109 protein-coding genes and 2 tRNA genes (2 of these 111 running past the window's edge) are annotated in these 114160 nt (G+C 70.1%); 65 read left to right on the top strand and 46 right to left on the bottom strand.

The window, feature by feature from the left end:
• Positions 1 to 508, top strand: partial view of an RNA 2',3'-cyclic phosphodiesterase gene (gene thpR / locus F0U44_RS05550; protein ID WP_149727197.1) — the 3' portion only. Its footprint begins 71 nt before the window's first position; the window shows 508 of its 579 coding nt (coding positions 72–579); its start codon lies off the left edge, out of view; the stop codon is at positions 506 to 508.
• Positions 509 to 512: 4 nt separating this feature from the next.
• Positions 513 to 1118 (top strand): trimeric intracellular cation channel family protein, encoded by a 606-nt coding sequence (locus F0U44_RS05545; RefSeq protein ID WP_149727196.1) that lies wholly within the window; start codon positions 513 to 515, stop codon positions 1116 to 1118.
• A 97-nt stretch (positions 1119 to 1215) separates the two neighbouring features.
• Here F0U44_RS05545 and pntB read toward each other — a convergent pair whose 3' ends face one another.
• From pntB to upp, 3 genes are all read right to left on the bottom strand, one after another.
• Complete coding sequence (gene pntB, locus F0U44_RS05540; protein ID WP_149727195.1) at positions 1216 to 2643, bottom strand: Re/Si-specific NAD(P)(+) transhydrogenase subunit beta; 1428 nt, start codon at positions 2641 to 2643, stop codon at positions 1216 to 1218.
• A gap of 5 nt (positions 2644 to 2648) precedes the next feature.
• A complete protein-coding gene (locus F0U44_RS05535) occupies positions 2649 to 4181 on the bottom strand; it encodes a Re/Si-specific NAD(P)(+) transhydrogenase subunit alpha (protein ID WP_149727194.1) in 1533 nt (510 codons plus the stop codon).
• A 180-nt stretch (positions 4182 to 4361) separates the two neighbouring features.
• Positions 4362 to 5003, bottom strand: a complete 642-nt coding sequence (gene upp / locus F0U44_RS05530; protein ID WP_149727193.1) for a uracil phosphoribosyltransferase — start codon at positions 5001 to 5003, stop codon at positions 4362 to 4364.
• Between the two features lie 66 nt (positions 5004 to 5069).
• Between upp and F0U44_RS05525 the strand changes: the two genes are divergently transcribed.
• Both F0U44_RS05525 and F0U44_RS05520 read left to right on the top strand, forming a co-directional pair.
• Positions 5070 to 5552, top strand: a complete 483-nt coding sequence (locus F0U44_RS05525; protein ID WP_149727192.1) for a tRNA adenosine deaminase-associated protein — start codon at positions 5070 to 5072, stop codon at positions 5550 to 5552.
• Between the two features lie 26 nt (positions 5553 to 5578).
• Positions 5579 to 6010: a nucleoside deaminase gene (locus F0U44_RS05520; protein ID WP_149727566.1), complete on the top strand. Its 432-nt coding sequence runs from the start codon at positions 5579 to 5581 to the stop codon at positions 6008 to 6010.
• Here F0U44_RS05520 and F0U44_RS05515 read toward each other — a convergent pair.
• The 3 genes from F0U44_RS05515 to F0U44_RS05505 all read right to left on the bottom strand — a co-directional run bounded on the left by F0U44_RS05515 (position 5969) and on the right by F0U44_RS05505 (position 9213).
• Positions 5969 to 6370, bottom strand: a complete 402-nt coding sequence (locus F0U44_RS05515; RefSeq protein WP_149727191.1) for a DUF779 domain-containing protein — start codon at positions 6368 to 6370, stop codon at positions 5969 to 5971. The genes F0U44_RS05520 and F0U44_RS05515 overlap by 42 nt on opposite strands.
• A gap of 4 nt (positions 6371 to 6374) precedes the next feature.
• The gene (exaC, locus tag F0U44_RS05510; RefSeq protein WP_149727190.1) at positions 6375 to 7898 is read right to left on the bottom strand and encodes an acetaldehyde dehydrogenase ExaC; all 1524 of its coding nucleotides are present in this window, start codon (positions 7896 to 7898) and stop codon (positions 6375 to 6377) included.
• A gap of 73 nt (positions 7899 to 7971) precedes the next feature.
• Entirely contained in the window at positions 7972 to 9213 is a 1242-nt protein-coding gene (locus F0U44_RS05505; protein ID WP_497707136.1) for a GAF domain-containing protein, read from the bottom strand.
• 94 nt (positions 9214 to 9307) lie between these two features.
• Between F0U44_RS05505 and F0U44_RS05500 the strand changes: the two genes are divergently transcribed.
• Positions 9308 to 9397: transfer RNA gene (locus F0U44_RS05500), tRNA-Ser, on the top strand.
• Between the two features lie 81 nt (positions 9398 to 9478).
• Here F0U44_RS05500 and F0U44_RS05495 read toward each other — a convergent pair.
• Positions 9479 to 10096, bottom strand: a complete 618-nt coding sequence (locus tag F0U44_RS05495; RefSeq protein ID WP_149727188.1) for a hypothetical protein — start codon at positions 10094 to 10096, stop codon at positions 9479 to 9481.
• A gap of 170 nt (positions 10097 to 10266) precedes the next feature.
• On the opposite strand from F0U44_RS05495, the gene F0U44_RS05490 reads away from it, so the two are divergent.
• The 3 genes from F0U44_RS05490 to F0U44_RS22925 all read left to right on the top strand — a co-directional run bounded on the left by F0U44_RS05490 (position 10267) and on the right by F0U44_RS22925 (position 15077).
• Entirely contained in the window at positions 10267 to 12942 is a 2676-nt protein-coding gene (locus F0U44_RS05490) for an ATP-binding protein (RefSeq protein ID WP_149727187.1), read from the top strand.
• Between the two features lie 75 nt (positions 12943 to 13017).
• Positions 13018 to 13206 (top strand): hypothetical protein, encoded by a 189-nt coding sequence (locus F0U44_RS05485; RefSeq protein WP_149727186.1) that lies wholly within the window; start codon positions 13018 to 13020, stop codon positions 13204 to 13206.
• Positions 13203 to 15077 (top strand): hypothetical protein, encoded by a 1875-nt coding sequence (locus F0U44_RS22925; RefSeq protein WP_188113334.1) that lies wholly within the window; start codon positions 13203 to 13205, stop codon positions 15075 to 15077. Before F0U44_RS05485 ends, F0U44_RS22925 begins: the two co-directional genes overlap by 4 nt.
• 52 nt (positions 15078 to 15129) lie before the next feature.
• Here F0U44_RS22925 and F0U44_RS05475 read toward each other — a convergent pair whose 3' ends face one another.
• From F0U44_RS05475 to F0U44_RS05465, 3 genes are read right to left on the bottom strand one after another with little or no spacing between them, the layout of a single operon-like run.
• The gene (locus F0U44_RS05475; protein WP_149727185.1) at positions 15130 to 15816 is read right to left on the bottom strand and encodes an acetoacetate decarboxylase family protein; all 687 of its coding nucleotides are present in this window, start codon (positions 15814 to 15816) and stop codon (positions 15130 to 15132) included.
• A 42-nt stretch (positions 15817 to 15858) separates the two neighbouring features.
• Positions 15859 to 16680, bottom strand: coding sequence for an SDR family oxidoreductase (locus F0U44_RS05470; protein ID WP_149727184.1), 822 nt, complete (start codon positions 16678 to 16680; stop codon positions 15859 to 15861).
• Positions 16680 to 18209 carry an aldehyde dehydrogenase family protein gene (locus tag F0U44_RS05465; protein ID WP_149727183.1) on the bottom strand — a complete coding sequence of 510 codons (1530 nt, stop codon included), beginning with the start codon at positions 18207 to 18209 and terminating at the stop codon, positions 16680 to 16682. The genes F0U44_RS05470 and F0U44_RS05465 overlap by 1 nt, the downstream gene beginning before the upstream one ends.
• Before the next feature lie 125 nt (positions 18210 to 18334).
• Between F0U44_RS05465 and F0U44_RS05460 the strand changes: the two genes are divergently transcribed.
• The 8 genes from F0U44_RS05460 to F0U44_RS05425 all read left to right on the top strand — a co-directional run bounded on the left by F0U44_RS05460 (position 18335) and on the right by F0U44_RS05425 (position 27015).
• Positions 18335 to 19594: a PucR family transcriptional regulator gene (locus tag F0U44_RS05460; RefSeq protein ID WP_149727182.1), complete on the top strand. Its 1260-nt coding sequence runs from the start codon at positions 18335 to 18337 to the stop codon at positions 19592 to 19594.
• A gap of 46 nt (positions 19595 to 19640) precedes the next feature.
• Positions 19641 to 20318 (top strand): Ig-like domain-containing protein, encoded by a 678-nt coding sequence (locus F0U44_RS05455; protein WP_149727181.1) that lies wholly within the window; start codon positions 19641 to 19643, stop codon positions 20316 to 20318.
• A gap of 1 nt (position 20319) precedes the next feature.
• Positions 20320 to 21231: a sulfotransferase domain-containing protein gene (locus F0U44_RS05450; protein WP_149727180.1), complete on the top strand. Its 912-nt coding sequence runs from the start codon at positions 20320 to 20322 to the stop codon at positions 21229 to 21231.
• A 122-nt stretch (positions 21232 to 21353) separates the two neighbouring features.
• The gene (locus F0U44_RS05445) at positions 21354 to 22169 is read left to right on the top strand and encodes an alpha/beta fold hydrolase (RefSeq protein WP_149727179.1); all 816 of its coding nucleotides are present in this window, start codon (positions 21354 to 21356) and stop codon (positions 22167 to 22169) included.
• Between the two features lie 13 nt (positions 22170 to 22182).
• The gene (locus F0U44_RS05440) at positions 22183 to 23697 is read left to right on the top strand and encodes a flavin-containing monooxygenase (protein WP_149727178.1); all 1515 of its coding nucleotides are present in this window, start codon (positions 22183 to 22185) and stop codon (positions 23695 to 23697) included.
• A gap of 11 nt (positions 23698 to 23708) precedes the next feature.
• The gene (locus F0U44_RS05435; RefSeq protein ID WP_149727177.1) at positions 23709 to 24704 is read left to right on the top strand and encodes an AurF N-oxygenase family protein; all 996 of its coding nucleotides are present in this window, start codon (positions 23709 to 23711) and stop codon (positions 24702 to 24704) included.
• On the top strand, positions 24705 to 26369 hold the full coding sequence (locus F0U44_RS05430; protein WP_149727176.1) for an FAD-dependent oxidoreductase: 1665 nt from the start codon (positions 24705 to 24707) through the stop codon (positions 26367 to 26369).
• A complete protein-coding gene (locus F0U44_RS05425) occupies positions 26308 to 27015 on the top strand; it encodes a TetR/AcrR family transcriptional regulator (protein WP_149727175.1) in 708 nt (235 codons plus the stop codon). Before F0U44_RS05430 ends, F0U44_RS05425 begins: the two co-directional genes overlap by 62 nt.
• Here F0U44_RS05425 and F0U44_RS05420 read toward each other — a convergent pair.
• Positions 27012 to 27368 (bottom strand): hypothetical protein, encoded by a 357-nt coding sequence (locus F0U44_RS05420; protein WP_149727174.1) that lies wholly within the window; start codon positions 27366 to 27368, stop codon positions 27012 to 27014. The genes F0U44_RS05425 and F0U44_RS05420 overlap by 4 nt on opposite strands.
• A gap of 182 nt (positions 27369 to 27550) precedes the next feature.
• Here F0U44_RS05420 and F0U44_RS05415 point away from each other — a divergent pair, with 182 nt between their 5' ends.
• The 3 genes from F0U44_RS05415 to F0U44_RS05405 all read left to right on the top strand — a co-directional run bounded on the left by F0U44_RS05415 (position 27551) and on the right by F0U44_RS05405 (position 30976).
• Positions 27551 to 28423: an AAA family ATPase gene (locus tag F0U44_RS05415; protein WP_188113333.1), complete on the top strand. Its 873-nt coding sequence runs from the start codon at positions 27551 to 27553 to the stop codon at positions 28421 to 28423.
• Positions 28420 to 29880, top strand: coding sequence for a VWA domain-containing protein (locus tag F0U44_RS05410; RefSeq protein ID WP_149727172.1), 1461 nt, complete (start codon positions 28420 to 28422; stop codon positions 29878 to 29880). Before F0U44_RS05415 ends, F0U44_RS05410 begins: the two co-directional genes overlap by 4 nt.
• A 148-nt stretch (positions 29881 to 30028) precedes the next feature.
• Positions 30029 to 30976: a helix-turn-helix domain-containing protein gene (locus tag F0U44_RS05405; RefSeq protein ID WP_149727171.1), complete on the top strand. Its 948-nt coding sequence runs from the start codon at positions 30029 to 30031 to the stop codon at positions 30974 to 30976.
• Here F0U44_RS05405 and F0U44_RS05400 read toward each other — a convergent pair.
• On the bottom strand, positions 30973 to 32145 hold the full coding sequence (locus F0U44_RS05400) for a pyridoxal phosphate-dependent aminotransferase (protein WP_246160312.1): 1173 nt from the start codon (positions 32143 to 32145) through the stop codon (positions 30973 to 30975). The genes F0U44_RS05405 and F0U44_RS05400 overlap by 4 nt on opposite strands.
• A 12-nt stretch (positions 32146 to 32157) precedes the next feature.
• Positions 32158 to 33645 carry an FAD-binding protein gene (locus F0U44_RS05395; protein WP_149727170.1) on the bottom strand — a complete coding sequence of 496 codons (1488 nt, stop codon included), beginning with the start codon at positions 33643 to 33645 and terminating at the stop codon, positions 32158 to 32160.
• Between the two features lie 111 nt (positions 33646 to 33756).
• Here F0U44_RS05395 and F0U44_RS05390 point away from each other — a divergent pair, with 111 nt between their 5' ends.
• Positions 33757 to 35274, top strand: coding sequence for a potassium/proton antiporter (locus F0U44_RS05390; RefSeq protein WP_149727169.1), 1518 nt, complete (start codon positions 33757 to 33759; stop codon positions 35272 to 35274).
• Positions 35275 to 35283: 9 nt separating this feature from the next.
• Here the strand turns inward: F0U44_RS05390 and F0U44_RS05385 are convergent, their stop codons facing one another.
• The 3 genes from F0U44_RS05385 to F0U44_RS05375 are packed head-to-tail and all read right to left on the bottom strand — an operon-like array spanning position 35284 to position 36331.
• Positions 35284 to 35802 carry a LytR C-terminal domain-containing protein gene (locus F0U44_RS05385; protein WP_149727168.1) on the bottom strand — a complete coding sequence of 173 codons (519 nt, stop codon included), beginning with the start codon at positions 35800 to 35802 and terminating at the stop codon, positions 35284 to 35286.
• Between the two features lie 4 nt (positions 35803 to 35806).
• Entirely contained in the window at positions 35807 to 36103 is a 297-nt protein-coding gene (locus tag F0U44_RS05380) for a type II toxin-antitoxin system VapB family antitoxin (protein WP_149727167.1), read from the bottom strand.
• 48 nt (positions 36104 to 36151) lie between these two features.
• The gene (locus F0U44_RS05375) at positions 36152 to 36331 is read right to left on the bottom strand and encodes a hypothetical protein (RefSeq protein WP_149727166.1); all 180 of its coding nucleotides are present in this window, start codon (positions 36329 to 36331) and stop codon (positions 36152 to 36154) included.
• Positions 36332 to 36495: 164 nt separating this feature from the next.
• Between F0U44_RS05375 and F0U44_RS05370 the strand changes: the two genes are divergently transcribed.
• The 5 genes from F0U44_RS05370 to F0U44_RS05350 are packed head-to-tail and all read left to right on the top strand — an operon-like array spanning position 36496 to position 42212.
• A complete protein-coding gene (locus F0U44_RS05370; RefSeq protein WP_149727165.1) occupies positions 36496 to 37314 on the top strand; it encodes an alpha/beta fold hydrolase in 819 nt (272 codons plus the stop codon).
• Entirely contained in the window at positions 37311 to 38123 is an 813-nt protein-coding gene (locus F0U44_RS05365; protein WP_149727164.1) for a lysophospholipid acyltransferase family protein, read from the top strand. The genes F0U44_RS05370 and F0U44_RS05365 overlap by 4 nt, the downstream gene beginning before the upstream one ends.
• Positions 38120 to 39766, top strand: a complete 1647-nt coding sequence (locus F0U44_RS05360; protein WP_149727163.1) for an AMP-binding protein — start codon at positions 38120 to 38122, stop codon at positions 39764 to 39766. The genes F0U44_RS05365 and F0U44_RS05360 overlap by 4 nt, the downstream gene beginning before the upstream one ends.
• On the top strand, positions 39766 to 41235 hold the full coding sequence (locus tag F0U44_RS05355) for a wax ester/triacylglycerol synthase family O-acyltransferase (RefSeq protein ID WP_149727162.1): 1470 nt from the start codon (positions 39766 to 39768) through the stop codon (positions 41233 to 41235). The genes F0U44_RS05360 and F0U44_RS05355 overlap by 1 nt, the downstream gene beginning before the upstream one ends.
• Entirely contained in the window at positions 41232 to 42212 is a 981-nt protein-coding gene (locus tag F0U44_RS05350; protein WP_149727161.1) for an alpha/beta fold hydrolase, read from the top strand. The genes F0U44_RS05355 and F0U44_RS05350 overlap by 4 nt, the downstream gene beginning before the upstream one ends.
• A gap of 9 nt (positions 42213 to 42221) precedes the next feature.
• Here F0U44_RS05350 and F0U44_RS05345 read toward each other — a convergent pair whose 3' ends face one another.
• Positions 42222 to 43424 (bottom strand): flavin monoamine oxidase family protein, encoded by a 1203-nt coding sequence (locus F0U44_RS05345; protein WP_188113332.1) that lies wholly within the window; start codon positions 43422 to 43424, stop codon positions 42222 to 42224.
• A 40-nt stretch (positions 43425 to 43464) separates the two neighbouring features.
• Between F0U44_RS05345 and F0U44_RS05340 the strand changes: the two genes are divergently transcribed.
• Positions 43465 to 43809: a YrdB family protein gene (locus F0U44_RS05340; RefSeq protein WP_149727159.1), complete on the top strand. Its 345-nt coding sequence runs from the start codon at positions 43465 to 43467 to the stop codon at positions 43807 to 43809.
• Between the two features lie 26 nt (positions 43810 to 43835).
• Here the strand turns inward: F0U44_RS05340 and F0U44_RS05335 are convergent, their stop codons facing one another.
• The 5 genes from F0U44_RS05335 to F0U44_RS05315 all read right to left on the bottom strand — a co-directional run bounded on the left by F0U44_RS05335 (position 43836) and on the right by F0U44_RS05315 (position 49450).
• The gene (locus tag F0U44_RS05335; protein WP_149727158.1) at positions 43836 to 44444 is read right to left on the bottom strand and encodes a hypothetical protein; all 609 of its coding nucleotides are present in this window, start codon (positions 44442 to 44444) and stop codon (positions 43836 to 43838) included.
• Positions 44445 to 44552: 108 nt separating this feature from the next.
• Positions 44553 to 47705, bottom strand: coding sequence for a fused isobutyryl-CoA mutase/GTPase IcmF (icmF, locus tag F0U44_RS05330; protein ID WP_149727564.1), 3153 nt, complete (start codon positions 47703 to 47705; stop codon positions 44553 to 44555).
• A gap of 128 nt (positions 47706 to 47833) precedes the next feature.
• Positions 47834 to 48352: a low molecular weight protein-tyrosine-phosphatase gene (locus tag F0U44_RS05325; RefSeq protein ID WP_246160311.1), complete on the bottom strand. Its 519-nt coding sequence runs from the start codon at positions 48350 to 48352 to the stop codon at positions 47834 to 47836.
• Positions 48349 to 48747, bottom strand: a complete 399-nt coding sequence (locus F0U44_RS05320) for a phage holin family protein (RefSeq protein WP_149727157.1) — start codon at positions 48745 to 48747, stop codon at positions 48349 to 48351. The genes F0U44_RS05325 and F0U44_RS05320 overlap by 4 nt, the downstream gene beginning before the upstream one ends.
• A 19-nt stretch (positions 48748 to 48766) precedes the next feature.
• On the bottom strand, positions 48767 to 49450 hold the full coding sequence (locus F0U44_RS05315; protein ID WP_149727156.1) for a GntR family transcriptional regulator: 684 nt from the start codon (positions 49448 to 49450) through the stop codon (positions 48767 to 48769).
• Positions 49451 to 49518: 68 nt separating this feature from the next.
• Here F0U44_RS05315 and F0U44_RS05310 point away from each other — a divergent pair, with 68 nt between their 5' ends.
• The 11 genes from F0U44_RS05310 to F0U44_RS05260 all read left to right on the top strand — a co-directional run bounded on the left by F0U44_RS05310 (position 49519) and on the right by F0U44_RS05260 (position 60519).
• Positions 49519 to 50457: a dimethylarginine dimethylaminohydrolase family protein gene (locus tag F0U44_RS05310; protein ID WP_149727155.1), complete on the top strand. Its 939-nt coding sequence runs from the start codon at positions 49519 to 49521 to the stop codon at positions 50455 to 50457.
• A gap of 9 nt (positions 50458 to 50466) precedes the next feature.
• Positions 50467 to 51537 (top strand): histidinol-phosphate transaminase, encoded by a 1071-nt coding sequence (gene hisC / locus F0U44_RS05305; protein ID WP_149727154.1) that lies wholly within the window; start codon positions 50467 to 50469, stop codon positions 51535 to 51537.
• Positions 51538 to 51614: 77 nt separating this feature from the next.
• Entirely contained in the window at positions 51615 to 52619 is a 1005-nt protein-coding gene (locus F0U44_RS05300; RefSeq protein ID WP_188113331.1) for a DUF2510 domain-containing protein, read from the top strand.
• Between the two features lie 20 nt (positions 52620 to 52639).
• Positions 52640 to 52963 (top strand): hypothetical protein, encoded by a 324-nt coding sequence (locus tag F0U44_RS05295; protein ID WP_149727152.1) that lies wholly within the window; start codon positions 52640 to 52642, stop codon positions 52961 to 52963.
• Between the two features lie 87 nt (positions 52964 to 53050).
• Positions 53051 to 53932: a DUF2510 domain-containing protein gene (locus F0U44_RS05290; RefSeq protein ID WP_149727151.1), complete on the top strand. Its 882-nt coding sequence runs from the start codon at positions 53051 to 53053 to the stop codon at positions 53930 to 53932.
• 37 nt (positions 53933 to 53969) lie between these two features.
• On the top strand, positions 53970 to 54851 hold the full coding sequence (locus F0U44_RS05285; protein ID WP_149727150.1) for a hypothetical protein: 882 nt from the start codon (positions 53970 to 53972) through the stop codon (positions 54849 to 54851).
• Positions 54852 to 54909: 58 nt separating this feature from the next.
• A complete protein-coding gene (locus F0U44_RS05280) occupies positions 54910 to 55722 on the top strand; it encodes a hypothetical protein (RefSeq protein WP_149727149.1) in 813 nt (270 codons plus the stop codon).
• A 76-nt stretch (positions 55723 to 55798) separates the two neighbouring features.
• A complete protein-coding gene (locus F0U44_RS05275) occupies positions 55799 to 56725 on the top strand; it encodes a cation diffusion facilitator family transporter (RefSeq protein ID WP_149727148.1) in 927 nt (308 codons plus the stop codon).
• A 193-nt stretch (positions 56726 to 56918) separates the two neighbouring features.
• Positions 56919 to 58079: a pyruvate dehydrogenase (acetyl-transferring) E1 component subunit alpha gene (gene pdhA, locus F0U44_RS05270; protein WP_149727147.1), complete on the top strand. Its 1161-nt coding sequence runs from the start codon at positions 56919 to 56921 to the stop codon at positions 58077 to 58079.
• Positions 58079 to 59056, top strand: coding sequence for an alpha-ketoacid dehydrogenase subunit beta (locus F0U44_RS05265; protein ID WP_149727146.1), 978 nt, complete (start codon positions 58079 to 58081; stop codon positions 59054 to 59056). Before pdhA ends, F0U44_RS05265 begins: the two co-directional genes overlap by 1 nt.
• Before the next feature lie 2 nt (positions 59057 to 59058).
• The gene (locus F0U44_RS05260) at positions 59059 to 60519 is read left to right on the top strand and encodes a dihydrolipoamide acetyltransferase family protein (RefSeq protein ID WP_223163577.1); all 1461 of its coding nucleotides are present in this window, start codon (positions 59059 to 59061) and stop codon (positions 60517 to 60519) included.
• Between the two features lie 116 nt (positions 60520 to 60635).
• On the opposite strand, the gene F0U44_RS05255 is transcribed toward F0U44_RS05260, so the two are convergent.
• Positions 60636 to 62171, bottom strand: coding sequence for a hypothetical protein (locus F0U44_RS05255; RefSeq protein ID WP_149727144.1), 1536 nt, complete (start codon positions 62169 to 62171; stop codon positions 60636 to 60638).
• 25 nt (positions 62172 to 62196) lie between these two features.
• Positions 62197 to 63684: a M1 family metallopeptidase gene (locus tag F0U44_RS05250; RefSeq protein ID WP_188113330.1), complete on the bottom strand. Its 1488-nt coding sequence runs from the start codon at positions 63682 to 63684 to the stop codon at positions 62197 to 62199.
• Positions 63685 to 63837: 153 nt separating this feature from the next.
• Between F0U44_RS05250 and F0U44_RS05245 the strand changes: the two genes are divergently transcribed.
• The 6 genes from F0U44_RS05245 to F0U44_RS05220 all read left to right on the top strand — a co-directional run bounded on the left by F0U44_RS05245 (position 63838) and on the right by F0U44_RS05220 (position 75030).
• The gene (locus F0U44_RS05245; RefSeq protein ID WP_149727142.1) at positions 63838 to 65124 is read left to right on the top strand and encodes a choice-of-anchor P family protein; all 1287 of its coding nucleotides are present in this window, start codon (positions 63838 to 63840) and stop codon (positions 65122 to 65124) included.
• 188 nt (positions 65125 to 65312) lie between these two features.
• Positions 65313 to 67877 carry a hypothetical protein gene (locus tag F0U44_RS05240; protein WP_149727141.1) on the top strand — a complete coding sequence of 855 codons (2565 nt, stop codon included), beginning with the start codon at positions 65313 to 65315 and terminating at the stop codon, positions 67875 to 67877.
• Positions 67878 to 67919: 42 nt separating this feature from the next.
• A complete protein-coding gene (locus tag F0U44_RS05235) occupies positions 67920 to 68588 on the top strand; it encodes a calcium-binding protein (RefSeq protein WP_149727140.1) in 669 nt (222 codons plus the stop codon).
• A gap of 95 nt (positions 68589 to 68683) precedes the next feature.
• On the top strand, positions 68684 to 71110 hold the full coding sequence (locus F0U44_RS05230) for a calcium-binding protein (RefSeq protein WP_149727139.1): 2427 nt from the start codon (positions 68684 to 68686) through the stop codon (positions 71108 to 71110).
• Between the two features lie 68 nt (positions 71111 to 71178).
• Positions 71179 to 71829, top strand: coding sequence for a calcium-binding protein (locus F0U44_RS05225; protein WP_149727138.1), 651 nt, complete (start codon positions 71179 to 71181; stop codon positions 71827 to 71829).
• 159 nt (positions 71830 to 71988) lie between these two features.
• The gene (locus tag F0U44_RS05220) at positions 71989 to 75030 is read left to right on the top strand and encodes a (Fe-S)-binding protein (protein ID WP_149727137.1); all 3042 of its coding nucleotides are present in this window, start codon (positions 71989 to 71991) and stop codon (positions 75028 to 75030) included.
• 34 nt (positions 75031 to 75064) lie between these two features.
• Here F0U44_RS05220 and F0U44_RS05215 read toward each other — a convergent pair whose 3' ends face one another.
• Complete coding sequence (locus tag F0U44_RS05215; protein ID WP_149727136.1) at positions 75065 to 75328, bottom strand: type IV toxin-antitoxin system AbiEi family antitoxin domain-containing protein; 264 nt, start codon at positions 75326 to 75328, stop codon at positions 75065 to 75067.
• 43 nt (positions 75329 to 75371) lie between these two features.
• On the opposite strand from F0U44_RS05215, the gene F0U44_RS05210 reads away from it, so the two are divergent.
• The 3 genes from F0U44_RS05210 (at position 75372) to F0U44_RS05200 (ending at position 78988) form a co-directional block, all read left to right on the top strand.
• Positions 75372 to 76988, top strand: a complete 1617-nt coding sequence (locus F0U44_RS05210) for an AMP-binding protein (protein WP_149727135.1) — start codon at positions 75372 to 75374, stop codon at positions 76986 to 76988.
• Between the two features lie 66 nt (positions 76989 to 77054).
• Entirely contained in the window at positions 77055 to 78716 is a 1662-nt protein-coding gene (locus F0U44_RS05205; protein WP_149727134.1) for a DUF885 domain-containing protein, read from the top strand.
• Positions 78717 to 78760: 44 nt separating this feature from the next.
• Complete coding sequence (locus F0U44_RS05200) at positions 78761 to 78988, top strand: hypothetical protein (protein WP_149727133.1); 228 nt, start codon at positions 78761 to 78763, stop codon at positions 78986 to 78988.
• 4 nt (positions 78989 to 78992) lie between these two features.
• Here F0U44_RS05200 and F0U44_RS05195 read toward each other — a convergent pair whose 3' ends face one another.
• Entirely contained in the window at positions 78993 to 79793 is an 801-nt protein-coding gene (locus tag F0U44_RS05195) for a maleylpyruvate isomerase N-terminal domain-containing protein (protein ID WP_149727132.1), read from the bottom strand.
• A 59-nt stretch (positions 79794 to 79852) separates the two neighbouring features.
• Here F0U44_RS05195 and F0U44_RS05190 point away from each other — a divergent pair, with 59 nt between their 5' ends.
• The 6 genes from F0U44_RS05190 to F0U44_RS23705 all read left to right on the top strand — a co-directional run bounded on the left by F0U44_RS05190 (position 79853) and on the right by F0U44_RS23705 (position 84057).
• Entirely contained in the window at positions 79853 to 80572 is a 720-nt protein-coding gene (locus tag F0U44_RS05190) for a PadR family transcriptional regulator (RefSeq protein ID WP_149727131.1), read from the top strand.
• A gap of 39 nt (positions 80573 to 80611) precedes the next feature.
• The gene (locus tag F0U44_RS05185; RefSeq protein ID WP_149727130.1) at positions 80612 to 81082 is read left to right on the top strand and encodes a SigE family RNA polymerase sigma factor; all 471 of its coding nucleotides are present in this window, start codon (positions 80612 to 80614) and stop codon (positions 81080 to 81082) included.
• Positions 81072 to 82367, top strand: a complete 1296-nt coding sequence (locus F0U44_RS05180) for a PASTA domain-containing protein (RefSeq protein ID WP_149727129.1) — start codon at positions 81072 to 81074, stop codon at positions 82365 to 82367. Before F0U44_RS05185 ends, F0U44_RS05180 begins: the two co-directional genes overlap by 11 nt.
• 67 nt (positions 82368 to 82434) lie before the next feature.
• Entirely contained in the window at positions 82435 to 82968 is a 534-nt protein-coding gene (locus F0U44_RS05175) for a pilus assembly protein HicB (protein ID WP_149727128.1), read from the top strand.
• 33 nt (positions 82969 to 83001) lie between these two features.
• On the top strand, positions 83002 to 83820 hold the full coding sequence (locus tag F0U44_RS05170) for a DUF4097 family beta strand repeat-containing protein (protein WP_149727127.1): 819 nt from the start codon (positions 83002 to 83004) through the stop codon (positions 83818 to 83820).
• Between the two features lie 102 nt (positions 83821 to 83922).
• Positions 83923 to 84057, top strand: a complete 135-nt coding sequence (locus tag F0U44_RS23705) for a hypothetical protein (RefSeq protein WP_281292620.1) — start codon at positions 83923 to 83925, stop codon at positions 84055 to 84057.
• A 63-nt stretch (positions 84058 to 84120) separates the two neighbouring features.
• Here F0U44_RS23705 and F0U44_RS05165 read toward each other — a convergent pair whose 3' ends face one another.
• Entirely contained in the window at positions 84121 to 84960 is an 840-nt protein-coding gene (locus F0U44_RS05165; protein ID WP_149727126.1) for an SGNH/GDSL hydrolase family protein, read from the bottom strand.
• Between the two features lie 117 nt (positions 84961 to 85077).
• Here F0U44_RS05165 and F0U44_RS05160 point away from each other — a divergent pair, with 117 nt between their 5' ends.
• Positions 85078 to 86268 (top strand): RsbRD N-terminal domain-containing protein, encoded by a 1191-nt coding sequence (locus tag F0U44_RS05160; protein ID WP_149727124.1) that lies wholly within the window; start codon positions 85078 to 85080, stop codon positions 86266 to 86268.
• Positions 86269 to 86327: 59 nt separating this feature from the next.
• A complete protein-coding gene (locus F0U44_RS05155; RefSeq protein ID WP_149727123.1) occupies positions 86328 to 88208 on the top strand; it encodes a CocE/NonD family hydrolase in 1881 nt (626 codons plus the stop codon).
• Here F0U44_RS05155 and F0U44_RS05150 read toward each other — a convergent pair.
• From F0U44_RS05150 to F0U44_RS05120, 7 genes are all read right to left on the bottom strand, one after another.
• On the bottom strand, positions 88205 to 89176 hold the full coding sequence (locus tag F0U44_RS05150; protein ID WP_246160310.1) for a siderophore-interacting protein: 972 nt from the start codon (positions 89174 to 89176) through the stop codon (positions 88205 to 88207). The genes F0U44_RS05155 and F0U44_RS05150 overlap by 4 nt on opposite strands.
• Positions 89173 to 90033, bottom strand: coding sequence for an ABC transporter ATP-binding protein (locus tag F0U44_RS05145; protein WP_149727122.1), 861 nt, complete (start codon positions 90031 to 90033; stop codon positions 89173 to 89175). Before F0U44_RS05145 ends, F0U44_RS05150 begins: the two co-directional genes overlap by 4 nt.
• Complete coding sequence (locus tag F0U44_RS05140; protein ID WP_246160309.1) at positions 90030 to 91076, bottom strand: FecCD family ABC transporter permease; 1047 nt, start codon at positions 91074 to 91076, stop codon at positions 90030 to 90032. Before F0U44_RS05140 ends, F0U44_RS05145 begins: the two co-directional genes overlap by 4 nt.
• A complete protein-coding gene (locus F0U44_RS05135) occupies positions 91073 to 92110 on the bottom strand; it encodes a FecCD family ABC transporter permease (protein WP_246160307.1) in 1038 nt (345 codons plus the stop codon). The genes F0U44_RS05140 and F0U44_RS05135 overlap by 4 nt, the downstream gene beginning before the upstream one ends.
• Positions 92097 to 93152 (bottom strand): ABC transporter substrate-binding protein, encoded by a 1056-nt coding sequence (locus F0U44_RS05130; RefSeq protein WP_149727121.1) that lies wholly within the window; start codon positions 93150 to 93152, stop codon positions 92097 to 92099. The genes F0U44_RS05135 and F0U44_RS05130 overlap by 14 nt, the downstream gene beginning before the upstream one ends.
• 98 nt (positions 93153 to 93250) lie before the next feature.
• Positions 93251 to 93826 (bottom strand): dCTP deaminase, encoded by a 576-nt coding sequence (gene dcd / locus F0U44_RS05125; protein WP_149727120.1) that lies wholly within the window; start codon positions 93824 to 93826, stop codon positions 93251 to 93253.
• Positions 93827 to 93852: 26 nt separating this feature from the next.
• Positions 93853 to 94257, bottom strand: a complete 405-nt coding sequence (locus F0U44_RS05120) for a hypothetical protein (RefSeq protein WP_188113374.1) — start codon at positions 94255 to 94257, stop codon at positions 93853 to 93855.
• Between the two features lie 25 nt (positions 94258 to 94282).
• On the opposite strand from F0U44_RS05120, the gene F0U44_RS05115 reads away from it, so the two are divergent.
• The 3 genes from F0U44_RS05115 (at position 94283) to F0U44_RS05105 (ending at position 96657) form a co-directional block, all read left to right on the top strand.
• Positions 94283 to 95044 (top strand): SGNH/GDSL hydrolase family protein, encoded by a 762-nt coding sequence (locus F0U44_RS05115; protein WP_223163576.1) that lies wholly within the window; start codon positions 94283 to 94285, stop codon positions 95042 to 95044.
• A gap of 5 nt (positions 95045 to 95049) precedes the next feature.
• The gene (locus tag F0U44_RS05110; RefSeq protein WP_149727117.1) at positions 95050 to 96543 is read left to right on the top strand and encodes a hypothetical protein; all 1494 of its coding nucleotides are present in this window, start codon (positions 95050 to 95052) and stop codon (positions 96541 to 96543) included.
• 38 nt (positions 96544 to 96581) lie between these two features.
• Positions 96582 to 96657: transfer RNA gene (locus tag F0U44_RS05105), tRNA-Gly, on the top strand.
• Between the two features lie 111 nt (positions 96658 to 96768).
• Here the strand turns inward: F0U44_RS05105 and F0U44_RS05100 are convergent.
• Entirely contained in the window at positions 96769 to 97689 is a 921-nt protein-coding gene (locus F0U44_RS05100; protein ID WP_149727116.1) for a methylenetetrahydrofolate reductase, read from the bottom strand.
• 55 nt (positions 97690 to 97744) lie between these two features.
• On the opposite strand from F0U44_RS05100, the gene F0U44_RS05095 reads away from it, so the two are divergent.
• A complete protein-coding gene (locus tag F0U44_RS05095; protein WP_149727115.1) occupies positions 97745 to 98377 on the top strand; it encodes a DUF2461 domain-containing protein in 633 nt (210 codons plus the stop codon).
• Here F0U44_RS05095 and F0U44_RS05090 read toward each other — a convergent pair.
• From F0U44_RS05090 to F0U44_RS05055, 8 genes are all read right to left on the bottom strand, one after another.
• On the bottom strand, positions 98370 to 99356 hold the full coding sequence (locus F0U44_RS05090; RefSeq protein ID WP_149727114.1) for an alpha/beta fold hydrolase: 987 nt from the start codon (positions 99354 to 99356) through the stop codon (positions 98370 to 98372). The two genes, F0U44_RS05095 and F0U44_RS05090, sit on opposite strands and share 8 nt — an antisense overlap.
• Entirely contained in the window at positions 99353 to 100195 is an 843-nt protein-coding gene (locus tag F0U44_RS05085; RefSeq protein ID WP_149727113.1) for an SDR family NAD(P)-dependent oxidoreductase, read from the bottom strand. Before F0U44_RS05085 ends, F0U44_RS05090 begins: the two co-directional genes overlap by 4 nt.
• Positions 100196 to 100212: 17 nt before the next feature.
• Positions 100213 to 101052 (bottom strand): SDR family NAD(P)-dependent oxidoreductase, encoded by an 840-nt coding sequence (locus F0U44_RS05080; protein WP_149727112.1) that lies wholly within the window; start codon positions 101050 to 101052, stop codon positions 100213 to 100215.
• Positions 101053 to 101087: 35 nt separating this feature from the next.
• Positions 101088 to 102548, bottom strand: coding sequence for a flavin-containing monooxygenase (locus F0U44_RS05075; protein ID WP_149727111.1), 1461 nt, complete (start codon positions 102546 to 102548; stop codon positions 101088 to 101090).
• Between the two features lie 131 nt (positions 102549 to 102679).
• Positions 102680 to 103309 (bottom strand): TetR/AcrR family transcriptional regulator, encoded by a 630-nt coding sequence (locus F0U44_RS05070; RefSeq protein WP_149727110.1) that lies wholly within the window; start codon positions 103307 to 103309, stop codon positions 102680 to 102682.
• A gap of 106 nt (positions 103310 to 103415) precedes the next feature.
• Positions 103416 to 104126 (bottom strand): hypothetical protein, encoded by a 711-nt coding sequence (locus F0U44_RS05065; RefSeq protein ID WP_149727109.1) that lies wholly within the window; start codon positions 104124 to 104126, stop codon positions 103416 to 103418.
• Positions 104123 to 104722 (bottom strand): RNA polymerase sigma factor, encoded by a 600-nt coding sequence (locus tag F0U44_RS05060; protein ID WP_223163575.1) that lies wholly within the window; start codon positions 104720 to 104722, stop codon positions 104123 to 104125. Before F0U44_RS05060 ends, F0U44_RS05065 begins: the two co-directional genes overlap by 4 nt.
• 52 nt (positions 104723 to 104774) lie before the next feature.
• Positions 104775 to 105227: a nuclear transport factor 2 family protein gene (locus tag F0U44_RS05055; protein ID WP_149727108.1), complete on the bottom strand. Its 453-nt coding sequence runs from the start codon at positions 105225 to 105227 to the stop codon at positions 104775 to 104777.
• Between the two features lie 118 nt (positions 105228 to 105345).
• Here F0U44_RS05055 and F0U44_RS05050 point away from each other — a divergent pair, with 118 nt between their 5' ends.
• Entirely contained in the window at positions 105346 to 106026 is a 681-nt protein-coding gene (locus tag F0U44_RS05050) for a hypothetical protein (protein WP_149727107.1), read from the top strand.
• 6 nt (positions 106027 to 106032) lie between these two features.
• Here the strand turns inward: F0U44_RS05050 and F0U44_RS05045 are convergent, their stop codons facing one another.
• Complete coding sequence (locus F0U44_RS05045; protein WP_149727106.1) at positions 106033 to 106491, bottom strand: RrF2 family transcriptional regulator; 459 nt, start codon at positions 106489 to 106491, stop codon at positions 106033 to 106035.
• A 154-nt stretch (positions 106492 to 106645) separates the two neighbouring features.
• Here F0U44_RS05045 and F0U44_RS05040 point away from each other — a divergent pair, with 154 nt between their 5' ends.
• The 6 genes from F0U44_RS05040 (at position 106646) to F0U44_RS05015 (ending at position 112812) form a co-directional block, all read left to right on the top strand.
• The gene (locus F0U44_RS05040) at positions 106646 to 108517 is read left to right on the top strand and encodes an acyl-CoA dehydrogenase (RefSeq protein ID WP_149727105.1); all 1872 of its coding nucleotides are present in this window, start codon (positions 106646 to 106648) and stop codon (positions 108515 to 108517) included.
• Positions 108518 to 108615: 98 nt separating this feature from the next.
• Positions 108616 to 109218, top strand: coding sequence for a LysE/ArgO family amino acid transporter (locus F0U44_RS05035; RefSeq protein ID WP_149727104.1), 603 nt, complete (start codon positions 108616 to 108618; stop codon positions 109216 to 109218).
• A 15-nt stretch (positions 109219 to 109233) separates the two neighbouring features.
• Complete coding sequence (locus tag F0U44_RS05030) at positions 109234 to 110280, top strand: family 43 glycosylhydrolase (RefSeq protein ID WP_149727103.1); 1047 nt, start codon at positions 109234 to 109236, stop codon at positions 110278 to 110280.
• A 105-nt stretch (positions 110281 to 110385) separates the two neighbouring features.
• Entirely contained in the window at positions 110386 to 111033 is a 648-nt protein-coding gene (locus tag F0U44_RS05025) for a hypothetical protein (protein ID WP_149727102.1), read from the top strand.
• Positions 111034 to 111055: 22 nt separating this feature from the next.
• A complete protein-coding gene (locus tag F0U44_RS05020; RefSeq protein ID WP_149727101.1) occupies positions 111056 to 111871 on the top strand; it encodes a maleylpyruvate isomerase family mycothiol-dependent enzyme in 816 nt (271 codons plus the stop codon).
• Positions 111868 to 112812, top strand: a complete 945-nt coding sequence (locus tag F0U44_RS05015) for an oxidoreductase (RefSeq protein WP_149727100.1) — start codon at positions 111868 to 111870, stop codon at positions 112810 to 112812. Before F0U44_RS05020 ends, F0U44_RS05015 begins: the two co-directional genes overlap by 4 nt.
• Positions 112813 to 112818: 6 nt before the next feature.
• Here the strand turns inward: F0U44_RS05015 and F0U44_RS05010 are convergent, their stop codons facing one another.
• Both F0U44_RS05010 and F0U44_RS05005 read right to left on the bottom strand, forming a co-directional pair.
• A complete protein-coding gene (locus F0U44_RS05010; RefSeq protein WP_149727099.1) occupies positions 112819 to 113394 on the bottom strand; it encodes an AMIN-like domain-containing (lipo)protein in 576 nt (191 codons plus the stop codon).
• Positions 113395 to 113518: 124 nt separating this feature from the next.
• On the bottom strand, positions 113519 to 114160 hold the 3' portion of the coding sequence (locus F0U44_RS05005) for a crotonase/enoyl-CoA hydratase family protein (RefSeq protein WP_149727098.1). It continues 153 nt past the right edge of the window; only the last 642 of its 795 coding nucleotides appear in the window; the start codon falls outside the window, past its right edge — the gene reads right to left on this strand; its stop codon occupies positions 113519 to 113521.

The raw sequence follows: 114160 nt of genomic DNA, 5'->3' as shown, positions 1-114160 counted from the left end.
GCCGCGCCGGGCATCGGCCGCTGACTTCCGGTGGACCCGCGCCGACCAGTTCCACATCACCCTCGCCTTCATGGCCGACGTGGCCGACCACCTCGTCGACGACTATGCGGACCGGCTGGCCGACGGCCTCGCCCGCACCCCGATCCCCGTGGTCCGGCTCGGTGGCGCGGTGGCCTTCCCCGACGCGGCCCACACCCGCGCCTTGGCGGTCGGTGTCCTCCCGGAGACCGAGGGGGCTGACGTCGTACTCGAGCGGATGGCGGGGCGGGCGCGCAACGCTGCCGTGTCCGTCGGCACCGAGGTGGACGGTCAGCGCTTCCGGCCGCACCTGACGATCGCGCGGTTGCGTCGTCCTGACGACACATCCAGCTGGGTGCGGCTCCTGGAGACCTACACCGGTCCCGACTGGCCGGTGCTCGAGGCGGCGGTTATCGCCTCGCACCTCGGGGAAGGTCCGGGCAACCGGCCCCGCTACGAGACGATCGCCGAGGTCCCCCTGGGACAATGACGCCGTGCTGCTCCTGATCCTCGACCTGCTCGGCATCGGCGTCTTCGCGGTGTCGGGTGCGCTCGTCGCGGTCCGGCAGCGGCTCGACATCATCGGGGTGCTCGTCCTGGCGACCGTCACCGGCCTGGGCGGCGGCTGGATCCGGGACGTGCTCATCGACGAGACACCGCCCGCCTCCCTGGAGGACTGGCGCTACCTGCTGGTGCCGGTGGTGGGAGGCCTGCTGACCTTCTGGTTCCACCCCGCGCTCTACCGGATGGACCGGCTGATCAACATCTTCGACGCGTTCGGGCTCGGCCTGTTCGCGGTCGCGGGCGCTCTCAAGGCCGCCGAGCACGGGCTCGGACCGGTGCCGGCCGCCCTGCTCGGCATGGTCACCTGCATCGGCGGTGGCCTCATCCGCGACGTACTCGCTGGTCGGGTGCCGGTCGTCTTGGTGAGCGGTGAGCTCTATGCGATCCCCGCGGTCGTCGGCTCGGCCGTCGCCGCGATCGGCTTCGAGCTCGATGCCCCGACGGCGTTCGTCGCGATCCCTGCCGCTGCCCTCACCACGGGCTGGCGCCTCCTCGCGATTCGCCACGGCTGGACTGCGCCGACCCCCAAAACCTAGGTTTCGAGGCTCGCTTCGCTCGCACCTCAACCAGCGGAGGCCGGTGGTTGAGGTGCGAGGAGCGCTAGCGACGAGCCTCGAAACCCGCGAGCTCAGCTCACGCAGGCAGGTGGTGGATGATCTCGTCCACCTTGTCCTTGGCGTCCCCGAAGAGCATCTGCGAGTTCTCGCGGAAGAACAGCGGGTTCTGGACGCCGGCGTAGCCGGTGGCCATCGACCGCTTGAAGACGATCACGTCGCGGGCGTTCCACACCTCGATGACCGGCATGCCGGCGATCGGGCTGGTCGGGTCCTCGGCCGCGGCCGGGTTGACCGTGTCGTTGGCGCCGATGACGAGGACGACGTCGACGTCGGGGAGGTCGTCGTTGATCTCGTCCATCTCGAGCACGATGTCGTAGGGCACCTTGGCCTCGGCCAGCAGCACGTTCATGTGACCGGGCAGGCGACCCGCGACCGGGTGGATCGCGAAACGTACGTCGATGCCCTTGGCGCGCAGCTTGGAGGTGAGCTCGGCGACGGGGTACTGCGCCTGCGCGACCGCCATGCCGTAGCCGGGCGTGATGACCACCGACGAGGCGTTGATGAGCAGGTCGGCAGCGGCCTCGGCCTGGATCTCGCGGTGCTCGCCGTAGTCCTTGTCGTCACCGGCCGGAGCCTCGATGCCGAAACCGCCGGCGATGACGGAGATGAAGGACCGGTTCATGGCCTGGCACATGATGTAGCTCAGGTAGGCACCGGAGGAGCCGACGAGCGCACCGGTGACGATGAGCAGGTCGTTGCCGAGCAGGAAGCCCGACGCGGCCGCGGCCCAGCCGGAGTAGCTGTTGAGCATCGACACGACGACGGGCATGTCGCCGCCACCGATCGAGGCGACCAGGTGCCAGCCGAGCGCCAGCGCCAGCACGGTGAGCGCGACGAGGAGGATGTCGGCGGTGCTGCTGTCGGCGGAGTCGGTGCCGACGTAGAGCGCGGTCAGGATCGCGAAGACCACGAGCGAGCCGACGTTGATGAAGTTCTTGCCGGGCAGCATGAGCGGCGCCGAGCTGATCTTCGCCGACAGCTTCAGGTTGGCGACGATCGAGCCGGTGAAGGTGACCGCACCGATGAAGATGCCGATGGAGACCTCGGCCTCGTGGATGTTCCGGAGGCTGGCGAGCGTGTCGTGCGGCCCCTCGACGTGGCCGTTGATGCCGATCAGCACCGCGGCCAGACCGACGAACGAGTGCAGGGCCGCGATGAGCTCGGGCATGCCGGTCATCTCGACGATGCGCGCGCGCCACAGGCCGATCGCCGCGCCGATCGCGATGGCGGCGAGGGTCAGGGCGATGACCAGGCCCTGGTTGTCGAGGGCGTCACTGCCGTCGATGACGGCTGCGACCGTGGCGACGAGGGCCACGCCCATGCCGACCATGCCGTAGGTCAGGCCGCTCCGCGACGACTCGTGCCGCGAGAGCCCGGCCAGGGACAGGATGAAGAGCAGGGCAGCGACGATGTAGGCCGCGCCGGTGATCGAGACGATGTCCATTGCGGTCAGGCTCCCTTGCTGAACATCGCGAGCATGCGACGGGTGACGGCGAAGCCACCGAAGATGTTGATGGATGCGAGCAGGATCGCGGCCGCGGCGAGTCCGACGACCAGTCCGTCGTCGGTGGGCACCTGCACGAGGGCTCCGACGACGACGACACCGGAGATCGCGTTGGTGACCGACATCAGCGGCGTGTGCAGCGCGTGGGCGACCTTCCCGATCACGTAGTAGCCGATCACGATCGAGAGCATCAGCACCGTGAAGTGGCGGCGGAGGTCGTCGGTCGGGGCGAGGGCGTTGACCAGCCAGAAGGCGCCGATGGCCGCGAGTACGACGAACATCTTGCCGCGCGCGGTGAGCTGCGGCTTCTCCTCCTTCACGACCGGTGCAGCCTCGACGGTCTTCGGCGTGGCCGAGACGGTCACGGCCGGCGGCGGCCACATGACCGAGCCGTCCTGAACGACCGTGACGCCCCGCTGGACGACGTCGTCCATGTCGAGGGTGAGCTGGCCGTCCTTCTCGGGGGTGACCAGCTTGAAGAGGTTGACGATGTTGGTGCCGTAGAGCTGCGACGTCTGCGCGGCCAGGCGGCCGGCGAGGTCGGTGTAGCCCAAGATGGTCACGCCGTTGTCGGTGACGACCCGCTGGTCGGCCTGGGTGCCCGCGACGTTGCCGCCGTTGGCGGCGGCCATGTCGACCACGACGCTGCCGGGCTTCATCTGCGCGACGGTGTCCTCGTGGACCAGGCGCGGCGCGGGGCGTCCGGGGATCAGCGCGGTCGTGATGACGATGTCGGCGTTGCGCGCCTCCTCGTCGTACATCGCTGCGGTCGCCTGCTCCTGCTCGGCCGTCATCTCCTTGGCGTAGCCGTCGGTGGAGACCTCGGACTCGAAGTCGACCTCGACGAACGTGCCACCGAGCGACTCGACCTGCTCGGCCACCTCGGGCCGCACGTCGAAGGCACGGACGACCGCGCCCATCGCCGCCGCGGCACCGATCGCGGCCAGGCCGGCCACACCGCCACCGATGACGAAGACCCGGGCCGGCGGCATCTTGCCGGCGGCGGTCACCTGGCCGGTGAACATCCGGCCGAACTCGTGGGCGGCCTCGACGACGGCGCGGTAGCCGGCGACGTTGGCCATCGAGGACAGCACGTCCATCGACTGGGCGCGGGAGATCCGCGGCACGGCGTCCATCGCCAGCGCGGTCACCCCCTGCGCGGAGAGCTGCTCGACGAGCTCGGGGCTCCGAGCGGGGGCCATCATCGAGATGATCGTGGCGCCCTGGTTGAGGCGAGCGATCTCGTCGGCGGTCGGTGCGTTGACCTTGACGACGACGTCAGCACCCCACACCTCGCCCGTGGTGCCGACGCGGACGCCGGCCTCGGCGAACGCCTCGTCGGCCTGGTCGGCAAGAGCGCCCGCGCCCGACTCGACCACGACGTCGTAGCCGAGGGCCTGGAGCTGCCCTGCTGTCTTCGCGGTCGCGGCGACGAGCGTCTCGCCTGCCTTCGACTCGCGGGGGATTCCGATGAGCATCACTATCTCGTTTCCGACTGGGGTCCGGGGATCCAGCGCACGTCAACCTACACACGCCGTTACGGCGGAATGCACAATGTCCGCTCACTGTGCGTCGGTGAGAAGTGTGACGGAGAGACAACCCGCTTGGGCTGTGATGAAGGCCTCAGGCCGGAGGGCCTTTTCGGGCCCTGGGACGGGTCAGCCGACGACCCCGTAGAGGCGGTCGCCCGCGTCGCCGAGGCCCGGGACGATGTAGCCCTTGTCGTTGAGCTTCTCGTCCATCGCGGCGACGACGACGGTGACCGGCACTTCGAGACCCGCCAGGCCTGCCTCCAGGTTGGCGCAGCCTTCGGGGGCCGCGAGCAGGCAGACGGCCGTGATGTCGTCGGCGCCCCGCGCGGTGAGGAACCGGATCGCCGCCGCGAGGGTGCCGCCGGTCGCGAGCATCGGGTCGAGCACGTAGCACTGGCGTCCGCTGAGGTCCTCGGGCAGCCGCTCGGCGTAGGTCGCGGCCTCGAGGGTCTCCTCGTTGCGCACCATGCCGAGGAAGCCGACCTCGGCGGTCGGCAGCAGCCGCATCATCCCGTCGAGCATGCCGAGCCCGGCGCGCAGGATCGGTACGACGAGCGGTCGCGGCGTCGCGAGCTTCACGCCGGTCGTGGGCGCCACCGGGGTAACGATGTCGGAGGGCTCGACGCGGACGTCGCGCGTGGCCTCGTAGGCCAGCAGCGTGACCAGCTCGTCGGTGAGGTTGCGGAACGTCGGGGAGTCCGTGGTCTCGTCGCGGAGCACGGTCAGCTTGTGGGCCACCAGCGGGTGGTCGACGACGAGAGTTCGCATGAGTCGCACTCTAAGGCCGGTCCCTCACCCCTGGCCTGTTTCGGGTCTTGGTGTCACTCTGGTGCGGTGACCGCAGCCGACGCCGTCGACTTCGCCCTGGCCGCCTACCGAGAGGAAGGCGTCTGGCAGGTCGCCGAGCTGACCCACGACCACGTCGACGACGTGGAGACGCTCGCGTCCGCCCTTCGCCGGTTCCCCGGGGACCACGGTGCTGTCGGGCTGGTCGCGATCGACGAGGATTTCTTCGTGGTGGTGCGCGTCGCCGGCCAGCACACGCGGGTCCTGCTGTCCGACGTCACGGCGGCTGCCGAGTGGGAGCTCGCTGCATCGGCGGTCGAGTTCCTCCAGCTGCCGATGCCCGAGGACGAGGACGACCCGGAGGCCGCTGGCGACCTCGACCTGCTCGGCGACCTCGGCCTGCACGCCATGGACCTCGCCGCGCTCCTCGACGACGACGACCTCTATCCCGACGAGATGCTGTCCGACGTGGCGCGTCGTCTCGGGTTCGGCGAGCTCTTCGACGACGCCGTGGGATTCACCTCGGCGTGAGCGCTTCGGTGACCTGGCGCGAGCCGATGCTCGCGGCCCTCGCTGCTGCACGCGGTGCGTTGGCGACGGGCGACGTACCGATCGGCGCTGTTGTCGTCGACGCGTCCGGCCGGGTGCTGAGCACGGGGCGCAACGTCCGCGAGGCCGACGCCGACCCGACCGGCCATGCCGAGGTCGTGGCCGTGCGAGCAGCCGCTCGTGATCGCGGCGAGTGGCGACTCGACGGCTGCACCCTCGTCGTCACCCTCGAACCCTGCACGATGTGCGCGGGCGCTGCCGTGCTCGCGCGCGTCGACCGGATCGTCTTCGGTGCCTGGGATCCCAAGGCGGGTGCGGTCGGGTCGCTCTGGGACGTCGTCCGCGACCGCCGCCTCAACCACCGCCCCGAGGTGGTGGCCGGGGTCCTCGAGGACGAGTCAGCCGAGCTGCTCGAGAGCTTCTTCGCCCAGCGCCGCTGACTCCTCGTCCGTGAAGAGGCGAGAGCGGATCAGGAACCGGACGCCGTACGGCGCCTCGAGGCTGAAGCCCGCCCCGCGACCCTCGACGACGTCGATCGTCAGGTGCGTGTGGGACCAGTACGCGAACTGCGCGTGTGACATCCACACCGCGACCGGCCGGTCGAGCCCGACCTCGAGGTCACCCAGGTGGACGTCCGCCTCCCCCAGCAGGAAGTCGCCGTCGGGGTAACACATCGGGGCCGAGCCGTCGCAGCAGCCGCCGGACTGGTGGAACATCACGGGGCCGTTGGCCTCGACGAGGCGGCGGATCAGCTCCGCCGCCTCGTCGGTGACCGCGACCCGAGCAGGGGTGTCGGACATCGGCTCAGAAAAATCCGAGTGCGTTGTCGTCGTAGGAGACGAGGAGGTTCTTCGTCTGCTGGTAGTGGTCGAGCATCATCTTGTGGGTCTCGCGGCCGATGCCGGACTGCTTGTAGCCGCCGAAGGCCGCGTGCGCGGGGTAGGCGTGGTAGCAGTTGGTCCACACCCGACCGGCCTGGATCTCCTTGCCGGCCCGGAAGGCCTGCGAGCCGTCGCGCGACCAGACGCCGGCGCCGAGGCCGTAGAGGGTGTCGTTGGCGATCTTGAGCGCGTCGGCCTCGTCGTCGAAGCCGGTCAGCGACACCACGGGACCGAAGATCTCCTCCTGGAAGATCCGCATCGAGTTGTCGCCCTCGAAGACGGTCGGGGCGACGTAGTAGCCCTCGGCAAGGTCACCCTCGAGGACGGTGCGCTCGCCGCCGATGAGGACCTTCGCGCCCTCCTCCTTGCCGATCTCGATGTAACTGAGGATCTTCTGCAGCTGGTCGTTGGACGCCTGCGCGCCGATCATCGTGGTGTCGTCGAGCGGGTTGCCCTGCTTGATCTTCTCGACGCGCAGGACCGCGTCGTGGACGAAGTCGGAGTAGATCGACCGCTGCACGAGGGCGCGCGAGGGGCAGGTGCAGACCTCGCCCTGGTTGAGGGCGAACATCGCGAAGCCCTCGAGTGCCTTGTCGTAGAAGGCGTCGCGCTGGTTGGCGACCGACTCGAAGAAGATGTTGGGGCTCTTGCCGCCGAGCTCGAGGGTGACCGGGATGATGTTCTGGCTGGCGTACTGCATGATCAGCCGGCCCGTCGTGGTCTCGCCGGTGAAGGCGACCTTGGCGACGCGGCTGCTCGAGGCCAGCGGCTTGCCGGCCTCGACACCGAAGCCGTTGACGATGTTGAGCACGCCGGCCGGCAGCAGGTCGCCGACCAGCTCCATCAGCTTGAGGATCGACCACGGCGTCTGCTCCGCAGGCTTCAGTACGACGGCGTTGCCCGCCGCGAGTGCGGGCGCGAGCTTCCACACGGCCATGAGGATGGGGAAGTTCCAGGGGATGATCTGGCCGACGACGCCCAGCGGCTCGTGGAAGTGGTAGGCCATCGTCTTCTCGTCGATCTCGCCGATCGAGCCCTCCTGCGCCCGGAGCGCACCCGCGAAGTAGCGGAAATGGTCGACGGCGAGCGGCAGGTCGGCGGCGAGCGTCTCGCGCACCGGCTTGCCGTTCTCCCACGTCTCGGCGACGGCGAGCGCCGTGAGGTTCTGCTCCATCCGGTCGGCGATCTGGAGCAGGATGTTGGACCGCTCGGTGGTCGACGTGCGGGCCCAGCCGGGGGCGGCGGCGTGGGCGGCGTCGAGCGCGGCCTCGATGTCCTCGGCGGTGCCGCGGGCGATCTCGGTGAAGGGCTTGCCGTTGACGGGCGAGATGTTCTCGAACCACTGACCCTTGATCGGGTCGACCCACTGGCCGCCGATGAAGTGGCCGTAGCGGGCCTCGACGGAGACGAGCGAGTCCGGCTGTCCGGGTGCTGCATAGATGGTCATGAGGTGCTCCCTGAGGTGGCGGGTGTGACGGTGGTCACGACGCTAAGGAGCACCACGTTGCGTCGAGGTTGCGTCAGCCGAGCTCTTTGTCGAGACGGGCGATCTGGCCATCGACCAGCGCCCGGATGGGCGAGGCGACCGCGACGATCTGCTGCTGGGCGACCCACATCTCGTAGTCGTCGCGTCCCCAGCTCGACCGGGTCCACGCCGACATCAGGTCGGGCGCGCCGGAGCGGAGGAGGGCGTGGCGCAGCGACGACTCGAGCTCGTCGCGCAGTCGCACGATGCCGGGTGCCGTCGAACGCGGCAGCACCGGGCCGTCGTACCCGCGCATCGCGGAGCGGAGGTCGCCCGCCGCCAGCTGCGCGCCGACGGCCAGCCAGTCGCCGGTGATGGGCGCGGTGAGGCGGTAGGGGCGCGACGCGAGGAGGTCGTCGCCGAGCAGGCCACGCAACCGGTTGAGCTCGGCGCGCAGGGTGGAGGACCCGCCGTCCTCCTCGTAGAGCAGGACGGCGAGCTCGTCGCCGCTGAGGCCGGTCGGTGAGGCCGCGAGCAGCGCGACGATCTCGCTGTGCCGGCGCGACAGTCGGAACTGTCCCAGCCGGTCGCGTCCATCGGCCACCGTGGCGAGTGCCTCGTTGCGGCCGAGCAGCTCCAGCACGACCTGCAGGCCGGACGTCTGCGGTGCCGCGGGCGGTCGCGGCAGGTGCCGCGCGAGCTCCGCCTCGGCCAGCCGAGCCGCCGCGCGGACCATCGCCATCGTCTGCGGTACGACGACCTCGTCGCCGCCGGTCACGTCGAGGACGCCGAGGAGCTGGCTGGTGCCGGGGTCGTGGATCGGCGTCGCCGCACAACTCCACGGACGTACGACGGACCGGAAGTGCTCCTCCCGGGTGATCGTCGCCTCGCGGCCGGTCGCGAGCACGATGCCCGGCGCGTTGGTCCCGGCCAGGCGCTCGTCCCAATTGCTGCCCTCGACGAACCCGATGCGCTCGGCCTGGCGCAGCGTCTCGGAGGAGCCGCAGACCCAAAGCAGGTTGCCCTCGGCGTCGGCGAGCGCCATGACCGCGCCGCACGCCTTGACCTCGCGCCCGAGCACGTCGTCGAGGAGGGGGAAGACCCGCGCCAGCGGGTGCGCCTCCCGCTGGCCACGCAGCTCTGCGGTGTCGAGCGCGATCGGCGCGTCCGGCTGCCCGACGTCGACGCCCGCGGCGGCCGAACGCTCCCAGGAGGCGACGACGTCAGCCCGCATCGGGGCCAGCGCCGGGTCGTCGGTCATGGTTCCAGTAGACATCGGCGTCCCACCTGCTCGCACTACTTCGTGTGACGACGGTCGCTCCTGCAACGTTGCATCCACGTTGCATCGCTCGATTTCAACCGCGCGGATGCCCTCTAGTAATCTCTCCCGCGGTGGCGTGTCCGAGCGGCCGAAGGTGCATCACTCGAAATGATGTGTGGGGTCAAACCCACCGTGGGTTCAAATCCCACCGCCACCGCCACAGAAGCCCCGCCCGAGTCACTCGGGCGGGGCTTCTTGCTTCAGCTGTGGTGGCTGAGATCCGTGGTGGATCAGTGGTGGATCAGTCGAGGACCGACGGCACCGGCAGCGGCGCCTTGGGTCGGCGCGGCTGGGGGAGCGAGCCGCGGATCTCGCGCCAGCGGCGTGCCTGCTCCTCCGGGACGGCCCACCAGTCCTGGGCATCGCGCTCGAGTGCCAACCCGTCGATGACGACCATCGGGGCGCCGGGCACGTCGGGGAAGTGCGTCTCGAGGAACCGACCCATCGCGGTGCGGACCTCGAGCCACTCCTCGGGCCGCACGCCGGTCAGCGGTGCGACGCGGTCGTCGGGGAAGAAGCGACCGGGCTGGGCGGCGCAGGCGTCGAACGCCATCCGCCAGCGGTGGGCGGCCAGCACGGGAGAGGTCGCGAGGCGGAGCAGGTCGGCCTCCGACCAGGTGTGGAACCGCGCGAGTGCGTCGACCTCGGCCTGCTCGGTCGGGGTGAGCTCGACGACCGGTTCAGCGACGACGGGGGCCGCGTAGGTCGGCGCGGGCGCGGCGGCCGACGAGGTCGGCAGGTCGGTCGAGACGACCGAGCCGAGAGCGCGATCGGGCCGGCCGATCTCACGCTGGGCGACGAGGGCTGCGAGCTCGGGGTAGTCCTCGCGGCGTACGAGCAGGGGGATCCAATCGCCCATAGGGAGTCTCCGGGGGTGTGGGGGGCACCATCGGCAGGGAGCGGCCGGTAGTGATCGAGGGAGAATCTATCGCCTGGTGGGGGGATTCGTTTCCATATCGTGGGTAGGCGGCGACAGCCCGCGCGCTCACTTCGACACCGCACGTAGCTGCGATCCGACATCATGTCCCCGTGCCGGCGGACCTCCTCTTCGAACGAGAGCTCGCGCTGGAGCAGTTGCGGCAGGTCGTCGGCGCTGCCCGATCGGGTGCCGGCGCCGCTGCACTGGTCACCGGCGTGCCGGGGATCGGGAAGACGAGGCTGCTCGCGTCGCTCGTCACCGAGGCCGCTGCGGCCGGCGTCGAGTGCGTGACGGCGGTCGGCCATGCCCTCGAGAGCGGCTACGGCTTCGGTGTCGTCCGCCAGCTGTTCGCGCAGCTGCCCGACCATGTGGTCGACCTCGACGGAGTGCCGGTCGCTGCGCCGGCGGGGCCGGATTCCGATGCGTTGTTCCCGACGCTCCAGGCACTGGTCGACGCGATGACGCGGTCGGCGAAACAACGCCCCCTCGTCGTGGTGGTCGACGACGCCCAGTGGGTCGACGAGCCTTCGTTGCGGTTCCTGCACTTCCTGAGCCGCCGGCTGCGCCAGAGCGGCGTCGGGCTCGTCGTCGCCGCTCGCACCGGCGAGCTCGCGCCGTCCGCTGTGTTCGCCGAGCTGACGGCGGCGCTGGCGGAGCAGGAGGTCGCGCTTCCCCCGCTGACCCACGACGGTGTCGCTGCGGTGCTCCGTGCCCGTTTGGGCGACGTCGCCGACGAGTTCGTCGATGCCTGCGAGAAGTGGACGTCGGGCAACCCCTTCTACCTGGCCGAGCTGATGGCGGCGATGACGGCGGAGGGCATGGTGCCGACGGTCGACGGTGCCGCTGCGCTCAGCTCGCTGGCGCCGGGGACCATCGGCCGTCTGGTGCTCGTGCGGATCGCCCGTGCGGGCGATGCGGCCGTGTCGTTGGTGCAGGCCGTCGCGGTCCTCGGCGACGCGCCCTCGCTGGTCGCTGCGGCGCGCCTCGCCAGCCTCGAGGTGGCGAGCGCGGGCGCGGCGGCGGCCGCACTGATGGGGCTCGACGTGCTCGATGCCGATCTGCGGTTCGCGCACCCCGTCGTGCGGGAGGCCGTCTACGACGACATCGCCGCGCCCCTGCGCGCGGCCCGCCACCTCGAGGCCGCCCAGGTGCTGCGCCAGCTGGGTGCGTCGATCGACGCGGTGGCGGCGCAGCTGCTGCTCGCGCCCCCGACGGGCGAGCAGTGGGCGACGGACGTCCTGCAGCGTGCGGCGCGGACGGCGGTCTCCCAGGGAGCGCCCGAGGCGGCCGCGCGGATGCTGCGTCACGCTTTCGGTGACGAGGGTGCCGATGCCTCCTCTGCTCTCCTGCAGGAGGCGGAAGACCGGATCGACCTCGACGTCACCCGCACCCACCTGCTCTGGATCACCGGTCGGTCCTCCGAGGCGATCAGGCTTGCGGAGCGCACTGCCGAGGACCGCTCGGGCGACCGGACGCAGGAGGCCGAGGCGGCACCCGACGCGATGCTCGCCATGAAGCTGATGCTCCAGTGCGTCACGCCGGGCAGCGGCCGCCCGTCGCAGGAGCTGCTCGAGCGGTTCGCTGCGCTGAGCGGCGCGACCCAGGTCGAACGCGACTGCCTGCTGCCCGTCATCCTCTATCGCACGTCGACCGGCACTCCTGTCGAGGAGGTGATGCCGCTCGTCCGGCGCATCACCGAGGACGCACCTCCGGGTTCGGCCGAGCGCCGGTCACCCGCCACGTGGCTCTTCCTCCTGCTGCACCTCGGCGAGGTGGAGCGGACCCTGGCGTTCGCGGACCGCTACCTCGCGGCGGCGCGTCGTACGGACTCGGTCATGTGGCGCTCCGAGGCGCTGACCGTCCGTGCTCTGGCCTGCTACCGGCTCGGTCGGATCGCCGAGGCCGAGGCCGACGCACGTGAAGCCCTCGTGGGGGTCGACGCGTCCTACGCCGTCACGGCACCGGTCGCGGCGGCGACCTTGATGTATGCCCTGCTCGAGCTCGGCGACGTCACCGGTGCCAGCGCGGTCGCCGACACCTTCGCCTTCCCGTCGCACCGCGAGGACACCGCGTTCGCGTCGGTGGCCGAGGCGGCGATCGGCCGGGTCCGCGCCCGTGCGGGCGATCGCGAAGGTGGGCTCCGGATGCTGCTCCACGCGGGGGAGCGGCTGGACGCGGTCGAGTGGCTGATCACCGAGCTGGCCCCGTGGCGGATCGACGCCGCGCAGGTGCTGACCACGCTCGGACGCCGCGACGAGGCCCGCGCCGTGGTGGAGCCCGCCTACGACGTCGCGCGGAGGTTCGGTGCTCCTAGCGGGCTCGGCCGCGCTCTCCGGGTCCGCGCGCTCGTCGAGGAGCCCGCCGACCTCGACCTGCTCCGGGAGGCGGTGGACGTCTACGCCGGCGGCCCGATGCGGCTGAAGCTGGCCCACGCGCAGGTCGACCTGGGCGCGGCGCTGCGGCGCGGCGGCGCCCGCACCGACGCCCGCGCGCACCTCGCCGAGGGCATGGACCTGGCGCGTCAGTGCGGCGCGGCCCCGCTCCAGGAGCGGGCCGAGGCCGAGCTCCAGGCGGCGGGCGCGCGACCGCGCACGGCGGCGACGACGGGGGTCGAGGCGTTGACCGCGGCCGAGGCCCGCGTCGCCCGGCTGGCCCGCAACGGCCTGCGCAACGTCGACATCGCTCGGGAGCTGTTCATCCAGCCCACGACCGTGGAGAAGCACCTGGCGTCGGTCTTCCGGAAGCTCGACATCGAGGGCCGGGCGGAGATCCCCGACCTGGGGTGATCTGGGGGTCACCCCACCAAAAGGTGGGGTGTGACCTCAATGTGCGGGGGTGGCTCCATGGCCGAGGCTCATGCCATGAACCTGGACAACCCGATCGCCGTACGCCTCGTCGTCGATGCCGGCTGCACCCCGCTGCGCGGGGTGGTCGAGTACGACGACCGCCCGGCAGCGGAGTTCCAGGGGATGCTCCAGCTCATGGAGCTCCTCGGCCGTCTGGCTGAGGCCGAGAACCCCACCCCCCACAACTCGAGGACCTCTTCATGAACACGTTTGGTGCCTTCGCCCGGCTGGGCCTGGCCTGCGCGATGCCGGCTGCGGCCGGAGCGCTCGCGGTGCCCGTCGCCCACGCCACGGACCCTGCGCCGAAGATCATCGCCGCCTTCGCGATCGACGCCGACAAGGACGACAAGGTCGACCGGTTCCGGCTGACCTACTCCGAGCCGGTCAAGCACGCGCTCGACACGAGCGGCTTCCCGTTCGTCGTGGACGGCTACACGGTCACCCGGGTCACAGCGACCACGACTCGCAAGCTCCTGATCCTGGTGAAGGAGAAGACGGCCACCGACATCGACGCCCACCCGAGCATCACCTACACGCGGACCACCGCGCAGCCGGTGCGGGATGCGGGCGGCCAGCAGGCCATCGCCCAGACGTTCGACCGGACGAAGGCTGTCGACCTCGACGGCGACGGCTACGCCTGGGTCGAGCGCGACTGCGCGCCGAAGGACCCCGCGATCAACCCGGGCGCCGCGGACCACCCGGACCTGGCCTTCACGGACCAGGACTGCGACGGCATCGACGGCGACCGGGCCAACGGGATCTTCGTCGACCCCGACCTGGGCAACGACCTGAACCCCGGCACCCCCGAGCTTCCCGTGCAGACGCTGTCCAACGCGTTCAACCTGCGCAACCCCAACCGCTCCGAGGTCTACGCCACCGGGCTGTGGGCGCCCAACGCGGTCGCCATCAACGTGCCGGACGGCGTCAGCGTCTACGGCGGCTACGACTCGACCTGGGCACGCAGCACGATGCCGGCGGTCACCAACGGGAAGCCCTGGACGATCGCCGGGACGTCCACGCTGCAGCTGGTCCGGATCCTGACCGTCGACGACATGCCGGCGCTGACCGTCTCCGGCGACGCCACCTTGGACCACGTCAACCTGGAGAACGGGCCGTCGTCCACGAACTCGGTGGCGTTGAAGGTGGTCGGCGTCGCGAAGGTGCGCATGATCGGCGGAGCCCTCGTCTCAGGCCAGGCCGGTGGGTCCTACCCCGGCGACGACGGCCCCGACGGCTCCAACGGGGTCAAGGGCGGCAACGGCGAGGCGGGCTCGTGCGACACCTTCTCCGGTGGAGGCGGCGGTGTCCCGGAGTTCCAGAACGGAAACCCCAACATCGGCGGCTTCGGCGGCATCGGCGGCAACGACGCGGGTGGCAGCAGCGCGAACGGTCTCTCCGGTGACCCGGGCACCGGAGGTGCCGCGGGCGGCGCCGGAGGCGCCGAGGGCAACCCGGGCAAGGCTGGATCACGCGGGACCGACGGTGCCGATGGCCTCAACGGTGCGGACGGCCACCTGGTGGTGGGCTCGTTCTCGGTCAACGGCTACGTGCCGGCGACGTCGACCGCGGGTGGCAACGGCACCGACGGCAAGGGCGGCGGGGGCGGTGGCGGCGGCGGTGGCCAGGTCGGCGCGACCGTGCTGAGCGGCCAGGGCAACGGCGGCGGTGCCGGCGGCCAGGGCGGTCTCGCTGGCAGGGGCGGAAAGGGCGGAAAGGGCGGCTACGGCTCGATCGCGGCCTATGTGCCCTTCGGCAAGCTGACTCTCCAGGGCACGGTCGTGACGACCGGCCAGGCCGGCAACGGCGGCGCCGGCGGTGTCGGCGGCGACGCGAGCCTCGGCGGCGTCGGCGGCAACGGTGCGGCGGCGTGCCTCTCCGAGGTCGGTCGCGGCGGCAACGGCGGCGACGGCGGCAACGGCGGTTCGGGCGGCGACGGCGGCGCGGGCCAGGGCGGCCCCTCGATCGGTGTGTACGGCGGCATCTACGCCCAGATCGACGTCACGACCGCGACGTTCAACCTCGGCCCGGTCGGCACCGGCCCCGGCGCTCTGCGGGAGAACGTCCACCGTCCCTGACGCTGGCGAACAGACGAGGGAGTCCGCTTCGGCGGGCTCCCTCGTTGCTGTGTCAGAGGGCGCTGGGCTCCTCGAACCGGGCCTGCATGCGCTCGGTCCACGTGCTCAGCACCACGGTCTCCGGCGACAGGCCGAGGGACGCGAGCTCCTTGGCGATCGGGTGCGAACCGAGCGTCAGCGACACCTCGCCGCCGATGTGGACACCGCTGCCGCTGCCGCCCTGGGTGAAGGCGGTGACGTGGGGGCGGCCGTCGATCAGCGTGTAGGCAGCCAGCGCCATCGGCGGCATCTCGTCCTCGCCGCCGCGCGGGAGGGTCACGTCGACGACCAGTTCGCCGTCCATCGTCAGGACCCAGCGCGTGGTCGTGTCGGTGTTGGTCACCTCGATCTGCTCGACCGACTTGGGGAAGCCCCAGATCTGGTTGCCGGCAGCGCAGGTGAACTCCTCGGTGACGGGGAGGTGGGTGATGAAGGTGCCGTCCTCGCCACCTCCCTCGGGACGCACGAAGAGGATCGTGCCGACCTCGAGATAGGCACCGAGGTCGTTGTCCTTGTAGTCGATGAGAGCCAGCGCGAACTGGGCGCGCCCCGGCGCGCTCTCGATGACCTCGAAGCCGGCTGGGGCCAGAGCCCGGGCCGCGTCGAGGTCGACGTCGAAGATGACGGTGGCGTTGGAGCCGTCCCGTACGTCGACGGGCATGGTCACGGTCTCGCCGAGGATGTCGTGGGTGACGGTCACGGACAGAAGTAGAACATGTTCTACAACGCTCGCGCCACCGCCTCAGTTGTCGCGGATCCGCTCCAGGTAGCTCTTGCGGGCGGACATGTTGACGCCGTCGAGGAAGACGTCGTCGGCGCCGAGCATCGTCGAGAGCCGCTCGGTCGCGCGCCGCGGCACGAACTTCATCGCCGCCACCATGCCACCGGCCATCTTGGTCACCCGGACGAACGGCTTGGGCTTCTCGATCAGGTCGGCCGTCGCGATCGCGATCTCCTGCGGTTCGGCGTTGCGGATCCCCTTCACGCCCTCGGTGCCCGCCACCAGCTCGGTGTTGGTGAAGGTCGGGCGCACGGTGGAGAGCCGGATGCCGGTGTTGCGGTATTCGAGCCGAGCCGCCTCGGTGAAGCCGATGACCGCGTGCTTGGTGCCGCAGTAGGTGGCCAGACCGGGGGTGGGCAGCTCGCCGGCCAGCGATGCGGTGTTGATGATGTGGCCGCGGTCGCGCGGCAGCATCCGCTTCAGGGCGAGCTTGGTGCCGTAGATGACGCCGAGGATGTTGATCTCGACCTGGCGCCGGGTGACGGCGTCCTCCTCTTCGTGCGTGTGACCGGTCGGCATGATGCCGGCGTTGTTGATCAGTACGTCGAGCTCACCGACCTGCTCCTCGACGAGGTCGAGGAACGCGGCGAAGGACTCGGGGTCGGTGACGTCGAGCCGGGCGTAGGTCTCGATGCCGAGCTCGAGTGCGGCCTCCTTGAGGCGCACCTCGTCCACGTCGCCGATCGCCACCCGGTAGCCGCGCGACAGCAGCTCCTTGGCGGTCTCGTAGCCGATCCCGCGAGCGCCGCCGGTGATGGCGACGACCTTGCCGTTCGCGCCCATCAACGCGCCGCCTTCCCGCCCAGGCCGAGTCGCTGGCGCAGCCCGCGACCGGAGACGGCCTTGGCGACGAAGCCGGCGACCGCCGTACGACGGGCGGAGTAGGGGTACCACATGAGCTCGTTCTTCATCGTGGGCATGCGGGGCGCGGTGACGGCCTGCACCTTGCAGTACTTGTGGATGCCGTAGGCGCCGCCGAGCCGCGCGCCGACGCCCGACTCCTTCCAACCGTTGTGGGGGAGGGGAGCGGCGAAGAGGTTGCTGAAGACGTCGTTGATGTTGACGGCACCGGCCTCGAGGCGGCGCGCCACCCGCTGCCCGCGGTCGACGTCCTTCGTCCACACGGTCGCGGACAGGCCGTACGGCGAGTCGTTGGCCATCCGGATCGCCTCGTCCTCGTCGGCGACCTTCATGACCGGGATCGTCGGGCCGAAGGTCTCGTCGGTCATGCACGACATCGAGTGGTCGACGTCGACGAGGACCGTCGGCTCGAAGAAGTTGCCGGCGCGGCCGCGCTGACCGCCGGTCAGCACCCGCGCCCCGGCCTCGACGGCCTCACGGACGTGGCGGTCGGCGATGTCGACCTGGGCGGTCGTGACCATCGCGCCGACGTCGCTGCCCGCGCCGGCGCCCTGGGAGAGCCCGTCGACCTTGGCGGTCAGCCGCTTCACGAAGTCGTCGTAGACCGGCTCGGCGACGTAGACGCGCTCGACGGAGATGCAGACCTGGCCGGAGTTGAAGAGGCCACCCCAGGCGATGCCGTTGACGGCCCGGTCGAGGTCGGCGTCCTCGAGCACGATCGCCGGGTCCTTGCCGCCGAGCTCGAGGCTGTAGGGCTTGAGCTGCTGGGCGCAGTGGACACCGATCTTGCGACCGGTCGCCGTGGAGCCGGTGAATTGCACGTAGTCAGCGGCGTCGACCACCGCGGCGCCGGTCTCGCCGAGGCCAGTCACGCTGGCGAGCACGGCCGGCGCGCCGATCTCGTGCCAGCCCTCGATGAGCCGGGCGCAGGCCAGCGGCGTCTCCTCCGACGACTTCGACAAGACGGCACAGCCCGCGGCCAGGGCCGGCGCGGCGTCCATGAGGAAGAGCGTGATCGGGAAGTTCCAGGGGGTGATGATGCCGACGAGCGGGTAGGGCGAGTAGACCTTGGTGAGCTTCTTCGGGAGGCTCATCGGCCCCGCCGGCTTCACGTGGTCGTCGGCGAGGAAGGCCGCCGCATTGTCGGCGTAGTAGCTGATGAACTCGCACGACGCGACCGGCTCGATGAGGGCGTCGGGGCGCGCCTTGCCGGTCTCCGACACGAGTAGGTCGGTGAGCTCGTCGGCGTGGGCGAGGATCCAGTCGCGCCAGCGGTGCAGCCAGGCGGCGCGACCCTCGGGTCCGATCGCCTCCCAGCCGACCTGGGCCATGCGCAGCTCGGCGGCGATCTCGTTGACGGCGCGGGCGTCGTCGATCGGAAGGCTTTCGACGAGGCTGCCGTCGGCAGGGTTGCGGACCTCGAGGACGGCGGGTGCGGTCTCCACGCTCACGGGCGGGGCTCCTTCGGTGCAGCGGCTCGGTTCAGTCCTGATCCTGCGCTGGGCGGCAGGGACAGGAAAAGGCTCGAAACTGCCAACTTCGTCACTATGGGTTGTGCATGGCGCACAATGGTGTGGTGGTCGATCGCAGCGAAGAGGTCGAGACCTGGATCCGGCAGTTCGCTGTCGAGACCCTCGCCTCCGCCGAGACCGAGCGGGTGATGCGCCTGCTCAACGAGCAGATCGCCGCCCACGTCTCGGCCATCGCGCGTGATCCCGAGCTGCGGGCGGTCCTGGACGACAGCACCCGCGCCCAGCTCCGGTCGTTCATCACCCACCTCGTGAGCCAGGGCCCGCTGCGACCGCCGGAGGAGGCGTTCGTGCTCGCGCGGGAGTTCGCCGCCCGCGGAGCCGAACTCGCGTCCCTGCTCGAGGTCTACCGCTCCGGCCAGCAGGCGGCGCTCGCCTACATCACCACCGTCGCCCACGAGTCCGGCCTCGGCCCCGAGCTCGTCGCGCAGGCGCTCATCGAGGTCTGGGGCCAGGCGATCGAGTGGTTCTCCCTCTCGGTCGAGCAGCTCATCGGCGCCTACGGCGAGGAGCGGGAGCGGTGGCTGCGCAGCGCGCTCACTCGGCGCACCCAGCTGGTCGCCTCGATCCTGGCGGGCGAGCGCGTCGATGTCGACGAGGCGGAGCGGGCGCTGGGTCACTCGCTGCGCCGCCACCAGACCGCGCTCGTGCTGTGGGAGGTCGAGCTGTCGCCCGACGGTGACCCGGTCGCCCGGCTCGAGGCGGAGGCTGCTCGGGTGGCGGCGCGTCTGGGGACGGCACGTCCCCTCGTCCTTCCGTCCGGGCCCGGCGAGGTGTGGGCGTGGCTCGCCTCCGACCACCCGCTGGAGGCCGGCGCACTGGCGTCCGCGGACGTCGCCACGGGTGTGCGCGTCGCGGTCGGGGTGACGGCGACCGGGGTGCGCGGCTTCCGCGACTCCCACCGCGAGGCTGCTGCCGCGCGGGACCTCGCCGACGTCGTCGCCGGGGCACTGGTCGGCTACGCCGACGTCGAGGTCGTCTCGCTGCTCTCCCGCGACCGGGCCGCCATGGCGGCGTTCGTACGACGTGAGCTCGGCCCGCTGGCCCGTGACGATGCGGCGACGTCCCGTCTCAGGGCGACGGTGCTGGCCTTCCTCGAGTCCGGGATGGATGCTGCGGCCGCACGGCTGGCGATCCACCGCAACACCGTGCGCTACCGGTTGCGCCAGGCCGAGGAGCTGCTCGGCCGGCCGGTCTCGGAGCGCCGCCGCGAGCTCGAGCTCGCCCTGCTGTGCTCGGGTGTCATGGCGCCCCGCGCCGATCCTCGCGGGAAACCCGTCGAACGCCCGGCCGAGGCCCTAGGTTGAGGATCCAGTCGCGCGACGCCTCCCGCGCGGGAACGGAGCACGAACCATGGCACGCACTCTCGGGCTCCGCGCCGCAGCGCTGACCCTCGTCGTCGGAGCGGGTCTCGGCGTCGCTGCGCCGGCCTCGGCCACTCCGCCCGTCGCTCAGGACGACCACAAGTGGATGTATCCGGGCGAGTTCCGCGTCATCGACGTGCTCGCCAACGACTCCGACCCTGACGGTGACGAGCTGGCGATCTGCCGGCTGGCCCCGGTCCCCGAGGATGCCGACTACTTCGTGGCGATCGAGGGCGGCAAGCTGGTCGTCTTCTCCGGGGAGGGCGCCGAGGACATCGTCGTCACCTACTACGCGTGCGACTACGAGACGCTCGTGCCGGCGACCCTGACGGTCTCCTTCCGCGAGGTCACCGACGTCGTGGTCGAGAAGGCAGCCCGCCCCGGTCGGCTGCGGGTGACCAACGCGAACGACCGGGTCGCGACCATCCTCTACGGCAGCTTCAGGGAGCCGCGCCCCGACGGTCGCGCCCGGGTGCCTGCCAACGGCTCGATCGTCGTGATGGTCCACCGGCACAAGATCGACTGGGTGGCTTTCCTCGGCCGCACGATCCCGGCGGGCTACGGCCACGTGCGCGAGATCGAGCTGCCCGGAGACCGGCTCCGTGCGCCGAGCGCCCCGCGGTTCACGCGGGCCGACACGCGGGCCTGGGGCGCGCGCAGCAACTGAGATGCGCACCTACCAGTCGCCCGCGGCCGACTCGCGGAGGTGGGAGGGCTTCGAGCACCGCGACGGCGACATCGTGATCAGCACGCCGTCGAAGTGCGGCACGACCTGGACCCAGATGCTCGTCGCGCTGCTGGTCTTCGACGGCCCCGATCTCCCGGACCGGCTCGGTGTCGTCTCGCCGTGGCTCGACGCGGAGTTCACGCCGCTGCCGGTGCTGCACGAACGGCTGGCGGCGCAGCGGCACCGCCGTTTCATCAAGACCCACGTGCCGCTCGACGGCCTTCCGCTCGACGACCGCGTCACCTACGTCGTCGTCGGTCGCGACCCGCGCGACGTCTGGCTCTCGATGCAAGGCCACCGCGACAACACCGACTACGACCAGGTCCTGCCCGCTCTGGCCGCCTCGATCGGTGCGGACGAGCTCCAGCGTCGGGCCGCCACCGCGCCGTCGTACGACACCTTCGGGGAAGGGGTGGCCGCTCCGGTGGGCACCTGTCAGACCAGCGTGCACCCCGCGTTCGTGCTCCACCACCTCAACGTCGCGTGGGAGCGCCGCGACGACGCCGGGGTCGTACTGCTGCACTACGCCGACCTTCAGGCCGACCTGGTCGGCGAGCTGGCCCGGCTCGCCCGGGCGTTGGGGTTCGACCTCGACGACGACCGCATCCGGGCGCTGGCCGCGCACGCCGGTATCGATCGGATGCGGGCGCGGGCAGACGACCTGGCCCCCGAGACCGACCACCCGATGTGGAAGAGGGGTGCCGACTTCTTCCGCTCGGGCCGGATGGGGGAGTGGGCGACGGCGTTCAGTCCCGATGATCTGCGGGCCTACGACGCCCGGGCCCGCCAGCTGCACCCGGATGAGGCCTTCCTCTCCTGGGCCCACGGCGGCAGGCGCGCAGCCCCGATCTGAGGGGTGGCCTGGGTCACAAAGCCTCGCGGGCGAACTTCTGACCGTGTAGACATCTGCCTTATCCCTGTACAGTGTGTACAGCTAACTGAGGGCAGCGTTGCCCGGGTGAGGTGGTAGAGCGAATGCTGGCTTACGAGCGTTTCGGATCCGGTGAGCCCCTGGTGCTGGTCCACGGGATCAGCCACCGCCGCCAGGCGTGGTACCCCGTCGCCGAGCAGCTCGCCGAGCACCGCGAGGTCATCCTCTTCGACCTCCCGGGCCACGGTGACTCGCCGGACCTCGTCCCGGACGGCCGGCCCGTCAAGGAGCTCCTCCAGGACCAGCTCCTCGAGCTGTTCTTCGAGCTCGGCCTCGAGCGCCCCCACATCGCGGGCAACTCCCTCGGCGGCCGGATCGCCCTCGAGGCGGCGGCCGACGGCCTCGTCAGCAGCGCGACCGGCCTCTCGCCGGCGGGCTTCTGGAAGGGCGAGCGCGACTTCGCCTACATCCGCGCGCACTTCGCCGTGCTCCTGACCGGCGCCCGGATCGCCCAGCCGCTCGCCCCGACGATGGCGCGGTCCAGCCTCGCCCGCAAGCTGATGCTCGCGTCGCTGATGACCCACGGTGAGCGTCTCGACCGCGACCGCGTGGTCGGTGACCTCAACAAGATGGTGCGCGCGCGCACCGCGCTGAAGACGATCATCGGCGGCGCCTTCCCCTTCGACGGCGAGATCGCCGACGACATCCCCGTGACCATCGCGTGGGGCACCAAGGACCGGCTGCTCCTGCCCTACCAGGCAGAGCGCGCCCGCAAGCAGCTCCCTCAGGCTGAGCACGTCTGGCTCGAGGGCAGCGGCCACGTCCCGATGTCCGACGACGTCGCCGGCGTCGTCGATGTCCTCCTGCGCGGCTCCGCGCAGGGCCTGCGGTCGTCGGTCGCCGAGACCGTCGTCGCGTGACCGGGGAGTGATCATGAGCGACACGAACAAGTCGACCGACTTCGACGTCCTGATCATCGGTGCCGGTCTCTCGGGCATCGGCACCGCCTGTCACCTGGTCCGCGAGCAGAGCGGCCGGTCCTTCGCGATCCTCGAGCGGCGTGAGGCCGTCGGCGGCACCTGGGACCTGTTCACCTACCCCGGCATCCGTTCCGACTCCGACATGCTCACCTTCGGCTACAACTTCCGGCCATGGGTCGGCACCAAGGTGCTGGCCGATGGTCCGAGCATCAAGCAGTACGTCGCCGACACCGCCGAGGAGTACGGCGTCACCGAGCACATCCGCTTCGGCCGCCACGTCACCTCGGCGAGCTGGTCGACCGAGGCCGGCCGCTGGACCGTCGAGGCCCGCGTGGGCCGCAAGCGCGAGACCTATACGGCGCGCTTCCTGGTCGGTGCGAGCGGCTACTACAACTACGACGAGGGCTACCGTCCGGCGTTCCCGGGCGAGGACGCCTTCACCGCGGCGGGCGGCCAGATCGTGCACCCGCAGTTCTGGCCCGCCGACCTCGACTACACCGGCAAGCGCGTGGTCGTCATCGGCAGCGGCGCGACGGCCATCACGCTCATCCCCGCGATGGCGCCCGATGCCGAGCACGTGACGATGCTGCAGCGCTCGCCGTCGTACGTCATGGCCGTCCCGGCCAACGACCCCGTCGCCTCGCCGCTCGCGAAGATCGGCGTCCCGCAGGGCTTCATCTACCGCACCGGCCGGGCCCGCAACATCGTGCTGCAGCGCGCGGTCTACGAGCTCTCCCGTCGCCAGCCCGCGCTCGCCCGCAAGATCCTGCTCGCCCAGGTGAAGGCGCGCATCGGCAGCGTGGACATGAAGCACTTCACGCCGTCGTACAACCCCTGGGACGAGCGCCTCTGCGTCGTGCCCAACGGCGACCTCTTCCGCGTGCTGCGCAAGGGTGAGGCGTCGATCGTCACCGACCACATCGACACCTTCACCGCGACCGGCATCAAGCTGAAGTCGGGCGAGGAGCTCGAGGCCGACATCGTGGTCAGCGCGACCGGGCTGCAGATCCAGCTCGCCGGCGGCGCCGCGATCAACGTCGACGGCGAGCCGGTCGACACCCGTGACCGGATGCTCTACAAGGGCGTCCTCATGGAGGGCGTGCCCAACGCCATGTTCGTCATCGGCTACACCAACGCGTCCTGGACGCTGAAGGCCGACTTGGCGAGCGCGTACTTCTGCCGACTGCTCGCCCACATGGCCGAGGCGGGTCACGACCAGGTCGTCCCCGTCGCGGATCCCGCCGACCGCTCCGAGGTGTCCGTCATGGGCGACTCGATGCGCTCGGGCTACATCCAGCGCGGCGACACCGTCATGCCCCGTCAGGGCAAGCGGATGCCGTGGCTGATCCGCAACGACTACTTCCGTGACGCGCCGATGCTGCGCCGCGGCCGGGTCGACGACCCCGTCCTGCAGTTCCGCACCACCACTGTTCCTGCCCCCCACACCCTGACCGCTGCGAACGCCTGAGGAGACGTGTGATGACTGAGATCCAGAGCTACGACGAGGCCCTGCTGACCCTCTCCGAGGGGTCGGTCCGCCTCCACTTCGATGCGTTCGCCGACATCGACTGGGACAACCCGGCCTACGCGATCAACCCTGACGACGACTGCTGGATCCTGCCGAAGGAGCACCCGCTGGGCGCCACCTCCTGGTACCAGGAGCTGCCCGAGGACCGGCAGAAGGAGATCGGCCTCTGGATGATCGCGCAGATGATGAAGGTGGGTCTCCAGTTCGAGAACCTGCTCATCCGCGGCCTCATGCAGTACGTCTTCAACCTGCCGAACGGCTCCCCGGAGTATCGCTACGTCACCCACGAGGCGACCGAGGAGACCCACCACACCCAGATGTTCCAGGAGTTCACCAACCGCTCGGGCGTGGACGCTCCCGGCATGCGTCGGTGGACCAAGGCGATGCCGATGCAGGCGCTGATCCCGTCGATGGCGACGCTCTTCCCGGAGTTCTTCTTCACCCTGGTCCTCGGTGGCGAGGAGCCCATCGACCACGCGCAGAAGATGATCCTGCGCAGCGACTGGGACATGCACCCGCTGGTGAAGCGGATCGTCTCGATCCACGTCGCCGAGGAGGCGCGCCACATCTCGTTCGCCCACCGCTACCTCGCGGAGCGGTCGGCCGAGATGGGCCCCATCCGCAAGGGACTCCTGGGCGTGCTCACCCCGATCGTCTACCGCATCATGTGCGACATGATCCTGGCGCCGAGCCGGTCGTCCTACCGCTCGCTCGGCATCCCGCGCAGCGTGGTCAAGGAGGCCTACTGGGGCGGGCCGCAGAGCACCGACCTCCTCTCGGAGACGTTCGCCGACCTGCGGATGCTCGCCGAGAACATCGGCGTGCGGAACAAGGTCACCCGGCCGCTGTGGAAGCTACTCGGCATCGACGGTCGACCGGCCCGGTTCCGCGGCGAGGTCCACGAGCGCGGCTCCCACGGTCATGGGGCCCCGGCCAAGGCGGCCTAGATGCCCTACGTCGTCACGCAGTCCTGCTGCAGCGACGGGGCGTGCGTCGTCGCCTGTCCCGTCAACGCCATCCACCCGGCTCCCGGTGAGCCCGGCTTCGCGACTGCGGAGATGCTGTACGTCGACCCGGTCGCCTGCGTCGACTGCGGCGCCTGCTTCACGGCCTGCCCGGTCGAGGCGCTCCAGCCGCACACCAAGCTGAGCGACGCCCAGCTGCCGTTCATCGAGCTCAACGCGGCCTACTACCGCGAGCACCCGCACGCCGACCGCCCGATCCTGGCTGCCATCGCGCAGCGACCCGTCGTCGACGCCCGTGGGCTGAAGGTGGCGGTGATCGGTGCCGGTCCGGCCGGGCTCTACGCCGCCGACGAGCTGCTCAAGCACGAGGGAGTATCGGTCGACGTCTTCGACCGGCTGCCCACCCCGCACGGCCTGGCCCGCTACGGCGTGGCACCGGACCACCCGAAGACCAAGCAGGTCATCGAGCTCTTCGGGAAGATCGAGCGCGAGCCGGGCTTCCGCTACCGGCTCAACGTCGAGGCGGGCACCGACGTGACCGTCGAGGAGCTGCGGTCGTCCTACCACGCGGTGATCTACGCCGTGGGTGCCGCGACCGACCGCCGGCTCGGTGTGCCCGGTGAGGATCTCGCCGGCAGCTCGTCGGCGACCGACTTCGTGGCTTGGTACAACGGCCACCCCGACGCCGACGACGTGCACTACCCGCTCGAGGCTGAGGCCTGCGAGCGTGCCGTGGTGATCGGCAACGGCAACGTCGCGCTCGACGTGGCGCGCATCCTGACCGCCGACCCCGACGAGCTCGCGGCGACCGACATCTCCGACCGCGCGCTGCTCGCCCTTCGCGACAGCCGGGTCCAGGAGGTCGTGGTGCTGGGCCGTCGTGGTCCGGCCGACGCCGCGTTCACCCTGCCCGAGCTCATCGGGCTCGCCGGGCACGACGACATCGACGTCCTGGTCGAGGGCGGCGTCGACGCGGTCGAGGTGACCTCGCAGAAGACCGAGATCCTCGCCGAGCTCGCCGCGCGCACGCCCACCCCGGGCCGCCGGCGGATCGTGCTGCGTTTCCACTCCGCCCCCGTACGTCTGGTCGGTGACGCGTCCGTCGAGGGCATCGAGGTCGCTCGCACCGAGGTGGTCGACGGCCGTGCCGTGCTCACCGACGACGTCGTGCGGATCGACGCCGGGCTGGTGCTGCGCGCCGTCGGCTATCGCGCGCGGCCCGTGGCCGGGCTGCCCTTCGACGACGAGCGCGCCCTGGTCCCCAACGAGGCCGGCCGGGTCGAGCCCGGTCTCTACGTCGGCGGCTGGATCAAGCGCGGCGCCACCGGGTTCATCGGCACCAACAAATCTTGCTCGACCGAGACGGTCGCGCAGCTGCTCGACGACTACGAAGCCGGGTTGCTGAGCGATCCGACGACGGCCATCGCGCCCTTCGACTACGAGATCGACCACGCCGGCTGGCTGGCCATCGACCGCACCGAGCGCGCGCTGGGCGAGGCGGCCGATCGGCCGCGCGTGAAGCTCACCGACCGCCGCGCCCTGAGCGAAGCCGCGACGCCGGTCGTGCCCAGATACAGTGCGGCCCATGCCGTCCGTCCCTCGCGTTCCCGGACTCGACGGGCGACAGCTGCGCTGGGAAGGCCATAACGAGGAGCGTCGGCTCCACGTCCTCAACGCCGCGGTCGAGCTCCTCGAGGAGCAACCGCTCGGCAGTGAGCTGCGGGTCCAGCAGATCGCCGAACGCGCGGGTCTCGTGCGCACGGTCGTCTACCGGCTCTTCAGCAACCGCATCGACCTCTATCGAGAGATCCAGCAGCACATCGTCGGGATGATCCGCGAGCAGCTCGACTCGACGCTCGTCCTGTCCGGCAGCATCGAGCAGATCGTCGGCGGCGTCGTCGGCGGCTACGTCAGCTGGGTGGCCGATCACCCGCAGCTCCACGAGATGGCGCAGCGGGCACTCGGTGACGGCCAGCCCGGCCAGCTCGACCTCGCGGTCGACGCCCTGGGCAACGACATCGCGGCCGTCTTCCAGGCCGGCGCGATCATGCTCGGCCACGAGCTCGACGAGGACCAGATGACCACGCTCGACGTGCTGGTCGTCGGCCTGATCGGGCAGGTGCGCGGGAGCGTCAACCAGTGGGTACGTCGCCCCGACCCCAAGCTCAGCCCGCGCGCGCTCGCCAAGATGCTGAGCCGCTGGATCTGGTTCCAGATCGACGGCCAGGCGCGCGAGATCGGGGTCGAGCTCGATCCGACGGTGCCGGTCGACGAGATGGCCGCCGGCTCCTAGCGCCTGCGATCCGGGCCGAGGCAGACGGCGACGAGCTCGCCGGGCCGCTCGTTGTTGAAGACCGCCCAACCATGGTCGAAGGACACGACCCGGGTGCGTCCGGACGCGTCGCGGATGATCGCCCGCGACGGGATCACGCTGGGCTCGAATCCCCGCGTGGAGCAGTTGTTGTGCTCCATGATCCGGCTGGTGGCCTTGTCCTGGACCGAGAGGCCCAGGTGGTCGGCCGGCGGCTGCGGAGAGCCGAGCACGCTGACGGCGCCGAGTCCGACCAGCAGGGTCAGGGCACCGGCGGTCATCGCCGTACGGATCGACAGTGCGGCGGTCCGCAGCGCGGAGCTGAGTGCAGGCATCGTCATCCCCTTCCCTTGTCGAAGCAGCTCATTTCGAGGCAGCCAGAACCAACGGCTCGACCGACGGGCGGGCCCCACCACGCCTCGTGCTCGGTCACTGCCACATCAACGAGCGTCCATCGCCGGGGTCACGAGCCAGACGGTGTGATCTGTTCGCCGATTGACCAGGCAGGATGGGGGCTATGACGTGGTTCGAGTCCCCGGCCCAGGCCGCTGCTCTGTTGACCGAGGCGGGCTACCTCGCCGACAACGCGACGGCGACCACGACCTTCTTGGCCGGCGCGCTGGAGAAGCCGTTGCTCCTGGAGGGCCCGGCCGGCGTCGGCAAGACCGAGCTCGCGAAAGCCGTCGCGCGGGCGACGGGCGCCGAGCTGGTCCGGCTCCAGTGCTACGAGGGCCTCGACGAGGCGCGGGCGCTCTACGAGTGGAACTACAAGAAGCAGCTGCTCCGCATCCAGGCCCAGTCAGGGTCCAGCGACGGCGCCGACTGGAACCAGACGCACGACGACATCTTCACCGAGGAGTTCCTCCTCACCCGGCCGCTGCTGACCGCGATCCGCCGCGATGAGCCCACGGTGCTGCTCATCGACGAGGTCGACAAGACCGACATCGAGGTCGAGGGTCTGCTGCTCGAGGTCTTGTCGGACTTCCAGGTGACCATCCCCGAGCTCGGCACCGTCGCTGCGAAGCGCCGGCCCTTCGTCGTCCTCACCTCCAACGCGAGCCGTGAGCTCTCCGAGGCGGTCAAGCGTCGCTGCCTCTACCTCCACCTCGACTATCCCGACGCGGAGCGCGAGCGCGAGATCCTGCAGTCGCAGGTGCCCGACCTCGACGACAAGATCGCCGAGCAGCTGGTCGTCACGGTCGGCCGGTTGCGCGACCTCGAGCTGAAGAAGGCGCCGTCGATCGCGGAGTCCGTCGACTGGGCCCGCACGCTGATCGCGCTGGAGATCCGCGACCTCGACGACAAGGCGATCACTGACACGCTCGGCGCGGTCCTCAAACACGCTTCTGACCAGCAGCGCGCGATCAAGGAGCTGCGACTCAACCGATGAAACGCGCGAAGCCCCGCCCGGCCGCTGCGGAGACCAGCGGCCTGCTCGACCGGCACCTCTCCTTCATCGAGGCGCTCCGGGGAGCCGGGCTGTCCGTGTCGCTGGCCGAGGACCTCGACTCCGTGGCCGCGCTGGGCGCGGTGGGATGGGGCGACCGCGAGCACGTGCGCGACGTACTCGCTGCGACGTTGGTCAAGAAGCAGCCGCAACGTACGACGTTCAACTCGCTCTTCGACGTCTACTTCCCGGCCCTCGTGGGCGACGGAGTCCGCGCCTCACCAGGGAATTTGTTGGGTACGGACGAGGAAACCAACCATTCCGCTGGTGACGCGGCAGACGCGGAGCGGGTGCGCGACAACGCCGAGGCGTTGCAGGACTTCCGCGACCGGCTGGCCGAGGCGCTGCAGAGCGGCGACCAGCAGATGTTGCGCCAGCTGGCCGCGGAGATGGTCGGTCGGTTCGGGGCGATGCCTGGCCGTGGGCCGGGGCTGTCGTCGTGGTCGTCCTACACCGCGTTGCAGCGGGTCGCTCCGCAAGAGCTGGTCGACCGGATCGTCGAGGGCCTCCTCGGCGACATGGACGACGAGGGCCGGCTCGCCGACGCGCGCCGGCTCGCCAACCGCCGCGTCGGCGCCTTCACGACGTTGGTCGAGGACGACGCGCGCCGTCGCATCGCGGAGGAGAAGGGGCCCGACCACGTCGCCGACGTGGCGATCCGGCCGAGCATCGACAAGCTCTCGTTCACCGCGGCCCGACGCACGGACCTGGAGGAGATGCGCCGACAGATCTTCCCGCTCGCGCGCCGGCTCGCGACCCGGCTCACCAAGGAGCACCACGCCCACCGCCGAGGCGCCCTCGACTTCCGGCGCACGGTCCGGGCGTCGATCGCCACCGGCGGGGTGCCGCTCACCACGCACCACCGGCCCAAGCGGCCGCACCGCACCGACCTCGTCGTCTTGTGCGACGTCAGCGGGTCGGTCGCCAACTTCGCCCAGTTCACGCTGCTGTTCGTCTTCGCCCTGCGCGAGTCCTTCCAGAGCATGCGGGCCTTCACGTTCATCGACCACGTCCACGAGGTGACCGAGCACCTGCAGCCCGGGGCCGACCCGGTCGAGGTTCTCGAGAAGCTCGCGGCCGCGAGCAGCTATGCGGCCCTGTGGGGGCGCACCAACTACGGGCGGGCGTTCGCGAAGTTCGAGGAGCAGCACCTCGACGCGCTGGGTCCCAAGACGACCCTGCTGATCCTCGGCGACGCCCGCAGCAACTACACCGACCTCGAGGACAAGACCCTCCAGCGGCTCGTGGGCTCGGTGCGCCGGTCCTACTGGCTCAACCCCGAGCCGGAGAGCAGCTGGGGTGCGGGCGACTCGGCCGCGAAGACCTATCGCGAGATCGTCTCGATGGTGGAGTGCCGCAACCTGACGCAGCTGCAGGAGTTCGTGCACGACCTGCTCTGAACGGTAAAACTTCGCCGCAACCGACACACCTGTCGCCAACGCAGGTTAGGGTTACCTTCATCGTTTGTCCGTGGCGGTCCGGACATCCCCCCGACGAGACCAAGCCGCTCTCGGCGTCGCTCCGGCGACTGGGGTGAGGAATCGGGACATGGAGTCATCTCTCGCTGGGGCGAGCGCTGCCCGGCTGGCCCGGCTGCGCGCGGCGGTCGAGGCCGACGACGACCCGAACAACCGCGTCGCCCACGCGGCGACGCTCGGGCTCATCGGTCGTGCCGGTCGCGCCGATGCCGGTGATTGCTCGGAGATGTGGGGCATCTTCCCGGCCGCGGCCGTCCACCAGATCGGCCAGCCCGGTTGGGCCGTGAGGGTCGGGGTGATGGCCAACCTGATCGGCCTCGCGGGTCTCGGGGAGGCCGAGGACTTCATCGCCGTGAGCCGGCTCGCGAAGCGCTACGGCTATCGCTTGGTCGCGACGGTCCAGAACGCGATCGACCCCCTGCTCGGCAGCGCCGAGCTGATGCCGCTCGCGAGCAGCGCGGTCGCGGCGATGTCGCTGACCGATCGGATCGCCCTGCTGGTGCGCGAGGCCGGGCTCGATGCCGACGAGGCCGGCGAGGTGGCCCACCGCGCCTACCAGGTCGGCTTCTGGTTGGTCATGGCCGGCGTCGACCCGGACCGGCCAGGACCGGTGCTGACGACCCCCGACCAGGTCGCGATGGCGTGGGACCACGGCGGCATGCCTGCGTGGCGCGGCCAGCTCGCGATCATCGCGGCCAACCCGTGGGCGCCGTACTGCGCGGAGGTGCGTGACCTGGCCGCCGCCGCCGGACGTACGGCGGCCGTGCACGCGCTGGAGGAGTGCGCGAAGGTCTACCGCACCCGGTTCGAGCGACGCGAGCGGGAGCTCGTGGCGCGGGAGATCCGCGAGCTGGTGGCGATCAGCGGGCTGAGCCAACGCGAGTTCGCGTCGATGCTGGGGACGTCGGCATCGCGACTGTCGACCTACGTCAACGGGCTCGTCACCCCGTCGGCGACGCTCATGGTGCGGATCCGTCGGGTCTCGGAGTTCGTGCGGGACCGCGGCTCGGTCACCTAGAGCACACCGTCCAGGCGGGCGAGACCCTCCTCGATCGCGGCTGCCTCGCCAGCGAAGCTGAACCGGATGAACCGGCCGCCGTCGGCGGTGTCGAAGTCGACGCCGGTCGCGACCGCGACGCCGGTGCGCGCCAGGAGGTCGCGCGCGAAGGCCATGGAGTCGTCGGTCAGGTGGCCGATGTCGGCGTAGGCGTAGAACGCCCCGTCGGCCGGGGCCAACCGCTCGACCCCGAGCCGTTGGAGGCCGGCCAGGAGCAGCTCGCGGTTGTGCGCGTAGCGCCGGACGTGCCCGTCGAGCTCGGCGTAGGACTCCGGGGTGAAGGCAGCCAGCGCGGCGCGCTGGGCGAGGACCGGCGGGCAGATGCTGAAGTTGCCGGTGAGGACGTCGACCGCCCGCACCAGGTGGCGCGGGGCGAGCATCCAGCCGAGGCGCCAGCCGGTCATCGAGAAGTACTTGGAGAACGAGCCGAAGACGATCGCCTCGCGGCTGGTCTCCCACGCGCAGCGGGCGAGGGGATCCTCCGCGTATTCGATCCCGTGGTAGATCTCGTCGCTGACCAGCTGGACGCCGGTCTGCTCGCACCAGCGGGCGATCGCGGCGAGCTCGGCCGGGAGCAGCATGGTCCCGGTCGGATTGGCGGGACTGGCCACGACGAGGCCGGCGAAGAGCGTCCGGGCGTGCAGCTCGGCGAGCTGGTCGACGGTGGGCTGGAAGCGGGTGTCCGATCCCGTCGGGATCTCGAGGACCTCGCAGCCGAGGGCCGCCAGGACGTTGCGGTAGCAGGGGTAGCCGGGGCGCGCGATCGCGACGCGGTCACCTGCCTCGAAGGCGGCGAGGAAGGCGAGCAGGAAGCCGCCGCTCGAGCCCGTCGTGACGACGACCTCGTCGGCCGACACCTCGATCCCGTAGCGGCGCCGGTGGTGGTCGGCGATCGCCTGACGCAGCTCCACGATGCCGGTGGCCGGGGTGTAGCCCAGCGGGTCGCCGGATCCCAGGAGCCGGATCGCCTCGGCGTTGACCGGCGCGGGCGCGCCGCTGCTGGGCTGGCCCGCCAACAGGTTGACCAGGTCGCCGTGGTGCTGCTGTCGCTCGGCCGAGAGCGCCAGCAGGTCCATCACGTGGAACGGCGGGACGTTGGCCCGCTGGGCGGCGGCGAGACGGGAGGTCACGCCGTCATCCTCTCAGCGCAGCGAGTCGGCGCGCTGAGACTGGTGGGCTGCGTGACGGCCGGCCCGCCGGCCGAAGAACGATCCCTCGCCCAGCTGGGTGCCGGAGCAGTAGCCGGCGCCGTCCTGGGCGATGTTGGACGCGCAGGCACCGGCGGCGTAGAGCCCCGGGATGACCGAGCCGTCGGCGCGCTTGGCCTCGCCGTCGATGGTCGTCGCCATGCCGCCGATGGTGAAGCCGGCGTAGAGCGCCACGCCGAGCGTGAGGTCGAGGACGGCCCACGGCCCAGCGGTCTGCGGTGCCAGCCAGTCGGGGTGCTTGTGGAAGTCCGGGTCCTCGCCGTTCGCCGCGTGCTCGTTGTAGCGGTCGACCGTCGCGACCAGGGCGCCGGCCGGCATCCCGAGGCCCGCCTCCATGTCCTCGAGGGTCTCGTAGCCGTCCTTGAGCGGGACCAGTGGCATGTGATCCTCACCGAGGTGCTCGCTGTCGACGATCAGGTAGGCGACGGTGTCCGGCTGCTGCATGACGTGGTACGACGTCCGCGCGTGATAGCTGTCCTCGGACACGAAGCGCTGCCCGTCCTTGTTGACGATGATGCCCTTGCAGCGCGACGACGGCGGGTAGAACGGCGCCGTGATGAACGGCTCCTCCATGTGCTCGAGCGCCGCGCCGACGGACTCGCCGAGCCGGATGCCCAGGCCGTCGTCGTAGGTGGACCCGAGGGTGAACAGCTTCGATCCGAGGGCCGGTGTGTAGCGCTGGACCATGTCGGGGTTCATCACGAAGCCGCCCGCCGCGATGACGACGGCATCGGCGAGCACCACGCCGGTCTTCTCGAAGCTCTTCCAGGCCACGCCGGCGACGGCGCCGTCCTCGGCCACCACGAGGTTGCTGGCGCCGGTCTCGTAGCGGACCTCGACGCCGGCCTCCTCGATGCGGTCGCGGAGCAGGTCCATCACGATCTTGGTGCCCTCGGTGTCGCCGGGCACCGGCACCTTGTGGCCGCGCGGGGCGGGCGGGACGTCGTTGCGGAAGGGCCACACCTTCTCGTTGCCGGTGAACATCAGGCCCTCGGTGCCGGGCTGGATGACCGCCTTGCCGGGGAAGTAGGTCCGCTCGAACTCGAAGCCGAGCGCCTCGAGCCAGTCGAAGTGCTCCACCGAGCCCTCGGCGTAGGCCCAGATCTTCTGCTCGTCCGGGTCCTTGGTGCTCGCGATGAGGTAGCGGGCCATCGCGTCGACGGAGTCGTCGTGCCCGGTCGCCTTCTGCACAGCCGTGCCGGCGCCGAGGTAGAAGTGGCCGCCGGACATGCTCGACGTGCCGCCGTGGACAGCAGCCCGCTCCAGCAGCAGCACCCGGGCCCCGGCGCGGGCCGCCTCGAGGGCTGCGCAGCCACCGGCGATACCGAAGCCGACGACGACGACGTCGTAGCGCTCGGCGTCCGCGGGAGCGTCGTGGGCAGGGATCGTGGCGGGGACGGCCAGTCCGGCAGGCGCGGTCATGGGTCAAATGTAGAACACGTTTCAGTTCTGGGCGAGAGCGTCCACCATGCCCTCGACCACACGCGACCGATAGACTGCGCACCCGCGCCCCGACGAGTCAGCCGAGGTGACATGACCTTCGACGTCCATCAGCTCGACTCCTTCCTGCTGGTGGGGTCGGCCGTCACTCTGTTGGCGGTGCTTGCTGTGCGCGTCTCCTCGCGGGCCGGTCTGCCCAGCCTGCTCATCTACCTGCTGATGGGCGTGGTGCTCGGCGAGTCGGTCATCGGCATCGGTTTCGAGGACGTCGAGCTCGCCCACGCGATCGGGTTCGGAGCCCTCGCGGTGATCCTCGCCGAAGGTGGTCTGACGACGAACTGGCGCGAGACCCGGGGTTCGGTCCGGCTCGGTGTCTCCCTGGCGACCATTGGGGTCACGGTGTCGATCGCGGTCGTCGCGGTGGGCGCCCACCTGTTGCTGGGCATGTCGTGGGAGCTCGCGGTGCTCCTGGGTGCGGTGACCTCGCCCACCGACGCAGCTGCCGTCTTCTCCGTCATCCGCGTGGTGCCGCTGCCGCGGCGGATCACGGGGGCCCTCGAGGCGGAGTCCGGCTTCAACGACGCACCCACGGTCGTCGTGGTGACCCTGATCGCCAGTGGCGCCGCGACCGAGCACAGCCCGGTGGTCCTGGTCGGGATCATCGTCTTCGAGCTGGTGGCCGGCGTGCTCGTCGGGCTCGCGGCGGGCTTCGGTGGTGCCTGGATCATGCGCCGCGCCGCACTCCCTGCCTCGGGCCTCTACCCGATCGCGGTGCTGTGCCTCGCGATGCTCGGCTACGGCGCCGCGGCCGCCGTCCATGCCAGCGGGTTCGCCGCGGTCTATGTCGCCGCGCTCGTCCTGGGCAACAGCGAGCTGCCGCACCGAGCGACGACCCGATCGTTCTCGGAGGGACTCGCGTGGCTGGCGCAGATCGGGCTGTTCGTGATGCTCGGCCTGCTGCTCTCGCCCGGACGCATCGACGTGCAGACCGTGGGCATGGCGATCGGCGCCGGAGCCCTGCTCACGTTGGTGGCGCGGCCGCTGTCGGTCGTGGTGAGCTCCGTGGTCCAACGGATGTCGTGGCAGGAGCTGACGTTCCTGTCGTGGGCCGGGCTGCGCGGGGCCGTGCCCATCGTGCTCAGCACGATCCCGCTGGCAGAGGACGTGCCTCGGGCCGATCTGCTCTTCGACATCGTCTTCGTGCTGGTCGTCTTCGACACCTTGATGACCGGGCCGACCCTGCCCTGGGCGGCCAAGGTCCTGCGGGTCGCGCGGCGGTCCGAGCCGCGCGACATCGAGCTCGAGGCGGCACCCCTCGACCGGGTGGCCGCCGACATGCTCCAGGTGACCATCAGTCCTCGGTCGCGGCTCCACGGCGTGGAGATCGGCGAGCTGCGACTGCCCCCGGGGGCGTCGGTCGCCCTGATCGTGCGCGACGATCAGACGCTGGTGCCGGAGCGTCGTACGGTCCTCCGCCACGGCGACGACCTCCTCGTCGTCACGCCGCGCAAGCTCCGTGAGGCCACCGAGCAGCGGTTGCGCCAGGTCAGCCTCGGCGGCCGGCTGGCCCAGTGGCTCGGGCCGGAGCCGGGGGAGACCTCGGGGCGTTGACCTCCCGCGTCAGGACGCCGGAGGCGGCGGGACGCAGATCGAGGTGTCGGAGGCGGCCTTGATGCGCTTGTGGCCGTCGGTGACGCCGGGGAAGTCCTCGCCGATCACTACGGTGATGCCCGGGTTGGCCGTCGGCTGCTGGACGATCTCGGCGTGCCCGCCGAAGTAGGTGGCCAGCAGCCGGGCGCTCGGTCCGGAGGGGTCGTCGGTCCAGATGAGGGCGCCGCCCTCGCCGGTGGACGCGCTGGTGTTGCCCTTCTCGCCCTCGACGAAGCCCTTGCGCACCAGGGCCTCCATCGTGTCGCTCGCCAGGCCTTCGGTGCTGCTGGCGTTGAGCACGTTGACCAGGATGTCGCCGGGAGTCAGGACCTCGCCGGCGGCGACCGGGGAGTCGGTGCACGGCGGCTGCTCGGCCTTCTCCGGGAAGGGCTCGGTCACCCGCGCCCACGCCCACGCGACGCCGATGATGAACACGACGGCGAGCACGGCCAACGTCACTGCTGAGCGGGCGCGCGCCTGGGTGTCCACGCGGTCAGTCTTCCATCCGGATCACACGGGCGTGCAGCACGCTCCGCTGCTGGAGCGCCGCCCGGAGCGCTCGGTGGAGGCCGTCCTCCAGGTAGAGCTCGTCGCGCCACAGCACGACGTGGGCGAACAGGTCGCCGAAGAAGGTCCCGTCCTCGTCGAGCAGCGTCGCCAGGTGGAGGGTGTCCTTCGTCGTGACCAGCTCATCGAGGCGCACCTGGCGCGGCGGGACGGAGGCCCACTCGCGCGAGCCGAGCCCGTGCTCGGGGTAGGGCCGGTCGCTCCCGACGCGCTTGAAGATCACGGTCGGTGAGTCTAGGTCGCAGGTGGGCGCCCCCCGGAGTGCTTCTCCTCAGGCGGTCCAGCGGACGGCGTCGTCGACGAAGTCGGCGAGTGCATGGACGCCGCGGAGGTCGGCGCGCTCGGCGAGCAGTCGGGTCAGGCCCTCGGCGTGGCGACTGCGCAGCGCAACGCGCCGCTCGAGGGTGCGGTCGACGGTGGTGTCGGGGCTGCCGGGGGTCGTCTCGTCCATGTCCTCCAGCGTGCGGGGAGAAATGGCAGTTTCAATGAAGTGCCGATGACATCCCGGTGTCCTGCCCCGTGATTGTCCTTACATTGGCCGCCAGGGCTTGGCGGGAGCGCTCGGGGACCGACATACTCGAACAAAGTAGAACGTGTTCTAGATGGGGGACCCGGGTGTACGACTTCGAGGGCGACAGGGCCGACGACCGCGCCGCGCCGACCGACGGCCACGCCGCGAGCAACGGACCCCACGCCGCGTGGATGGTCCTCGAGCTGCCCCGCCTCGTCGGCGAGCTGGCGAGCTCCTTCGCCATCGACGTGGTCGCCCCGCGTCGGCCGAGCGGTGACGGGCGACCCGTGCTCGTCATCCCCGGCTTCCAGGCCACCGACCCGATGACCGCTCGGCTCCGCGGCCACCTCGAGCGGCACGACTTCCGCGCCCACGGTTGGGGCCAGGGCGCCAACATCGGTCTCACCGACGAGCGCATCGACGGCCTCGTCGACCGCTTCGAGGAGATCCGCAAGACCTACGACGAGCCGGTCAGCGTCGTGGGCTGGAGCTTCGGCGGCGTGCTCGCCCGGTGGCTCGCCCACACCTACCCCGGCGACGTCCGCCAGATCGTGTGCCTGGGCTCGCCCTGGCGCGCCGAGGGTGAGCGGACCCGCGCCACCGGCATGTTCGAGCGGTCGCGCGCCAAGCACGGCATCTCCGACCGGGCCAAGCCGATGGTCGAGCTGCTCCGTGGCCCGGTGCCGGTGCCCACCACCGCTGTCTACTCCGTGACCGACGGCATCGTCCCCTGGCGCGGATGTGCGGTCGACGCGTCGGCTGCGCCGGTGGCCGAGAACGTCGTCGTACCGAGCAGCCACCTCGGGATGGTCGCCAACCCGCTCGTCTTGGATGTGGTGGTCGACCGGTTGTGCCAGGATCCCGAGAACTGGCACGACTTCTCCTGGCGCAACGCGCTTCAGACCAAGTGGGGGCGGGCATGAGCGACGAGAGTCTTCTCGACGAGCGCGACCCTGCCTACGTCGCCAAGGTCATGCCGATGATCAAGCTGGCGATGAAGGGCTACTTCCGCTCCGAGGTCCGCGGCATGGACAACGTGCCCGACGGTGGGGCGCTCATGGTCGGCAACCACTCCGGCGGCCTGTATGCGATGGACGTGCCGATCATCGCGGTCGCCTTCGCCGACGCCTTCGGTCCCGAGCGGCCGCTCTACACGCTGGCCCACGACATGCTCTTCACCGGGCTGGCCGGCCCGATCTTCCGCAAGCTCGGCTTCGTGCCGGCTGACCGGGAGAGCGCGCACGAGGTGCTCGCCTCGGGTGCCGTCACCATCGTCTTCCCGGGCGGCGACTACGACACGTTCCGCCCGACGCTCAAGGCCAACGTCATCGACTTCGAGGGCCGCAAGGGCTATGTCCGGTCGGCGCTGGCGGCCGGGGTGCCGATCGTGCCCGTGGTCTCGATTGGTGGCCAGGAGCAGCAGTTCCACCTGACCCGCGGTCAGTGGCTCGGTCGGCTCTCGCCGCTGCGCAAGGTGATGCGCACCGACCTGCTGCCGATCACGTTCGGCTTCCCCTTCGGTCTCACGGCGGCCGGGGTGGGCAACATCCCGCTGCCGACCAAGATCGTGACCCAGGTGCTCGAGCCGATCGATCCCGCGGCACTGTCGGCGGAGCTCGGCTCCGACCCCGACGTCGACGTCATCGCAGCGATCGACGAGATCGTCCGCGCCCGCATGCAGGAGGCGCTCGACCAGTTGGCCCGCGACCGCAGGTTCCCGGTGCTCGGATGACCCCATCGACGACGGGGCCGGCGAAGGAGCGGGGCAAGCTGCGCACCCAGCTCTGGGCGACCGGTCACCTGCTCCGGAGCCGGATGATCGGCCCGATGCGGCCCGACCGCTACATCGGGATGACCCAGATCCTGCGTCGCTACGGACCACACGCGACGACGGGCTTCGCGCTCGCGGCCAACCGCCGCCCCGACGGCGTCGGCCTGATCGACGAGCGCGGCTCGCTCACGTGGAGCGAGATCCAGGTGCGCGCCGACGCGTTCGCCGTCGGGCTCACCGCCCTTGACGGCACGCCGCCGTCGTCGGTCGCGATCCTGTGCCGCAACCACCGCGGCTTCGTCGATGCCCTGCTCGCCGCGGGACGCCTCGGCGTGCCCGCCCTGCTGCTCAACACCGGCTTCTCCGCGCCGCAGCTGGCCGACGTGCTCGAGCGTGAGAAGTCCTCCCTGATCATCTACGACGAGGAGTTCGCCGGTCTCGTCGCCGACGCACGGTCCCGGATCCCCGGCCTCACCGAGGTGCTCGCGTGGGTCGACGACGCGACCGCGACCCGGGAGCTGCCGACCGTCGACCAGCTGATCGACCGTCACCGAGGCTCCAAGCCGCCAGTCCGCAAGCCGGGCCGCGTCGTGCTCCTGACGTCGGGCACGACCGGCACGCCGAAGGGCGCCAACCGCAGCGGCGGCGGGCCGGACGAGCTGGCGGCCATGCTCGAGCGCATCCCGTGGCACGGCGAGGAGACCGTCGTCGTCGCCGCGCCGACCTTCCACGCGTGGGGCTTCGGCCAGCTCGTGATCGGCGCGACGATGGCCTGCACCGTGGTGCTGCGCCGGAAGTTCGACCCCGAGGCGATGCTCGCCCTCGCCGACCAGCACCGGGCCACCGGCATCGCGCTGGTGCCGGTGATGCTCGAGCGCGCGATGGAGCTGCCCGCCGAGGTGCTCGACCGCTACACGCTCGACTCCGTGCGCTTCGTGACCGCCAGCGGTTCCCGGATGCGCGGTGAGGCGGTCATCGCGTTCATGGACCGCTTCGGCGACAAGGTCTACAACAGCTACAACGCCACCGAGGCGGGCCAGATCAGCGTCGCGGTGCCCGCCGACCTGCGGCACGCCTCCGACACCGCCGGCCGTCCGGTCACCGGGACCACGGTGCGCTTGGTCGACGACGACGGGCGCGACGTGAAGACCGGCGAGGTCGGCCGGATCGTCGTGAAGGGCGCCTCGCAGTTCGACGGCTACACCTCCGGCGACACCAAGGCGTCGCTCGAGGGCTACATGGTCTCCGGCGACGTCGGCCGGATGGACGCCGAGGGCCGGCTCTACGTCGTGGGCCGTGACGACGACATGATCGTGTCGGGCGGTGAGAACGTCTACCCGATCGAGGTCGAGCGCGCCATCGGTGAGCTGCCCGCGGTGCGGGAGGTCGTGGTGGTGGGCGTCGACGACGAGGCGTTCGGGCAACGGCTCGCCGCTTACGTCGTACCGACGCAGGGCGAGGCGCTCGACGCCGACAGCGTGCGCGCCCACGTGAAGGGTCGGCTCGCCGGCTACAAGGTGCCGCGTGACGTCGTCGTGCTCGACGCGCTGCCTCGCAACGCCTCGGGCAAGGTCGTCGTCAGAGAGCTTCCGGGAGTGAGCTGATGGCCTCGATCACCAGGATGTCGGGCTTCGACGCGGGTTTCCTCTACATGGAGACCCCGTCGATGCACATGCACACCCTGAAGATCGCGATCCTCGACCCCTCCACCGACAACACGTTCGACAACCTCATCGAGAAGATGACCGAGCGGCTGCGCCTGCTGCCGCCCATGCGCCGTCGCGTGGTGCAGGTCCCGTTCCGGCTCAACCACCCCGTCCTCGTCACGCAGCGCACGATCGACCCGAAGCGTCACTTCTTCCACCACGACATCGGCGGCGAGGGCACCATGCGTGACCTCGAGAAGCTGATCGGCGAGATCTGCAGCACCCCGCTCGACCGCAGCGTGCCGCTCTGGGAGCTCCACCTCTGCGAGGGACTGCCGGACGGGAAGGTGGCGATCGTCGGCAAGATCCACCACGCGCTGGCCGACGGGCTCGCCGCCAACGCGATGCTCGCCAACGTCATGGACGTCAGCTCCACCGACGTGCGACCGTCCGTGCGGGGCGAGAAGCACGACGGCGTCGACGACCCGAGCGACAGCCTCCTGATCCGGCACGCGCTGCGCGACGGCGCGCGCCAGATCCTCGACTTCCCGCGCCTGATCGCCAACACGTTCCGCGGAGTGCGGGCGGTGTTCCGTTACCGCCGCGCCATGGACGGTCGGGTGCCGACCCCGGTCAAGGACGCGCCGCGCACCTCGTTCAACGGGCCGCTCACGCACCGCCGCACCTTCGCGACCGTGACGATCCCGCTCGCCGAGCTGAAGCGGGCGCGCGCCGCCCGCACCGAGATCGAGGGCCTCACCCTCAACGACGTGGTGCTCGGCGTGACGTCGGGTGCGCTGCGGATGTGGCTCGCCGCCCACGACGAGCACCCGCGCAGCTCGCTGCTCGCCGGAGTGCCGGTCGGTCTCGACGCCAACGACATCGAGCCCCGCCTGATGGGCAACAACGTCTCCAACCTCTTCACGACCCTGGCGACCGACATCGACGACCCGGTCGAACGGCTGCGGAAGATCTCCATCACGACGCGTCACGCGAAGGCGATCAACCAGCGGCTCGGCTCGGCGCTGATGGATTGGTCGCAGTTCGCGCCGCCAGCGCCGTTCGCCGCTGCCGTCCGGGCCTACTCGCGGATGCGCGGGGCGCGATTCCACCCCGCCGCCTTCAACGCGATCGTGTCCAACGTGCCCGGTCCGCGCGAGCGAGTGAAGATCGCCGGTTCTCAGCTCTCCGACGTCTTCAGCGTCGGGCCGCTGACCGAGGGCATCGGGCTCAACGTGACCGTCTGGTCCTACATCGACCACATGAACTTCTCGCTCCTCGCCTGCCCGGACCTGCTGCCGGACGTCGAGGAGCTTGCGGCACTCTTCCCGGCCGCGCTCGCCGAGCTGATCGGCGAACCGGAGCCGGAGGAGCTGACCGCCCCACCGGTCGCCCACGACGCGACCGCCGACCAGGAGACTGCATGACCTTCAAGACCATCGGCCGGCACGCAGCTCGGACCGGCGGGAGCGCCGCGCGCTTCTCGGGACGGGTCGCCCTGCGCACCCTCCGTGCCGCCACCGACGAGGCGACGCCGGACGTCCCGATCCCGCCGCCGGGGAAGGCCGTCGAGCTGCCCGGGCGAGGGACGACCCATGTGCTCGACATCCCCGGGCCGACGCCGGACGCCCCGACGCTGCTGCTCATGCACGGCATCGCCACGACCGGCGCGCTGACCTGGTTCACCGTGCTCGACGACCTCAGCAAGCGCTACCGCGTCGTGACTTTCGACCAGCGCTGGCACGGTCGGGGGATCCGCTCGGCCGACTTCCTCATCGACGACTGCGCCGACGACGCGGCCGCCGTGCTCGACGTGCTCGGCATCGACAAGGCGATCGTCATCGGCTACTCGATGGGCGGCGCCAGCGCGCAGGTGATGTGGCAGCGCCATCCCGAGCGGGTGGCCGGCCTGATGCTCTGCTCGACCTCGTCGCACTGGGAGGGGCACCTCGGTGAGCGGGTCTTCTTCCAGACCCTCCGCATCCTCAACGCCGGCCTGCTCTCGGCCGCGGCCGACAAGGTCCGCGTCCACGCCGAGAACGCGACCCCGGCCGAGGAGCTCGCGCTCGCCGGCCTGCGTGACTGGGCCCTCTCCGAGCTGAAGCTGACCAGCCTCTGGGCGTTCCCGGTCGTCATGGCTGAGCTCGGGCGGTTCGACTCGACCGGCTGGATCGGAGACGTGGACGTGCCGACCGGTGTCCTGGTGACCGCGAAGGACCACGCGATCCCGACCTCTCGCCAGCGCCAGCTGGCCGAGCAGATCCCCGACGCGATCGTGCGGGAGTCGCCCGGCGGCCACGTGTCTTTGATCCTGGACCTCGAGCGCTGGAAGCCGCTCTTCCTCGACATGGTCGACGACGTCGTCGAGCTGGCGGCCGACCCGGCCCTGCGCAACGTCAGGTAGGGACGTCAGCTACCTGACGTCAAGCACGGCCTGCGCCGCACGGACACCGCTGCGGAGCGCGCCCTCCATCGTGCCCGAGTGGGCTCCGGCGGTGTGCTCGCCGGCCAGCACCAGGGGGCCGCACGGCCGCTGGAGCAGCGCGGCCGCCTCGGCCGCCCGGCCGGCCAGCACGTAGGAGTAGCCGCCGCGGGTCCACTTTTCGCTCGCCCAGTCGGTGAGGACGGCGTCGTCGGCCACCAGGTCGAGGTCCGGCCGCAGCCTGGCGAGCTCGTCGAGCCATCGGCCCGGGCCTGTCTCGACCCCGAGCGCCGCACGCGCGTCGGCACCGCCGGCGAAGCACGACACAGCCGGCACCCCGCTGTCGCCGGCCGGGTCGAGGGAGTTCCACGCCCACCACGGGAGCGAGGCGTGCTGGACGCCGTCGGGCCGAACGGATCCGACCGTCGACACGGAAAGCTTCACGGCGACGCCGGTCGTCAGGCCCTCCAGCCCCGCGCGCCACTCCGCGGGGAAGCCCGGGTCCCAGGCCAGCTCGTCCAGCAACGCCAGGGGTACGGCGACCACGACCCGGTCCACCGCGAACGCCTCGTCCTGGGTCGTCATCACCGCGCGCTGGCCGTCGACCCCGATGTCGCGCACGGGCGTGCCGAGCCGCACCCGGTCGCCGAGCTCCTCGGCCATCGCCAGCGCGATCCGCTGGTTGCCGCCGACCACGCGGGCGGCGGCATCGAGCCGCGCGCCCTCGGCGCGTGCGACGTGGAAGCGCGCGCTCGCCGCTGAGGGGTCGCCCGCGGTCGACGTCGCGATGCGCAGGAAGGCGGGCGTGCCGGCGTACTCACCTCCGAGCGCGGCCTCGAACGCGGCGGCGACCGTCGTGTCGGTCGCCGGGACGTGCGCGCCGACGGCGGCCAGGGTGCGCTCGAGCCCGGCGAGGGTCGGCACCTCGCCGCCCACCCGGCGCCGGTGGAAGCGCACCCCGTGCGGTGCCAGCGGCAACCCGAGCTCGGCGCAGAACCGCCGGATCGTGTGCTGGTCGGCGTCGATCCACTCACCGCCGCGCTCGACCACCACACCGTTGGGGAGCGTCGTCGACCAGGTCCGGCCGCCCACCCGGTCGCGCGCCTCGAGGACCACCACGTCGTGCCCTTGCCGGTGCAGCGTCCATGCGCACGACAGTCCCGCCAGGCCCGCACCCACCACGCCGATCCGCACGGTGCCAGCATGCCGGATCCCGGCAGTGCATCATCTGCACGTGGCAATCTTCGGGTGGATCGTGCTGGCACTGGTTTTCGTCGACGAACTGCTGGCAATGGCAGCGTTCGGCATCTGGGGATGGCAGCACGACCCGGGTTGGGTGCTGGTCTGGCTGCTTCCTCTGGTGGCGATGCTCGGCTGGTACTTCTTCGCCTCGCCCAAGGCGGCCTACGGCGGGCCGGTGTTCCGTCCGGTCGCCAAGGTGATCGTCTTCAGCCTGGCGACCCTCGCGCTGTGGGACTCCGGCCACGAGACGTGGGCCTGGATGTTCGTCACGTTCTCGATCGTCGTCAACGCGCTCGCGCTGCTCCCCAGCATCCGCGTCCTCGTCGAGAACGAGTGACGCTGGGGAGCTCAGGCGAGGGTCGCTCAGATGTTGGCGACGACCTCGGTGGCCACGGCGGTCGCTGCTGCGCGGGCCTCGTCCTCGGTCGCCACGCCAGCGGTCACGATGACCGAGATGATCTTGTCGCCGGCCTGCGCGATGACGATCCCCTGCGGCACGTTGTAGGTCGTGCTCCCCATGACCGCGGCCTCGTCGCCGACGCCGGGCAGCGGCGTGCTCGGGCCGCCCACGCTCTCGGTCGCAGCGACGGTGGCGTCGAACGTCCCGGTCTCCTGCTTCACGGTCACGTTGATGTTGCCGAGGCCGTCGTTGGTGGCGTAGGTGCAGATCGCTGCTCCGCCGACGCTCGAGTCGTTGCCCGTGACGGGCAGGCCCATCGCGGCTGAGGCCGCGTCGTCGGAGACGTAGTCGCAGCCGCCCTTCAGCGCGCCGCCGGTGTCATCCCCGGAGTCGTCCCCGGAGTCATCACCCGTGTCTTCGCCGGTGTCGTCACCGGACGTGTCGTCGGTGTTGTCGCCCGAGGTGTCCGAGGAGTCCTTGGCGGAATCCTTGCTGTCCTTGTCGTCATCGCCACACCCGGAGACCACGAGCAGGAGTGCGAAGACGGCGACGATGGAACGGATGGTGCGCATGCGCGACCTCTTCTCTCTAGAGCCCCCCGCGGGGGAATCTAGCGTCGTACCTGACGCAGGTGTCCGAAAATCCTCAAACCAGGACCCGTACGTCAGGTGCGACGGGCGTCAGACGTTGCGCCGGTACTGGCCGCCCACCTCGAAGAACGCCTCGGTGACCTGGCCGAGCGAGCAGACCCGCGCTGCGTCCATGAGTACGGCGAACACGTTGTCGCCGTTGGTCGCGGCCTCCTTGAGCCGGGCGATGGCCGCTTCCGCGGCGTCGGCGTTGGCCGTGCGGAACGTCTCGACCCGATCGAGCTGGGAGCGCTTCTCGTCCTCGGTGGCCCGCGCGAGCTCGACGTGCTCGGGAGTGCCCTCGTCCGACTCGCGGCTGCGGAACGTGTTGACGCCGACGATCGGCAGCGAGCCGTCGTGCTTGCGGTGCTCGTAGAGCATCGACTCGTCCTGGATCCGGCCCCGCTGGTAGCCGGTCTCCATCGCGCCGAGCACGCCGCCGCGCTCGGAGATCCGGTCGAACTCGGCGAGCACGGCCTCCTCGACCAGGTCGGTGAGCTGGTCGACGATGAACGAGCCCTGGAGCGGGTTCTCGTTGACGGCCAGGCCCCACTCGCGGTTGATGATCATCTGGATCGCCAGCGCACGACGGACGGACTCGTCGGTCGGCGTGGTCACGGCCTCGTCGTAGGCGTTGGTGTGTAGCGAGTTGGCGTTGTCGTAGATCGCGCACAGCGCCTGCAGCGTGGTGCGGATGTCGTTGAACGCCATCTCCTGCGCGTGCAGCGACCGCCCGGAGGTCTGCACGTGGTACTTCAGCTTCTGCGAGCGGTCGTTGGCGCCGTACCGCTCCTTCATCGCGACCGCCCAGATGCGGCGGGCGACCCGGCCCATCACCGTGTATTCGGGGTCCATGCCGTTGGAGAAGAAGAACGACAGGTTGGGCGCGAAGTCGTCGATGTCCATGCCGCGCGCGAGGTAGGACTCGACGTAGGTGAAGCCGTTGGCCAGCGTGAACGCGAGCTGGCTGATGGGGTTAGCACCCGCCTCGGCGATGTGATAGCCGGAGATGGAGACCGAGTAGAAGTTGCGCACCTGGTGGTCGATGAACCACTCCTGGATGTCGGCCATGCAGCGCAGCGAGAACTCCGTGGAGAACAGGCAGGTGTTCTGCCCCTGGTCCTCCTTGAGGATGTCGGCCTGCACCGTGCCGCGGACGACCCGCAACGCCTCGGCTGCATCCATGCCCTTCTCGCGGGCCTGGTCGATCACCGTGTTGAGGAAGAACGCGAGCACGGTCGGGGCCGGGCCGTTGATCGTCATCGACACCGAGGTCGTGGGCGAGGTGAGGTCGAAGCCGTCGTAGAGCGCCTTCATGTCCTCCAGCGTTGCGACGCTGACGCCCGACGTGCCGACCTTGCCGTAGATGTCAGGGCGCTCGGCCGGGTCGCGGCCGTAGAGCGTCACCGAGTCGAAGGCCGTCGACAGGCGGGTGGCGGGCTGGTCCTCGGAGAGGAGCTTGAAGCGACGGTTGGTGCGGAACGGGTCGCCCTCGCCCGCGAACATCCGCGCGGGGTCCTCGTTGGCGCGCTTGTAGGGGAAGACGCCCGCTGTGTAGGGGAAGTTGCCCGGGAGGTTCTCGCGGCGCCAGAACCGCACGAGCTCGCCGTGGTCGTCGTACTGGGGTACGGCGACCCGGGGGATCTTGTTGCCCGACAGCGACTCGTGGCCGACGTCGGCGGCGTACTTCTCGACCACCGTCGGCCAGTCGGCGAGCTGCCCCTGGACCTCGTCGGGCAGCGCGTGCACGGCCTGCTGGGCGAGCTCCTTGGCCTCGGGCACCTCGGCCGCGACGACGGCGAACCGCTGCGCGCGCCGCGCCTGCTCAACGAGCTCGTCGGTGGTCTGGTGGTAGTTGCGGACGGTGCCCGCGATCTCGGCGAGGTAGCGGACCCGCTCGGGCGGCAGCACCTGCTGGATCCGCGTCGAGAGCTTGTGGTCGACGGCCGGGAGGGTGCTCGGGCCGACATGGAGTCCCTGGTCGGCGAGCAGGCCGCGGAGGAACTGGTAGAGCGCGGTGACGCCGTCGTCGTCGAAGGTCGCTGCCGACGTGCCGAAGACCGGCATGTCCTCGGGCCGCTGGCTGAAGGCCTCGCGGTTGCGCACGAGCTGGCGGGCCACCTCGCGCAGCGCGTCCTGGGCGCCGCGACGCTCGAACTTGTTGATCGCCACGGCGTCGGCGAAGTCGAGCATGTCGATCTTCTCGAGCTGGGAGGCGGCGCCGTACTCCGGCGTCATGACGTAGAGGCTGGTGTCGACGAACGGCACCACGGCCGCGTCGCCCTGGCCGATGCCGGGCGTCTCGACGATGACCAGGTCGAAGCCGGCCGCCTTGGTCGCGGCGATGACATCGCTCAGGTGGGACGGGAGCTCGTGGGCGCCGCGCGTGGCAAGGCTGCGGAAGAAGACCCGGTCGCGGTCGAGCCCGGGACCGTCGAGGTCGAGGCTGTTCATCCGGATCCGGTCGCCGAGCAGGGCGCCGCCGCCCTTGCGCCGGGTCGGATCGACAGCCAGTACGGCGACGCGGAGCTGGTCGTGCTGGTCCATCCGGATCCGGCGGACGAGCTCGTCGGTGAGCGAGCTCTTGCCGCTACCGCCGGTGCCGGTGATGCCGAGGACGGGGACCGGGCGGGCCGTCGCGGCCTCGCGCAGCTGCGCGAGCGTCGCGTCGTCGACATGGCCGGTCTCGACGCCCGTGATCATCCGCGACAGGGCCGTGCGGTTGCCGGCGATGACGTCGTCGGCGCTGACCGCGCTGGTCTCCCAGAGGTCGTGGTCGCAGGCGCGGACGACGGAGTTGATCATCCCCGGCAGGCCCATCCGCTGGCCGTCCTCGGGGGAGAAGATGGTGACGCCAGAGGTGCGCAGCCGGTCGATCTCGTCCTGGACGATGACCCCACCGCCGCCGCCGACGACCTTGACGTGGCCGGCGCCGCGGTCGCGCAGCTGCTGGACGAGGTACTCGAAGTACTCCACGTGGCCGCCCTGGTAGGACGACACGGCGACGCCCTGGACGTCCTCCTCGAGCGCGGCCTCGACGATCTCGGCGACCGAGCGGTTGTGGCCGAGGTGGATGACCTCGCAGCCCTGCGCCTGGAAGATGCGCCGCATGATGTTGATGGCGGCGTCGTGGCCGTCGAAAAGGCTCGATGCTGTCACGAGCCGGATCGGGTTGGAGGGCGAGTGGAGGGGCTCGCGGACCATGGTCACCTCAAGTCGTAGGCATCGAGTAAGACGCATTTAGTAGGACGTCCTAGGAAAATACTAGGACATCCAACTAATTACCCAAACGCGGGGCGTGTCATCCAGGTCACAATTGCTTCAGGACGCCGTCAGACGACGCGAACGAGCGCGTCGATGAGCGCGTCGGATGTGCGCTCGACCATCGCGAGCACGTCACGGAAGCCGGCATCGCCGCCGTAGTAGGGGTCGGGCACCTCGGTGCCCGGCTCCAGTGGGTCGAAGTCGCGGAAGAGGCGGACCCGTTCGGGATCGACCACGCTGCCGGCCTTGGCGCCGAGGGCGCGCAGGTCGCGCAGGTTGGCCCGGTCCATCGCCAGCAGGAGGTCGCAGTCGTCGAGCCAGGACCGCTGCACCTGCTGGGCGCGGTGCGCCGAGGCGTCGTAGCCCTCGCGCGTCAGGAGGGCGGCCGCGCGCCGGTCCATCGGGTCGCCCACGTGCCAGTCGCCGGTGCCGGAGCTGACCACCTCGACGCGGTCGTCGAGGCCGGCGGCGGCGACTCGTTCGCTGAGGACCACGTCGGCCATGGGGGAGCGGCAGATGTTGCCGAGGCAGACGAGTGCCACGCGGTAGCGGCCCGGGGAGTGGGGCGGTGGGACCGCAGTGCTCACTTGTCCTCCTCGACGCCGACCAGCGCGTCGAGGACCCAGGTGGTCACGCTGATGATGATCGCGCCGCCGACCGCGGGCCAGAAGCCGTTGACGTGGAAGCCCACGTCGAACAGGTCGGCGAACCAGTCGGTGATCAGCAGCAGGATCGCGTTGACCGCGAGCAGGAACAGCCCGAGCGTCAGCAAGATGATCGGGAACGACAAGAAGATCAGCACCGGCTTCACCAACGCGGTGACCAGAGCCAGGATCAGCGCGACGCCGAGCAGCGGCAGGAGCTTGTGCTCGATCTCGGCCTGACCGTGGGTGGGTCCGTTGAACCGGATCCCGTCCATGACCTGCGCTGCGGCCGCGAGAGCGATGCTGGTGACGGCCCACCGGGCGAGGAACTCGAACATGCCGCCAGTTTGGCAGGCGTCAGGTCAACGCCAGTGCTTCGACGATCTCCTCGGCCGCGTCGTCGATGTGGCGCCGCAGGAACTCGTGGGCGCCGTCGATGTCGTCGTCCTCCAGCAGCCGCACCAAGGGTTCGTGGGACTCGGCCTGGTCGTGGGCGTTGCGGCGGACCCGGTCGACCTGGGCCAGGGCCAGCTTGAGCTCGTCCATCAGGCTTTCGGCCATCTGCACCAGGCGTGGACTTCCGGTCAGCTCGACGAGGGAGACGTGGAAGGCGAGGTGACGCTCGTTGAGCTCCTCGTAGGAGGCCCGCCCGCTGCGCACTGCTGTCGTGTAGGCCTCGAGCGTCTGACGCACCCGCTTGCGGGCGTCGTCGGTCGCGGTGGTCCATGCCTCGACCCCGGCGCCCTCGAGCACCCAGCGTGCGGCGCAGACGTCGCGCACGGAGTCGGCGCGCGGCGTGGCCACGGTGACGCCGCGGTTGGGTTCGCGCGTTGCGAGCCCCTCGGCGACCAGGGCCCGCAGCGCCTCGCGCACGGTCGGACGCGACACGCTCAGCGACTCGGCGAGCGCCAGCTCGCGCAGTGGGGTGCCGCTCTCCAGCTCGCCCTCGAAGACGGCCCGGCGCAGCTCGGCGGTCACGCGTTCGACCGTCGAGGCGTGCTCGACGCTCAGCGAGTCGAAGCGCTGCTGGGTGGCGGGCATGCCGGCATTCTCCCGCATCGCGGCGCAGCCTGTATGCTCATCTCATTGTCAGATTGTCTGACAATTCCATGACTGCTGAAGGGAGCGGCACGGTGCTGAGCTGGGGTCGTCACTACGCGATGGTGGAGCCGTCGCAGTTCCGGATCGACTACGCGATCAACCCCTTCATGGACCCGGCCGTCCAGCCCGACCCCGAGCGCGTCCTCGCCCAGTGGCAGAGCCTCGTCGAGGCCCTTCGTGCGGCCGGCGCGACGGTCGACGTCATCCCGGGCCGCGCCGACAGCCCCGACATGGTCTACGCCATGAACCTCGGCTTCGCCCTGCAGCGCCCCGAGTGGGAGGGCGCACGGCGCACCGTCGTCATGTCGCACATGCGCTTCCCGCAGCGCCGCAACGAGACGCCCAGCGCACGGCAGTGGTTCGAGAGCCAGGGCTTCGCGACGTCGTACGTCGGACGCGAGGGCGTCGGCGCCCACTTCGAGGCCGGCGACGCCTTCCCGTTCGGGGGTGAGCTGCTCGTCGGCGTCGGGCCCCGTACCGACGAGCTGGCCCTCAAGCACCTGGCGACCGACCTCGGCGTGCAGGTCCGCGGCCTGCGGATCACCCACCCGGGGATGTATCACCTCGACCTCGCCTTCTGCCCGCTCGACGAGCGCCGCGCGATCGTCTGCCCCGAGGCACTCGACCCGGCCTCGGCCGACGCACTGCTCGCGCTCGTGCCCGAGCCGCTGGTAATCAGCGAGGAGGAGGCGATCGGCACCCTGTGCGCCAACTCGGTCGTCGTCGGTTCGACGATCCTGATGCCGGCCTGCCCGCCGCGCGTCCGCGAGCAGCTCGAGGCCTGGGGTTTCGAGATCGTGCTCGTCGACGTCACCGAGTTCCACCTCGGTGGCGGCTCGATCCGGTGCCTGACCAACCCGCTCGACATCACGCTCGGTCGTGAGCTCGATGCCGTGCCCGGCGGCCGGGTGATCGCGCCGCCGTCGCAGGAGTTCCCGGCCGCGTAGGGTCGAGAGATGGTCGAGCCGCTGCCGCACGTGCGCGAGATCCCGCCGTACGTTCCGGGGAAGCCGCCGCCGGCACGACCGGGGCTGACCTCCTACAAGCTCTCGTCCAACGAGAACCCCTACCCACCGCTTCCGGGTGTCCTCGCCGCTGCCGAGCAGGCCGTGGCCAGCATGAACCGCTACCCCGACATGGGATGCGCGCTGCTCTACGACGCCCTCGCCGCCAAGCTCGGCGTGCAGGTCGACCAGCTCGCCGCGGGCACCGGCTCGGTCGCGCTCATCTACCACCTGCTGAGTGCCTACTGCGGTCCCGGCGACGAGGTCGTCCACGCGTGGCGGTCCTTCGAGGCCTACCCGATCGCCGTCACCGCTGCGGGTGCAGCGGGGGTCAAGGTCCCCGTGACCGCGGACGGTCGTCACGACCTCGACGCGATGGCAGCGGCGATCACCGAGCGCACCAAGGTGGTCTTGGTCTGCACCCCCAACAACCCGACCGGCCCTGCCCTCACCCACGCCGAGGTCGCGACCTTCGTCGCCGCAGTGCCGGCCCATGTCGTGGTCGTCGTCGACGAGGCCTACCTCGAGTTCGTCCGCATGGCCGACCCGGTCGACGGCCTGGCGCTCGTGCGCGACCACGCCAACGTCGTACTGCTGAGGACCTTCTCCAAGGCCTACGGCCTGGCGGGCCTGCGGGTCGGCTACGCCGTCGCCGCGCCCGAGATCGCGGGCGCGCTCCGTGCGGTCGCGTTGCCCTTCGGGGTGTCGTCGGTCGCGCAAGCCGCGGCGGTGGCCTCGCTCGCGGCCGAGGACGAGCTCCTCGCGCGGGTCGACGGCCTGGTCGCGGAGCGCGCGCGGATGGTCGCCGGCATCACCGCCGCCGGGTGGTGGGTCCCCGAGCCGCAGGGCAACTTCGTCTGGCTCGGCGTGGGTGATCGCGCAGCCGAGCTGGCGGCCGCGGCGGGCGACGTCGGGCTCGCCCTGCGGCCGTTCGCCGGCGAGGGCGTGCGGGTCAGCGTCGGCGAAGCCGAGGCGACCGACCGTTTGCTGCACCTGCTGGGGAGTCTCGAACCACCCTCATGAATGATCGACCGCGGAGTGGGGGATGACTACCGTTGTCCCCGTCCCGCCCCCGGTTTGATCACGTCCCAGGAGTTCCGGTGCCAGATAGCCCCGTCCAGCCCGGCTGGTACCCCGACCAGAACGGTCAGATGCGCTGGTACGACGGCGCCGCCTGGACCGACCACGTGCAGCCGGGCACCGGTGGCGTCGGCGCCGAGCCGACCTTCGTGCAGCCCAACCAGCCGGAGCCGACCCGTCAGCTCGAGCAGCAGGGCTGGCCAGCGGGTCCGCCGCCCTCGAGCCCCCCGCCGGCCGCGCCTCCCGGTGCGGCCTACGGAGCCGTGCCCCAGCCGAGCTTCCCCGCTGGCCCCGGTGGTCCCGGTGGGCCGGGCGACCCGGGTGGTACGGGCTACGTCCCGCCGTCCGGCGGCACCAACAAGGGCCTGCTCGTCCTGCTCGCTGTCGTGGGTGCCGTCGTGCTCGTCGCGATCCTCGCGGTCGGGTCGTGGGCGGTCTTCCTCCGCGATGACAGCAGCAGCGACAACGACAGCAGCGACCGCGGGCGTGACAGCTCGCTGCCCGAGAAGACGCCGCAGGTCGTCGCGACGGCCTTCATGAACGGCGTGCTGGCCAACGACTGCGAGGTGCTCGAGGGCCTCGCCACGCAGCGCCTGCTCGACGAGGAGGGCGGCTGTGAGGTCGAGGACATGCCGGCCGACTTCACGTTCGTGGTGCAGGACTCCGAGATCGACGAGGACGCGAAGACCGCCTCGGTTCCGGTCGACGTGACCTTCGCCGGCGACGACAGCGGCGTCCCCTACACCTTGACGCTCGACATGGTCGTCGAGGACGACGAGTGGAAGGTCGACGAGCTCGAGGAGCCCGACGTGGAGACGTCGGACGCGCCGACGGACACCCCGACGGACGACCCGACCGACGTCCCGACGGACATCCCGACCGACTTCACGGACTTCCCGACCGACTTCCCCACGGACTTCCCGACGGACTTCCCCACCGACTTCCCGACCGATCCGTCGGACCTGGAGTCCTACCTGTCCGACTACTTCTCCGACTTCTCGGAGTTCTTCACCTATTCGCCGTGACCCGAACCTAGGGTGATGACATGAGCCAGCCGCCTTACGGTGCACCGCCCCCGCCGGGCCAGCCCCAGCAGGGCTACCCGCCGGCACCGCCTCCCGCCTACCCGCCTGCGCCGCCCCAGGGCTACCCGGCCGCCCCGCAGCCCGGGGTCGCACAGCCACCGGCTTACCTCCAGGCCGGCGCCCCGGTCGGAGGTCCGGCTCCGGTCGGCTACGCCGCCCGGCCCGGCTTGCCGCCCCCGCCGCCCAACAAGAAGCGCACGATCGGCCTGTTGATGGGCTTCCTGACGGCCTTCGCGTTGCTCGGCTTCGCCGGCCTGGTGCTGCTCATCAGCCTCATCGACTGATCCCACGCCCGTCGTTCCCGCAGTCGGGCGCACGCTCGGGCATGTCATGATTCCCGGCGTTGCCACCCGAAGCCTCAGGAGCGTGTGATGTCGGACCCGAACCAGCCCTCTGTCCCTCCCGGGTGGTATCCCGACGGCCAGGGCGGTCAGCGCTGGTGGGACGGCACGCAGTGGACCGAGCACACCCAGCCGCCGGCCGCGCCGGCTGCGCCCGCCGCACCTGCCGCGCCCGCCGCTCCTGCGGCGCCGGCCGGTGACATGCCGACGATGGTCGCCCCCAACACGGCGTCCAACTACCCGCAGCAGCCGGTCGCGCCCGCAGCACCTGCCGCGCCCCAGCAGGGCTACGGCGCCCCCGTCGGTCAGCCCTACGGCCAGCCCGTCGGCCAGCCCTACGGGCAGCCGGTCGGCCAGCTGGCCTTCGGCCAGCACCCCGGCGCGGCCAAGAGCGGCGGCAACGGCAAGCTGATCGCGATCATCGGAGGCGGTCTCGGCGCGCTCCTGCTCGTCGTGATCCTCGTCGTGGTGCTCTTCAAGGTCGTGCTCGGCGGCGGTCCGTCGGACGTCGCCAGCGACTACCTGCAGGCGCAGCTCGACCGCGACTACGAGACCTTGTGCGACCTCAGCGTGAAGAGCGCCCAGAAGGACCTCCTGGACTCCGCGGATGCTGACGACTGCGGTGACTACGCGGACAAGTCCGAGGATGCCGAGAAGGAGTACGAGGACGAGTACGACGAGCTCGACGAGGTCATCGACGACACCGACATCGAGATCGATGCCGGCGACGCCAAGGAGGACGGCGACAAGGCGACCGTCAAGGTCACCATCCGTTGGGACTACGGCGGCGACGACGAGGACAAGTTCCGGGAGGTCTTCAACGAGGACGACACCGAGGGCGACGAAGTCACGACGGTGAAGCTCGTCAAGGAAGACGGCGACTGGAAGGTCAAGGAGACCGTCACCGAGTGAGCTCCCACCCGGTTTCCCCAGGACTGTCGTCACTCTGATGTCTCGTCACGCGCTGGCCGCGTTCGCGGTCGTCCTCGCGACGCTGCTGGTGCCGCTCGGCATCGGTGCGTCGTGGCTGTCGCTGCGGATCGACAACACCGACTCCTACGTCGACACGGTCGCGCCGCTCGCGGACAACGCGGAGCTGCGCAGCCGGCTGGCCGACGAGGTCGCCAACGCGGCGGTCGCGACCCTCACGGGCAACCTGCCGATCGGGCTGCCGGACATGTTCGGCGACATGGTGCGGACCTCCGCCAAGCAGGTCGTGGAGAGCGACAGCTTCCCCGAGTTCTGGCGCAAGGCCAACGCCCACACGCATCGCGAGTTCCTGGCGATCGTGCACGACGAGAAGGGCGTGGTCGACACCGACGGCTGGGTCGTCGTCGACCTGCGCCCGCTCCTCGACGACGTGCTCGCTGACGTCATCAAGGACCTCCGCCTGCCGATCTCCGCCGACGCGCTTCCGAAGACGCCGGTGCCGATGCCGGTGATCCGTGAGTCCGACCTGGAGCGGGGGCGCGGGCTCTACCAGCTGCTCGACGCGCTGGCGCTGTGGGTGCCCTTGCTCTGGGCAGGGCTCGTGCTCGTGGCGGTGCTGGCGGGCACCGGGTGGCGCGGGCGGCTACGCACGGCCGCTGCGGCGGCGATCGGGGTCGCCGTCGGGGGCGTGCTGGTGCTGCTGGGGCTCGGACCGCTCACCGACGCGATCGTCGACCAGGTCGAGCCCGAGAAACAGGACCTGGCGCGGTTGGTGATCGAGACCGTGCTCGACACGCTCCACGGTGAGGCCTTCGGTGCCGTCCTCGTCGGCCTCGTGGTGGGCGCCGGGCTGATCGTCGTCTCGCTCCTGCCCGGGCGGTCGCGGGCGTCGTACGCCTGAGAGCCGTTCGGTGGGAAATGCCCTCCAACGGGGGTGAACGGCCTTTACCCTCCTTCACGTGAGTAACCAGTACCCCGGCCCCGGCCAGCCCGGAGACCTCCCCCCGACGCAGGTCGCGCCCGGTGGCGTCCCCCCGCAGCAGCCCCCGCCCCAGCAGCCCTACGGCGCCCCGCCGCAGCAGCCTTATGGCGCGCCGCCGGCGACGCCGCCGTACGGCGCTCCGCTGCCTCCCGGTGGTGGGTTCCCGCCGCCCCCGGGTGGTGGGTTCCCGGCTCCGCCCACCGGCGGCGGTGGCAAGCGGATCGGGCTGATCCTCGGCATCGTCGGCGCTGTGGTGGCGCTCATCATCATCGTCGCTGTGGTGCTCGTGGTGGTGCTGGGCGGTGACGACGACAGCGACTCGCCGAAGAAGCGGGTCACCATCACCAGCACGCTTCCGACCGAGGCGTCGACCGAGCTCACCACGCCGACCGAGGTCACGACCCCGCCGACGGAGATCACCACCTCGGCCTCGACCGACACCGGCTTCCCGACCGAGGACCCGTCGATCACGGCCGCGGCCTACCTGAACTCCGTCCTCGAGAGCAACTGCCTCGCGGTCGAGGGTCTCTCGACCCCGGAGTGGTTCGCGTCGGCCTACGGCGACCAGAAGGGCTGCAAGAAGGCCGGCGGCGACCAGGACATGTCGACCGCCATCTACGACACCTTCTCGGCACCGGTCGACAACGGCGACGGCTCGGTCACCATCACGACGACGGTGACCGACTCGAGCGACACCACCGGCACGCAGTACGACGGCACCTGGATCCTCGTGCCGACCGACGACAACACCACGTGGCTGGTCAACGGCTTCCAACTGGTCGAGTCCTGACCTGAGCTGAGCTGACCGAGAGGCGGCGGGTCCCCGGCCGGGGNNCCGCCCTCGTTTTCAGCCCTAGGCTCTCGCCATGGGAGTCGGGCACGGACACGGGCACGGGCATGCCGCGTCGCGGGCGTCCGACCGCGCGCGGCTGCGGTGGGTCCTCGCCGTCACCGGCTCGATCCTCGTGGTCGAGGTGGTCGGGGCGTGGATCACCGGCTCGCTGGCGCTGCTCGCCGACGCGGGTCACATGGCGACCGACGCCGGCGCCGTCGTCCTCGCCCTGGGTGCCTCCTACGTCGCCTCCCGACCCGGTGGCGCGCGGTCGACCTTCGGCTACCACCGGGTCGAGGTCGTCGCCGCCCTCGTCAATGCGGTGGTGCTCCTCGGGGTCTGCGGCTACCTCGCCTGGTCGGGGATCGGGCGGTTGTCCGACGCACCTGAGGTCGATGGTGCGGCCCTCGTCGGGTTCGCCGCGGTCGGCCTGGTCGCCAACCTGGTGTCCTTCCTCGTGCTCTCGCGCGGCGACTCCTCCTCGCTCAACCTGCGCGGTGCGCTCAACGAGGTCATGGCCGACCTGCTCGGCTCGGCCCTCGCGATCGCAGCGGGCATCGCCATCTGGGTCGCCGGATGGCACTGGGCCGACCCCGTCGCGTCCTTGCTGATCGCGGTCATGATCCTGCCGCGCGCCGCCCTGCTCATCCGCGACTCGGGTCGGGTGCTGCTCGAGATGGCGCCGGCCGACCTCGACCTCGACCTCGTCGTGCACCACCTCTCGCACGCGCCGGGCGTCCTCGGCGTCCACGACCTGCACGCCTGGACGATCACGAGCGGGATGACCAGCCTCTCGGCGCACGTCACCGTCACCGACGAGGCGCTCGAGCAACGCGGTGTCGGCGCGATCCTCGACGCGCTCGACGAGTGCGTCGCCACCCACTTCGGGGTGCGCCACACGACCTTCCAGGTCGAGCCGGCCTCGCACGAGGCGCACGAGGACCTCGGCGAAATTCACTAGGAAATCCGACTGTCGGACCCCCGAATATCGGAAGTCCTAGCTGAATGGACCGCCTGGATGCGCGCGGCTAGCGTTTGCGCCGCTACGCTTGTGGCCCCGATCACATGGCCGCACCACCCCGTGGCCTTTGCTCGGAAAACACCGGCCACCGGACAGCGGAGACCCCGCAGTCCGGCGAGACGAAGGATGTGCTGTGACCCCTCATGACAGTGGCTTCGGACCCGATCTCGTCGAAGTATTCGGACCGAAGCACGAAGACGGCGGCCCTGAGCTGATCCAGCTCCTGACTCCCGAAGGGGAGCGGGTCCACCACCCCGAGTTCGACATGGACTTCTCCGCCGAGCAGCTCCGCGGGTTCTACCGCGACATGGCGCTGGTTCGTCGGGTCGACGTCGAGGCGACCGCCCTCCAACGGCACGGCGAGCTGGGCATCTGGGCCCAGCTGCTCGGCCAGGAGGCCGCGCAGATCGGCGCGGGCCGCGCCATCCGGCCCAACGACTACGTCTTCCCGACCTACCGCGAGCACGGCGTCGCGTGGTGTCGCGGCGTCGACCCGCTTCACCTGATCAGCCTCTTCCGAGGTGTGGACCACGGCGGGTGGAACCCCAAGGACCACAACTTCAACCTCTACACGATCGTCATCGGCGCGCAGACGCTGCACGCGGTCGGCTACGCCATGGGCATGCAGCGTGACGGCGTCGTCGGCACCGGCGACCCCGAGCGCGACGCCTGCGTCCTGGCCCACTTCGGTGATGGCGCGAGCAGCCAGGGCGACGTCAACGAGTCGTTCATCTTCGCCGCGTCCTACAACGCCCCGGTCGTCTTCTTCTGCCAGAACAACCAGTGGGCGATCTCCGAGCCGATCGAGCGGCAGAGCCGGATCCCGCTCTACCAGCGCGCTCTCGGCTTCGGCTTCCCCGGCGTCCGCGTCGACGGCAACGACGTGCTGGCCACCTACGCGGTCACGCAGGCCGCGCTGCAGCGCGCCCGCGACGGCCAGGGGCCGACGTTCATCGAGGCCTACACCTACCGGATGGGCGCGCACACCACGACCGACGACCCGACCCGCTACCGGCTCAGCACCGACGTGGAGAGCTGGAAGCTCAAGGACCCGATCGCGCGGCTGGAGGTCTACCTCAAGCGCAACGGCTACGCCGGCGACGACTTCTTCGCCGACATCGCCGCCGAGGCCGACGCCATCGGCCACACGCTGCGCGAGGGCACCAAGGCGATGCCCGACCCCAAGCCGCTCGACATCTTCGACCGTGTCTACAGCGAGATCACGCCCGAGTTGGCCGCCCAGCGCGACGGCTTCACGGCCTATCTCGAGTCGTTCGAAGGGGCGGTGCACTGATGACGAAGGTGACGCTCGCCAAGGGCCTCAACATGGGTCTGCGCAAGGCGATGGAGGCCGACGACAAGGTCCTGCTCATGGGCGAGGACGTCGGCACCCTCGGAGGGGTCTTCCGCATCACCGACGGACTGCAGAAGGACTTCGGTGAGGACCGGGTCATCGACTCGCCACTGGCCGAGTCCGGCATCGTCGGCACCGCAGTCGGCATGGCGATGCGGGGCTACCGCCCGGTCGTCGAGATCCAGTTCGACGGCTTCGTCTACCCCGCCTACGACCAGATCGTCTGCCAGGTCGCCAAGCTGCACTTCCGCAGCCAGGGCCGCATCAAGATGCCGATGGTCATCCGGATCCCCTTCGGCGGTGGCATCGGTGCCGTCGAGCACCACTCCGAGTCGCCCGAGGCGCAGTTCGCCCACACGCCCGGTCTCAAGGTCGTCACCTGCTCCAACCCGGTCGACGGCTACTGGATGATCCAGCAGGCCATCGCCCACGACGACCCGGTGATCTTCCTCGAGCCGAAGCGGCAGTATCACGCGGAGAAGGCCGAGCTCGACGAGAGCGCCACCCCGGTGCCGCTCTTCAGCTCGCAGCTGGTCCGCCACGGCAGCGACGCCACCCTGCTCGCCTACGGGCCGACGGTGAAGACCGCGATGAAGGCGGCCGAGGCCGCTGCCGGCGAGGGCAAGTCGCTCGAGGTCATCGACCTGCGCACCCTGTCGCCGCTCGACATGGGGCCGGTCTTCGACTCCGTACGGCGCACCGGGCGGGCGGTCGTCGTACACGAGGCGCACGTGAACCTCGGCCTCGGCGCCGAGCTCTCCGCGCGGATCACCGAGGAGTGCTTCTACTCGCTCGAGGCGCCGGTGCTGCGGGTGGGCGGTTTCGACACGCCCTACCCGGCGTCCCGCCTCGAGGAGGACTGGCTCCCCGACCTTGACCGAGTGCTCGATGCCGTCGACCGCAGCCTGGAGTTCTGACCGTGCCTGAATACCTGCTTCCCGACGTCGGCGAAGGTCTCACCGAGGCCGAGATCGTGACCTGGAAGGTCAAGGTCGGCGACGTCGTCGCCATCAACGACGTGGTCGTCGAGATCGAGACCGCCAAGTCCCTGGTCGAGCTGCCGACGCCCTATGCCGGCGCGGTGACCGCGATCCTCGTCGCCGAGGGCGAGACCGTGCCCGTCGGCACCCCGATCATCGCGATCGGCGAGCCGTCGGAGGTGCCCGCCGGTGGCGGGTCAGACGCCCCCATGGAGATCGACCTGTCCAACCCCGCCGCCAGCGGTGGTGGCGAGGGCGAGTCGCTGGTCGGTCGGGTCAAGGCCGACCGTGGCGCGACCCGCCGCGCTCGTCGGCCGCTCGCCGAGGCCGCTGGCGTGCGCACCGCGCTCGCCGACGTCCACGACGTCTTCAACCAGAACGCCACCGACCAGCACAGCAAGGTCAAGCAGCTCGTCTCGTCGGTCTTCGGTGACGCCGAGATCCAGGCGCGAGCAGCGGGCGAGCCCACCGACGACGTGCCGGCACCGGCGCCGGTGGTCGACGCGCCTGCCGGTGATGTGCGCGTGCTGGCGAAGCCGCCGGTGCGCAAGCTCGCCAAGGACCTCGGCGTCGACCTGCGCTCGCTCCCGGCCACGGGTCCCGGGGGCACGGTCAGCCGCGCCGACGTCGAGGCCGCTGTCGGCGCCGCCCCGGAGGTTTCGAGGCTCGCTGACGCTCGCACCTCAACCACCGGTGCTACGGAGCGGGAGACCCGCGAGCCCATCAAGGGCGTCCGCAAGATGATGGCGACCGCGATGTCGCAGTCGGCCTTCACGGCGCCCCACGTCACCGAGTGGGTGACGATCGACGCGACGGCGACTGTCGAGCTGGTCGCGAAGCTCAAGGAGCGCCGCGAGTTCCGCGGGCTCAAGGTGTCGCCGCTGCTGGTCTACGCGCGGGCGGCGATCCTCGCGATGCGTCGTACGCCGATGATCAACTCCTACTGGGACGAGGCGGCCGGGGAGGTCGTGGTCAAGCACTACGTCAACCTCGGCATCGCCGCCGCGACGCCCCGCGGCCTGGTCGTTCCCAACGTGAAGGACGCGCAGGACCTCAGCCTGGTCGAGCTCGCCCAGGCGCTCGAGGGTCTGACCGCGACGGCTCGCGAAGGACGCACCCAGCCCGCCGACATGGCCGGCGGCACCTTCACGATCACCAACGTCGGTGTCTTCGGCATCGACGTCGGCACGCCGATCATCAACCCCGGCGAGTCGGCGATCCTCTGCATGGGCGCGATCAAGCCCATGCCGTGGGTGGTCGGCGACCAGGTCGTGCCTCGCCAGGTCACCACGCTCGCGCTGTCCTTCGACCACCGTCACATCGACGGAGCGACGGGCTCGCAGTTCCTCGCCGACGTGGCCGGGATCATCTCCGACCCCGCGACGGCAATGTTGTTCTGAGCGTCACCGCGTCTCGATACGCCGTCGCTCGTTCCTCGCGACGCCTACTCGACGAGCCCCGTTCGTCGAGTAGGCCGAGCCGCTAGGCGAGGACGTATCGAGACGCCCGCACGTGCCTAGCCTCCGTCGGCGAGGCGCATGAGGCCGGCGACGGTCGCGACGTACAAGGACCCGTCGGGGCCGAGGTAGATCGCTGCGTAGTGGTTGTTCCACTGGATGCCGGTGCCAGTCAGGCGGCTCCAACGGATCTTGCCGGTCCGGATGTCGATCGCGCTGATGTACCAGGCGTCGATGAGGTCCTTGCGGACCGGCTTCGTGTAGGCGTAGACGAGTCCGTTGCCCAGGGAGGCCTTGGCGACCGAGGTCGGGGCGATGACCTCGTTGTTGGTCCACCCCACGTGGCAACCGTTGGCGGTGATCATCACGCGAGCCATGCCGGGCGTCGTGGACTTGCCGAGGAGGGTCGACTGCACGCCGGCGTAGCCGTAGTTGTTCTCGATGATCAGCGAGTTGCCCGCTGCCACCAGGCTGTTCTCCGTGGCGCTCGCGCCGTCGGCGAGCACGGGCACCGAGCAGTGGAAGCGGTTGGTGACGCCCTTGCGGCGGTCGTAGACGATCACGTTGCTGCGTGGCTCGGCGTTGTCGGCGATGCCGATCCAGCGCTTGCCGATGAGCGTCGGTGAGGTGCCGGAGCCCTGGGAGAGCTGGCCCGGCTTGGTCGCCGTACCCCGGTCGTAGGGGATCCGCCAGGTGACCTCGGGCTCGCCCGCGGTGGTGGCGTCCATGCGGTAGGTCGCGTGGGTGGTGACGAGGTACATGCCGCCGGTCTCGTCGCTGGAGACCGAGTTGAAGATGCCCTCGCCCTCGGGCAGGCGCGTGACGTGCACGTCGCCGGACGAGCGGTCGAGGGTGCCGATCACGCCCTGCTGGCTGAACCACCAGAGCCGCCCGTCCCAGCCGACGCCGGTGGCGACCAGGCAGTCACCCTCGGGCAGGTAGGACGCCATCGGCCAGTCGTTGACACGGGTCAGCGTGCCGTCGGCGGCGACCGACACCTCGGCGATGCCGGAGTCGGTCGTCGTCGCGAACGCGTGGTCGTGCGCGTCGAGGAAGAAGTAGGTGCCGCCGCAGATGTCGGTGAGCGGGTTGGCTCCGCTGGTCAGGTCGCGCTCGGAGATCCGCAGCTCGTCGATGACGTTGAGGCTGACCGGGTCGATGACCATCATGGTGAAGCCCTCGAGACCGCCGCACAGCCCGAGGATCCGGTGCTGTGAGTCGAAGGCGATGGTCGCGCACTCGCGCACGCCGTAGCTGCGCGAGCGGAGCGTGAGCTGGCGCCCGAGCGGACCGCTGACGGCGTAGGCGTCGGTGCTGTAGGCGTCGTTGTGCATGCTGCTCGTGCCGTTGGGCGCGAGGTACGGGTTCTGCGGCACCACCGGTGCGGCCAACGGCTTCTTCAGAGCCGGCGCCCCGATGAACTTCGGCACCAACAGGTCCGTCGGCAGCGACGGGATCGGCAGGCCGGGGACCGCCGGGATCGGTGGCAGGCTCGGCACTGCCGGGTCGTCCGCCTCCGCGGGGGAGTTGGCAGCAGTCAGGAGCGCGATCACGGTCGCCGCAGCGACCAGTCGCGCGGCGGGGAGCACGCGCATCCGGTGAGTGTAGAACGCGTTCTAGTTATCCACCACTGGTTCGGGGCGGAGTGGTCTCTCCGAGCAACCAGTCGTCGAAGAACGAGGTCAGCTCGAGACCGGTGCGGTCCTCGATCCAGGAGAGGTACTCCTCGCGGTCGGCGCTCTGGCTCGCGTGCTCCTGCGGCCAGTCCCTGATCAGCGCGAAGAACACGTCGTCACCGACCTTGCGGCGCAGCTCGTTCCACATGAGCGCGGGGCCGTAGTAGACGTTGCCGTCGCCGAACTTCTGCGGGTCGTAGTCGCCCGGAGGGCCGGAGTACTCGCGAGATTCCGCCTCGTAGCCCGCCCAGGAGTCCATCTTCTCGTCGATGGAGATGCCCTCGTCCTCGGCCTCCCACATGCCCTGGAGATACATCGCCATGCCCTCGTTCATCCAGAGGTCGCGCCAGTCGGTGGGGGTGACGGTGTCGCCGTACCAGTGGTGCGTGAGCTCGTGGACGACGACGGCGCGCGAGGTGGCGTACGGCGTCGCGCCGAGCGTCACCATCGTCTGGGTCTCCATGCCGCTGTCGCCGTCGTAGAGGAGGATCCCGAAGGTGTCGAACGGGTAGGGGCCGAGGTAGTTCTCGAGCCAGTCGATCGCCTCGCCGGCGTAGCCGGTGTCGCCGCTCGCCTCCGGGTCGTCCGTCGGCCCCCAGATCGTCACCGGGACGCCGCTGGCCGACTCCAGGTGGGCGGGCGTGTAGTCGCCGAACGCCACCGTCACGAGGTACGACGACGCCGGCTCGTCGAGGTGCCAGGTCGTGGTGCGGAGACCGTCGGAGTCGGTTGTGTCGGTCAGCTTGCCGTTGGCGATGCCGGTCCAGGGGGCGGGCACGGTCAGCGTGAAGTCGTAGAACGCCTTGTCGGCGGGCTGGTCGTTGGCGGCGTACCAGGTGAACGCGCCGTAAGGCTCCTGGATCGTCCACACCTGGTGCTCGTCGGTGATGTGCCAGCCCTCGCCCAGGGTGAAGTCGGAGCGTTCCGTCGGGGCGGGGTAGGGCTCGGGCGTCCCCTGGTAGGCGAGCACGAGGGTGTATTCGTCGTCGGCCTTGACGGCGTGGTTGATCACGAGGTCCTTGTCGGACCGGTCGAAGGAAGCGTCCTTGCCGTCGACCGTCAACGAGTCGATCGTCAGGGCGTCGTCGAAGTCGAGCTGGAAGTGGTCGGCGTCGGCTGTGGAGCGGAAGGTGAGCCGTTCGGTCGCGACCAGCGTGTCGGAGTCCGGAGTCCACGCGAGCGAGAGGTCGTAGTGGAGGGCGTCGACCGACGGGTCGCCGGCGAGGGGGTAGACGGAGTCCTCGCGAGTTTCGCTCTCCGCCTCGTCGAGGTCGTCGGGCACGTCCGTGCCGGGGTCGGCAGGGGTCGCGGAACCGCTCGGCGGCGGGGCCGCGGGGGCTTTTCCGGAGTCGACAGCGAAAATTCCGCAACCGCTCAGGGCGAGGGCCAGCAGGGCGGCTGCGGCGCGTTCTGTCCGAATTCGGCGAAACACTGGCACATCATGCCTGGAGGGCGTGCCCAAACTCGCCGACCACCGTTATCGATATGAGCACCACGAGACTAGACCAGCCGATAGGATCCAATTACGACCGGCGGTCTGTGAGGGATGCCCGCCGGGATTCATTTGTCTAAGGAGCTATCACCCATGCGACGACTTGCTCTTCGGGGAGCGCTGGTGGCCATGGTCAGCAGCGTGATCCTGCTCCCAGGCGGGGCGGCACACGCCGCGCCCGTCGTACCGACCAAAGCAGCCGCCGCACCGCGCCCGACCAACTTCGGTCTCCACGCGATGGGCTACGGCACTGCGATCAAGGGTGGTGACATCCCGCTCGCTTCCGGCGCCACGGGGTTTGCGCACATCACCTGCACCACGCTCGCCGGTCTCAACCGGTCCAACGGTGTCGCTCAGGTCGCTCTCCCGGGCCTCGGCAACATCGACGCGCTGACCACCAAGGTCGCGACCATCAAGAAGGGCAAGGTCGTCTCGGCGGTCTCCGAGCACAAGCTCGCGGGCATCACGCTGCTGGAGACCGCCCTCGGCAGCCTCTCGCTCGGCGCCGTCAGCTCGTCCGCCAAGGTGTGGCACGACGCTGACGGATTCCACTCCGAGGTCGACACCCAGGTGGCCGGCATCGTGCTGACCCTGCCGGGTCAGGACCCGCTCGTCATCGCGGTCCCGACGCTGGGCACCCCGATCGAGATCCCGGGCCTGCTCCGAATCACGCTCGGTGAGACCAAGGAGGTCAAGAAGGAGCACTCGATCTTCGCGCGGGCCCAGGCTCTGCTGATTGAGATCCTCCCGACCAACACCCGCGTCAAGATCGCGCTCTCGCGTGCTCGCATGACCGACGAGGTCGTCAACTCGATCATGAGCGGCTACGCAGCCGGCCTCAAGGGCAAGGTCCTCAACACGGGCGACAACTCGCTCATCACGATCGGCCGCACCCCGTCCAAGGACCTCCCCTGTGAGGGCACCGACGGCGTCGTGAAGCAGACCCGCACCGTGGGCCTCAACATCCCCGCCGTCCTCGACGTCGGTGCTGCGACCGCCCAGGTCTACGGCGTCCAGTGGGGCCGCCGCCGCGCCAAGGCGTGGACCCAGGCCTCGATCGCTCACGTCTCGCTCGCTGCGGGCGCCATCGAGATCGACGGCATCCAGGCTCGCGCCAACGTGAAGCGCACGCCGGGCAAGCTGGTCCGCAATACCCGGGGCACCAAGACGTTGACGATCACCGTCAACGGCGAGCCTCAGTCGCTGCCGCCACTCGGCACGATCGAGATCCCCGGCGTGGTGAAGATCCAGGAGGGCGTCACGACGATGGTCCGCGGTGGCATCGAGGTGATCGCTCTGCAGATCACGCTGCTCGACGGCACCGGCGCGGTCATCGACCTCGGCGTCGCCCGGGCACAGGTCAAGAAGGCGATCCGCTGACGTAGTTCCACCAGTTTCACCGGAGGCCGTCCCCGCAAGGGGGCGGCCTCCGTCGTTTTCTCCTTCCGGAGGGCAGTTCGAGAAAATCCAGGACAAATGACCTGATAAGCGTTGCCCCAGAGGCGTTTCGTCGTTGACGATGAGACGGCGGTCACGCGGACCGTCGGTCGAGACACTTTGGGGACGCTGTGGAGCGCAAGCAATCAGTGCGGATCGGGTTGGCGGCCGTGGCCGCTGCGGCGGTGGTCGCGACGGCGATCTCGGTGCCGGGCGACGACGGCAACGGCGGGCTCACGCTCGCCGCGGCCTCCGAGCTCGACAAGGGCGCCCGCGGACTGCCGCACGTCGACCCGCCGGGCGCGCCGCCCCACAGCCACAGTGACCCCCGCACCAAGAACCTGGTCTCCCGTGCCGGATTCGAGGAAGGCACCCAGGACCCGACGACGGCGGTAGAGCGTCAGGCCTCCGTGGCCTATGTCGAGAGCGAGCGGGCGCTGCCCGACCCGCAGCTGGTCACCGTGCCGGCCTACCCGACGCGCACGGCGGTGCCGGAGACGCGCTACGCCATGGCGGGCGGTTGCTACACGATCCAGGCTCCGTCGGGTGCCTACGTCGTGCGCAACGGCACCAAGGTCAGCGTCGCCAGCGTGCCGGCAGCCCAGGCGGCCGGGTTCTACTTCAAGGCCACCCGGCTCGGCGGCTACCTCGTCCACACGGCTGACGGCGAGCTGGCGAGCAAGCGCGGCAAGGTCTCCATCGCGGCGAAGCCGAGCAAGGACGCGGACTGGACCGTCACCCGCGAGAGCGACGGCACCTTCCGGTTCCGGACCCTCGGCGCCAACCAGGCACTGGCCGTGTCCGGCACCAGCCTGGTCGGCAAGGCCGTCGCGACGCCGTACCGGCTCGAGGTCGCGGCGGACGCCTGCTCGGCCTACCCCGAGTCCCAGATCGACGTCGAGGGCGACCCGCACGGCGGCACGACCTCCTACCAGGAGGTCCGCGGCTACGTCGACGCCCACACCCACGGCATGGCCTTCGAGTTCCTCGGCGGCAACGTCCACTGCGGCAAGCCGTGGGACGAGTACGGCGCCCCGTATGCGCTGGTCGACTGCAAGGACCACTCGCTGACCCAGGGCTACGGCGCGATCATGGAGGACTTCCTCTCCGGTGAGACCTCGCACGACCCGGTCGGCTGGCCGACCTTCAAGGACTGGCCGGCCCCGGAGTCGCTGACCCACGAGGGCACCTACTACCGCTGGCTCGAGCGGGCGTGGCGCGGCGGGCAGCGGCTCTTCGTCAACCTCCTGGTCGAGAACAACAAGCTCTGCCAGCTCTACCCGATCAAGCACAACTCGTGCGACGACATGAAGTCGATCCGCCTGCAGGCGGCCGACATGTACGAGATGCAGGACTACATCGACGCGCAGTTCGGTGGCCCCGGTCTGGGCTTCTACCGGATCGTGAAGACGCCCTACGAGGCGCGCCGCGTGATCAACGCCGGGAAGATGGCCGTGGTCATGGGCATCGAGACCAGCATCCCCTTCGGCTGCACCTTCAAGGAGACCCTCACGGGCAAGGATCGTCCCGCTTGCGACGAGCAGGAGATCGACGCCAATCTCGCCGAGATGAAGGCGCTGGGCGTGCGCCAGATGGAGCTGGTCAACAAGTTCGACAACGCGCTGTCGGGCGTGGCCGGTGACTCCGGTGAGATCGGCATCCTCGTCAACACGGCCAACTTCCTCGAGACCAGGTCCTTCTGGCAGATGGAGCACTGCGAGCCGGCTGACGGCGAGAGCCACGACAACAACCAGACCGTGCTCCCGACCCTGCCCGAGCAGGACGCGATCTTCGGCGCGATCGTCGAGCTCTTCGGCGGTGCGCTCACGCTGCCGGCGCTCCCGGTCTACCCGCCGCCGGCGCACTGCAACAAGCGCGGCCTGACCGACCTAGGCAAGCACCTCATCCGGGAGCTCGCCGCGAACAACATGATCTTCGACCCCGACCACATGAGCGTGAAGGCGCGGCAGTCCTCGATGGACCTCATCGAGGAGCTGCAGTATCCCGGCGTCCTCTCGAGCCACTCGTGGTCGACGCCCGACACCTACCCGCGGATCTACCGCGCCGGCGGTTTCATCACGCCGTACGCCGGCGACTCCACCGGCTTCGTCCAGAAGTGGCGCCGCCACCTGGAGTGGGCGGACCCGCGCTACTACTGGGGCATCGGCTTCGGTGCCGACATCAACGGCCTCGGTGCGCAGGGTGACCCGCGCGGTGCGGACGTGCCCAACCCGGTCACCTACCCGTTCACGGGCATCAACGGTGTCGAGATCGGTCAGCAGCACGCCGGTGAGCGGATCTACGACATCAACGTCGACGGTGTGGCGCAGTACGGCCTCTACCCCGACTGGGTCCAGGACCTCGGCCTGGTCGCCGATGCCGAGCACGCCGGCGACGGTGCGGCCATCGAGGACGACATGGCGCGCGGCACGGAGGCCTACCTGCAGATGTGGGAGCGGGCCGACGGCATCAAGCCCGACTCCTGCCGCAACCCCGGTCTCCGCAAGACGGTCGCCCAGGTCCAGAGCCTGATCACGCCGGGCCTCACCACGACTCAGGTCATGCGCCGGGTCGGCCAGCCCTACGAGCGGCTCGGCACGGAGTACGGCGTGTGCGCCAAGACCGCCGAGTCTCCGCGGGTGATGGTGACGATCCACTTCGACCAGGCCGGGCAGGTCGTCAGCGTCACTTCGTAAAGGGATTCGGGCGAAGTCCAGCGCGGCGCCGAGGTGAGGCGCATGCTGGCGCGCATGTCGAAGAAGCTGCTCCTGGCGGTCGGCGGCGTGCTCGCCCTGACCGTCGCCGGCCTCGGTGCTGTCCCGGAAGGGGCGCACGCCGGAGGCGGGGGCGGTGAGTGCAACGGAGAGCTCGTCACCATCCTCTGGTATCCGGGTGCGCGCGCCACCGGGGATGACGACGTGATCCAGGGAACCGACGCGGCGGACGAGATCTTCGCCTTCGGTGGTGAGGACATCATCTGCGGCGGCGGTGGCGACGACATCATCTCGGGGGGCGAGGGTGCCGACATCGTGGACAGCGGTGGCGGCGAGGACAAGATCTTCGGTGGGCCAGGGCCTGACGACCTGAAGGGCGGTGCCGACTACGACCTCATCAGCGGCGGTGCCCGCAACGACGTGATCGAGGGAAACGGTGGCAGCGACAACCTCGCGGGTGACGATGGTGACGACACCATCTCCGGAGGCGGCGGCCGCGACTACCTCTCCGGAGAGGACGGCAGCGACCGGCTCGTGGGGCAGGACGGCGAGGACGACCTGGACGGCGGGCCTCTCGCCGATGTGCTGATCGGCGGCCCCGACGACGACCGCTGCGTCGGCGGGGGCGGCCACGACCAGGCCAAGACCTGCGAGACGAAGAGGTCGATCCCGCGGGCGGGTTGGATCGGATAATCGTCCGTTCGGGCGTATCCGCCCGGTAGTTCTTCCGCTTAGCCTCGATGCACCCGCTCGGGAGGGACAGGTCCGTCGTCTCCCCGGAGGTCCTCATGTCCCGTCGCCTTCCTCCCGTCGCAGCACTCGCCCTGGTCGCGAGCACCGCCTTGCTCTGGTGGGGCGCTGGCCCGGCCGGCGCGTCGCCCCCGAGCTGCTCGGTTGACAGCGGGGTGCTGACCGTCTCGTTCCCGGACGGCAGCTTCATCGTCGAACTCACGTACGTCTCGGCGAGCGACGCGCTGGTGGCGAAGTCCAACGGTGAGCAGGTGGCATGTGCTTCCGGAGCCTTCAGCAACCTGACCGAAGTAGTGGTCGCCGCCAGCATCTACCCGCAGGTCGTGACCCTGAAGATGGGTAGGCCCTGGACCAACGTGGCCGAACAGCCCATCAATGTCGATTTGGACGCGTTGGCCAGTCTCTCGGTCCTCGACGTGCAACTGGTCGCAGCCACCGATCCGCTCCTCCTCGACACTGACGTCGACGGGCTGAGCATCAACGGTGGCGACGACCCCGCGATCAGCTACGCCGGTCTGGCCACCCTTTACCTCACAACGGGCGGCGGCGACGACACGTTCATCGTCGATGACCCGACGCTGGACGGGGTGCGTGTCGAGGCCGGCGCGGGTGCGGACTTCGTCACGGCGACGAGTACTTCCGGCCTCTATGTGCTCGGCGACGACAACGACAGCTTCCTCGGCGGCATCGAGTCTGACCTGGTCTACCCAGGTGACGGGGCCGATGAGGTCGGCTCGGGTGGTGGAGAAGACGTGATCGGAGCGGAACCCGATGGCGCCGTCGACACGATCGACGGCGGGGGTGATGCCACGTTCCAAGCATTGTCGGACGAGCAGGCGATGCAGGTGAGCGACAACGGGATCGCTGACGACGGCCTGCGCGGAGGCACAGAGTTCGACAACTACTTCGGACTGCAGGCGGTGAACGCCTCCGGAGGGAACGACCGTATCGACCTGGCCGGGATCGAGGAGGCCGATGCGGGGGCAGGGGACGACCTGGTGATCGGCACTTCCGGCCCGCGAACGGTGTCCGGCGGGACCGGGTTCAACACGCTCGACCTGAGCACGCTCCCGGGTGCGGTCGAGGGTGACGTGACCGGCTTGTTCGGGTCGGTCGTGACGCCGGGCGGGGTCATCGAGCACGCGTCGTTCAGCGAGCTCATCGGCACACTTTTCGCCGACGAGCTCGCAGCGACGTGCTCCTCCTGTGTCGTCGAGCCCCACCTCGGCAACGATCTGGTGACGCTGTCGAACGGTGGGACCTTCCGCGCGAGCGCAGGGGCTGACGGCAGGGACACGGTCGCCGGCAACGGGATCGCGTCCTACGCACTGCGGTCGGCACCGGTCAACGTGAGCCTCGATGTTGCAGCGGATGCGCCTCGCGACGACGGAGCGACGGGCGAGCTCGACGACATCCGCTCGTCGGGGATCGTCGGCGGCTCGGGCAACGACGCGCTGAGCGGGGACGGCGCGGCGAACCGGATCGATGGGTCCGGGGGCAACGACGTGATCCTGGGGCGTGGTGGCGCGGACACCCTCCGAGGGGACGCCGGCGTCGACTCGGTCAACGGCAACAACGGCAATGACGAAGTCCGTGGTGGGGCCGACAACGACACCGTGCGTGGGGGCGATGGCGACGATGCCGTCTACGGCGACGAGACGGGACAGGACTTCGCGGACACGATCGACGGCGGGCAGGGGGACGACGACGAGTACGGCCGCGGGGGCGACGACACATTCCTCCAGGGCGGCAACGGCTTCGGCAACGGCTCCGACGTGATCGACGGTGGCGGGGGAGTCGACACGGTGAGCTACCTGGGTCGTACGTCGGGCATCAGCGCGAGCATCAATGCCCTCTTCGACGACGGAGCAGCGGGCGAGGGGGATCAGATCCGCGCGAACGTCGAGTCATTGGCTGGTAGCAATGGTGACGACGTACTCACCGGCGCCGCGGCGGCCAACACGCTGCTCGGCAACGGCGGCAACGACAAGTTGGACGGGCGTGGGGGCGACGACATCGTCCGTGGTGGTCCAGGTGACGACCAGTTCATCGAGACGACTGCCGCCAACGGCGCCGACTCCTACTTCGGCGACGACGGGTTCGACACGGTCACCTACTTGGGCCGTACGGCGGGGGTCAGTGTCACGAAGGACGCGTTGGCCAACGACGGCGCCAACAGCGGGGCTGAGGGCGACTACGTCCGGGCCGACGTCGAGAAGGTGATCGGCACGAGCTTCGCCGACGCCCTGACCGGCGGCGGCATCGACGACTGGTTCTATGGCGGTGGTGGCAACGACACCCTCACCGGCAAGGCCGGCGCGGACACCCTGTTCGGGGACGCCGGGGACGACACGTTCTTCGCCAGGGACAACAAGGCGGACACGCTCGACGGCGGCGCGGGCAACGACTCCTCGCAGCACGACGCGATCGACATCCGCACGCTGATCGAGGTCACCTTGCCCTGACGTCGGTGGCACTGACGGAAATGAGGAAGTGGATGCATTTCCTCGCCGAGAGGGCCATGCTGACCGGCATGTCGATTCGGAAACTCGTCGCCGTGGGCGGCGCCATGGCTGCAGCCACCCTCGGACTCGGGGTCGCAACCCCTGGAGCAGACGCCAGCAACCTTCGTGGTGCCGAGTGTTTCGGCGAGCCGGTGACGATCGTCTGGGGACCGAGCGCTGTCGCGACGGAAGGTGACGACGTCATCCTCGGCACCGACAACGGGGACGAGATCGACGCGCTCGGCGGTGACGACATCGTGTGCGCCGAGGACGGCGCCGACGCCGTCTTCGGCGGGGATGGCGATGACCATGTCCACGGGGGCGACGGCGACGACTACGTCTACGGCAACGGCGGGGCCGACAACCTTCAGGGCGTGTTCGGCAACGACCACCTGTACGGCGGCGGGGGCATGGACCTCGTCAACGGCAACAACGGCAACGACTTCGCCCTCGGCGACGGCGGTGCCGACAACGTCTTCGGCGGGCCGGGCAAGGACGACGTCCAGGGCGGCAAGCAGGGTGACCGCGTCGACGGTGACCACGGCAACGACCAGGTCCGGGGCGACGACGGCAACGACCACCTCGTCGGCGGGCCCGAGACCGACGACTGCTTCGGCGGCACCGGCAACGACCACGCCCAGACCTGCGAGCACAAGCACGGCGTGCCCCGGGCGGGCTGAGCCGCCGCGGGTGTGAGGCGATCGTCACGCAGAAGCACAGGTTACCTGCCGGTAGGATCCAGCAGTTGGGCCGCAGGCCCTGGATCTGACCAACGGACGCGATGTTCCGTAGTCTGACCCCGAATTCCCCGGAACTTTGGAGTAATGACGTTGGACGCCATGACGGTGACGCTCATCATTGGCCTGATTCTCAACGCGATCATCCTGCCGCTCGCGGCCAAGCGGGTGCTCTTCTTGTACCGCCTGATCTCCCACGGTCAGCCGGCGCCGGACCGCATGGAGAACATCACCAAGCGCACCGCGGGTGCCCTCGGCACCCAGCTGCGTGAGGTGCTCGGGCAGCGTCGTCTGCTGAAGTGGACGATCCCGGGCGTCGCGCACTCCTTCGTGATGTACGCGTTCCTCATCTTGGGGACCGTCTACGTCGAGGCCTACGGTGCGCTGCTCTCGCGCAACCCTGACTGGCACTTCCTGTTCATCGGCACGTGGGGCCCGCTGGGCCTCCTGCAGGACCTCATCGCGGTCCTCTGCCTGGTCGGCCTGGTCACCTTCTACTTCATCCGGATGCGCAACCAGCCGGAGAAGCTCGGTCGCAAGTCCCGCTTCTCGGGCTCGCACCTCGGTGGCGCCTACCTCGTCCTCTTCATGATCTTCAACGTCATCTGGACGATGTTCCTCTTCCGCGCCGCGGTCTCGGCCGGTGTCCCCGAGTCGGGCCCCGGGTCGGATGACGGCTACGGCAAGTGGGCATTCGCGTCGTACGCGATCGGCAAGCTGCTGCCGGAGGACAACGGCTTCCTCATCGGGCTGGGCCTGCTGCTGCACATCGGCATCATGCTGGTCTTCCTCATCGACGTGCTCCACTCTAAGCACCTCCACATCTTCGTGGCGCCGCTCAACGTCATGTTCAAGCGGCCTGACGCGATCGAGCGGGAGGACGGCAAGACCGTCGCGCTCGGCAAGGTCAAGCCGATGATGAACAACGGCAAGGCGATCACCCTCGACGACGTCGACGACCTCGACGAGGACGCCACGCTCGGCATCGGCAACATCAACGACTTCTCGTGGAAGGGCGTGCTCGACTTCGCGTCGTGCACCGAGTGTGGTCGCTGCCAGTCGCAGTGCCCCGCGTGGAACACCGAGAAGCCGCTCTCTCCCAAGATGCTGATCATGAACCTGCGCGACCACGCGTTCGCGTCGGCTCCCTACAACCTCGTGGCCGAGGACAAGCGTGGCGGGCTCGACGCGGCGGTCATCGCCGAGGCCGAGCGTCCGCTCGTCGGTGACACCGAGGGTCTGGCGTGGCACCCCGACGGTGGCGCGATCATCGACACCGACGTTCTCTGGTCCTGCACCAACTGCGGTGCGTGCGTCAACCAGTGCCCGGTCGACATCGAGCACGTCGACCACATCACCGACATGCGCCGCTACCAGGTGCTCGTCGAGTCCAACTTCCCGTCCGAGCTCAACGGCCTCTTCCGTGGCCTCGAGCAGAACGGCAACCCGTGGAACATGTCCTCGCGCGGCCGCATGGACTGGGCCAAGGACCTCCCGTTCGAGGTCAAGGTCGTCGGCGAGACGATCGAGTCGCTCGACGAGGTCGACTGGCTGTTCTGGGTCGGTTGCGCCGGTGCTTATGAGGACCGTGCCAAGAAGACGACCCGCGCGGTCGCCGAGCTGCTCGACATGGCCGGCGTCTCCTTCGGAGTGCTCGGCAACGGCGAGACCTGCACCGGTGACTCCGCGCGCCGGGCCGGCAACGAGTTCGTGTTCCAGGGCCTGGCCCAGCAAAACATCGAGATGCTGACCGAGGCCAAGGCCAAGCAGGTCGTGTCCACGTGCCCGCACTGCATGAACACGCTCAAGAACGAGTACCGCGACCTCGGCATCGAGCTCGACGTCATCCACCACACGCAGCTGCTCAACCGCCTCGTGCGCGAAGGCAAGCTGACCCCGGTCGCTTCCGGTGAGGGCGCTCACCAGCGCAAGATCACCTACCACGACCCGTGCTTCCTCGGTCGCCACAACCAGGTCTACACGCCTCCGCGGGACCTGCTGCAGATCATGCCGGGCGCCGAGCTTGCCGAGATGGAGCGCAGCGGCGAGAAGTCGTTCTGCTGTGGCGCCGGTGGTGCGCGCATGTGGATGGAAGAGACCATCGGCGAGCGCATCAACGTCAACCGCACCAACGAGGCCGTCGCCACGGGCGCCGACCAGATCGCTGTTGGTTGCCCCTTCTGCCGCGTCATGCTGGCGGACGGTCTGACCGAGGCCCAGGACAACGGCAGCGCCCGTGCGGAGGTCGAGGTCCTCGACGTCGCACAGATGCTGCTCGCGTCGGTCAAGGGCGAGGTCGCCACCCGTTACAAGCCGGGCGAGGGCGAGAAGGCGGCCGCTCCGGCCGCCAAGAAGGCCGAGGCGCCCGAGGCCAAGGCCGCTGAGGAGGCCGCTCCGGCTGCCCCCGCTGCGGCATCGGCGGGCTCGTCGCTCTTCGACGACGCCCCAGCCGAGGCTCCCGCTGCCAAGGCCGCGCCGTCCGGTGGTTCGCTCTTCGACGATGCCCCCGCGGCTCCGGCCGAGCCGGCCAAGCCCGCTGGTGGGTCGCTGTTCGACGAGGCTCCGGCCGCTGGTGGGTCACTCTTCGACGCCGCGGACTCTGCTCCCGCTGAGCCGGCCGCGCCGGCGAAGGCGGAGGAGAAGCCTGCTCCCGCTGCGGCTGAGCCGGCTTCGGGTGGCTCGCTGTTCGACATGGGCGGCTCGCTCTTCGACGCGGCTGACTCGGCTCCGGCCGAGCCGGCCAAGGCCGAGCCCGCCAAGGTCGAGGAGAAGCCCGCCGAGGCTGCTGCCCCTGCTGCCCCTGCGGCAGAGCCGGCGGCTCCTGCGGCTGCCCCGGCTACCGAGGCAGCGCCTGCCGACCTGAGTGGTTCGCTCTTCGACATCCCCGCCGCTTCTGAGCCCGCCCCGGCCGCTGCACCCGCAGCCGCCGCGCCGGTCGAGGAGGCGCCGGTCGAGGAGCCTGCTGCTGAGGAGGCGCCTGCTGAGGAGCCTGCAGCCGAGGAAGCCCCGGCTGAGGAGCCTGCCGCCGAGGAGGCCCCGGCTGCCCCGGCCCCTGCTGCCGAAGCGCCGAAGTCGTCGGGCGAGACCAACGAGCCCCGCACCGACGTGAACATCTCCGACTCCGGGTCACTCTTCGACCTCTGAGTCACCGTTTGACCGCTCATCGGCGGGGATTCGATCAACCAGGTTGATCGGATCCCCGCCGTTGGCGTTCAGGGCGCCCGTCGAGGGCGGCCGGCCAGCAGGCGAGCACGGCTGCCCAAGCGCGTTGCTGCCAGGTCAACGCGCCCGTGTGATCGACGTAGACGCCGGGATGGACCTGGACCCACTCACGTCGACGGACCTTGCGTGCGACGAAGGCCGGCGTGAAGCCAGTGCTCAGCATCTGCCGGCGCGCGATGACTCCGTCCTGCTGGGAGAGGAGGGAGCCGAGCGCATCCATGCCGATCTCGACTCGGGGTCGGGCTCGCGGTAGGACTGGTGTCATGGAGTCCTACGCCCGTGGCGAGACCGACGTCCCTCTGCTCGACGAGACCATCGGCGCTCGCCTCGAGCGTACGGTCGCGGCGCAGCCCGATGAGGAGGCCCTGGTCGAGGTGGCCAGCGGGCGTCGGTGGACGTGGCGGGAGCTCAACCACGAGATCGACCTGATCGCGCGCGGGCTGATCGCCTTCGGGATCGAGACCGGCGACCGGGTGGGCATCTGGGCGCCCAACTGTGCGGAGTGGACGATCGTCCAGTTCGCGACGGCCAAGATCGGCGCCATCCTGGTCAACGTCAACCCGGCCTACCGCACACACGAGCTGGCCTACGCGCTGAACCACTCGGGGGTGCGGATGCTGCTCGCCGCGAGCAGCTTCAAGACCAGTGACTACCGCGCGATGGTCGAGGAGACCGCGTCGGCGTGCCCCGCGCTCGAGCGCACGATCTACATCGACACCGACGACTGGGCGGGGCTGGTCACGGCCGGGCAGGAGATGGCGGCCGATGTCGTCGACCGGCACGCGCACGAGCTCGGGCCGGACGACCCGATCAACATCCAGTACACGTCGGGCACCACCGGCTACCCGAAGGGCGCGACGCTCAGCCACCGCAACATCCTCAACAACGGCTACTTCGTGACCGAGCTGATCGGCTTCACCGCGGAGGACCGCCTCTGCATCCCGGTGCCGTTCTACCACTGCTTCGGGATGGTGATGGGCAACCTCGGCTGCATCACGCACGGCGCGACGATGGTCATCCCGGCGCCGGGCTTCGACCCGGCGATCACGCTCCAGGCGATCCAGGACGAGCGCTGCACGGGTGTCTACGGCGTACCGACGATGTTCATCGCGATGCAGACCCACCCCGACTTCGCGTCCTACGACCTCTCCTCGCTGCGCACCGGGATCATGGCCGGCGCCGTGTGCCCGGTCGAGGTGATGAAGCGCTGCGTCAACGAGATGCACATGAGCGAGGTCTCCATCGCCTACGGCATGACCGAGACCTCCCCGGTGTCGTGCCAGACGCGCAGCGACGACGACCTCGAGCGCCGTACGGCGACGATCGGGCGGGCCGCGCCGCACGTCGAGATCAAGATCGTCGACCCGGCGACGGGCGAGACCGTCCAGCGGGGCGAGCCCGGGGAGTTCTGCACCCGCGGCTACTCGGTGATGCTCGGCTACTGGGAGGACCCGGAGAAGACGGCCGAAGCGGTCGACGCCGACGGGTGGATGCACACCGGCGACCTCGCGGTGATGCGTGAGGACGGCTACTGCAACATCGTCGGGCGGATCAAGGACATGGTGATCCGGGGAGGCGAGAACATCTATCCGCGGGAGATCGAGGAGTTCCTCTACGCGCACCCCGACGTCGAGGACGTCCAGGTGATCGGTGTCCCTGATGAGAAGTACGGCGAAGAGCTGTGCGCCTGGATCAAGGTCCGCGCGGGCGCAGATCCGCTCGACGCCGATGCCGTACGGGCTTTCGCGAGCGGAAAGCTCGCCCACTACAAGATCCCGCGCTACGTGATGACGGTCGAGGAGTTCCCGATGACGGTCACCGGGAAGATCCGCAAGGTGCAGATGCGCGAGGAGTCGGCCAAGGTGCTGGGGCTCGCCTGACCGCTCAACGGCGTCGATTCGATCAACCTGCTTGATCCGAACCCCGCCGGTCAGTAGGAATGCCGGGTGACCGCCCACAACTCAGACATCGCGCAGCTCGCCGACGACTACCAGCAGTTCCGCTACCGCCTGATGCCCACGTGGGCGCACATGTCGGGGGAGTACGCCGTCGCGGGCTCCTACACCGACGTCAGCGCCGCGGGAGAGGCGGCCGCGGTCGAGGAAGCCCGGGCCTTCGTCGCTCGGGCGGAGGCTCTCTCCGAGGACGAGCTCGACGAGCAGGGGCGGCTGTCGCGCGCGATGCTCCTGTGGGACGCGTCGTCAGAGGTCGCGGTGGGCGAGCTCCGCTCGGCTGAGTACGGCGCCGACCCGATCTTCGGCGCACAGGCGTCGCTGGGGATGTACCTCCCCAAGCTCGGCATCCCCACGCCCGAGGTCGCCGAGGCGATGGTCGACAAGCTCCGCGGCATCGGCACCTACTTCATCGACCTGGCCGACCGGCACCGCGACGGCATCGCGACCGGACGTACGCCGGCGGCCTTCGCCGTGGCCGACACGATCCAGCAGCTCGACGAGTGGCTGACGTCGCCGGTCGCGGAGGACCGGCTCCTCAACATCGCCGCGACGCCGGACTCCGTGGACCGGCCGGCGCTGATCGCCCGGCTGCAGCAGGTCGTCGAGGACGTCGTACGCCCGGCGGTGGCGACCTATCGCGCCGTCCTGCACGACGACGTGATGCCGATGGCGCGTGACGACGACAAGGTCGGGTTGATGCACCTGCCCGGCGGCGAGGAGGCCTACGCGACGCTGACCCGCTACTACACGACCACCGACCTCACGCCCGAGGAGATCCACCAGATCGGGTTGGAGCAGGTCGCCGAGCTGGCGCGGCAGTACGCCGAGCTCGGGCCGGCCGTCGTCGGCACGAGTGACGTGCCGACGATCCTGGCCGCGCTCCGGGACGACCCGGCTCTCCACCACACCAGCGGCGACGACATCGTCGATGCGTCGATCGCGGCGATGGCCAAGGCGCGGGGCGCGATGGGGGACTGGTTCGGTCGGCTGCCGCAGTCGGACTGCGAGGTCGAGCCCACGACGAGCGGTGCGATCGCCTACTACTTCCGACCCGCGATGGACGGCAGTCGGGGCGGCATCTTCTTCATGAACGTGTCCGACCCGGAGGGCTGGGGGCGATACGAGATCGAGTCGACGTCCTACCACGAGGGCATCCCGGGCCATCACCTGCAGATCGCGATCGCGCAGGAGCTCGAGGGCCTCCCCGACTTCCGCAAGACCGCGTTCGTCACCGCCTACAGCGAGGGATGGGGGCTCTACACCGAGCGGCTGGCCGACGAGATGGGTCTCTACGGCTCCCCGCTCGACCGGATGGGCATGCTCGCGGCCGACTCGATGCGCGCCTGCCGGCTCGTGGTCGACACGGGGATGCACGCGATGGGGTGGTCGCGACAGCAAGCGATCGACTACCTGCTCGCCAACTCCGAGAAGTCCGTGGGTCACGCGACGGCCGAGATCGACCGCTACGCAGTGACGCCTGGCCAGGCGCTGTCCTACATGATCGGGCGGCTTGAGATCCTCCGGATCCGCGAGGCAGCGCAGCAGCGGCAGGGCGATCGGTTCGACATCAAGGCGTTCCACGACGCCGTCCTCGACTCGGGAGCGCTGCCGCTCTCGGTGCTTGCGGACCATGTCGCCCGGAGGCTCGCCTGAGGTGTGTCGGACCCGTGGCCTAGGGTCATCCCTGTGAGTGCGCGATGAGCAAGGAAGCCGCCATGCGGGCGATGCGTGAGGCGAAGTTCAATGCACGGTCGACGACCTCGACCACGGCCGCGAAGAAGCTGACTGCTCCCGCGAAGTCGACCAAGCCCGCGGCTGCCGATCCGGCGCCCGATGTCGAGGGGCTGTGCGGCCACCGTTCGATGAACGGGCGCACCTGCACCCGCGAGAAGGGCCACTCGGCGAAGAGTCACCGCTACTCCTGACGGCTCACCGCAGGAAGAGCGACTCGACCTTCGCGACGCGCCACGGCCGGCGGCCGCCTCGGAGGAACACCCCGCGGCGAGCTCCGGCGAACGGACCGATGCGCCCGTAGAGGCTGAGCAGCATCGGCGCGGGCGGGCCCCCGATGATGACGTCGGGGCGCGCTGGCCCGTCGGCGGGATCGACGAACCCGCCCTGGCCGTCGACGATGTTGAGCATCGCTGCCTGGTCGCCGATCCGCCACAGCACGCTGAGGTCCAACCCCGCGAGTGCGGCGGGGTCGAGGACGCCGTCGGCCACCTGGAGCACCCCGTTGAACACCAGGTGCGCGTCGCGGTCGTCGATCTCCCAGGGCCGCTTGGCTGCCCGGGCGATGTCGAAGCCGTGGACGAGGAGCTCGCCGAGCAGGTTGCCGGCGCCGCCGTTGCCGTCGATGGTCTGGCGGAAGTGGAACTTGTAGGACCCGGCCGGGTCCATCTCGGCGGAGATCGCGATCCAGCGATCGAACTCCGTGCGGATGCCGGCGACCAGCTCGTCGACGGAGAGCGTCTCGAGCGCGGCCAGCTCCTTGTTGTTCTGCTCGTTGAGCTCGGCCGGCGTCGTCGAGAGGCCCTCCCAGCTGGTGAGGTCGCGGTCGTTGTAGCGGTGCAGCACCGAGAGCACGTGGGCCGCGACCTGCTTCGCCGTCCAGTCGGACGCCTGGATCCGGGTCGCGGGGTCGACCTCCTGCGTCAGGGTCACGAAGCGGTGGAGGGCGAGCGTGCTGCGCCGGACCAGCTCGTCGGGGTCGGTGGTGAGGTAGCGCATGACGCGATCCTTTCGTGGTGCAGTTTGCACTCTCGATCTACGGTGTAGATTGCACTGTCGTGAGCGACCGAGTCAAGAGCGACGACGAAGATTTCACCGAGCTCCCCTCGACCAATGCGCTGGCGGTGCTGGCGTTGCTGGCGACCGTGCCGATGACGGCCTACGGGATCGCGGAGCAGACCGAGCGGGCGCTCGGCTTCTACTGGAGCGTCAGTCGTCGGCTCCTCCTTGGGGAGCCCAAGCGGCTCGCCGCGCGGGGGCTCGTCGAGGATCTCCCGCCCGAGCCCGGCAGTCGGGCCAAGCGGCGGTGGGGAGCGACCGACGCCGGCCGTGCTGCGCTGCAGCGCTGGCTCGCTCGCGACGTCGCGCCGACCGAGATGGCTTCCGAGTTGGGTCTGAGGATGATCTTCGCCGACCAGGCCGACCTCGCGACCTTGCGCCGTCAGTTCCTCGTGCGACGGGCACAGATCCTCGCGGACACGCGGGGCGGGATCGAGTTCGCTGACGCCTATCTCCAGGGCAAAGGGCCGTTCCCCCAGCGGATCCACATCGTCGCCACGACTCTCGCGATGCTGTGGGAGCAGGTGCGCGGCGAGCTCCGCGCGATCGACCGGGGCCTGGAGATCATCGACGAGTGGGAGTCGACCACTACTGCCGTGCCCGAGCGCGATCTTCGGCTGATGGACGCGATGCGTCAGCAGATGGTCGACGAGGTCGCGCGACTGGAGCGGTTGGAGCGTTTCGACGCGGAACCGAACGGCGGGCCAGCCGGTCTCTAGGGGTGACCCGGAGAACCGACAGGAGCGCCGCCGATCAGCATGGACTTCACGACCTACGTCGCCGAGCGCCGTACTCGACTGGTGCGGACAGCGGTGCTCCTCGGCTGCCCGCAGCCTGACGCCGAGGACGTCGTGCAGGCGGCGCTGCTCAAGTGCTACCGCTCCTGGCGCCGGGTCGCCCGTGCCGACCATCCCGATGCCTACGTGCACCGGGTGCTGGTCACGACGCTCGCCGACGCGCGCGCCCGACGGTGGAGCGGCGAGCTGCCCACCGAGACCCTGCCGGACCAGATCGCCGTAGCCGATCCGACGAGCGGGATTGCCGTACGGCGTGCGCTCGCCGACCTGTCGCCGGAACACCGGGAGGTGCTGGTTCTGCGTTTCTACGCCGACCTCTCCGAGCGCGACACCGCCGCCGCGCTCGGCGTTGCGCCCGGCACGGTCAAGTCCCGCACCTCCCGCGCCCTTGCGGCGCTCGCCCCTCTCGTGGAGGCCCCCGATGCCCACTGACGACTCCGCCGAGATGCAGGCCGAGACCCGGGCCGCGATGCAGGCCCGCCGGTTGCTGGCCCGCGCGGCCGAGACCATCGAGGTCGATCCGGCCGCGCCGCTCACTCTCGCCGGACTGCCCGAACCGCAGCCGCGCCGCTGGCCTGTCCTCGCTGCTGCCGCGGCGGTGGTGCTGCTGATCGGCGGCGGTTTCCTGGTCTCCCGTCAGCTCGGTGACGACCCGAGCCCGGCGCCGGCCCCGGCGATCGATCACACGACCGACGCCGTGCCCGCCGACCAGCTGCCCGGCCTCATCGGCCTCACTCAGGAGGAGGCGACCCGGCTGCTCGAGGAGCGGGGCCTCGCGGTCCAGGTCACGAAGCAGCCGGAGGGGTGCAACGTGCCTGACACGGTGGTGGGGTCGACGCCGCCGGTGGGCGCACATGTCGATGCCGGCGACACGGTGACGATCCGCGTGATCCGCCCCCAGCAGGTCATCGACTGCGTCGGAGACGTGCCCTGGCACTACATCTGGGACATCGTCCGTTACGCACGCGGGATCGGTGACGCGCCCGAATCCCTGGCAGAGGCGTCGGTCGACGACGACGTCCTGGAGCGGATTGCGGCGATGCTGGACCAGTCCTGGCCGCAGGACGCGTCGCCGTTCGTGGCTGCCCGGTGGCCGTCCGGCTCGGACATCTGCGGAGGAGGTCGCGACACCTTCAGTGGCGACCTGCGGTTCTGGGTCGAGATCCCGATCGACGGCCCGTTCTGCCCGGCCCAGTACGTCGACGTCGAGCTCGGCTCGCGCGGGATCGATGCGGTGAGGTTCTGGGAACCGACGACCATCACGACCGACGAGCTGGAGCCGACGCTGGAGCGCCTCACCTCTGCCCAGCAGTTCGTGAAGTGGGCGCGCGGCACCGGGCCGGCGCCGGCCTTCGCCGACCGGGTGCGGGTGATGTTCTTAGGGGGAGGGGCCTTCGGATCGACCGGCTGGGTCGACGACCCGGAGGGCCGCGGCTACTACTCCGGCTGTTCCGGCCTTGGCTTCCCCAACTGCGGCCTCGACCCGGTGGCGATGATCTACAACTACAAGGGCGTCGTCGTCCCGACCAGGGGCCGGTCGGTCTGCGCCGACGGGGGCGAGGTGCCGAAGCGCTTCGCGGAGGCGCCCGAGGACGTCGTACGCCTCGAGGAGCCGGAGCCTGCCGACTGCGAGCACGCCTGGGCGGTCGAGCTCTGGATCGACGCGGACGGAGTCATCTACGGCGTCAACCAGGCGGGTGCGTTCCTGCAGTATTGACCAGGTGACGTCACGTGACGTCAACAAGGTGTTGACATGACGTCATAATGATGTCACTGTGATGCACATGGACATCACTCCCTTCGTCGAGAGCCTCCGCCGCGACCTCCTGGCCGCAGCCGAGAGCGCCGGCGAGCAGGCGCGTCAGACGGCCGAGCGGCTGGGCTACGCGCTCGACCCGTCGGCCCGACTCGCACTGATGGAGGCGATCAGCCAGGCCGCGGCGGAGATCACGGCGGCGATGCCGTCGGGAGGCGTCGACGTACGCCTCGATGGTCGCGACCTCGAGTTCGTCGTCCAGGCGCCGCAGATCCCGACGCCGCCGGCACCGCCGGCACCGCCCGCGCCGCCGGCGCCCGGCGAGCTCGGCGACGAGGGCCTCGCCCGCATCACGGTTCGGATGCCCGAGTCGATCAAGGTCAAGGCCGAGGAGGCCGCCGCGGTCGCCGGCCAGTCCCTCAACACCTGGTTGGTGGCGCTGGTCCGGGCCGCGACCAACGACCGCGCCCTCCACGTCGACGTCGACCTGTCCAGCCTGCCCTTCGGTGGCGACTTCCCCTTCGGTAAGCGCAACAACAAGCGCGTCACCGGCTGGCTCTGATTCACCCCCCACCCCATCTCGAGGAGCACTCCCATGCCTGACTTCACCTTCGACACCCCCGAACCCGTCCAGCTGCACGTCGAGAACAACAGCGGTCACATCGACGTGAGCGCGGCCGATGTGCGCACCACCGAGGTGCGCATCGAGGGCAAGCTCGCCGACCAGGTCCACGTCGTCCACGAGCGCGACCGGGTCAGCGTGATCGCCCCCAAGAACCGCGGGATCTTCGGTGACCAAAAGCTGGAGATCGACGTCGTGGTGCCCAACGGCACCAAGGTCGTGCTGCGCAGCGGCAGTGCCGACGTCCGGGTCGCCGGCGACATCGCCAACGCGTCGGTGAAGTCCGGCTCCGGCGACGTGAGCATCGAGCGGATCTCGGGCGTCGGCACCATCGACACCGGGTCGGGCGACATCTCGCTGGCTGCGGTCGTCGGCGAGCTCCGGATCCGCAGCGGGTCGGGTGACATCAACGCCGAGCACCTGGGTTCGGCGACCTCGATCTCGACCGGTTCGGGCGACATCCGTGTCGACCGCTCCGGCGGACCGGTGGTGGTCAAGACCGGCTCGGGCGACCTCGACATCTCCCAGGCCGAGACTGACGTGTCGATGACGACCGGCTCCGGTGACACCGTCATCCGCTACGTCGCCCGCGGCCGGATCACCAGCAAGGGCGCGTCCGGCGACGTCCGCATCGGCGTCGCTGCCGGCACTCCGGTGTGGACCGACATCACCACGCTGAGCGGCGCGGTGCGGTCCGGTCTCGAGGGGGTCGGTGAGCCCGAGCCGGGTGCCGACTTCGTCGAGATCCGCGCCACCACGGTCTCCGGCGACGTGCACCTGATGCCCGCCTGAGCAAGCCAGATCAGGCCCCGTAGAACCAAGCAGGCCACTGTCGGTGGCCGATGGTTGAGTAGCAGTCAACGAGAACGAGTCCCGCGAGAGGAGGTAGCCACGATGATCGAACCGACGTCCGAGCTCCGCGTCCGTCAAGAGATCGCCGAGCGCATCGCCCGTGCCGACCGGCGCCGGGCAGCCGTCCGGGTCAAGACCGGCCGACGCGCCCGTCGCGCGGGTCTCGAGTCCCTCTGACGAAATGCCCCGAGGGCGGGAGGCGCAGGCCTCCCGCCCTCGCGCGTTTTTCGAGTACGACGATCAGTCGATCGCCGCTGCGACGATCGCGCCACCCGCGGCCATGCCGGCCCGGTTGGGGTGGTAGGGCGCGGCGTCACTGGTCGGGAACAACCCTTCGACCCACTTCTGGCTCTGCGACGCGCAGACCCCGTGGTCCTTGCTCGGGGTGGACAGGTCGACGTAGGTTGCCTGGTTGGCTGCCGCCACGGTCGCGAGCTTGGCGTTGAGTCGGTCGAAGATGCTCTGCAGCCAGGCCGCGTCGACCGACCAGATCGGGTCGATCGGGTAGCAGCCGGACTTGCCCCAGTACTGGTAGTAGCCGACGAGGAAGACGCGCGCCGCCGGTGCCTTCTGGTGGATGGCCTGCACCGCCGCCGCGACCCGCGTGCCGACACCGACGAGCTGGGCGTCGTAGGTGTCGGCGTTCCACGTCTTGCAGGAGACGCCGAAGGGCGAGGGCAACGGGTTCATGCAGCTCGGCACCAGCGTGCCGAGGTTGAGGTCGTTGGCGCCGATCGTGACGGTGACGATGTCGGTGTCGGCGTGCACGGCGTCGAGCTGCGGTGCCATGTAGCCGAACCGCTTGCCCGTCAGGTCCGAGGTGGTCGCGCCGGAGCAGGTGACGTCAGTGAGGGACGCCCCGAGCTGCTGGGCCGCGACGTGTGGCCAGTTGGCGTCCGAGCGGAGGCAGTCCCAGCTGTTCTGGCTGGTGATCAGCGGGCCGGCCGCCTGGGAGTCGCCGATGGCGACCATCGTCAGCGGGTCCTCGGCCTGGGCGGCGGTGGTCGGCGTGGCGACGAGCAGGGCTGCCGCCGCCGCGAGCGCGGCGCCGATGCTCCAGCGGGTCCGGTTGGGCTTCATCGATTGCTCCTCTGGTGGTTCCGGTCATCACGAGGATGAAGCACAATCAGGTGGGCTGATCCTGGGAGTTCAGCCAGACTTTGGAGGGACGAGGTTGTGACGGATCACAATGAGGCGGTGGTGATCGCTGGTCAGCCCGTGGTGGAGTTCCTCCGCGGTCGACACCGCGAGCTCGTCGACGAGGTGCTGGAGACCTTGGTCCGCGAGGTGGCGATCTACGGCCGGCTGCCGCGCGAGCTGATCGACGGTGACGTCCGCCGCGTCGTCGACCGAGCCCTGCGGATGTTCGCCGCTGCGACGGTCACGTCCGGACGCCCCGCCGCTGAGGAACTGGTCGAGCTCGCTGACTCGGCCGTTCGTCGTGCCGAGGAGGGCGTGCCGATGGAAGCGGTGCTGGCGGCCTACTTCCGTGGCTCCCGAGTGGCGACCGACGCGTTGGTCGCGATCGCGGGTCCCGACGACTTCGCCGACCTTCGCCGGGTGGTCGAGATGCTCCTGACGTTCCTCGAAGAGGTGTGCGCGGCGGTCGCGTCCGGCTACGCGCGCCATGGGCGCACGCTCCAGGCCGAGCAGGCCAGCGCGCGTCAGGTCCTCGTCGACGTCCTGCTCAACGGCGGTGACGCGCGCTCGGCGGCCGGCCCGGCCGACGTACGGCTTCCGGAGAGCTACCTGGTCTGCGCGCTGGTCGTCGGCGCGCACCCCGACGAGTCCGACCCGACGGTTGATGGTCAGGTGGCCGCGCGGCGCAAGCTGCGCCGGGTGCGCGAGGAGCTCGACCGGCACTACGGCGATCCGGTGCTGTGGCGCCCGCAGGCCGATGGCGGTCTCGCCCTGGTGCCGTCTGCCGACCTGGCGCGACTCCGCTCGGTGCTCGCGAGCGTGGGGAGGATCGCCGGCGCCTCGGTGCACGTCGGGATCGCGCGGGCGGCTCCGGACGACGTCGCGGCCGCCGCCGAGGTTGCGACGGCGGTCGCCGAGGTCGCCCAGCTGACCGGCCGCCCGGATGGCGGCTACGAGCTTGCCGACGTCGCGCTCGACTTCCAGCTCCGTCAGCCGGGTCCGGCGCGGGCGGTGCTCGCCGCCCTCCTCGATGCGCTCGACGACCGGCCCGACCTCGCCGAGACGTTGCAGGTGTTCGTGGCGACCGGCCTCAACCGACGTCGTACGGCGGCAGCACTTGCCGTGCACCCCAATACGGTCGACAACCGGCTGCGCAGGGTTGCCGAGCTGACCGGCCTCGACCCGACGGATTCCGCGGACGTCCCGACGATCCGCGCTGCGATCGTGGCAAGGTCGTCCCACCCCTGATCGCGATAACGATGCAGATGACTTGTCGTTGAGCAGGGGAGTCACCACGAGGGAGCCCCATGAACCACCGCTTGTTCCGCCCTGCCCTGCTCGCTGTCGTCGCCGCGTCGGCGGTCGTCGCGAGCGGGATCGCCACGCCCACGGTCGGCGCCGAGGCCGCGCCCGTCCGTGCTGTCGCGCGGGAGTCGAGCGCGTGGACCCCGCGTCCAGAGCAATATCCCGACACGGTGAAGACGACCGACATCCCGATCACGATGGATGACGGCGTCGTCCTGCGCGGTGACCTGATCCAGCCCGCCGACGCTCACGGCGAGGCGATCGACAAGCGGCTCCCCGTGATCGTCACGATCACGGCCTACAACAAGACCGCGATGTCCGGCGGTGGCGGCGGACTGGCGGGCCCGCCGCCGTCCTACCTCGTCAAGCGCGGTTACAACTACCTCTTCGTCGACGCGCGCGGCACCGGCAGCTCGGCCGGCAGCTGGGCCGCCTTCAGCGCTCGCGAGAACAAGGACTCCGGCAAGGTCGTCGCCTGGGCGCACCGCCAGCCGTGGAGCAACGGCAAGGTGGGCATGGCCGGCCCGTCCTACATGGGCATCAGCCAGCTGATGGCCGCGGGCCACCACCCGAAGGGCCTCAAGGCGATCTTCCCGCAGGTCCCGGGCGCCGACGTCTACCGCGACGTCGTCGCGTCCGGCGGCCAGCTCGACGTCGGCTTCATCCCGTTGTGGCTCGGGCTCGTCAACGGCACGGCCCTGATCCCGCCCGCCTACACGGGCAGCGACCCGCAGTCCGCGATCGGCAACCTGCTCGACCACCTCATCGGCGGCGGCTCGTTCACGATGACCTTGGCGCTGCAGGCACTGCTCGGCGGCAACCCGATGTACGACGGCCCGTTCTACCGCCAGCGCTCGGCGATCAACTACCTCGACGACGTGACGGTCCCGACGTTCCTGATCGGAGGTCAGTACGACCTCTTCCAGCGCGGCACACCGATGATCTTCGAGAAGCTCATGCGCAACGGTGCTCCGGTGAAGCTCATCGAAGGCCCGTGGGACCACCTCCAGGGATCGTCGGGTGCTGACGTGGGCGACGCCGGTTACGGCTCGATCGACGAGCTGCAGCTGCGCTGGTTCGACAGCTGGATCAAGGGGATCGACGGTCACCTCGACGAGATCGCGCCGGTCACCTACTACGAGCAGGGTGCCGACCGCTGGGTGAAGAAGCCCCGGTGGATCGCCGACGACCTGCATGCCCGTTCCTACGCGCTGTCGGGGTCGTCCGCGATGGGCGGCCGTGCCGGTGAGCTGCGGCTCAAGGACCCGAAGGCCGGTACGTCGACGCTCGTGCCGCTGCCCGTGTCGGGGCTGTGCACCCGGTCGGCCAACCAGTGGACCGCCGGCGTCTTGTCGATGGTCTGGGCCGACAACCCGTGCTTCACCAACAACGACATCAACGACTACACGGGCCTGACCTTCCAGACCGCGCCGGTCGACCGGGCGGTCCGGATGCAGGGGCCGATCAACGCCCATCTCTTCGTGTCCACCACGGGTGGCGACGGCATGCTCTCGGTCGTCGTCGAGGACGTCGCGCCCGACGGCACGGTTCACCGGATCACCGGCGGCTGGCAGGTCGTGTCGCAGCGCAAGCTGATCAAGGATCGGTCCCGCTACCTCGACGGCCAGCTGATCCAGCCGTGGCACCCCTTCACCAAGGAGTCCAAGGCCAAGCTCAAGGCCGGCACGATCGCCCCCGTCGACGTCGAGATCTTCCCGACCGGCGCGGTGATCGCCGAGGGACACCGGCTGCGGCTGACGATCCAGGGCTACGACGTACCCCACCTGCTCGCACCGATCCCCGACCTCCCGAGCCAGGCCCTGCCGCTCAAGATCTACACGGGTCCGGGTCACCGGTCGGTCGTGACGCTCCCGGTCCGCTAGGAGCGCATGGCGACGCCGTCCCTCCAATAGCCCATGAAGGCGACCTGGGCGCGGTCGACGCCGAGGTCGGTGACGAGGCGGCGGCGCAGGCCGGTGACGACCTTGGACTCACCGGCGATCCAGGCGTAGAGGCCGCCGTAGGGCGCATTGCCGGCGGGCACCCGAGTGCCGGGGGCGACCTCCTCGCCGGACGACGAGTAGACCGGCGTCTCCCAGAGGTCGGGGTCGATCTCGTCGTCGGCGAGCTGCGGTGCCGGTGCGGCGCTGCCGGTCAGCCAGGCGATGACCGCGGCGTGGAGCGAGCCGCCCCGCGGGGCCGAGCCGCGCGGCAGCCAGGTGATCTCGACGCCGTCGGGCGCGACCACGTCGCGCTGGATGTCCTCGGCGGTCGGCACCTCGATGAAGGCCGCCCCCTGTGCCGAAGCAGGCAGGTCGCGGAGGATGCCGCGGATCGCAGGCGTGGCGGTCTCGTCGCCCACCAGCAGCAGTCGGCTCGCGTCGCCAGGCGACCACTCGATGCCGCCGAACGCATGGCCGAGCCGGGGCGCGAGCACGATCACCCGATCACCGGGCCGAGCCTGGAGCGCCCAGTCGTTGCCCGGGCCCGAGTGCTCACCGGACTCGTGGACGACGATGTCGACGACGAGCCGCCGCTCCCGCCCCGAGCCGACCAGGTCGCGGATCGTGTAGGTGCGGATCGACCCGCGCTCGTCCTCGGGGATCTGCATCCAGGTGTCCCACCACGACTCGTCCATGTCGGCGAAGGACGGCAACCGACCGGCCCTGTTGGGGAGGACCAGCTTCATCCGCTGGTCGTGCAGCGGGCCGTCGACGCCGCACTCGGCGAGGGCGGGCCCGGCCAGCTCGACGCGGACGTACGACGGCGAGACCCGCTCCGCGCTGACCACCTCGACCTCGTCGAGGATCATGGGCAGGCTGGCGACGTACTCGAACTTGTCGGCAGTCACAGGTACTCGGCTCCTTCGTACTCGGGGGTGGGGGACTTCCCGGCCAGCAGGGACGGGCGGTGGTGGCGACCCGCGGGCAGCACGAGCGGCGTGCCGGAGACGGGGTCGGTGATGACGCGGTTGTCCAGGCCGAAGACGTCGCGCACGATCTCCTCGGTGACGACCGTGTGGGGCGCGCCCTCGGCGACGACCCGTCCGGCCTTCATGGCGACGAGGTGATCGGCGTAGCGGGCGGCGAGGTTGAGCTCGTGGAGCACCATCACGATCGTGGTGCCGCGGTTGCGGTTGAGGTCGGCCAGGAGGTCGAGCATCTCGACCTGGTGGGCGACGTCGAGGTAGGTCGTCGGCTCGTCGAGCAGGAGCAGGTCCGTGTCCTGGGCGAGCGCCATCGCGATCCAGACCCGCTGCCGCTGCCCTCCCGACAGCTCGTCGACCGCGCGGTCGGCGAGGTCGAGGGTGCCGGTCACCACGAGGGCGTCGGTGACCGCGCGCTCGTCCGCGCTCGTCCAGCGGCCGAGCAGGCCCTGGTGGGGGTGCCGGCCGCGGCCGACGAGGTCGACGACGGTGATGCCCTCGGGGGTGATCGGCTGCTGCGGAAGCAGGCCCAGGGTGCGGGCGACGTCGCGGGTCGACCGGGTGTGGACGGCGACCCCGTCGAGGAGGACCGCGCCCGACTGCGGCCGGAGCAGCCGCGCCATCCCACGCAGGAGCGTGGACTTGCCGCAGGCGTTGGCGCCGACGATGACGGTCACCGCGCCGTCGGGGACGGCGAGGTCGAGCGCCTCGACGACCACCCGCTCGCCGTAGCCGATCGTGACGTCGGCGGCGACGAGCCGCGCGCTGGTGCTGACGCTCATGAGCTGCTCCTTGAGGACGTGCCGCGGGCCAGCAGCCACAACATGAACGGCGCACCGCAGGCGCCGGTCAGCACGCCGACCGGCACGGTGATGTCACCGATCAGGTAGTGGCCGACGAAGTCGGCGGAGAGGACGAGGACGACGCCGACGAGGCCGGCGCCGAGGAGGGTGGGGCGGCCGCCGTTGAGGGCGCGGGCGGTCGGCCCGGCCATGAAGGCGACGAAGGCGATCGGGCCGCTGGCCGCGACGGCCACGGCCACCAGCAGTACGGCGATCAGCAACATCCCGTCCGGAGCGAACCGTCGTGCTCCGAGGCCGGTCGCGAGGTCGTCGCCGAGCTGCGTCACCCGCAGCGACCGGGAGAGGACGGCGAGCAGCGGGAGCAGGATCGCTGCGGATAGGGCGACGGCGCGGACGGTCGGCCAGTCCGACGCGTGCAGGCTGCCGGCCAGCCACTGGAGCGCGACCTGGACGTCCCAGATCGAGGCCCGGCTGAGGAGGTACTCGATGAACGAGGCGAGCGCCGCGGTCATCGCGACACCCACGAGGACGATGCGGTGCGAGCCCACGTTGCCGCCGACGCTGCGGATCAGGAGGGCGACGGCCACCGCGCCGCCGATCGCGGCCAGGGAGACGGCGGTCCCGCGCAGACCGAAGGTGATCACCGCGACGACGGCAGCCGTGCTCGCGCCCCAGGTGACGCCGACGACGTCGGGGCTCGCGAGCGGATTGCGCAGGGTGGTCTGGAAGACCGCGCCGCCGATCCCGAAGCACAGGCCGACCAGGATGCCGAGCACGGCGCGGGGGAGCTTGGACTCCATCAGCAGGTAGGTCGCCACCGGCAGCTGCTCACCGAAGAGGATCCGGAAGAAGTCGGGGACCGTGTAGGTGTAGTCGCCGAGCAGCACGTTGACCGCGAAGGCCGCCGTCGCCAGGACGATCAGGCCGCCGAGCACCGCGAGGTAGCGTCGTCGCGGACCGCGGCGCGCGCGTCGGACCGCGGCCACGGGATCGGCTGTGGGCTCCAGCAGGGTCGCGGTCACAGGCCCGCTCTCCGTCCGCGCGAGACGACCCAGATCAGGACGGGCACGCCGATCACGGTGGCCATCACGCCGACCTGCACCTCGGCCGGGGGCAGCACCACGCGCCCGACGGTGTCGGCGGCGACGACGAGCGCGCCGCCGTACCCGGCGCTGAAGGGGAGGATCCGCTTGTAGTCGCCACCGACCAGGCGGCGTACGACGTGGGGCACGACCAGGCCGATGAAGGCGATCGGTCCGGCCACCGCTGTGCCGGTGCCGGCGAGGAGCACGATCGCGAGACCGACGACGACCCGGTCGACGGCAGTCCGTCGTCCCAGGCCGCGGGCGAGGTCGTCGCCGAGTGCCAAGGTGTTGAGGGCGCCGGCCATGGCCAGCGCGAGGACGGCACCGAGCGCCAACGGCAGGGCGACGGTCATCAGCACGTCGCTGTCGCGACCGGCCACCGTGCCGACCTGCCAGCGGCGGATCTGCTCGACGGCCTCGCGGTCCAGCAGGAGTACGCCGGTCGTCCAGCTCGAGAGCCCGGCCGTCAGTGCCGCTCCGGCGATCGTCAGCTTGGCCGGGGTGGCGCCGTCGCGACCGACGCTGGCCACCAGGTGCACGACGACGGCGGCGGCAGCGGCGCCGGCGAAGCCGTACCAGATGAACTGGCCGAGGCTGTGGGCGCCGAGGTAGGCGATGGCCGTCGCCATCGCGAAGGCCGCGCCCGCGTTGACGCCCAACAGACCGGGATCGGCGAGCGGGTTGCGGGTGAGGCCCTGCATGCAGGCGCCCGCGAGGGCGAAAGCGGCGCCGACCGCGAGGCCGAGGAGGGTGCGCTCCCAGCGCTTCACGAGGACCGCGTGGTCGACATGGCTGGGGTCGAACAGGGCCGACGGCGAGGCGACCGTCGACCCGATGAGGAGCGAGCCGATCACGACGACGGCGAGCGTCGCGGCCAGTGCCGCGACGCTCACCGCCAGTGCCGGCCGGACCCCGATGGGGGAGGGTGCGGCCGGCACGGCCGTGGTCGGGTGGAGGTCAGGAACCGTCACCGTCGACCGCGGCAGCCACGTGCGGGATGTAGTTCTCCATCGCGAAGGGGAGGGAGAGCGCCGAAGGCGCCGACATCGGGAGCGAGGCGACGTGGTCGGTCGAGGCGTACCAGTGGCCCGACGCGATCGCCGGGATCTGCGAGAGCAGCGGGTCGTTCTCGATGGTCTCGATGTCGTCCTCGGACTCGGCGTCGGTCAGCAGCACGTCGGCCTCGACGTCCTTGGCCCGCTCTGCGGAGATGGTCGTGTAGAAGACGCCCGGCTCGGAGACCTCGTTGACGATGTCGGGCGTGACCGCGCCGAGCTGCGCGAGCAGCACGGGCCGGTTCTCCTCGGCGCTGTAGATGCCGATCTGCGAGGTGTCGGTCGGGCTGAGGTAGGTGTAGGCGATCGTCGTACCGGCGAGCTGCGGGTACTTCGCGGCGGTGTCGGCGAGGACCTGCTCGGTGTCGGCGATGACGCCGGCGGCCACCTCGGTGCGGCCCAGCGCCTTGCCGGCGAGCTCGAGCGATTCCTGCCAGCTGGTGAACCACATGTCGCCCGGGTAGGCGACGACGGGGATGCCGGCCTTGGTCAGCTTGTCGAAGTCCTTCTGGGTCAGACCGGAGTTGGTGCCGAGCACCAGGTCGGGCTCGAGCGCGATGATCTCGTCGACCGGGATGCCGTCGGTGGTGTCGAGCCGCTGCGGGGCCTCGGCGCCGTCGATCTCGGCGAGGGCCTCGTCGAACCAGACGGTCGAGTAGTCCTCGGTGCCGCCCCAGGTGATCGCTTCCGACGCGATCGGCACGACGCCGAGGGAGAGGGCGACGTCGGAGTCGGCGTAGCCGACCGTCACGACCCGCTCGGGTGCGGACTCGATGACCGCGTCACCGAGCGCGGACTCGACCGTGACCGGGAAGGCGTCGGCCTCGGCGGTGGTGGTGGCGGTGGGCTCGGCGGCGTCGTCGGCCTTGGCGGAACCGGTGCTGCAAGCAGCCAGGAACGGGAGGCAGGCGGCAGCGGCGAGCGCCAGGGCTGCGCGCCGGGAGTTGCGCTGGGTCACGGGAATCCTTCGGGAACGTGGATACGAATCCCGGTGACCGTACTGAGGTAAGCCTTACCTAAGCAAACTCTGTGAGGCGACTCACGCCGCCGTGAGCGTCAGATCTTGGTGCGGTGGAAGTTCATGAACGACCGCGAGGGGGTCGGGCCGCGCTGGCCCTGGTAGCGCGAGCCGTACTTCTCCGAGCCGTAGGGGTGGTCGGAGGGCGACGTGAGCCGGAAGAAGCAGAACTGCCCGATCTTCATGCCCGGGTAGAGCTTGATCGGCAGGGTCGCGACGTTGGCGAGCTCGAGCGTGACGTGCCCGGAGAAGCCAGGGTCGACGAAGCCGGCGGTCGCGTGCGTGAGCAGGCCGAGCCGCCCCAGGGACGACTTGCCCTCGACTCGCGCGGCGATGTCGTCGGGCAGCGAGACGACCTCGAAGGTCGACCCGAGCACGAACTCGCCGGGGTGGAGGATGAACGCGTCGTCACCCTCCGGCTCCACGACCCGGGTCAGGTCCGACTGGTCGGCGGCCGGGTCGATGTGGGGGTACTTGTGGTTCTCGAAGACCCGGAAGAACCGGTCGAGCCGTACGTCGATCGACGACGGCTGGAGCATGGCCGGGTCGAAGGGATCCATGGCGATCCGTCCGGCGTCGATCTCGGCGAGGATGTCGCGGTCGCTCAGCAGCACGCTGGGACTCTACCCACTCTGATCCGCTAGCTCGGGCAGTGCTCAGCCACCACTCGGTCGACCTGCCGGAACCCGCCCTTCCCGATCTCCTCGACGGACTCGTCCCAGGCCGCAACCACGCTGACGCCGTACTGCTCGACGAGGGTGGAGCCGGCCTTCGTCAGGTCACCGGTCACCAGGGCGACGACGCCGAGCCGGGTGCTCTGCGCGAACCGTACGACGAAGCCCTCGCCGTGCAGGCCGCCCACCTTCTCGATGACGTCCTTGGCATGGTCGGAGACCTTGTCCGCGTCGCAGCGGAGCGGCTCGAGCACCGTGGGCGACGCCTCCGCGGCCCGCTGTCCGGGTGGATCGGCGTCGGTCCCTGAGCTGCACGAGACGAGCGTCAGGGCGACCATGAGCACGGCGATTGAGACCTGCGTGCGACGCACCGGACCTCCCGCGCACAATGGTGGGGTGAGCTTCCAACGGTACGTCGCGCTCGGCGACTCCTTCACCGAAGGCGTCGGCGACGCCGATCCGACCCGACCCAACGGCTGGCGCGGTTGGGCCGACCGGGTCGCCGAGGCGCTCGCCGCCGAGTCCAAGGACTTCGGCTACGCCAACCTGGCGATCCGTGGCCGCAAGCTCCCCGGGATCATCGAGGAGCAGGTCGAGCCGGCCATCGCGCTGGCCCCGGACCTGGTGACCATCCACGGCGGCGGCAACGACGTGCTGCGGCCCAAGGTCGACCTCGACGGCCTCGCCGCGACCTACGACGAGGCGGTCGGCCGGCTGGCCGCCTCCGGTGCGCGGGTCGTGATGTTCACCGTCGCCGATCCCGGCCTCAATTCGGTGATGAAGCTCATCCGCGGTCGCACGGCCATCTTCAACGAGTGGGTGCGAGAGATTGCCGAGAAGCACGACGCGACCGTCGTCGACTGCTGGCGGATGCGCGGCTGGAAGGTCGCCGAGATCATGGACGAGGACCGCCTCCACCTCAACCCGGTCGGTCACCAGGCAATCGCGATCGCCGTGCTCGATCGGCTCGGCGTAACGCACGACCTCACCCCGCTCGCCGTACCGGCTGCCCACGAGCTCCCGCGCCGCGAGCAGCGGCAGGCCGACCTCGCCTGGGCGCGCACGCACCTGGCGCCCTGGGTAGGGCGCCGGATCACGGGTCGATCCTCCGGTGACGGTGTGCTGCCCAAGCGTCCCGAGCTCGCCCCGATCGGCTGATGACCGTGGCGCGACGCTCGTTCGTCCCACTGGCCGCCCTCGCGCTGGTGGTGATCGGGCTCGCGCCGGTGGTGACGCAGCCCGCTGCTGCGGCCGCCGCGGGTGGCTACTGCAGCCATGCAGGCGCCCCGGGGATCGTCACCTATGAGTGGTCCGGTGGCGGCGACGGCGAAAGCTGGGACGAGGCGGCCAACTGGGACCGCGACGACGTCGGCGCCCCGCCGATCCCCGGCGGAATGTCGGTCGGCCCGAGCACGACGGAGGCCACGGACTACGTCTGTATCCCCGCCGGCTCGACGGTCGAGCTGAAGGGCGCGAACGACTGGAACCGTCGCATCAACGCGCTGGATGTACAGGGGCTGCCGGGCGACCCGACCGTCGTACGGCTCGGGGCGGGCGCCTTCCTCCGGGTGTTCGGCGACGACGACCTGATGCCCTCGGTCGTCCGGCCCAACGCGAAGGTCGTCCTCAACGCTGGCGGCTGGGGTGGTCCTGGCCTAACCGAGGTCCGCGGCACGATGTTCGCTCGCACCTCGGGCGGGTTCGCGCCCGGCTTCTTGACCCGTCGCTGCTCGACGGAGTCCTGCGCGACGGCTGCCGTCGACCGGGGCGTGCTGGTCATCGCCAACGCAGGCGAGCTGCTGCTCGACAAGGGCGGCGTCAACCTCGTCGACTACTACGCCATCCGGGTCCACGGCCTGGTCCGGCTGAGCAACGACGGCTACCTCGCCGCCGATCACGGCACCCGGTTCGAGCTCCAGCCGCGGACCGCGGGGTCCGAGGTCGGCTCGCTGGAGATCGACAACGACGGTGGCTACTACGAGGGGGCGACCCCGGCGGTCGATGAGGGGCTGTCCGTCTTCATCAACAACGGCTGGATCAGGAAGACCGGGGGAGCCGGGACGAGCATCGTCTCCGCGGTCTACTCGGCGGGCGCCGGGTCGCGGGTCGACGTCGACTCCGGCACGCTCGCCTTGCCCGACGGTGCGGTGAAGCCGGTCCACGTCGCCCGCGGCAAGCGGTACGGCACGGCTTCGTGCTCCTACGACGACAGCTACGTCTGTACGGCGGTGACCGATCCCGGCGTCGACCTGCAGGCAGTGACCTTCCGCGATCCGCGGAGCGACCCGGGCGGGGCGAAGGTCGAGGCTCACCAGAGCCCGGGCGATCCGCATGCCCCGTCGGGAATCATCGGCGACCCGATGACCGTGCACGCCCAGCGCCTGGTCGCGACCGCGGCGCGTCCCGCGATCATCGAGATCCGGTACGACGCCTCGCTGCTCGGTGCCCAGACGCCCGCGACGGTCAAGATCCTGCGTCGGGCGACGGGCACGACGACGTACGTCAAGGTGCCGACCTGTCGCGCCGCCGACGGAACGCCGCCAGGGTCGGCCGTCGCCTGCGTCGACCGCCGCCCCGGCAAGACCCGCACGGTCGCCGGCGGTGACCTCGTCGTCGTGGTGCGCACCCAGGCCACCAGTCGATGGGTCGGCCGGTAGTCATCGGGTAACATTCGCGGCGCGCCTCCGGGCGCACTGCGGACGTAGCTCAGTTGGTAGAGCGTCAGCTTCCCAAGCTGAATGTCGCGAGTTCGAACCTCGTCGTCCGCTCCATCCGATGCCCGAGCCGTCTGGTTCGACCAGCAGTGAGTGGCTGGTTCGTCGAGTAGTCGTCGCGAGGTACGAGCGACGGCGTATCGAGACGCGGTGACGGACCCGCGACCTCTAGGACCGCAGATGCGCGGCCAGCTGGGCGGCGAGCTCGACCGATGCTTCGATCTCTTCGCGACGGATCGAAACGCTCTCCACGTTGAGACCGAACGGCACACCGAGCCGGCGGCAGTAGTCGACGAGCTCGATCGCAGTCGTTGCGGCCTGCTCCAAGGACGCCGCCAGCGGGTTCGTGGCGTGGCGGAGGTCGTTCTCGATCCACCGGGGTACGTCGACGCCGAGCCAGCGGAGGAACTCCAGCGTCTTCATCGAGCCGCACACCGAGAACGTGAACACGATCGGCACCGGCGCCAGTCCGCGCGCCTCGCACTCGTACCGGTAGTCGGACACGAGGTTCTTGGCCGCGTTGAGGTCGTAGACGACCTGGGTGACGAAGAACCGGCAGCCGGCCTCCTGCTTCGCGATCAGCCTCAGGTGCTCGTTGTCACGACGACTGTGTCGCTCGGGGATCGCGACTCCGCCCAACAGCAGATCGTGGTTGAGCTCGGAGCGCATCGCCTGCGCGTCGGCGAGGGTGACTGCAGGAGATGCCCCGCTCGAAGCGGCGCCGACCATCACGGTCAACGTGTTGTGCGGGTCCTGCGCCGCGATCCAGTCGCGCAGGTCGTCGCGCTCGTACTTGCCCACCGCCCGGTAGACGATCACCGGCGTACGCCACGGCCCGAGATGGCCAGCCCGATAGTCGGAAGGGTCGACTGTCGGGCTGAACGGGAATGGCCGCTCGGCCGGATTGCGGGAGGTCTCGTCGTCGATGTCGTAGAGGACGAGACCGTCGAGAGCGAGGTTCTCGAGCCGCTCGATCGTGGCGCGAGCGATCTCGGGCAGGCGGTCGGACGGCGTCGACTGCCGAGGCGGCGTGATCGCGAAGAGGACGAAGTCTCCTCGGCCAGCGGTGATGCGAGCAGTGAGGTCCACGGCGCGACGGTAGCGCTCCGGTGGGGCGTCGGCTGCGAGCACCTAGGCTTCGCGCATGCCTACGTTCGACGGCTTTCCTGTTGCGGCACTCGACTTCTACGACGACCTCGAGGTCGACAACACCAAGTCGTTCTGGGACGCCCACAAGAAGATCTACGACGAGCAGGTGAAGGCGCCGATGGTGGCGCTGACCGATGCACTGGGCCAGGAGTTCGGCGACGCCAAGGTGTTCCGTCCCTATCGCGACGTCCGGTTCGCGAAGGACAAGACTCCCTACAAGACGCACCAGGGTGCCTTCGTCGGCGCCGCGCCGGCGACGGGTTGGTATGTCGAGGTGTCGGCGGCCGGCGTACGCATCGGCGGCGGCACCTATCACGCGGCCGGCCCTGAGCTGGCCCAGATCCGCGAGGGGATGGCCGACGACAAGTCGGGGAAGGTCCTCGAGCGGATCCTGCGCGACCTCGGGCGGGGCGGCTTCGAGATCACGGGGGAGCAGCTCAAGACCGCGCCGCGCGGCTACGACAAGGACCACCCGCGGATCGACCTGCTGCGGCACAAGACCCTGCTCGGGATGAAGAAGTACGGCTTCGAGCCGTTCGTGCACACCCCCGAGCTGCTCGACCGGATCCGCAACGACTGGCGCAAGCTCCGGCCCCTGGTCAACTGGATGGCCGAGCAGCTCAGCTGAGGTCTTCGAGGAAGGCGGCGTAGTCCGCCGCGGACTCCTCGGGGATCTCGAGCATCGGCATGTGGCCGATCCCGGGATAGGTCACCAGCGTGGCGTCGGGCAGGCCGTCGACCCAGACGTCGGCGGCCGACGGGTCGACCAGCTGATCCTCCTCGCCCCACATCACGTAGGCCGGAGCGGTGATCTCGTCGAGGTGCTCGTCGAGCAGGTCGCGATGGTGGAAGCCCTCGAAGATCTCGGCGAGCTCGGGCTCGCGGTCGACGTAGTCCTGCGCCATCGCGTCCTTGACGAACCCGGGGACCCACGGTGGCTTCGCCATCGTCATTGCGTAGAAGTCGTCGAACTGGTCGGGATCCTCCAGCAGGAAGGGATTCTGGCCGTCGCGCTCCATGAGGATGTCCATCGCACTGGGCTCCGGTGCGATCACGCCGGCGGCGTCGGACAGCCCGAGCGACAGCATGCGCGTCGGGTAGGCGCGGGCGAACGAGGCTGCCACGAACCCGCCCATCGAGTTTCCGATGATGTGGGTGCGGTCGATGTCCAGCACATCCAACAGCCCGGCCACCCTGTCGGCCTGCGCCGGCGCGGAGTAGTCGGCACCCTCGACGAACGGGGTGTCCCCGTGGCCGGCCAGGTCCGGGATGACCACGTGGTAGTCGTCGACAAGCTCGGCTGCGAAGCGCGCCCACACGTCCCGGTCGGCTGAGTAGCCGTGCAGCATCACGATGGTGGGCGCGGCGACCGGCCCGCCTTCGTAGTAGGCCATCTCGAGCCCGTCCACCTCGGCGTGCTCGGTGTGCAGCCCATCAAGTCGCGTCTCGACACCGACGGTGAGCCGGTAGGTCAGCGCACCGACACCGGGGTAGGTCACTGCGATCGCGGTTGCGGCCACCGCCAGGGAGCACCCGAGGGTCGCAATGACGCGCCTGAGGCGGCGCGGCCGGGGCGTGGCGGTGGCGGTCGGGTTCGGGGCGGTCATCGCTGGACCTCGCTCGTCGTCACCGCGTGAGCCGAAGCGGGGTAGCTGCTCCGGTCGATCACGGGCGCCATGTCGCGCCAGACGGCGCGGGCCATCAGGCGTTGCGGAAGCAGGCGCGCGCCCAGCCAGGTCTTGCGTGCGCCGTGCCCGTAGACGATCCGGCCCTTCCTGGTGCCGACCGCGTCCAGAACGACGCGGGCGATGGCCTCGGGGGAGGTGGACAGGTACTTGCCGCTGAACTGCTGGCTCTCCGCCCGTCGGGTGATGTTGGTGTCGATTCCGCCGGGGTGCACCAGGTGCACGGTGATCGGGGTGTGCAGGAGCTCGGCGGACAGGGCTTCGGTGAAGCCGCGTGCGGCGAACTTGCTCGCGTTGTAGTCGGAATGGTTCGGCGTGCCGACGAGTCCGAAGATGCTCGACACGTTGACGATCGCGCCCTCGCCGCGAGCGAGGAGCTGGGGCAGGAAGGCGCGGGTGCCGTGCACGACTCCGTAGAAGTTCACCGCCATCACGCGTTCGTAGTCACGGTCCTCGGTGGCCCACACCGGCTGGCATCCGCCCTCGATTCCGGCGTTGTTGATCACCACGTGGGCGCCGCCGAGCTCGGTTTGAACCCGGGCTGCGAAGCGATAGGTCGCGTCGCGGTCGGAGACGTCGTAGTGCTCGGTGATGACGGTCGTCGAGGACGGCAACGACGTGACCGTTTCGGCGAGCGCAGCCGCGTCGTAGTCGTTGAGCGCCAGAGCCGCGCCTCGGCGGGCGAGCTCGAGCGCGTAGGCCCTGCCCATTCCGGAGCCGGCGCCGGTGACGACGACGACCTTGTCGGTGAAGTTCTTCATCGCGACTGTGTCCTTCCTCAGCGGGCGCTGCGGGACTTGACGACCCGCGTGAAGACGCGCTGGTAGCCGGTCGGGGCAACGCGCACGATGCCGTCGAAGAGCCGCGCGTCGGCGCCGATCAGCACGCGGCGCTTGTTGCGTCGTACGCCGCGCAGGATCGTGGCCGCTGCCTGGTCGGGGGTGGTGAAGAAGAGCCGCTCGAACTCCTTGCTGGCCTCCTCCCCGGACTGGCCGGTGGTCTCCAGGACACTTGCATCGACGCGCGCAGCCTTCGCGATGTTGGTCTTGATGCCGCCCGGGTGCACGCAGGTCGTCGACACCGGCGAGCCCGCGAGCTCGAGGTCCTGGCGCAGCGACTCGGTGAACCCGCGCACGGCGAACTTGCTCGCGTTGTAGCCGCTCATCAGGGGCTGCGCGGTCAGGCCGAAGACGCTGGAGACGTTGACGATGTGGCCCTCGCCTGACGCCTCCAGGTGGGGGAGGAATGCCTTGGTGCCGTAGACGACGCCCCAGAAGTTGATGTCCATGATCCACCGGTAGTCGGCCAGGCTGAGGCCGCCGACCGTGCCGGAGAGGGCGACGCCCGCGTTGTTGAAGACCAGGTTGACCTGGCCGTGCTCGGCGACGACCGCGTCGGCCCAGGCATAGACGGCGGCCTCGTCGGCGACGTCGAGCCGGGTGGTCGTCACCGTGATCGGGTAGGACGACAGCAGCTCGGCAGTCTCCTTCAAGCCGACGTCATTGATGTCGGCGAGGGCGAGGTGGCAGCCCTCCTCGGCGAGTCCGAGGGCGAGGGCGCGGCCGATGCCCGAGCCGGCGCCCGTGACGGCGGCGACCTTGTTGTTGAGGTTCTTCATGGTGGTGCCCTTTCGGGGAGTCAGGAATGGAGGTGTCAGGAGAAGACGTGGTGCTCGGGGCGGAAGCGCCGCGCGAGCCTGCGGAAGCTGAAGGAGAACCCGGGGAACATCGCGATGACGTGGCCGGACTTGGACTGGTACCAGGACTGGCAGCCGCCGTTCTTCCAGACCGTGCGCTCCATCTCGGAGTGGACCATCGTCGTGTAGGCGTCCTCGGCGTCGGCGGTGACCTCGATCGAGGTTGCGCCAGCAGCGCGGGTCCGCTCGATGGCGCGCATGATGTATTCCATCTGCGCCTCGATCACGAAGATCGCGCTCGTGTGGCCGATGCCGGTGTTGGGGCCGGTCACGACGAAGAGGTTGGGGAACCCGGGCATCGCGGTGCCGAGGTAGGCGCGCGGGAACTCGTCCCAGAAGGCGTCGAGCTTGACGCCGTCCTTGCCGATCACCGGGTAGGAGATGACGCCGTCGGTGGCGTCGTAGCCCGTGGACCAGACGATCAGGTCGACGTCGAGGTGCTCGCCCGACGCGGTGACGATGCCTGTCGCGTCCAGGTGGGCGATCCCGTCGTTGCGGTCGTGCAACGTCGTGTTGGTGGCGGAGAGCGCCGGGTAGAGCGTGTTCGACAAGATGATCCGCTTGCAGCCGATCGTGTAGTCAGGCGTCACCTTGGCGCGCAGCTCCGGGTCGGTGACCTGCGACTCGATGTGCCGCAGCGCCTTCTGCTGGGCGACCTTCTTGAGCATCCGCTCGGAGTACTTGAAGCCGATCACGCGGGTCTCCAGCGACCAGTAGATCCACGTGCGCAGTGCGCGATAGAGCGGCCGTACGCCGAGCAGTCGACGCTGCAGCGGCGTGAAGGTGCGGTCGGGGCGCGGCATCACCCAGTGCGGCGTGCGCTGGAAGACGTGGAGCTCGGCGACGTCGGGCTGGATGGCCGGGACCGCCTGGGCGGCGCTGGCTCCCGAGCCGACGATGGCGACCTTCTTGCCGCGCAGGTCGAACGAGTGGTCCCAGTTGTTCGTGTGGAACGCGGCACCCTGGTAGTCGTCGAGGCCCTCGAACGGCGGGACGACGGGGGTGCTCAGTGGTCCGGAGGCGTTGACGAGGAACTGCCCGCGGAACGTCCGGCCGTCGTCGGTGCGGACCTCCCAGGCGCTGTCGAGCCACTCGACCTGGGAAACATTGGCGCCAGTGACGGTGCGATCACGCAGGCCGTGCTTGGCGATGACGTGCTCGGTGTAGTCCTGGAGCTCGTCCTGCTCGGCGAACATCTGCGACCAGCGGTACGGCTCGGAGGCGATCGAGTAGAGCGGCGACTGCACGTCGACCGCGGCGCCGGGGTAGGAGTTCTGGCACCACGTCCCGCCCATGAAGTCGCGGCGCTCGAGGAGCACGAAGTCGGTGATGCCGCGCCGAAGCAGGTTGATCGCTGTGACCTGGCCGCCGAACCCGCTGCCGATGATCACCACGGTGTGGGTGGTCGTCGTGCTCATGGTGTCTCCTTGAAGTCTTATCTGATGATGCGCATCATCAGATTAATCTGAGGACAACGGATTCCCTATTGAAAGTGGTCAGGCTCACGCCTGCGGTCCGCCGTGGCGGTCGCGGTGAGGCCGGGGGCGCCTCAGGCCTGGAGGAAGGCCGAGGCGGCGCCGCCCAGGAAGGTGGCCAGCGACTCGACCAAGCGGACCCGAGGGGGCTGGAAGTCGGAGACCGTCCAGCTCACCACCGCGTGGCTGATGCCCCCGACGGCGGCATCAGCGAGGATGCGGAGCTCGGTCTCGCCGATCTCGCGGAGGGACTCGCGGTCCCCGAGCAGGCTCACCACCAGCTCGCCGAAAGTCGTCATCTGGCTCAGGTAGCGCTGCTCGACGCGCGCGCTGACACCCAGCACCTCGAACCAGACGACCCGCGCGAGGCGGGGGTCGTCCTCGACGACGCCGAGCAACGCGTCGAGACCGGCGCGGGCGATCTGGACCACGCCTCCCTCGCTCTCGCCGACCGCGATGACGGCCGCCTGCGCCAGGCGATCCACGCAGACGTCGTACACAGCGATAAGGAGGTCCTCGGTGCTCGCGAACTGCTCGTAGAAGTAGCGGTCGGTGATCCCGGCCTCGCGACAGATCTGGCGCACGGTCGCCTGGCGATAGCCCGCGGTGCCGAAGAGCTCGAGGCCGGCGTTGAGCAGCTGGATCCTGCGCCTCGTGGCGCGGTCCTCGGCTGACTCGCCGCCATACGTGCGCCCTGTGGTCACGCCGCTATTCCAGCACGTCGAACGTTCCGCGGTCCGAGGTCGGGGCCTCGCAACGTCATACGCCCCGCACCGTGGGAGGTGCGAGGCGTATGACGTTCGCCGTGGATCAGCCTTCGTTGGCGGGGGTGACCGTGCGGGCGGTCATCGAGCCGAAGCCGCAGTCGACGTCGCCGACTGAGTAGGCGACCTGGAGCCCGGCGACGTTGTCCTTCAGATCGCCGGACGTCGTGATCTTCAGCTCGGCGTCGCTGTCGCGCAGGACCGAGTCCTTCGGGATCGTGATGACGAACTCGTCGCCCTTCAGGTCCGACGTGAAGGGCATGTCCTCGAAGCCGCCGCACACATCGGCGCCAGCAGGCTGTTCGCCCGCCGTACCGGACTCGGCGTGTGCCTCGAACTGGCCCTCGCCCTCGACCACGCCGGAGTCGCCGGGCTCGATGCCCTGGGGAAGGTCTTCAGGGTCGATCTGGCTGATCACGGGTCCGCCGGGTCCGCCGTCGGCCTGGTAGTCGACGTCGGCCTCGATGCCGTGGTCGGCCAAGGCCTTCTCGAGCCCGTCGGCGTCGGAGAGCTCGTGGATGGTGATGGTGACGTCGCCGTTGCTGTTCTCGTCGACGGCGTAGGCGGCGGACGAGCCGAGGGTCGTGACGCCGAAGGCGGTCACGGCCGCGGCTGCCAGCCCGGCGCCCGAGAGCGCCCAGCGCCGGCGAGTACGACGCACCGGGGCCGGCGTGTTTTCAGCGGCGACCTGGCGCAGCTCGGTGAGCAGTGCCTGATCGAAGCCGTCGAAGGTGTCGAAGTCGTTGTTCATGGTCATGCCTCCAGCGGGAGGATCGCCGCAGCCGCGACCTCCGCGTTGATCGTGTGGGTGGGGTCGATGTGCTGCTGAAGCCGGGCGCGGCTGCGGTGAAGCCGGACCCGCGCGGTCCCCGGCTTCATCCCCAGCTGCTCCGCAGCCTCAGCGACGGGTATCCCGTCGACCGCCACCAGCTCCATCAGTGCCCGGTCGCGAGCTGACAGCTCGTCCAGGGCGGCGTACAACTTACGTGTGTAGCGCTCCGCTGCGATCCGGTCCTCGATCCGAGCGGTGGCGTCCTCGTCGAGGAGCCGGCGGCCCTGGATCCTGCTCTCCGCCCGAAGGCGTCGCGCCTGGCGCCGGCCCGCGTCGGCGAGCGTGTTGCGGGCGATGCCCGTCAGCCACGCACCCGGCCGACCCTTCTCGGGCCGAAAGCTCGGCGCGGCGCGCATCGCCGCGAGGAACGTGTCGGCCGTCAGGTCGGCCACCTTGTGGGGGTCGTCCACCCGGCGAGCGAAGAACGACTTCACCGCATCGACGTGTTGTCGGTAGAAGACCTCGAGGAGGTCGGGGTCGCTCCCTATGAGCGCGACCTCGTGGTCGCTGATCTGGTTCACGACCGTTCTTCGCCGATCACCCGGTCAGCGTTACACGCGACCGGTGACGGACTCAGGCCTTGGTGAAGCTGGCCATCGTCCGGTCGGGCTCCCAGAACGCCTTCATCGACTTCACGCGGCCCTCGTCGTCGACGATGTAGACCATGATCAGGTCGGTCGTCGTGTGGCTGCCGTCGGCGAAGGACGTCTTGATCCGGCCGATGTTGGCGCAGGTGTTGCTGCCCGGGTTGGCGAACGAGTCGTAGATGTCGAACTCGAACGTCGCGATCGGCGCGATCGCCAGCTCCCAGAAGGCGGAGATGCCGGCGTGGCCGTGGTGGCCCTTGCCCTCGGGGTCGAACATCGACGGGCCGACCGGGTCCTCGAGGATCGCGTCCTCGGCATAGACCGTGAGCCACTCGGCGAGGTCGCCCTTGGCGACGGCCGAGTAGGAGCGCTGCGAGGCGGCACGCGCGGGGTGCGGGTCGTTCGGCGCGTTCCACTTGATGGCGTCGGAGGTGATCACCGCGCGATCGTACGACGAAAACTGGAACATGTTCTAGTGACGACCGTTACAAGTGCTGCTCGTTCCTGGTTCCGCGGTTGTTCACCTCCCGGTCAGATGGCCCGCTCACCCTGCTGTCATGACCAAGAAGCGAAAGGTGTACCTCCACGTCGGGCTCCCCGGCGCCGGGGACATCATCGAGGTGGCGCTGGTGCGCCACCGTGAAGCGCTGGTCGAGCTCGGGATCGACGCGCCGGCCAAGTCGGTGGAGGACAACTTCCTGTCTGCCCTGGAGCTCCTGCGCGAGCACAAGGCCTGGGGATTCACCCGCAAGGAGGTCGAAGGACAGTGGGCGGCGCTCTGTCGCCGCGCCTGGAAGGGTCAGGGTGACGTCGCGCTGAGCCTCCCGCTGCTCGCCGCCGCGCGGCGCCCTGAGATCGACCTGCTGCTCGACGGTCTCGCCGGCTTCCAGGTCCACGTCGTGATCACGGCCGGCCCCACGGACGACATCGCGGACTTCGTCGAGAGGTGGAGCGCCGCCGTACGCAAGCCGGAACGGCTGCACGTCATCCGCCTCGAGGAACCCACCCCCGGGAAGGCGTGGAAGGCCTTCGGTGCCGTCGCCGGATTCGGAACGGCGTCCCTGGGTCTCGACGACGTCCGGGCACCGTTCGTCCGTCCCGTCGGCTCGCTCGACGACGCGCGCCAGGAGATCGAGCGGCTCGCGCGGCGCAACCAGAGCCTCGAGCGCTGGCGCGACGAGAGCGAGCGGAAGCGCAAGAAGCTCAAGCGCCGGCTGAAGGTCGACGCTGCGGCCTGATCGGGCCTAATGCGCCTTCCAGGCGTCCTCGTCGGCCGTGCGCTTGGTCACAGCCGCGGGGAGCGCGCCGTCGGCGAGCATCTGGATCGAGACCTCTTCGAACACCTCGCGCAGGGAGCTCCGGGCGGCGATCCACACGTGCTGGAGCACGTCGGCCGACTCGTTGTAGCTGACCGCCTCGGGGCGCAGCCCATAGACGGAGACGAGAGGGCCGTCGACGGCCCGGATCACGTCGGCGACGGAGACGTCCTCAGCGGGGCGACCCATGCGCCACCCGCCTGACTGACCCCGCTGCGACATCACGACGCCGGCGCGGCGCAGGTCGGCCAGGATCGCCTGCAAGAAGCCGTGGGGGATCTCCTGGAGCCGCCCGAGCTCTTCAGCGCTCACGGCACGGCCGTCCGCGCGACCCGCCATCTCGATCAGGGCCCGAAGTGCGTAGTCGGACTTGGCGGAAACACGCATAGGACCAGTGTCTCAGATTTCTCGGTCGGATTACTTCACATGGATCCGTGCTTGCTTGCTGCAAGCACCCCTCGTATCATTATGTTACTGGCGAGTAGAACTGATCAGTAGGTTCGAAAGCCCATCCCTGTTATCAGCGAAGATTGGTGGGACTGTGAGCCACTACAAGAGCAACCTGCGCGACATCCACTTCAACTTGTTCGAGCTGCTCGGGCGCCAGGAGGTCCTGGGTGCCGGCAAGTTCGAGGAGATGGACGTCGACACGGCCAAGGAGATCCTGGCCGAGGTCGACCGCATCAGCCGCGAGGACCTCGCCGCTTCGTTCGAGGACGGCGACCGCACCCCGCCGGTCTTCGACCCCAAGACCAACACCGCGCCGGTGCCCGCTTCCTTCAAGAAGAGCTACGACACCTGGATGGAGTCGGGCTTCTGGAGCCTGGGCCTCCCCGCCGAGATCGGCGGCACCGAGGCGCCGTCGTCGCTCGTGTGGGCGACCGCTGAGCTGATCCTGGGCGCCAACACCCCGATCTGGATGTACGGCGCCGGCCCGTTCTTCGGCAAGGTCGTCTACGACAACGGCACCGACCGCGACAAGCGCATCGCCGAGATCATGGTCGAGCGTCAGTGGGGCGCCACGATGGTGCTCACCGAGCCCGACGCGGGTTCGGACGTGGGTGCCGGGACGTCGTACGCCACCCCCAACGAGGACGGCTCCTGGAACATCGCCGGCGTCAAGCGCTTCATCACCAGCGCTGAGTCGGACCTGCAGGAGAACATCATGCACCTGGTCCTCGCGCGCCCCCGTGGCGTCGAGGGCGTCGGTGGCCCCGGCACCAAGGGCCTCTCGCTCTTCCTCGTGCCGAAGTACCACTTCGACCACGAGACCGGTGAGCTCACCGGTGCGCGCAACGGTGCCTACGTCACCAACGTCGAGCACAAGATGGGCATCAAGGTGTCCAACACGTGTGAGGTCACCTTCGGCGACCCGCAGATCGGCGGCGGCGAGCCGGCCCAGGGCTGGCTGCTCGGCGAGGTGCACGACGGCATCGCCCAGATGTTCGACGTCATCGAGAACGCCCGCATGATGGTCGGCACCAAGGCCATCTCGACGCTGTCGACGGGTTACCTCAACGCGCTGGAGTACGCCAAGGAGCGCGTCCAGGGCCCCGACCTCACCCAGGCGGCCGACAAGACCGCCCCGAAGGTCACCATCACGCACCACCCTGACGTGCGCCGCTCGCTCATGACCCAGAAGGCCTACGCCGAGGGCATGCGCTCGCTGGTCCTCTACACCGCGGCCACCCAGGACCGCGTGCAGGTGGCCGAGAAGGGCAGCGACGAGTACAAGGCCGCGCTGGCGCTCAACGACCTGCTGCTCCCGATCGTCAAGGGCTACGGCTCGGAGCGCTCGTGGACCCTGCTGGGCACCGAATCGCTGCAGACCCTCGGTGGTTCGGGCTTCCTCCAGGAGTACCCGATCGAGCAGTACGTCCGTGACGCCAAGATCGACACCCTCTACGAGGGCACGACGGCGATCCAGGGCATGGACTTCTTCTTCCGCAAGATCGTCAAGGACGGCGGCGCGGCGCTCGGCACCATCGCGGGCGAGATCAAGTCGTTCGTCGAGGACGAGTCGGCCAACCCGCAGCTCAAGAACGAGCGCGCGCTGCTCGCCAAGGCCCTCGAGGACGCCAACACCCTCGTCGGTCAGATGGTCAACGACCTGATGAGCGCCGACGTCAACTCCGGTGGCGACCTGCGCAACATCTACAAGGTCGGCCTCAACACCTCGCGTCTGCTGATGACGCTCGGTGACGTGGTCGTCTCGTGGCTGCTGCTCCGCGGTGCCGAGGTGGCCCTGACCGCCCTGGCCGGCGACGCTGGCTCCGACAAGGCCTTCTACGAGGGCAAGATCGTCGCCGCGCAGTTCTTCGCCGCCGAGGTGCTGCCGAAGATCTCCGCCGAGGTCGCGATCGCCCAGGCGACCGACCTGTCGGTCATGGACCTCGACGAGTCGGCGTTCTGATCTGATCCACCGTCGTACCTGACGTACAGGTCGGGATTCTCCGAATCTTCGACTCGTACGTCAGGTACGACGCATTTTTGGGCCCGTAAGGTCAGCCCGTGCTCACCGCTGCCGGCGCCGGCCTGCTCACGGGTCTGTCGCTGATCGTCGCGATCGGCGCGCAGAACGCGTTCGTGCTGCGCCAAGGCCTGGCCCGGCAGTACGTCGGACCGGTGGTCCTCGTCTGCGCAGTCTCCGACGCCGTACTCATCCTTGCGGGCGTCAGCGGCATCGGCGCGATCGTCGAGCACGCGGGGTGGGTGCTCGACGTGGTGCGGTGGCTGGGCGTCGCCTTCCTCGCGACGTACGGCGTCCTCTCGCTCCACCGCGCTCGCAAGCCCGAGACGCTGGAGGCTGCCCGAGCCGGGGTCGGCTCGCGGCGGACGGCCGTCGGGCGCGCTCTCGCGCTCACCTACCTCAACCCGCACGTCTACCTCGACACCGTGCTGCTCGTCGGGTCGATCGCCAACCAGCACGGCGACTCTGGTCGTTGGTGGTTCGCCGCGGGTGCCGCAGCGGCGAGCATCCTGTGGTTCACCGGCCTCGGCTACGGCGCCGGCTTCGGCCAGCGCCTGCTGTCGACCGCGCGGGCCTGGCAGGTGCTCGACGTCCTCATCGGCCTCACCATGTTGGCGATCGCCCTGTCGCTCGCCCTCTCCTGATCTAGAGTCCGCGGCGTGCCGCGCCGCTTCCGCCTCCTCGTCGGGGCTGCCCTGCTCGCGGCCACGGTGACCGTCCCGGCCGTCGCTGCTGCGCCCACCTATCCCGAGCCGATCCTGACCAGCGACCGGACCGGTGACCCGAGCGTGGTCGAGACGCTCAACGGCCGCGTGATGGTGGCGACCGGCCCGCTCGTGCGTCGGGCCCGGTGGGACCCGGGCGAGGGCTGGCGATGGATCGACCCGGCGCTGGCGCGGCTACCGAGGTGGGCCGCTCCGCGCGGCGACGTCTGGGCGCCCGATCTCGCGCGGTTCGGCGACCAGTGGGTGCTCTACTACTCGGCTCCGGTCCGCGGACTCGGACCGACCGGGCGGTGCATCGGCATGGCGACCGCTCCGACGGCGTACGACACGTTCCGGCCGATCGATGCCCGCCCGCTGGTCTGCTTCCCGCGTGCGGACACGCCGCCGGCCTACGACCAGGTGCCCGCCAAGGGTGGGCTGCCGCGGCGCGGGCTGCTCGACCCGTCGGTGTTCGTCGACGACGACGAGGCGCCGTACCTCCTCTACAAGACCGACGGTCGGCCCTCCTCGATCCGGCTCCTGCCACTGGCGCCGCGTGGGCTCGGTCCGGCGGAGGGCGCGGTCAGCACCGAGCTCGTGCGCGCGGACTGGGTGATGGAGAACCCGGTCGTGCTGCGCCGGGGCGACTACTACCACCTGTTCACGGCCGAGGACCTCTGGTCGAAGTGCAGCTATCGCACAGTCTGGCGCCGTTCGACCGACCTGACGGTCTGGCCGCTGCGGCCGCGCCGCGTCCTGTTGTCCCGGTCGACGACCGGCGGACTGTGCGGCCCGGGTGGTGCGGACGTGCTGGTCGCCCGCGACGCACCGGACCGGCCGCTGCTCTACTTCCACGGCTGGGTCCTCGATCGCAACCTGACCCCGCCCGACCCGCCCTTCGTCGCCGGTCCGCCGGGTCGACGGGCACACCGGGTGCTCTACGGCGCGCGGCTGCGCTTCGTCGACGACGTCCCGAGCATCGTGGGCTACCTGGCCCGTTGAGGCGCTGCCGGAACTCATCCGGCTGGCGGTTGCGCTCGGGTTCGGGCCTTGTCACAGTGCGAGAAGGGCCGGACGCCCCGCCTGGCCCGGAATCGGAGTGCAGCGATGAAGGATCAGGGAATCAGCGGCAAGCTTGCCCTTGCTCTCAGCGCACTGGCCGTGGTGCTCGCGGCCGGAGGTACGGCGGTCGCGGTCACGAGCTCGACCAGCATCGAGGACCCGGACGTCGCCGGCCAGTATGCGCACGTCGACCGGGACGGCCGACTGAACACCGCCAACGCGACCAGCAAGCTGAACTACAGCATCAGCCACTCGCAACCGAGCAACACGGCGGACTTCCTGACGGGTGCGACGAATGCCCAGCTCGCGGTGACGAGCGTTTCGATCACCCACGGGATGATCGCGGGCTTCGCTGGTGACAGCACGTCGTACCGCGTCTATCTCTACCGTGCGACGGTCCCCGTCGCGGAGACGACGTGCACGACGTCCAACACCACGGCCTATACCCAGCTGCGCGCCTGGGTGGTCGGCGGCGTGGGTGACGTCGAGGCGGACTTCTCCTCGCCGATCCTCGTCAGGCCGACGCCGGGGACGAAGTACTGCTTGGAGCTCTACACCGAGGTCGCGAGCGGGCCGAACGGTGCGCACAACTTCGTCGTGTCGAGTCTGTCCGCCTATGTCGCCTCGGGTGCCTACAACGGACCGGGCAACGCGGCCGGACCATCCCAGCGCACCCCGGGCTCCCGCGGGTGAGGTTGTCGCTAGCATCCCGGACATGAGTGACGCGGAGCGCTTGGCGGGCTACATCGACACCTGGTGGCAGGCGATCGGTGACTTCACCGCTCTGCTGGACTCGCTGCCCGAGGATGCCTGGGCGCTGCCCACCGACCTTCCCGGCTGGGACGTCAAGGCGATCGCGGCCCACACCGCGCACCTGGAGAGCATCTTGGGCGGCGGCCCCGACGAGCAGGCCGACATCGGCGAACCGCCGCACGTGAACGGTCCGATGGGCCAGTTCACCGAGATCGGCGTGGTCACCCGTCGCGACCGGACGCCGGCCTCGATCGTGGAGGAGATCCGTGAGCGTACGGCGGCCCGCCACGACGCGCTGCTCGCCGACCCTCCGAGCGACGGCTCGGCCCCGGCGCCGAGCGTCTTCGGCCTGGTGGGCTGGGACCAGAACACGCTCCTCAGGAACCGTCCGCTCGACGTGTGGATGCACGAGCAGGACGTCCGCCGCGCCGTCGGTCAGCCGGGCGGCATGGACACCGCCGGCGCGCAGCACACGGCCGACTACCTCTCGGCCGCCTTCGGCTTCGTGGTCGGCAAGAAGGTGAAGCCGCCCGTCGGCACCACCGCGGTGCTCGCGGTCGAGGGCAGCGAGGAGGTCGCCGTCGAGATCGACGAGAACGGACGCGGTCAGCGGCTGGCTGAGGTGCCCGCCGAGCCGACGGTGTCGTTGACGATGGACCGCGAGTCGTTCATCGTCCTGGCCGGTGGTCGCCGTGCCGCGGCGCCCGGCGCCGTCGTCATCGAGGGTGACATCGAGCTGGGCCAGCAGATCATCGCGAAGATGGGGAGCACGCCGTGAGCGACACCAAGCAAGCTCCGGCCTGGACCGTTGCCGACATCCCCGACCTGAGCGGGCGGACCGTCGTCGTCACCGGCCCGACTCTGGGCGGCCTCGGCCACCACACCGCGCTCGAGCTGGCCCGCAAGGGCGCCTACGTGGTGCTCGCCGGCCGCACGCTGAGCAAGGTCGACGACACCGTGTCCGCGATCCGTGCCGAGGTCCCGGGTGCCCAGCTCGAGACCCTGCAGCTCGACCTGGCCAGCCTCGACTCCGTGCGCGAGGCGGCCGCCGCTGCCGCTGTGTTCGGGCCGATCGACGTGCTCGTCAACAACGCAGGGGTGATGGGGACGTCGTACTCCCGGACGGAGGACGGCCTCGAGCTCCAGATGGCCACCAACCACTTCGGCCCCTTCCTGCTGACCGGACTGCTGCTGCCGCAGCTGGCCGCGAGCGGTGAGGGACGCGTGGTGAGCGTGTCGTCCAACATGCACCAGTTCGCCCGCAAGGCTCCGCTCGCGGACCCGAAGACCAAGAAGGGCCGCTACGCGCGCTGGCGGGTCTACAGCCAGAGCAAGCTCGCCAACCTGCTCTTCACTGCCGAGCTCGACCGCCGTCTACGGGCCGCGAAGAAGCCGGTCGTCGCGGTCGCCGCGCATCCCGGCTTCGCCGGCACCCATCTGGTGGCCAACGGGCAGACCGGACGTTCGTCCGGCGGGCTCGCGAGCATCCTCAACGGCACCGTCCGGGGCATCTCGCAGTCGCCGGCCGCCGGTGCGTGGCCCAGCCTGATGGCCGCGACCGACGACCTGCCGGGCAACACCTACGTCGGGCCCAGCGGCCTGCAGCAGATGACCGGCACGCCCCGGATCGTCGGGCGCACCAAGCTGGCTCGCGACGAGGACGCCGCTCGCAAGCTCTGGGAGATCAGCGAGGAGACGGTGGGGCTGCGCTACCCCTAGGGTGCGCTAGCTCCAGCTGTGGGCGACGTCGATGACCAGTCGCCGCCCGCTCGGGTCGTCCAGGACGAAGACGCGCAGGGGGAGCCGTGCGCGCACGCCGAGCCCGAGGGTCGTCTGGCCCTCGAACGTCCCGGCCCACGCGACCTGGCGGAAGGTGTCGTAGGTGCCGACGTCGACGAGCTCGCGCGGGTCGGCCGGGTCGTAGGTGACCGCACCGTGCCGTCCGTACGCCGGCGCGTTGATCACGACCTGGATCCGGGCGTCGCCCCGGAGCGGGACGCGGTGGCCGGAGCCGTCCATGACGACCCGGGGGACGTAGCCGACCCACCAGCCCGGCCTGCCTCGGCCGTGGCCGCCGATGTCGACGACCAGCCGGTCGAAGCACGTGTGCCGGCCCGACCGGACGTCGGTGACCTGCCGGGTCGAGTGAGTGCCGCTGTGCTTCACCTGCGAGCCCCACTGCGTCGCGCAGTCCGAGGACGGTGCGGCCGCGTGGGCCGCGGGTGCGGCGGGGGCGATGCTCACCGCGAGGGCGAGCGCGAGGGCGCGCACGGTGCGCGAGGTGCCAACGGAGAGCTTCATGGTGTCCTCCTTCTTCGGGACACCTGTAGGACGCTCGATGCGGCCGATCGGTTGGCGTCGTACCTGACCTACATGTCGTGAATTCGAGAAATCAGGACACGTACGTCAGGTACGACGGGGAGCGTCAGCGACCCCGAGGACCGTAGGCGGGCTCGGACTTCGTGAAGGCGGCCTCGCGGGCGGCCTTGGTGTTGCGGGCGGCGAGCAGGTAGGCCTGCTCGATGCGCTCGCGCGCGAAGGTACGGCGGGGCGAGGCCTGCCAGGTGTCGTTGAAGAGGCGCTTCGCGGCAGCCAGGGCATCCGGCGACTTCGTCGAGAGCTCGGCGGCCAGACGCTCAGCATCGGCGAGCGGGTCGTTGGCGAGCTGGGTGACCAGGCCGAGCTCCTGGGCGCGACTGCCGTCGAAGACCTCGGCGGTCATCGTGAGCAGCTTGGCCTGGTCGATGCCGACGACCTCGGACAGGCTGCGGACGCCGGACATGTCGGGGATCAGGCCCCACTTGCCCTCGAGGACCGACCATCGCGAGTCGGGGGTGGCGATCCGGAAGTCGGCGGCCAGGGCGATCTGGAGACCGCCGCCGAGGCAGTGGCCGTGGACGGCGGCGATCACCGGGACCGGCACCCGGCGCCACGCCCAGCACGCCTCCTGGAAGAGGTTGGTGCCGCGCCACGGCAGCGGCACGAAGGCCTTGGCGATGCCGGCGGGGTTCTTCATGACGCTCGCGAAGTCGAGTCCGGCGCAGAAGGCATCGCCCTCGCCCGCGAT

Origin of the sequence: Nocardioides humilatus, from assembly GCF_008373755.1 — a bacterium.
Taxonomy (GTDB): Bacteria; Actinomycetota; Actinomycetes; order Propionibacteriales; family Nocardioidaceae; genus Nocardioides; species Nocardioides humilatus.
Note: the sequence above shows the minus strand (reverse complement) of the source record. Positions and strands in the feature narration are given on the sequence as shown.

Coding starts and splice junctions, on each gene's coding strand:
- F0U44_RS05375 (WP_149727166.1), bottom strand. CDS start 36,331: ATGGACGAGACGACCCCCGGCAGCCCCGACACCACCGTCGACCGCACC.
- F0U44_RS05245 (WP_149727142.1), top strand. CDS start 63,838: ATGCGACGACTTGCTCTTCGGGGAGCGCTGGTGGCCATGGTCAGCAGC.
- F0U44_RS05390 (WP_149727169.1), top strand. CDS start 33,757: ATGACCTTCGACGTCCATCAGCTCGACTCCTTCCTGCTGGTGGGGTCG.
- F0U44_RS05410 (WP_149727172.1), top strand. CDS start 28,420: ATGAAACGCGCGAAGCCCCGCCCGGCCGCTGCGGAGACCAGCGGCCTG.
- F0U44_RS05195 (WP_149727132.1), bottom strand. CDS start 79,793: ATGCGCTACCTCACCACCGACCCCGACGAGCTGGTCCGGCGCAGCACG.
- F0U44_RS05180 (WP_149727129.1), top strand. CDS start 81,072: ATGCCCACTGACGACTCCGCCGAGATGCAGGCCGAGACCCGGGCCGCG.
- F0U44_RS22925 (WP_188113334.1), top strand. CDS start 13,203: ATGAACACGTTTGGTGCCTTCGCCCGGCTGGGCCTGGCCTGCGCGATG.
- F0U44_RS05200 (WP_149727133.1), top strand. CDS start 78,761: ATGAGCAAGGAAGCCGCCATGCGGGCGATGCGTGAGGCGAAGTTCAAT.
- F0U44_RS05430 (WP_149727176.1), top strand. CDS start 24,705: ATGCCCTACGTCGTCACGCAGTCCTGCTGCAGCGACGGGGCGTGCGTC.
- hisC (WP_149727154.1), top strand. CDS start 50,467: ATGGTCGAGCCGCTGCCGCACGTGCGCGAGATCCCGCCGTACGTTCCG.
- F0U44_RS05265 (WP_149727146.1), top strand. CDS start 58,079: ATGACGAAGGTGACGCTCGCCAAGGGCCTCAACATGGGTCTGCGCAAG.
- F0U44_RS05420 (WP_149727174.1), bottom strand. CDS start 27,368: ATGCCTGCACTCAGCTCCGCGCTGCGGACCGCCGCACTGTCGATCCGT.
- F0U44_RS05415 (WP_188113333.1), top strand. CDS start 27,551: ATGACGTGGTTCGAGTCCCCGGCCCAGGCCGCTGCTCTGTTGACCGAG.
- F0U44_RS05455 (WP_149727181.1), top strand. CDS start 19,641: ATGGCACGCACTCTCGGGCTCCGCGCCGCAGCGCTGACCCTCGTCGTC.
- F0U44_RS05215 (WP_149727136.1), bottom strand. CDS start 75,328: ATGGATGCGCTCGGCTCCCTCCTCTCCCAGCAGGACGGAGTCATCGCG.
- F0U44_RS05535 (WP_149727194.1), bottom strand. CDS start 4,181: ATGCTCATCGGAATCCCCCGCGAGTCGAAGGCAGGCGAGACGCTCGTC.
- F0U44_RS05290 (WP_149727151.1), top strand. CDS start 53,051: ATGTCGGACCCGAACCAGCCCTCTGTCCCTCCCGGGTGGTATCCCGAC.
- F0U44_RS05495 (WP_149727188.1), bottom strand. CDS start 10,096: ATGGGCGATTGGATCCCCCTGCTCGTACGCCGCGAGGACTACCCCGAG.
- F0U44_RS05255 (WP_149727144.1), bottom strand. CDS start 62,171: ATGCGCGTGCTCCCCGCCGCGCGACTGGTCGCTGCGGCGACCGTGATC.
- F0U44_RS05225 (WP_149727138.1), top strand. CDS start 71,179: ATGTCGATTCGGAAACTCGTCGCCGTGGGCGGCGCCATGGCTGCAGCC.
- F0U44_RS05485 (WP_149727186.1), top strand. CDS start 13,018: ATGAACCTGGACAACCCGATCGCCGTACGCCTCGTCGTCGATGCCGGC.
- F0U44_RS05395 (WP_149727170.1), bottom strand. CDS start 33,645: ATGACCGCGCCTGCCGGACTGGCCGTCCCCGCCACGATCCCTGCCCAC.
- F0U44_RS05095 (WP_149727115.1), top strand. CDS start 97,745: ATGCCTACGTTCGACGGCTTTCCTGTTGCGGCACTCGACTTCTACGAC.
- F0U44_RS05090 (WP_149727114.1), bottom strand. CDS start 99,356: ATGACCGCCCCGAACCCGACCGCCACCGCCACGCCCCGGCCGCGCCGC.
- F0U44_RS05155 (WP_149727123.1), top strand. CDS start 86,328: ATGAACCACCGCTTGTTCCGCCCTGCCCTGCTCGCTGTCGTCGCCGCG.
- F0U44_RS05360 (WP_149727163.1), top strand. CDS start 38,120: ATGACCCCATCGACGACGGGGCCGGCGAAGGAGCGGGGCAAGCTGCGC.
- F0U44_RS05335 (WP_149727158.1), bottom strand. CDS start 44,444: ATGCGCACCATCCGTTCCATCGTCGCCGTCTTCGCACTCCTGCTCGTG.
- exaC (WP_149727190.1), bottom strand. CDS start 7,898: ATGACCATCTATGCAGCACCCGGACAGCCGGACTCGCTCGTCTCCGTC.
- F0U44_RS05145 (WP_149727122.1), bottom strand. CDS start 90,033: ATGAGCGTCAGCACCAGCGCGCGGCTCGTCGCCGCCGACGTCACGATC.
- F0U44_RS05405 (WP_149727171.1), top strand. CDS start 30,029: ATGGAGTCATCTCTCGCTGGGGCGAGCGCTGCCCGGCTGGCCCGGCTG.
- F0U44_RS05230 (WP_149727139.1), top strand. CDS start 68,684: ATGTCCCGTCGCCTTCCTCCCGTCGCAGCACTCGCCCTGGTCGCGAGC.
- F0U44_RS05365 (WP_149727164.1), top strand. CDS start 37,311: ATGAGCGACGAGAGTCTTCTCGACGAGCGCGACCCTGCCTACGTCGCC.
- F0U44_RS05295 (WP_149727152.1), top strand. CDS start 52,640: ATGAGCCAGCCGCCTTACGGTGCACCGCCCCCGCCGGGCCAGCCCCAG.
- F0U44_RS05235 (WP_149727140.1), top strand. CDS start 67,920: ATGCTGGCGCGCATGTCGAAGAAGCTGCTCCTGGCGGTCGGCGGCGTG.
- F0U44_RS05310 (WP_149727155.1), top strand. CDS start 49,519: ATGACTGCTGAAGGGAGCGGCACGGTGCTGAGCTGGGGTCGTCACTAC.
- F0U44_RS05210 (WP_149727135.1), top strand. CDS start 75,372: ATGGAGTCCTACGCCCGTGGCGAGACCGACGTCCCTCTGCTCGACGAG.
- F0U44_RS05025 (WP_149727102.1), top strand. CDS start 110,386: ATGAAGGATCAGGGAATCAGCGGCAAGCTTGCCCTTGCTCTCAGCGCA.
- upp (WP_149727193.1), bottom strand. CDS start 5,003: ATGCGAACTCTCGTCGTCGACCACCCGCTGGTGGCCCACAAGCTGACC.
- F0U44_RS05450 (WP_149727180.1), top strand. CDS start 20,320: ATGCGCACCTACCAGTCGCCCGCGGCCGACTCGCGGAGGTGGGAGGGC.
- F0U44_RS05020 (WP_149727101.1), top strand. CDS start 111,056: ATGAGTGACGCGGAGCGCTTGGCGGGCTACATCGACACCTGGTGGCAG.
- F0U44_RS05065 (WP_149727109.1), bottom strand. CDS start 104,126: ATGACCATGAACAACGACTTCGACACCTTCGACGGCTTCGATCAGGCA.
- F0U44_RS05045 (WP_149727106.1), bottom strand. CDS start 106,491: ATGCGTGTTTCCGCCAAGTCCGACTACGCACTTCGGGCCCTGATCGAG.
- F0U44_RS05520 (WP_149727566.1), top strand. CDS start 5,579: ATGCTCGCGGCCCTCGCTGCTGCACGCGGTGCGTTGGCGACGGGCGAC.
- F0U44_RS05170 (WP_149727127.1), top strand. CDS start 83,002: ATGCCTGACTTCACCTTCGACACCCCCGAACCCGTCCAGCTGCACGTC.
- F0U44_RS05075 (WP_149727111.1), bottom strand. CDS start 102,548: ATGAGCACGACGACCACCCACACCGTGGTGATCATCGGCAGCGGGTTC.
- F0U44_RS05175 (WP_149727128.1), top strand. CDS start 82,435: ATGGACATCACTCCCTTCGTCGAGAGCCTCCGCCGCGACCTCCTGGCC.
- F0U44_RS23705 (WP_281292620.1), top strand. CDS start 83,923: ATGATCGAACCGACGTCCGAGCTCCGCGTCCGTCAAGAGATCGCCGAG.
- F0U44_RS05315 (WP_149727156.1), bottom strand. CDS start 49,450: ATGCCCGCCACCCAGCAGCGCTTCGACTCGCTGAGCGTCGAGCACGCC.
- F0U44_RS05440 (WP_149727178.1), top strand. CDS start 22,183: ATGAGCGACACGAACAAGTCGACCGACTTCGACGTCCTGATCATCGGT.
- F0U44_RS05085 (WP_149727113.1), bottom strand. CDS start 100,195: ATGAAGAACTTCACCGACAAGGTCGTCGTCGTCACCGGCGCCGGCTCC.
- F0U44_RS05515 (WP_149727191.1), bottom strand. CDS start 6,370: ATGTCCGACACCCCTGCTCGGGTCGCGGTCACCGACGAGGCGGCGGAG.
- F0U44_RS05445 (WP_149727179.1), top strand. CDS start 21,354: ATGCTGGCTTACGAGCGTTTCGGATCCGGTGAGCCCCTGGTGCTGGTC.
- F0U44_RS05350 (WP_149727161.1), top strand. CDS start 41,232: ATGACCTTCAAGACCATCGGCCGGCACGCAGCTCGGACCGGCGGGAGC.
- F0U44_RS05320 (WP_149727157.1), bottom strand. CDS start 48,747: ATGTTCGAGTTCCTCGCCCGGTGGGCCGTCACCAGCATCGCTCTCGCG.
- pntB (WP_149727195.1), bottom strand. CDS start 2,643: ATGGACATCGTCTCGATCACCGGCGCGGCCTACATCGTCGCTGCCCTG.
- F0U44_RS05010 (WP_149727099.1), bottom strand. CDS start 113,394: ATGAAGCTCTCCGTTGGCACCTCGCGCACCGTGCGCGCCCTCGCGCTC.
- F0U44_RS05425 (WP_149727175.1), top strand. CDS start 26,308: ATGCCGTCCGTCCCTCGCGTTCCCGGACTCGACGGGCGACAGCTGCGC.
- F0U44_RS05080 (WP_149727112.1), bottom strand. CDS start 101,052: ATGAAGAACCTCAACAACAAGGTCGCCGCCGTCACGGGCGCCGGCTCG.
- F0U44_RS05275 (WP_149727148.1), top strand. CDS start 55,799: ATGGGAGTCGGGCACGGACACGGGCACGGGCATGCCGCGTCGCGGGCG.
- F0U44_RS05435 (WP_149727177.1), top strand. CDS start 23,709: ATGACTGAGATCCAGAGCTACGACGAGGCCCTGCTGACCCTCTCCGAG.
- F0U44_RS05285 (WP_149727150.1), top strand. CDS start 53,970: ATGTCTCGTCACGCGCTGGCCGCGTTCGCGGTCGTCCTCGCGACGCTG.
- F0U44_RS05165 (WP_149727126.1), bottom strand. CDS start 84,960: ATGAAGCCCAACCGGACCCGCTGGAGCATCGGCGCCGCGCTCGCGGCG.
- F0U44_RS05220 (WP_149727137.1), top strand. CDS start 71,989: ATGACGGTGACGCTCATCATTGGCCTGATTCTCAACGCGATCATCCTG.
- F0U44_RS05470 (WP_149727184.1), bottom strand. CDS start 16,680: ATGGGCGCGAACGGCAAGGTCGTCGCCATCACCGGCGGCGCTCGCGGG.
- F0U44_RS05185 (WP_149727130.1), top strand. CDS start 80,612: ATGGACTTCACGACCTACGTCGCCGAGCGCCGTACTCGACTGGTGCGG.
- F0U44_RS05355 (WP_149727162.1), top strand. CDS start 39,766: ATGGCCTCGATCACCAGGATGTCGGGCTTCGACGCGGGTTTCCTCTAC.
- icmF (WP_149727564.1), bottom strand. CDS start 47,705: ATGGTCCGCGAGCCCCTCCACTCGCCCTCCAACCCGATCCGGCTCGTG.
- F0U44_RS05050 (WP_149727107.1), top strand. CDS start 105,346: ATGACCAAGAAGCGAAAGGTGTACCTCCACGTCGGGCTCCCCGGCGCC.